This is a genomic window from Streptomyces sp. CB02056 (genome assembly GCF_001905545.1).
Lineage (GTDB): Bacteria > Actinomycetota > Actinomycetes > Streptomycetales > Streptomycetaceae > Kitasatospora.
Map to the genome: position 1 here is coordinate 399,576 of NZ_LIPD01000009.1, position 113,291 is coordinate 512,866.

A 113,291-nucleotide genomic window follows, 5' to 3' on the forward strand; every position below is an offset into this window, starting at 1 on the left:
ATCTGTCAGCTGTCAGCTGTCAGCTGTCAGCTGTTCGTCGTTCGCCGTCACCCGCCCCCGCCGCGATCCCCGCCAGCGTCTCCAGCGCCCGCGCCAGCACCGGCAGCGGGGGCGAGGCGAGCCCGACCCGGACGGCGGAGGGCGAGCGCCGGGGATCGACGGCGAAGGCCACCGCGGGCGTGACCGAGATCCCGGCCCGCGCCGCCTCCGCGACGAAGGTCTCCGCCCGTCGGCCGGTCGGCAGCTCCCACCACAGGTAGTACGAGCACGGGTCGGACCGCAGCCGCTGCCCTGCCAGCACCTCGCGCGCCAGCAGCTGCCGGGCCGTCGCGTCGGCCCGCTTCGCCGCCTCCACCGAGGCCAGCGTGCCGTCCCCGATCCAGCGCACCGCCGCCTCCAGGGCGAAGCCGCCCGGCGTCCACCCGCCCGAGCGCAGGGCGCCCGCCACCCGTTCGCGCAGCGTCGCCGGGACGACCGCGAACCCGGTGGTCAGCCCCGGGGCGAGCCGCTTGGAGAGGCTGTCCACGAGGACGGTGCGCTCCGGCGCGAGCGCCGCCAGCGGCACCGACTCCGGCCGCAGGAAGGACCAGACGGCGTCCTCGACCACCGGCAGGTCGAGCCGCCGCAGCACCGCCACGAGCGCCACCACCCGCTCCTGCGGCAGGCTCGCGCCGAGCGGGTTCTGCAGGCGCGGCTGGATGTACACCGCGCGCAGCGGTCCGGCCCGGTGGGCGGCCGCCACGGCGTCCGGCAGCAGCCCGTACTCGTCCACGGCCAGCGGCACCAGCACGATGCCCAGCCGCTCCGCCGCCGCCTTGACCACCGGATAGGTCAGCTCCTCCACGCCCAGCCGCTGCCCGGGCGGCACCAGCGCGGACAGGGCCCCGGCGATGGCCTGCCGCCCGTTGCCGGCGAACAGCAGGTCCTCCGCCCCGACCTCCCAGGAGCCGGCCGACACCAGTCCGGCGAACGCCCGCCGTGCCGCGCCCGTCCCGGCCGCGCCGACCGGCCGCAGCGCCTCGCCCAGCGCGTCCGGCCGCAGCAGCGGCGCCAGTGCGCCCGCCAGCAGTTCGGCCTGCCCGGCGACGTCGGGGTAGTTGAGCTCCAGGTCCACGGGGGCGGCGGCCGGCTCCGCGAGTGCCACCCGGGTGCTGTCCGGTGCCCGCCCGGCCCGGACGAAGGTCCCGCGCCCGACCTCCCCGACGGTCAGCCCGCGCCGGGCCAGTTCCCGGTAGACGCGCCCCGCCGTCGAGTTGGCGATGCCCCGGCCGCGGGCGAACGCCCTTTGGGTGGGCAGCTGTTGGCCGGGCCGCAGTCGTCCGTCCGCGATCTCGGCGGCGATCCGGTCGGCGATCAGGCGGTAGTCGTCCATCGACGTTCGCTCCTCCAGGGTCTCGGGCGCCGGATTGCACCGAGGGCAAAGTCATCATTGCATTGACCCGATGAGCCGTCCTAGCCTCCTCGCATGGACGCGTTGACATCCGCCGTGGACGGCCGGGCCCTGCTCGGGATCGCCGCCGTGGCCCTGGGCATGGTGCTGTCGCCCGGGCCGAACATGATCTACCTGGTCTCGCGCTCGATCGCGCAGGGCCGCCGCGCCGGGCTGATCTCGCTGACCGGGGTCGCGGCCGGCTTCCTGGTCTACCTGGTCGCGGTGACGGCGGGGGTGGCCGCGGTGTTCTCGGTGGTGCCCGCCCTCTACACCGCGATCAAGCTGGCCGGTGCCGGGTACCTGCTCTGGCTGGCCTGGAAGGCGGTCAAGCCGGGCGGCACGGCGGTCTTCGCCCCGCAGCAGCTGCCGCCGGACCCGCCGCGCCGGCTGTTCGCGATGGGCTTCCTGACCTGCCTGCTCAACCCCAAGATCGCCATCATGTACATCTCGCTGCTGCCGCAGTTCGTGGCCCCGGAACGCGGTCACGTCGCCCTGCAGAGCCTGCTGCTGGGCCTGACCCAGATCGCGATAGCGATCACCGTCAACGGCCTGATCGCGGTGAGCGCGGGCGGCATCGCGGCCTTCCTCAACCGCCGCCCCGGCTGGCTGCGGATCCAGCGCTACGTGATGGGCACCGTCCTCGCGGGCCTCGCCGTGCACATCGCCGCCGACCGCGCCAAGGCCGTGGCGGTTTAGGGCGTCTCCTCGCCGGCTAGAGCCGGCTGGCGACCCGCAGTGCCTCGTACCCCGCCTGGACGAACCGTCCGTTCAGCGCCGGAGCGGTGTTGGCCACCGCCGCGACGGCCGCCGAACGTTCCGGCGAGAAGCCCACGAAGGCGGTGAACCCCCGGGTGCCCCCGCTGTGGAAGAACAGGTCCCGGTCGCCCGAGCGGCGGTGCATCCAGACCAGGCCGATCCGGTCGGTCGAGTGCGGCAACCGCAGCCGCAGCCGCCGGACGTCCCGCAGGGCGGCCTTCAGCCCGCTGCCCGGGCCCGCCGCCGGCCCGTCGTCCAGGTGTGCGCGGAGGTAGCGCAGCAGATCGGTCCCGTCGGACCGCACCGCGCCGGCTCCGGGCAGCCCGGGGATGTGCCAGGGCGGGAGCGCCTGTCCGCGCCGGTAGCCGGTGGCCCGGCCCGGCAGGTCCGGGGCGCAGGTCGTGGACCGCAGCCCCAGCGGTCCGCAGACCCGGTCGACGAGCAGTTCCCCGTACGGCAGCCCGCCCGTCTCGGCGAGCACCCGGCCGAGCAGTCCGACTCCGTAGTTGGAGTACCCGTACCTGCTACCGGGCTGTCCACGTACGGTCGTTCGGGCCAGTGCGTCCCTCAACTGATCGTCGCCGTACGTCTGGTACGGGTTGCTGAACCAGGCCGGGACCGCCTTCGCGAGCAGTCCCGGGGGCAGTCCGGGCAGGCCCGAGGTGTGAGTGGCCAGGTGCAGCAGCCGGATGGGTTCCGGCGAGTGGACCTTCGCGGCGCGCCAGCGGCGCGGCAGCCTGCTCTCGACCGGGTCGTCCAGGGCGAGTTCACCGCGGGCGACCATCTCCGCGAGCAGCAGTGCGGTGAACGTCTTGCTGATGGATCCGAGTTCGAAGACGGTGTCGGGGGTGCAGGGCGCGGCGGCCGGTCCGTGGTGGACCCGCCCGAAGCAGCGCACCTCCGCCAGGTCGCCGCGGGCCAGGGCGACGGTCACGGCGGTGGCGTAGGGCTCGGCCGCCCGCACCACCGCCGTGACCGCGGCGTCCAACCCGTTCAAGGGGCCACCGGCGTGCCGCCGAGGGCCCGGGAGAGCGCGACGTTGGCGGCCACCACCCCGACCACCGCGGTGTGGCAGTGCTGGCGGAAGTCCTCCTCCGGGTCCTCGTTGTCGGGTGCGGAGCCCTCGCACTTGATCATCCCGTCCGCCTGCTGGGCCGCTGCCAGCGCCTCCCAGCCGGTCCGGCCGGTGACCGGTTCGCCGATGCACGAGTCCACGATGAGCAGTTCGCCGGCGAGGTCCCACTGCTCGATCTCCAGCCAGATGTCGAGCCAGACCGGCAGCCAGTCGCGCAGGTAGTCACGCATCGGCTTGGGCAGGCACTCGGGCCGGGCGCCCCAGTCGGTGAGGTGGAAGACGGTGTGGGTGACCTGGTAGGCGATCACCCAGGCGACGGTCCACGGCTCGGGGAGGGCGCCGAGCCAGGTGTTCCGGGCCAGCCGGGGCCAGTCCGGCTGCGGTTCGAGGCCGGAGATCCGCCGCGCGTTGGCGAGGGCGAGGTGGCGGCTGCCCTGGATCTCGACGGCGTGCACGGCGCGGAGCCGGCCGATCGAGGTGAGCAACTCCTCCATGGCGGCGTGGCGGTAGCCGGACCGGGCGAAGTGGCCGTACGTCTCCAGCGGGTCGACGAGGGTGACGTGCCGCAGCTGTCGTTCGAGCAGCAGGTCGCCCTCTCCCAGCTGGGCCCAGGCGGCTTCGAGGAGTTCCCGCGCGAGGCGGGCGTCGTGCGGGCCGGTGACGCCGTCGCGCAGGACCAGGGAAGAGGCCAACGCGGCTTCGCAGAGCGGCTTGTAGACGTCCTCAGGGTCGGCCAGGTCGACGATGGTGCTTTCCTCCAGCCGGCTGTAGCCGCGTTGGTAGCCGGCGTGCAGCCAGGCCAGTGACCGGGAGCCGAGCTGTTGGGCGGTGGCGAGCACCGAGGTTTCGGTCATTTCGGCGCTCCTTCCAACATGCGCTGGGCGATGGTGAGTTCGAGCACGGAGCGGGACGTCCCGTCGCCGGCCAGGCGGATCCGGTCCAGGACGGGTTCGATCTCCAGTCGGAGCGGCCGGCCGTCGGCCCGGGCCCAGGAGAGCCACCGGGCGAGCCGTACAGCCGTGGTGGGGTCGCGCCGGAGCATGCTGCGGACGGCGCCGCGGGCGAGGTGCAGGGTGTTCGCGCGGGCGGCGTCGTGAACCGGGCCGTCCAGCGTCGGCAGTGCCAGGGAGGACAGTTGGGCCATCCGCTTCGACCACGCCTGCCAGCCGACGGCCTCCGGGTCGGACAGTGGCGCGGGGGTCTGTACGGCCGCCCCGTACGGCGTGTGGGCGAGCAGTCCTCCGGCCGCCCAGTCCTGCCATCCGATCACCAGCGCGGCCTCCGCGGAGGAGGGTGTGGGTGCGGGGAAGGCCGTTCGTGCCTCGGCCAGCAGCGCGGCGGTGGTGTCGTCGGGCTGCGCGCCGGTGAGCAGTTGCGGTGCGAAGAGGTCCGCGCCGAGCACCCGGACTGCGGCCAGCAGCGGGCGGGGCACCACGGTGTCGGGGTCCGCGAGTGCGGCCGTGCCCTCGCCGTCCCGGAGGACGGCGAGGGTCCGGTCCGCCACCCGCTCGACCGCCGCGGCGTACTCGTCACGGAGAGGGGTCTCGGCGGTTGGCATGGTGATCTGGTCCCCCTTCAGGAGGGTCGGTCACGGGCGCGAGGCCCGACAGGGGGGAAGTCGCCCTACCGGGTCGGCTTCTCCTTGGGGCCCTTCGGCGAGAGGAGCAGCAGCGCGGCGAGCAGCACCGCGCCGGCGGCCTCGGGCAGGTACGTGGGCGCGTCGGACACGACGGCCTCGTCCTCCACCATCAGGCTCGCGAGTGTCTCGGCTTCGAGTGTCGCGCTGTGCGACGTCGTAGCCGTTTCGGTCCGGAACTGAGTAAGCATCAGAAGTGCCTCCTCGTCTGGATTTCACCGCCCGGTCGGACGATGCCCCCGTTCGACAGTACGAGCACCTCCCGGGGGCTGCATCCGCAACTCTCTGAGCTGGGAAATCGCCCTCGGTGTGGGTCCCGAAGCGGCGAGTCGGTACGGTCTGGGGCATGACCACAGCCTTGATCACCGGCGCGACCGCCGGCATCGGAGCCGCCTTCGCGCGACGGCTCGCCCGCAGCGGCTACCAGCTCGTCCTGGTGGCCCGGGACACCGAGCGCCTGGAGCGCGCCGCCGCCGACCTGCACGGCAGGTACGGCATCGAGACGGAGGTGCTGACCGCCGACCTCGCGACCGACGAGGGCATCGGTGCCGTCGAGGCCCGACTCGCCGACCCCGCCCGCCCGGTGGACCTCCTGGTCAACAACGCGGGCTTCGGCAACAAGGGCGCCTTCGGGACCGTCCCGCTCCAGGACGAGCTGGCCATGCTGAAGGTGCACATCGAGGCGATCCTGCGGCTGACCACGGCCGCCCTGCCCGGAATGCGGGAGCGCGGCCGCGGTGCGATCGTCAATGTGGCCTCGGTGGCGGCCTTCCTGCCGCGCGGCACGTACGGCGCGAGCAAGGCCTGGGTGGTCAGTTTCACCCAGGGCGTGCTGCGCGACCTCGGCGGTACGGGCGTTCGGATGATGGCGCTCTGCCCGGGCTTCACCCGGACCGAGTTCCACCAGCGGGCCGGCATGGGCACCGGGAACATCCCGTCCTGGTCCTGGCTGTCCGCCGAGCGGGTGGTGGACGAGGCGATGCGCGACCTGGCGCGCGGCCGGGCCGTGTCCGTGCCGGGCAAGCGGTACAAGGTCGCCGTGGCCATCGCCCGGATGCTGCCCTCCGGCAAGCTCGGCGGGGTCTCCTCGAAGGCGGCGCGCACCTACCGGACCAACTGAGGCCCGGGGCGGTCGGGGCGGTCGGGCGGCTCTGCGGGGTCCGTACGCGCGCTCCGCAGGGATCGTACGGGCGCTCCGCGGAGCCTGTACGGACGAGGAATAGGGCAATAGTCACTATTAGCTTATCTAACTATGAGCTATCCTCGCTATATTGCCCCGCACCCGACCGCCCCACCCAGGGAGGCCCGTCCTTGAGGCCCACCGCCATCGACTGGACCCCGCCCGAGCGAGCCGAGGGCGAACCCCGCCCACCGGCCGAGTGGCGCCGTATCCTCGCGCTCTTCCGCCCGTACCGGGCCCGCCTGGCCGTCGTCGGGCTGCTGGTCGCCGCCTCGGCCGTGGTCTCGGTCGTCTCGCCCTTCCTGCTCAGGGCCGTCCTGGACACCGCCATCCCGCAGGGCCGCACCGGGCTGCTCAGCCTGCTCGCGCTCGGGATGATCCTGACCGCCGTGGTGAACAGCATCTTCAACGTGCTCCAGACGCTGATCTCCACCACCGTCGGCCAGCGCGTGATGCACGACCTGCGCACCGCCGTCTACGGCCACCTCCAGCGGCAGTCGCTGGCCTTCTTCACCCGCACCCGCACCGGTGAGGTGCAGTCCCGGATCGCCAACGACATCGGCGGCATGCAGTCCACGGTGACCTCCACCGCGACCAGCCTGGTCTCCAACCTGACCGCCGTGGTCGCCTCCGTCGTCGCCATGGTCGCCCTCGACTGGCGGCTGACCGTCGTCTCGCTGCTGCTGCTCCCGCTGTTCGTCTGGATCAGCCGCAGGGTCGGGCAGGAGCGCAAGAAGATCACCACCGAGCGGCAGAAGCAGCTGGCCGCGATGAGCTCGGCGGTCCAGGAGTCGCTCTCGGTCAGCGGCATCCTGCTCGGCCGCACCATGGGCCGCTCCGGCTCGCTCGCCCGGGAGTTCACCGGGCAGTCCGACCAGCTCGCCGACCTGGAGGTGCGGGCCAGCATGGCCGGGCGCTGGCGGATGAACACCATCCAGATCGTGATGGCCGCGATGCCCGCGCTGATCTACTGGGCGGCCGGGCTGACCTCCGCCGCCGGTGCGCCGATCGTCTCGGTCGGCACCCTGGTCGCCTTCGTCACCCTCCAGCAGGGCCTCTTCCGGCCCACCGTCAGCCTGCTCTCCACCGGTGTGGACGTGCAGACCTCGCTCGCCCTCTTCCAGCGCATCTTCGAGTACCTCGACCTGCCGGTGGAGATCGACGAGCCGGCCGACCCGGTCACCCTGACCGACATCCGCGGCGAGGTCCGCTTCAAGGACGTCGACTTCCGCTACGACCCGGCGCAGGAGCGCCCCACCCTGGCCGGCGTCGACCTCACCGTCCCGGCCGGGAGCTCGCTGGCCGTGGTCGGCGAGACCGGCTCGGGCAAGACCACCCTCAGCTACCTCGTCCCGCGGCTGTACGACGTCACCGGCGGAAGCGTCACCCTGGACGGCGTGGACGTGCGCGAACTGTCCTTCGACACCCTGGCCCGCGCGGTCGGCGTGGTCTCCCAGGAGACCTACCTCTTCCACGCCTCGGTCGCCGAGAACCTGCGCTTCGCCAAGCCCGGCGCCAGCGACGCCGAACTGGTCGAGGCCGCCCGGGCCGCACAGGTCCACGACACCATCGCCGCCCTCCCGGACGGCTACGACACCCTGGTCGGCGAGCGCGGCTACCGCTTCTCCGGCGGCGAGAAGCAGCGCCTCGCACTCGCCCGGACGATCCTGCGCAACCCGCCGGTGCTCATCCTCGACGAGGCCACCAGCGCGCTCGACAACCGCACCGAGCACGCCGTCCAGCAGGCTGTGGACACCCTGGCAGCCGGCCGCACCACCATCACCATCGCGCACCGGCTCTCCACCGTCCGCGCCGCCGACCAGATCGCCGTCCTGGACCACGGCGAGGTGGTCGAACTCGGCACCCACGAGGAGCTGGTGGCGCTGGACGGACGGTACGCGGCGCTGCTGCGCCGGGAGGTGCCGGAGGCCGCCCGGCAGCCCGAACCGGTCGTGCTCGGGCACGTGTGACGGGGCGGGCGCGCCCGGGTTCGTGTCGAGTCGGGCCGACGGGGCGGCCGCCGCGCTCGGGTGCGCGGGACGGGCCGGCGTGCGAGCGCGTGCGCCCGGGACGGGCCGGCGGTCAGGCCGCCTTCGGGACCTCGTTGTAGCTCTCCGCGACCTCCTGGCCGGAGAGCCGCTGGATGGCCGCCATCACCTCGTCGGTCACCTGCCGACGGGCCTTCAGCGAGCGGGCCTGCCCGTGCAGCTCGTCGAAGTGCAGCGGCTCGCCGAAGCGGACCGTCACCTTCTTCAGCCGCGGCAGCCGCTTGCCCACCGGCAGGATCTGCTCCGGACCCTCCAGCGCCACCGGCACCACCGGCACGCCCGCGGTCAGCGCGAGCCAGGCGACGCCCGTCTTGCCCCGGTAGAGCCGGCCGTCCAGGGAGCGGGTGCCCTCGGGGTAGATGCCGAAGGCCTTGCCGTCCTCCAGGATCTCCAGCGCCGACTCCAGCGAGGCCTGAGCGGAACGGTAGGTGCCGCGCTCGACCGGCACGGCGCCGATGGCCTCGAAGAAGCCCTTGGAGAGCCGGCCCTTGAGCCCGCTGCCGGTGAAGTACTCGGCCTTGGCGAGGAAGTGGACCCGGCGCGGGGCGGTCAGCGGGATCACCACGCTGTCGATGAAGGACAGGTGGTTGCTGGCCAGGATCACCCCGCCCTTGCGCGGCACGTTCCCGATTCCCTCGATGACCGGCCGCCAGATCCCCCGCGAGACCGGTTTCAGCACCAACTTGGTGGCGAGGTCGAGCACGATTCCCTCCCTGGACGAACGATCGCCCGGGAGGAGCCCGGGCCTGCAATCAGATCCGCAGACTACGACACCGACCCCGGCGCGCGTCCACTCCCGGCGACCGTGGCGAACACCACGGCCGGGTAGGGTACGGCCGTCCGAACCGAGCGACACCCCGCAGTACCCAGGAGGGCACCATGGAGACCACCGAGGCGATCAAGGCCTTTTTCGACCGCTTCGACAAGGACGGCGATGGCAAGATCACCCCGGCCGAGTACGCTCTGGCCGCCAACGAGATGGGCGACCACGACGTCACCATCTCGATGGCCGAGGCGCTGATCCACAGCATGGACACCAACCACGACGGCGTCCTGACCTTCGAGGAGTTCCTGGCCGCCCGCCGGCGCTGAGCCCGTGCCGGACGGGGCCGGTCGCCGTACCGGCGGCGCCGGCCCCGTCCGGAGGTCCCGCGGACGTTCCCGCGCCGCTCCTCCTACTTCTCCTTCTCCACCGGGAACACCCGGCGCACCACCCGCTCCGCGGCCCCGCCGTCGTCCCAGACGCAGAACTTCGCCCGGAAGTCGGCCCGCGCCGCCGGCTCGGGGTCGCCCGCCAGCAGCGCCCGCGCCAGCCCGTCCGCGTCCACCGTGACCGCGCCCGGCGGCTCCGCGAACAGGTCGAAGTAGACGCCGCGTTCCCGCTGGTACTCCTCCCAGTCCGGGGCGAAGACCACCACCGGCCGGTCCAGCACCGCGTAGTCGAACATCATCGACGAGTAGTCCGTCACCAGCACGTCCGCCGCGAGGTAGAGGTCCTCGACGGTCGGGTGCGCCGAGACGTCCACGATCCGCGCCGACTCCGCACCGGCCGCCGTCAGGTCGCCCGGGCCGTCCGCGTGGAAGTAGTGGGTGCGCACCAGCAGCGTGAAGTCCGGGCCCAGCCGCCGGGCCAGCTCCGCCACGTCCAGCAGCGGCACGTAGCCGCCCTTGCTGCCGCGGTGGGTCGGCGCGTACAGCACCGCCCGGGTGTCCGGCCGCAGCCCGAGCAGCTCGCGCATCGCCCGGACCTCGTCCGAAGTGGCGTTCGCCAGCCGGTCGTTGCGCGGGTAGCCGGTGTCCAGCATCTCGTACCGGCCGGGGAAGGCGCGGGCGAAGTGCCCGCTGGTGTGCGGGTTGGGGGAGACCAGGAAGTCCCAGCGGTCGACGGCCTCCTGGAGCAGGTCGAAGTCCATCCCCTCGGCCGCCGCCGGATGGTCGCGCAGGTCCATGCCCATCGCCTTGAGCGGGGTGCCGTGCTGGGTCTGGACGTGCACCGTGCCCGCCCGCTTCGTCATGGTGCGGGGGAAGTTGACGTTGTTGACGAAGTACTTGGCGGTCGCCATCGCCCTGAGGTAGGCGGGGGTGTTGACGATCACGTACGGCACCCCGGGCGGCAGCGTGGCGGCCTGGGCGCGGTTCTCCACCACCCACACGCCCCGCACCCGCGGGGCGAGTTCCTTCGCCTTCTCGTAGATCGCCGCCGGGCTGCACGCGTAACCCCGGTGCCAGTACGCGGCGTAGACCGCGAGGTGCTGGTCCAGCGGCAGCCGGCGGAACGCGTTGTACGCGGTGAACCGGGCGCCGCTGCGCATCCCCTTCTTCACCGCGGGCGCCACCGCCCGTGCCCCGCGCTTGAGTTCGCGCGGCAGCCGGCCGGTGCGGCGCAGCTCGGCGTACGCGATCCGGGCGCCGCGGGCGGCCAGCCGGTACTGCACGCCGCGCACCCCGCCGGGGAAGCGGTAACCGGCCGGACGGTGGCGGTCGAAGTGCCGGGCGATCCGCTGGAAGAAGTCCTTGCGCAGGTCGGTGGGGACCAGCCCGGGGGTGTCGTAGACGTTCAGGGCCTGGCGGACGGTCCGGTCGAAGACCAGGGTGCGCAGCGAGTCCGGGACGGGCCGGCCGGGGCGGTCCGGGCGGTCCAGGAAGGCGAAGATCGCGTCGTACTGGGCGAACACGTCGGCGTGCTTGGGGGAGGCGGTGGCGGTGATCGCGCCGTCCCGGCCGCGCCGGTAGAAGTAGCAGGGGCGGTCCAGGTAGCGCAGCCGCTCGGCGGCCAGCAGCGCCGGGTAGGTGACCGAGATGTCCTCGTAGTAGCCGCGGCCGAAGGAGACGCCGAGGCCGTCCAGGAACGCGCGGCGGAACAGCTTGTTCCACACCGACATCACGGTCTGGAACAGCGCCGGGTGCTCGGCCAGGGTGCAGCCCTCGACCAGCGGGGAGTCGGCCAGCGCGTGGCGCCAGGGGTTGGGCTCCGTCCCGCCGTCCGGGTAGACGTGGGTGAAGCCGGTGAGCAGCACGTCGGCGGGGGTCTCCCGGAGACGCTCCCGCGCCAGCTCGTCCAGCAGCGTGCCGACCGTCCCCTCGGGCACCCAGTCGTCGCTGTCCACGAACCAGACGTACTCGCCGCGGGCCTGCGGCAGGGCGGCGGTGCGGGCGCCGCCGAGGCCCTGGTTCTCGGTGAGGTGCAGCACCCGCAGCCGGTTGTCGCGGGCCGTGTAGGCGTCCAGGATCGCGCCGGAGCCGTCGGGGGAGAGGTCGTCGACCGCGATCACCTCGAAACGGGTCTCGGCGGCGGGGACGTCGCCGAGGATCGAGTCGAGGCAGCGCGGGAGGTACCGCTCCACGCCGTGGACCGGGAGCACGATGCTGAGGAGGAGGGACACGCTGGCCGAGTGTACCGATCCACCGGGCGCGACCTGCGCGGACGTCCGGTGCGGGCCTTCCGGGGCCTTGCGGCCCTTGGGGGGCCTGGGCGGCGGTGGCGGCGGCGCGGCTGTGGCGGGGGCTCGGGGGGTGTCCGGGAAGGGTGTCCGTGAAAGCCGTCCGTGGCGGACAAGCCGTCCGTGGCGGACCCGGAACCGCCGGTGCCGGGCCCCTCGCGGGGCGGCACCGGCAGTCAGGTGGCGATCCGGCCGACCCTCGACGGCCGACCGCCGGTCCGGGCACCGCGCGAGCCTGGCCACCGCAGCGTCGAGGCGGCCGGGCAGTGGCTCGCGGGAGCCGGAGTTCTTCATCACTCGAACACACGCTTGAGTGCGGTGCGGGCACGGGCGTGTGCATCCGATATTGCTTGGAGGTTCGGCGGGAGTCAATCCCTCGAATGTGTTCACTTCCTGAAGTCGGTCGGTCACGGCGTCATCGGGGTCCGCGCTCGGGCGGTCATGCCCGGGCGGGCCGTGCCCGATGGGCCGGTCGGTGATCGCTTTGTCGATGTGGCGGCTGTCCCCTTAATAGGGGGACGCGGGCGGGGAGCGGGCGGTGCTGGCGGTCGGCGCTGGCGGTGCCGGCGGTGCGTGGGCGGGGTGCCGCCGGGGCGCCGCTGTGCGCCGGGCGCGCGTCACGCGCAGGGTTGCCGCACTCGCGCCCGCCCGCCCTGGTGACGGATGGCCGGTCGTGCACCATCATTGATGCCTAGTCGTGACCGGCCGGGCGGCCCCTGGTGCTTCGTCAGTTGACGCCGCACGATACGGTGGCACAACACCAAGGACGGTTGCGCGAAGGCCGTCCTTCACGGATAGTCTTCGCCTCACGGCCCTGGCGCCTCGTAGGGGTGGGAAAAACTGATGGAACACATGCAAGTGCGGACTCGGCCCCGCGTGCCGGCGATCCAGTGCGGTGTCGGCACGACCGGCCGCCGGATCGACCGACACCTGGCCGTGCTCGGCGCGCCCGCACTCCCGGCGGTGGACACCGCCGAGGCGCTCGGGTTGATAAGGGAGCTCACGCCGCGCGGCGCCGAGGCCCCGACGACCCGTCGTCGCCACACCAGGATCTCGCTGCTGACGCCGCTGCGTCGGCTGCGGCGGAGCCTTTTCGGCGGGCGCGGCTAGTCCGACCGGTGCGGCACGGGTCCCTCCCCGCCGCCCGGTCGGAACCGACCCGGTGGACCGTCCGGTCCGCCGGGTCTTCAGTGTGTCCGGACGGCGTCCGGGCGGTGCCGGGGGTAGCGTCGCGGCCGTCCGGGGTGATGTGGTCTGAACCTTTCAGCCTATGCGAGTTTGCCCGCCCGGCACGGCCAGACGGCGAGGGAGTACGCCCGGCCCGCTGACCTGGGACAGGATGGCGCCATGGCGGACAACAACCACTCCACCCAGACCGGCTCGTTCCCGACCACCACCTTCCAGAGCAGCACCTTCGAGATCACCACCGGCTCCCGCGAGGTCGCGCTCGACATCACCGACCGCTGCGTCGAGTTCCTCGACGAACGGGCCACCGGGCGCGACGGCCTGCTCAACATCTTCGTCCCGCACGCCACCGCGGGGATCGCGGTACTGGAGACCGGTTCGGGCAGCGACGACGACTTCCTCGCCACCCTGCGCGACCTGCTCCCGGCCGACGACCGCTGGCGCCACCGGCACGGCAGCCCGGGCCACGGCCGGGACCACGTGGTGCCCGGACTGGTCGCCCCGCATGCGACCCTGCCGGTGCTCGGCGGTCAACTGGCCCTCGGCGTCTGGCAGTCGGTGGTCCTGGTCGACACCAACGGGGACAACCCGCGCCGGACCGTCCGGCTGTCCTTCCTCGGCTGACGCGCGGGAGCGGCGGGCGCTCCGGCGGGCGGCGGTCCCGCGGGTGGCGGTCCGGTGGATGGCCTCGGCGGACCCGGTGGCTCAGCGGACGTGCGCGGCCACCGCGGCGAGGTAGCGCTCGATCGCCAGGTGCTGGCAGAGCAGGGCCACCGGCCGGCCGAGCCTGGCGTACCAGGCGGACAGCCGGGAGAACGCGGTGACCTCGAACCACACCTCGCCGCCGGCGTCCATCGACACCAGGAACGCCTCCTCGCCGCACTCCGGGTGCCCGGGGAGGGTGCCGTAGCCGAAGCCGATCCGGTCCGGCTCCTCCACCGTCCACACCACCCGGCAGGGGATCACCAGCCGGGGCCACCGGCTCCCCGGCAGGTTCAGCCGCAGCAGTACCGTCCCGCCCTCCCGGGCCGGGCCGGCCGGGTGCACCGCGAAGCCGGTGCCCAACTGGCTGCCCCAGCCGAGCACGTAGCGCCCGGCGCGCTCCAGCACCTCCGGCCCGTGCCCCAGGTGGACCCGCCGCCGCAGATGGGCGTAGCCGTCCGGGAGCCGCCCGCCCCCGTCCCGGGTGGCACCCACCTCGGGGTACGACGGGGTGGTGGCGCGGGCGGCGAGCAGACGTCGGTGCAGGTCGGTGGGCATGCCGGCCACGGTAACCGCCGGGTGGGAGGGGGCCGTCGGCGGGGCGGGGGCGGACCTGTGGCGGGCTTCAGCGGACAGGTTCCAGCGAACAGGTTTCAGCGAACGAACGTCAGCGAACAGAGTTCAGCCGACAGCTTTCAGCGAACGTTTTCTGACATCTGTTCGCTGCTGGCGAGGCGAGGCGGGGCGGGGGAGAGAGGGGCGGGTGACGGCCCGGTCACCTGCGGCGTGTTGCGGCAGGGCGGCGGCGCGGAGTAGGAAGTCGGTATGAGCGACACCGGTGCGAACCAGGAAGCGGGCGTCTGCGAACTCGCGCCCGACGGCGGAGCGGAGGCAGCGCTGCGGCACGACCCGCGGGCGGCCGGGCCGCGCGCCGACTGCGTCCTGTGCGGCGAGCCGACCGAACTGCCCGCCGACCAGCCGGGCAGCACCCTCTGCCCGGTGTGCGCCTGGCAGCAGGCGCAGCGGATCGCCTGCTCGGGCTGAACCTCCGAACCCGGGTCCGGGGGTTCAGGCCCTACGCGTCCTCCCGCCCGGCCAGCGCCAGGGTCGAGCCGTGCCGCCCCTTGCGGACCAGCAACTGGGCGGGGATGCGGCTGCGCAGGTCGGCGACGTGGCTGACGATGCCGACCGCGCGGTCCCGCTCGCGCAGTCCGTCCAGGACGTCCATGACCTCCTCCAGGGCGTGCTCGTCGAGGGTGCCGAAGCCCTCGTCGATGAAGAGGGTGTCCAGCGGCATGCCGCCCGCCTCGTCGGTGACCACGTCGGCCAGGCCCAGGGCGAGGGAGAGCGAGGCGAAGAAGCTCTCGCCGCCGGAGAGGGTCGCGGTGTCCCGCTCGGTGCCCGTCCAGGCGTCGACCACCCGCAGGGCCAGGCCCGAGCGCTTGGTCCCGGTGCCCCGGTCGTCGCTGTGCACCAGGGTGTAGCGCCCGCCGGACATCCGGACCAGCCGGTCGCTGGCCGCCGCCGCGACCTGCTCCAGCCGGGCCGCCAGGACGTACGACTCCAGGCGCATCCGCAGCCGGTTGTCGGCCGAGGTGCCGGCCGCGAGCGCGGCGAGCCGGTTGATCCGCCCGTACCTGTCCAGTGCCGGGGCCAGTTCGGCGGCGAGCCCGGTCAGCTGCCGCCCGATCGCGGCCAGCGCCCCGCAGCGCTCTCGGGCGGCCGCGTGGGCGGCGTGCGCCCGGCCGAGCCGGTCGGTCGCGGTGCCGAGCGCGGCCGCCACGGCGGGCAGGTCCACCGGCGGACGGACCGCGGCCTCGGCCAGCTCCGGCAGCGCCAGCTCGCGGCGGACGGCGGCGGTCTCCGCGCGGTGCCGCTCCAGCCGGGCCTCCAGCCGCTCGCGCTCCTCGCGCGGCAGCAGCACCGCCAGTGCCGCCGCGGCGTCCGGGAAGCCCGCCGCGGCGGCGGCCTTGCCCAGCTCCTCCTCGGCCTCGCCGAGCCGGGCCGCCGCCTCCGCGTACGCCCGGGCGGCGACCGCGGCCGCGGCGACCGCCTCGGTGAGCCGGGTGAGGGCCGTGGCCCGGTCGGCGACCGAGGCCGCCTCGCCCCGGGCGGCCGCCACCCGGGCGGTCAGCGCCCGCTGCTCGGTGTCGAGCGCCAGCAGCCGGTCGGAGAGGACGGCCGCGCGCTCCTTGGCCTCGTGCAGCTCGTCGACCCGGCGGGCACGGTCCTGAGACAGCCGGGCGATCTCCTGCTCGACCCGGCCGAGGGCTTCCGCCGCGTGCCGCGCCTCGCGGTGCTCGCGCTCCAGCCCGGCGAGGGCCTGCGCGAGCGCCTCCGTACCGTCCGGCCCGGCCGCGCCGGCGGCGGTGGCCTCGCGCACCCGCAGCGCGGTGAGCGCCTGGTCGGCCTCCGTCCAGACCCGCTCGGCGGCGGCCTGCGCCCGGCGCGCCCGCTCCTCGTCCTCGGCGCCGACCCGGCTGCCGGGCGCGGCCTCGGCGGGCGCCGGGTGCTCGGGTGAGCCGCAGACCCGGCAGGCCTGGCCCGCCCGCAGCTGCTCGGCCAGCTCGGCGGCCATGCCGCTGAGCCGGCGGTCCCGCAGGTCCAGGCTGTGCTCGCGGGCGTCCAGCGCGGCGGTGCGCAGAGCGACCACCCGGGGCTCCGCCGCGGCGATCTCGGCGCGCAGGCCGTCGCGCTCCCGGGCCGCGCCCAGGCGGACGGTCAACTCGGCGCGCTGCCCGTCCAGTTGCTCGACCCGGGAGGTCGCCGACCGGGCCTCGGTGTGCTGCTGCTCCAGGCGGGCCAGCCCGTCCTCGAACTCGGCGAGCCAGTCCTCGGCCTCCTCGGCCAGCTCCTCGGCGGCTCGCCGGTCCTCCGTCAGGGAGCGCTGCTCGCGGGCGAGTTCGGCGCAGCGCCGCTCCTCCGCCCTGGCGGCCTCCAGCCGGACCACCTCGGCCCGCAGCCGCAGCTCGGCCTCGGCCAGCCCGGCGGCGTCCGCCCCGGCGAGCTCCCGGCCCTCGCCACCGGAGCCGGCCAGCGCCTCGCGGTGCCGGCGCTCCGCCAGCCGGGCGCGACCGAGCGCCTCGGCCGCGCTCTCCCGCAGCCGCAGCGCCGACTCCACCCCGACGGCCTCCTGCGCGGCGGCCAGCCGCTGCCGGTCCGCGGCCGCGGCGGGCTCGAAGCCGGCCAGCCGCTCGGCCAGGCCCACTGCCTCCCGGAGCCGGCGCTGCCGGCCGGCCAGCTCCTCGGCGGCCTCGCGCCGCTCCTGGGCGGCGCGCTGGGCCGCCCCGGCGCCCGCGAGGGCGGCCTCGGCGACGGCGAGCTGCTCGGCCGCGCCGCCGCGCAGGACCGCCGCCCAGCCCAGCACCCCGGCGGCCAGGCCGGCGGCGTCGTCCTCGGCCGGCACCCAGCCCGCGGCGGGCTCGGCGTCCGGGCCAGCCGCCTGCTCGGCCTTGCTGGCGAGGTCCCGCAGCCGCCGCCGGCCGGCCTGGACGGCGGCCTCCTGGCCGCGCCGCTGCTCGGCCAGCCAGGCCTCCACGTACTGGAACCGCTCGGTGTCGAACAGCCGCCGCAGCAGCTTGCCGCGCTCCTCCGAGTCGGCCTTGAGGAAGCGGGCGAAGTCGCCCTGCGGCAGCAGCACCACCTGGCAGAACTGCTCCCGGTTCATGCCGACCAGCCGGTGGATCTCCTCCCCGGCCTCCTGGTGCGACTTGCTGAGCCCCCGCCAGCCGGGCGTGCCGTCGCCCGTGTCGGCGACCCACTCGCGCAGCAGGGTCTGCGCCCGCTCCACGGTGGTGCCGGTGCCGACCTTCTTCGGCCGGCGCTGCTCCGGCAGCCGGGTGACCTGGAGCCGCCGCCCGCCGAGGGTCAGCTCCAGCTCCACCGAGGTCAGCCGCTTCGGGTCGGCGTGGTCGCTGCGCAGCCGGTTGGCCCGGCGCGCGCCCGGCGTCTCGCCGTACAGGGCGAAGCAGACCGCGTCCAGCACGCTGGTCTTGCCCGCGCCCGTGGCGCCGCGCAGCAGGAACAGCCCGCCGGCGGCGAGCGCGTCGAAGTCCACCGTCTCGCTGCCCGCGAACGGGCCGAAGGCGGTGACGGTGAGCTTGTGCAGCCTCATCGGGGCAGGTCCGCCTTCCGGTCGGTGGTCTCGCGGACGTGCTCGAAGCCCTCGCGCAGCCAGCCGAGCTCGTCCGGCTCCGGCTCGGCACCGGGGCGGACGTGCCGCAGGAAGCCCTCCGCGATCTCCAGGTCCCCGCGGCCGCTGACCCGCGCCGCGTACGACTGCGAGGGCTCGGCCTCGCTCCGCTCGGGGTCGAACAGCAGCTGGAGGGTGTGCGGGAAGCGGCGGCGCAACCGCTCCATCGGCTCGCTCGGCCGGGCCGCGTCGGTGAGCGTGGCCTGCACCCAGGACTGCTCGTGCTCGGCGTACCCCTCCTCGGTGAGCAGCGCGTCGAGGGTGCCGCGCAGCGTCGCCAGCCGGCGCGGCTCGGGGCAGGGGACGCGTTCGGCCGTCACCGAGCCGTCGGCGGCCAGGTCGACCAGCCACATGGTCTTGCGCTGCTTCACCTCGGAGAAGGAGTAGGCGAGCGGGGAGCCGCTGTAGCGCAGGTGCGGGGCGAGCGTCTGGCAGCCGTGCAGGTGGCCGAGCGCCGCGTAGTGCACCCCGTCGAAGACCGACGCGGGTACGGAGGCGACGCCGCCGACCGCGATGTCCCGTTCGCTGTCGCTCGGCGCGCCGCCGGTGACGAAGGCGTGCGCCAGCACCACCGCCCGGGTGCCGGACGGGCGCGCCGCGAGATCCGCCCGGACCTGGTCCATCGCGGCGCCGAGCACCGCGGCGTGCCCGCCCTTGGCCAGCCCGAACCGCTCGCGCACCAGCGTCGGCTCCAGGTAGGGGAGTCCGTACACCGCCACCGGGCCGTGCTCGTCCGCCAGCAGGACGGGCTCGGCGCACTCGCCCGGGTCGGTCCGCAGGTGGATGCCGGCCCGCCCGATCAGCCCCGCCCCGACGCCGAGGCGGCGGGCCGAGTCGTGGTTGCCGCTGATGAAGACCGTCGGCACCCCGAGGTCCGCCAGCCGGTGCAGCACGTCGTCGAACAGCGCGACCGCTTCCAGCCCGGGCAGCGCCCGGTCGTACACGTCCCCCGCGACCAGCACGGCGTCCACGCCCTCGGACCGGACCACTTCCACCAGGTGGTCCAGGAAGGCGTGCTGGGCGTCGTGCAGGCTCTCCCGGTGGAACGAGCGCCCGAGATGCCAGTCGGAGGTATGCAGCAGTCGCATGGTCCCCGACCCTAACGCGCAGCACTGACAATCCCGCCCGGCCCGGTGGAAACCACACGTCCCGGGATTCCCGGGAGTTCCGGGGGGACGGCGGGCCGCGGGTGCCGTGCGGTGCCGGTGAGGGTGGCGCTGAGCTTGTTCGATTACTTGGGGTGAATTGTCAGTGGCTCTGTGTATGTTCCTCGGCGTCGGCCACCCCGGGTCGGGGCGGCCGACGAGGTCCGGAGTCGGGCGAGCGAGAAGGAGGAGTCATGACTGTCGTGCGGGAGTCGGTGTGCGAGGCGCTGGGCGCTGCGGCGGGGCGTCCGTCGCGGGGGCGGCGGCGGGTGCTGGTGATGGCCGGGCGGAGGCCGGGCGGCGGTGTCGGCGGGGTGTCGGCCGCCGGGCCCGGCGGGGCGGCGCCGCCCGGGGGCGGCCGGCCGCCGGGGGCCCGTGCGGGAGGGGACGGTGCGCGGGCGGTCGGGCTCGGCGGGCGGGTCCGGGGCGCGCCGCCGCCCCAGCCGGTGGCGGTGGCCCTGGCCGTCGACGCCGGGGACTTCGCCGGGCTGGCGCGGTACGGGCTGTTCGGCGGGCTCGGGCACCAGGCCTACCTGCGGCGGGCGGAGGAGCAGCTCACGGCCCTGCACCGGCAGGGGCTGGAGGTGCACCTGCGGGTCCTGGAGGCGGGCGACTTCGAGGACTACTGCGAGGCGCTCGGCCTCGATCCCCGGATGCCCGCCGCCCGGGTCGCCTACGCGGGCGATCCCGAGCTGGCGGGGGAGCCGTTCGTCTACGCGGGGGAGCGGCTGGCCGAGCTGCTCCCGGTGCTGCTGGACGACCACCGGGCGCGGGTGCGGATGTCCGTGGCCTGCGCGGCCCTGCTGGACGCCGTCGGCGAGGATCCGGACGGGCAGTTCCGGATGGCGGCCGTGATGCGGTACGTGACGTCCGTCTACCTGGCCCTCGCCGAGGGCGCGGGGGAGGGGTGCCACCTGCTGACGCTGCGCTGCCACGGCCCGGAGGACGGCGAGGAGCTCACCTCGGCGGTGGACGTCTGCGTGGAGGAGGGGCGGCTGTACCCGGCCGGGCGGGACGCCGAGGCGTTCTGCGTCACGCTCGCGGCGGGCGTCGCCTTGGGCGGGGAGGGGGCGTTGCTGCTGCACGGCGATCCGTCGGCGGGTGTCCGGGCCGCCGGTCAGGCCGACGGCCGGTCCGCCCCGGCCGACGACGCCGGGCTCCGGCCGCCGGTGCTCGGCTGGGCGTTGACCGGCGGGCGGCTGCGGCCGATGACGGCGCACGAGGTGTTCGACGAGCTGGCCGACGACGCCGCGCGTGGGATGCCGTTCCCGCCCGGGGTGGACCCTCGGCCCGGGTTCCCGCTGCCCGGCTTCCGGGGCGCCGGTGAAGGGGGTGGGCCGCTGGGGTGATCGGGGGGCTCGTCGCCTCCGCGTCCACCGCGTTCGCCGCCTCCGCGTCCACCATGCGGCGCTGGGGACTGTTCATCGACCGCCTGTTCGGGGAAGATTCGGAGAAGATCAACAGCAGGAGCGTGCGGTGCCCCACGCCGCCGCTCCGGCCGCTCCGTACCGCGCCCTGCAGGTCCTCCCCGCGCACCGCCGGTCCGGCGAAGCCCGACAGCGAGAGGGGGACGGATGAGCGAGCGGAGCGAGCTCGGTGCCAGGGGGTGCGCAGGGGCGAGCACCCCCGCCGAGCGCCGCGGGGCGAGAGCATGAGCCCGATCGAGTACAGCGCGGAGATCGCCGAACTGCTCGGGAAGGTGCGGCGGCGTCCCACCGCGGGCTGGCCGTGGCGGCCGGGCGAGCAGGTGCCGGAGGGGCTGCCGGTCAAGCAGTCCTGGGGGTGGCTGTTCGCACCGGACGGGCGGGTGCTGACGCTGGTGAACCCCAGGGACGGGATCTGCTCGCTGCCCGGGGGGTCGCTGGAGCCGGAGGACGGCGGTGATCCGGCGGCCGCCCTGGCCCGGGAGGCCGCCGAGGAGGCGCAGGCCGTGATCGGCCGGCCGTACTACCTCGGCTACCTCTACGACCGGGTCGGTTCGGCGAACGGCGGGCACGAGTGCGCGCGGGTCCGGATGGCGGCGGCGCTGCGGGCGGTCGGCCCGAGCGTGGCCGACCCGGCCTCGGGCCGGCACTACCGGCGACTGCTGGTCGCGCCGGGCCTCGCCGTCGAGCTGCTCGGCTGGGGCGCGCCCGGGCTGCGCCAGGCCCGGGCGGCGGTCGCCACCGCGGCGAGCTGGCTCGGCGTGCCCGCGGCCGCGAACGAGGCGATCGAGGAGCTGCCGGTCGAGGGCTGCACGGTCTCCCCGGGCGCCGTCTACCCGGGTGCCGTGCACCTCGGTGGTGGCCGCCCCGGCGTGCACGGCTGACCACGCGCGTCGCCGTACCCCTGCGCGACGTCCCGGCGGGGCGCCCTGATGCGCTGCCCTGGCGTGGTGTCCCGCCGTGCTGCCTTGACGCGCTGCCACATCGCGCGGCACGTACGGCAGGCGCGGCAGGCGCGGCCATGGCGGACGTCAACCGTCAGCCGCACGCGTCCAATCAGCCGCACGGGTCCGATCAGGCTCACCGGTGAATTTCACCGGTTCCGCGGATGCCCTGTTCCGCCCACCTTCTGACGTGCCTTGAGGTGTTCCGTCAGCCCCCCCTGCGTCCCTCGGCACCCGCTTCGAATCTGACTCGGCGGTAGCCGGGCGGAGGCCCCCCGCTTACCGTGCACAGAACTTCCGCAAGTTGCCGGTCTACGCGCGCTGCGCTACGCGCGTCACCGCGTACCCCCGCTGACCTGGGCGAAATCCCGGATTGTCGGCGGCAATTCATCTCCGGGCTGTCGGACGGCCCGTCAATATCCTTGGCATGACCGCTTCCGGGTTTGGCTACCGCCTGGTATCACTTCTGTGACCCTCGCCACGCCACCCCACTGGAGATGCGATGATCCGCCCTGCCCGTGCCCTGTCCATCGCCGCCGTAGCGGCAGGCCTCACCATGACGACGCTCTTCGCCGCGTCGTCCGCGAACGCCGCCGGTGTCAACTACGTGGCCCTCGGGGACTCGTACTCCTCCGGCGTCGGTGCCGGCAGCTACCTGAGCGACAGCGGCAGCTGCAAGCGCAGCACCAACGCGTACGCGTACCTCTGGAAGAACGCGCACGCGCCGTCCTCCTTCAAGTTCGTGGCCTGTTCGGGCGCCAAGACCGGTGACATCCTCAACAGCCAGATCTCCGCGCTGGACGCCAGCACCACGCTGGTCAGCATCTCGGTCGGCGGCAACGACGCCGGTTTCGCCGACACCATGCAGACCTGTGTCCTCGGTTCGGAGTCCGACTGCGTCAACGCCGTCAACACCGCCAAGAACTACGCCACCACCACCCTGCCCGGCCAGCTGGACAAGGTGTACTCGGCGATCAAGTCGAAGTCCCCCAACGCCCACGTCGTGGTGATGGGCTACCCGCACATCTACAAGATCGGCGGCAGCTGCATCTTCGGTATCGGCGACACGGCTCGCGCCGCCATCAACAGTGCCGCCGACACCCTGGACGGCGTCCTCGCCAAGCGGGCCGCCAACGCCGGCTTCGCCTTCGGCGACGTCCGCAACGTCTTCACCGAGCACGAGATCTGCGGCTCGCTGACCACCTGGCTGAACAGCGCCACCCTGCCGGTCGACGAGAGCTACCACCCGAAGGCGGCCGGCCAGTCCGGCGGCTACCTGCCGGTGTTCTCGGCCTCCTGAGGACGGTAGGCCGCAAGGGCCGTAGGAGCCGAATCGGCCCGCAGCGGTCGTCGTGGCGGGCCGCCGTAGCGAACCGTTTTGGCGGACCGTCGTAACGGACGGGCTCCGACGGGCACTGTTCCGTCCTGGGGCATGCCGGTGCCGCCGTCCCCTCCCACGCTTCGGGAGGGGGCGGCGGCACCGCCGTTTCAGCGGCCGTTCGGCGCCGATCCGTTCGGCGAGGATCCGTTCGGCGCGGGCCTGCCCGAGGCCGGTCCGGTCGGCGGGAAGGGGATGCCGGCGAGGACCGGCAGGAGTTCCGCCTCCTCGAAGTCGAGGTGCGCCTCCAGTTCGGCGGACATCCGGTCCAGCTCCGTACGGAGCCGCTCCGGTTCGGTGACCGTGATCCCGGCCAGCAGGGCCACCAGCTCCTCCTTGATCCGCCCGATGGCCCGGTGCTGCTCGTCGAGCCGCGCCAGGACGTCGGCCAGCTCCGGGTGGCTGCGCGCGAGGGCGGGGAACACGGCGGTGTCCTCGCCGGTGTGGTGGTGCGTCAGCCCGTCGCAGAAGGCCAGGCAGTGCTGGCGCAGCTGCAGCCCGAGCGGGGCCGGTCGGCCCGGGAGGTGGGCGTGCGCTTCCTCCCGTACGTGGCGCAGCTGTGCGCGCAGCCAGGTGTGCGCCTCCAGCAGCTTGTCGGCGAGGCTGCGCACCACCGGGGCGGGGCTGACGGAGGGCGGCTCGGGTCGTTCCAGGACGACGACCGGCAACTCCCGGTCGGTGTGCGCCTGGTAGTCGCCGTAGCCCGGAGCCTGCCGGACGACGGCGGCGAACAGCCGTTCCCGGCGGTCGCCTTCGGCGGGCACGGCGACGGTGTCGAAGGCCTCGACGCCGAATCCTGCGCTGTCGATGGCCTCGGCGCCGATCTCGACCCGGACCACCGGGTGGGCGAGGAGATTGCGGTACCACTGGGGGTGTTCCGGTGCCCCGGCGGCCGAGGCGACGACCAGGAGCAGCCCCTCCGCCCGGACGTACCCGAGCGGCACGGTGTGCGGCCGCTCGGAGCGTGCCCCGGTGGTGGTCAGCAACAGCAGGTCGCCGCCCTCGAACGGGCCGCCGACCCGCCCGCCGTTGGCGCGGAACTCCTCGATGACGTTCTGGTTGAAGGACATGGGCATGCGTGTGTGGTGGATCTCCAGAGAGGAAAGGGGAAGTCGCGGTCACCTGCTGTGCCGAGTGCCGGAGCCGGTGATACGGCTGGTCGCGCGTCCGGCGACGTCCGCGGACATCCGTCGGCGTCCGTAGACGTCCGTCACGGGGCACGGTTCGCGCACGCGGGCAGCGCGGTGACCGCCCGGCGTCAGATCAGGGAAGCGGAGAGAGTGCTCATCGCGCATCGTCCCTTCGGAAAGGTGCTCGCTCGGCTGTCGGCCGGCCCACTACTCTGTGGCCGACGCCGCGCTGCACGCCCCCATTAGAGCCAGGCCGCGGACACGCTGTCAACGAGAACGATCGCCGCCGGAGAGGAACCGGAAGCTGCCATGGAACGTGTGGTGGACCTCGACGACGCCGCCGCGCGGATCGCCGCCCGGGCCCCGGGGTGGCGTGCGGCCCGGCTGACGGTGGGCCCGCTCACCTGGCGTGATTGGCTCGCCCCGTGGCCGCAGCCGCTGGAGACGGACCGTGCCCGGGTCGTCGATCCGGACTCGGTCGGCCTGCGGCTGGCCGACCCGCTGACCGGTGCGGAACTGGAGGTGGTGCTCTTCCGCGGGGGCTGGGCGGACGTGTCCTACCTGGCCGCCGGCTGGGAGGAGAAGCTGGTCACGGCGGGGGAGCACGAGGCGGGCGGTGCGATCCCGGCCCAGGACATCACCTCCGCGGCCGACTTCGAAGCGCGCCTGACCGGATGGACGGGAGACGTCTTCGGCGGCTGAGCGCCGGAGCGCGAGAGCGCCCGAGCGAACGCCGCCGCGCCGCCGCCCCCTCGGAGGCGGCGGCGCGTCCGTCAGGCCCGGACGGTGCCCGTCAGCGGAGGTAGTCGACCAGGCCGGCCGGCTTGAGCCCGGCGGCGTCGGCGGCGGCGAGGGCGCGCTGGAGGTCGGAGGCGAGGGTGTCGGTCCAGTGCATCAGGACGACGTCGCCCGGCTGCAGCAGGCCCGGGTGCCAGATGTTGGCGGCGCCCCAGCTGAAGTCCGCGTCGGCGGTGAGCACGGTGCGGATGCCGCAGTTGGCGGCGGCCTGCAGGGTGTCGGCGTTCCAGGTGAAGTACGGCGGGCGGAAGAACGTCGGCGTGGTGCCGAAGACGCGGGTCATGGAGTCACGGGCGTCGCAGATCTCGACCTGCTGCCGTTCCAGCGGGAGCGTGCTGAGGTCGGTGTGGGAGACGCTGTGGTCCTGGACCGAGGAGCCGGGTACGGCGGTGACCCGCCGGAAGAAGTCCGGGTCGGTGGCGGCCGGCATCGGCAGCGGGAAGGCGGTGATCGGCAGCCGGTGGTCGGCGATGAACCGTTCCGCCTCGGGGGTGCGCTGCCAGCCGTCGTCCACGGTGAAGAAGACGACCTTGTCGTTGGTGGGGACGGAGCCGGTGGCGACGGCCGGGGCGGGTGCGGGGCCGTCCACCCGGACGTCGTCCACGGAGAACGGGCCCTGCTGGTACCAGCCGTGGACGTACAGCCGGATGCTGCGCGCGTTCGGGCCGGTGGTGAACCGGGTGCTCAGCCGCTGCCAGCCGCCGCCGGTGGTCTCCGTCCAGGCGGGTGCGACGTCCTTGCCGGTGCCGGTGGCGCCCAGGTAGACGAAGTTGCCGCGCACCCAGGCGGAGGCCGTGTAGGTGGTGTTGGGCTGGACCGCGACGGTCTGCGCGCACTCCCCGGTGGAGTCGGCGTTCGCGGGGGTGACGGTCAGCGCGGAGGCGCCGGTGTGCGGGGCGTTGGCGGTGACGGCCGCTTCGGCCGGTCCGCCGGTGCAGCTCCAGCCGGGGACGCTGCCCCAGTCGGCGAGGTCGGGGGAGGGCAGTTCGAAGCCGGGGTTGGTGGCGAGGTTGACGGTCGGGGCGGCCTGGGCGCTCGGACCGCCGGCCGGGGCGGCGTCGGCCGAGGCCGCCGGTGCGGCGAGGCCGGTGAGCAGGGCGACCGAGGCGGCCAGCGTGGACAGGCGCGTGGACAGGCGCGTGGACAGGCGTGTGGACGGGCGCGCGGACAGGCGTGTGGACATCGACACGTGAGGACTCCAGCAGGTGGGGGTACGCCCGTGGGGAGGGCGTGAGCGGAATCGGACCGTGGAACTCTGGATCGTCGCAACAATGGACTAGACCAATAAGGCCGTCAAGGGAACGGCGGATGAACCAGTTCGCCGCTGCGCGGTCATCCTGCCTGTGGCACAAGGGACAAGACGGTACGTCAAGGACCAGACGGACAGCCCCGGTTCAGGGCAGGTACAACTCCTCGATGTCCGTCGCGTAGTGCTCGGCGATCGCCGCCCGCCGCAGCTTCAGCGAGGGCGTCAGCAGCCCCTGCTCCTGGCTGAACTCCCGTGGCAGCAGTCGGAACGCGCGGATCGACTCGGCCCGCGAGACGGCCGTGTTCGCGGCCGCCACCGCACGCTGGACCTCCACGTGCAGCTCCTCGTCCGCGAGCACCGTCCACGGGTCCGCCTGCTCCCGCCCGTGGGTCTTCAGCCAGTGCGCCAGGGCGGCCGGGTCGAGCGTGATCAGTGCGGCCACGTACGGGCGGTCGTCGCCCACCACCAGGCACTGGGAGACCAGCGGGTGCGCCTCGACCCGTTCCTCCAGGGCCGCCGGGGCCAGGTTCTTGCCGCTGCTGGTGACGATCAGGTCCTTCTTGCGGCCGGTGATGCTGAGGTAGCCGTCCTCGTCCAGCCGGCCCAGGTCGCCGGTCGCGAACCACCCGTCGACCAGGGACTCGGCGGTGCACCGCGGATGGTTGAGGTAGCCGCCGAAGACCGAGCCGCCGCGCACCCACACCTCGCCGTCGTCGGCGATCGCCACCGAGGCCCCCGGCACCGGCTGTCCGACCGTGCCGAGCTTCTGCCGGCCGGCCGGGTTGGCGGTGATCGCGGCGGTGGTCTCGGTCAGCCCGTAGCCCTCGTACAGCTGGAGGCCGGCGCCGGTGAAGAACAGGCCCAGCTCGCGCCGGAGCGTGGAGCCGCCGCACATCACGCTGCGCACCCGGCCGCCGAGCACCGCCCGCAGCCTCGGGTAGACGGTCCGCTCGTACGCGAGGTGGCGCAGCCGCAGGGCCGCGCCCGGTCCGGGGCCGCGGCCGAAGGCCTTCTGCTCCCGGGCGGCGGCCCAGTCGACGGCCACCTGCCGGGCCTGCTCGAAGAGTTCGCCGCGCCCGGCGTCCTCGGCGGCCCGCCGGGCCTGTTGGAAGATCTTCTCGAAGACGTACGGGACGGCGTGCAGGAAGGTCGGGCGGAAGGTCTCCAGCGCGGGCAGCAGCGCGTCGGTGGAGACCTCGGGGATGTGCCCGATCCGGAAGCCGCCGCGGATCGCCGCGATCTGCACGGCCCGCCCGTAGACGTGCGCGAGCGGCAGGAACAGCAGGGTGGCCGGTCGGCCGCCGCCGGTGTCGCGCAGGACGTCCCCCCAGCCGGCGAGCAGGGCGTCCGCCTCGGCGGCCAGGTTGGCGTGGGTGATCAGGCAGCCCTTGGGGCGGCCGGTGGTGCCCGAGGTGTAGACGACGGTGGCGATGTTCCCGGCGGCGACGCCGAGGCGCTGGCGGTGCACCAGGGAGTCGGGCACGCCGAGGCCGTCCTCGGTGATCGCGGCGACGCAGTCGCGGTCCAGCTGCCAGATGCCGGTGAGGTCGGGCAGCGCGTCGCAGACCGCGCCGACGGTCATCGCGGCGTCCTCGTCCTCGACCAGGCAGGCCACCGCCTGGGTCTCGGCGAGGATCCAGCGCACCTGTTCGGGGGAGGCGGTGGGGTAGACCGGCACGGTGATCGCGCCGATCGACCAGAGTGCGTAGTCGAACAGCGTCCACTCGTAGCGGGTGCGGGACATCAGGGCGACCCGGTCGCCGTAGCGCACGCCGTGGGTGAGCAGACCCTTGGCCAGGGCGAGCACCTGGTCCCGGAACTCCCGGGCGGTGACGTCCTGCCACTGCCCGTCCTCGGCCCGCCGGGACAGCTGGACCAGGTCGGGGGTGCGCCCGGCGGTGTCGTAGAGGGAGTCGGCGAGTCCTCCGGAGGCCTCGGGCACGGCCGGGGCGGGGGTGGTGAACTCGCGCACAGTCCTCCCCAGTTCGGTGCCGGTAGTACGGGGTGGGCCGAAACTATCGGATCACCCTGTCACTGCCCAGGGTTGTGGCGGTGACACGACGAGATCGGCACCGGCCTCCTCCGGTGGTGTCGTCCCCGGGGAGGTGCGGAGGAGGAACCGCTGAGGGTGCGGGGGCCTCGTGTCAATCCCGCATTTCCGGGCACGGGTGGACATTCCGGACGCGAAGCAGGGGAGGGGGAGGCCGGTTTCTGACGTGTGCGGGACGAGACCGGTCGGTGGACCGGTTCGCCCCTCGAACGAGTGGTGAGGGCGTAGTAGAGTCTCGCAGACCTGTGGCCGGAAACCCCTCCTCCGACCTTGCCCTCGGCACCCTCCATGCCGTTCCGCGCCACCCCCCGTACCAGTCCCGTACCAGCACCGACCCGGCTCCGCCTCGGCCCCGATCCGGCCCTGAACCGGAGCCTCGACACCGTCCCTCCACCGCTCCCGCCGTTCCTGCCGTTCCCACCGCTCCCCGTCCGCGCCTGGCACTTCCCGACCGAGGACTCCATGCGTCTGCGCAGCAGCTCGATCCGCGCGAAGATCATCGCGCTGCTCCTGGTGCCCATCGTCGCGCTCGCCGCGCTGTGGGCCTACGCGACGATCGCCACCACCGGGGACGTCTGGAACCAGCTCGGGATCAGCCGTACGTACAAGGAGTTCGCGGGCCCGGTCGACCAGTACACCGGGGACCTGCAGAACGAGCGCCGCGCCGCCGTCCAGCGCCTGGCCGACCCGCGCTCGCCGGCCGCCAGGGACGGCTACGAGCGGGCCAAGGCCGCCACCGACCGCAGCCTGGACGTGCTGCGGCAGAAGAAGGACACCTCCGCCGGCAAGCTCTCCGCCCCGCAGCGCGGCCGCTTCGTGCAGATCGTCGCCGCCGCCGACCAGCTCGGACCGCTCCGCGCCCAGGTCGGCCGCTCCGCGCTGAACTGGGAGTTCGCGCTGGGCCAGTACAGCGACCTGGTCAAGCCGGTGTTCGGCTTCCGGTCCGCCTACGTCGCCCGGCAGAGCGGCCAACTCCCGCGGCAGGGCACCATCCTGATCGAGCTGGTGCGCGCCCGCGAGTACCTGTCGCAGGAGGACGCGGCGATGGAGGGCCTGCGCACCGGCGTCGCCAAGCCCACCGCCGAGCAGTACCAGGTCGCGCTGGACGCCCTGCACAACCAGCAGGCGCTGTTCACCGTCTACGTCGCCGAACTCGACCCCGCCGACCAGTCCGACTACGTCGCGCTGCGCGGCGGCGAGGCCTGGGGCGCGCTGGCCCGCGCCGAGGCGGACTTCGTCGGCGCCGGCGGCCCCGAGCGGGTGGTCCAGGCGCTCAACAGCGATTCCTGGCGGGTGACCGCCGACCGGGCGCTCGGCGACCTCGCCTCGGTCAACAGCCGGATCTCCGCAGGGCTGGACGAGCGCGCGCGGTCCGCCTCGATGGGACTGCTGTGGCGCGGCGGCATCGCCGGTGCAATCGGCCTGGTCGCCGTGGTGCTGTCGATCATGATCTCGTTCCGGATCGGCCGCGGCCTCGCCCGCCAGCTGATCGGCCTGCGCAACGCGGCCCACGAGCTGGCCGGCACCCGGCTGCCGTCCGTCATGCTGCGGCTGCGCCGCGGCGAGCCGGTGGACGTGGCCACCGAGGCCCCCGAGCTGCACTTCGGGGACGCCGAGATCGGCCAGGTCGGCCAGGCCTTCAACGCGGTGCAACGCGCCGCCGTCGAGGCCGCCGTCGAACAGGCCGAACTGCGGCGCGGGGTCTCGGCGGTGTTCGTCAACCTGGCCCGGCGCAGCCAGGTGCTGCTGCACCGCCAGCTCACCCTGCTCGACACCATGGAGCGCCGCACCGAGGACCCGGCGGAGCTGGAGGACCTCTTCAAGGTCGACCACCTCACCACCCGCATGCGCCGGCACGCCGAGGGCCTGATCATCCTGGCCGGCGGCTCGCCCGGGCGCGCCTGGCGCAAGCCGGTCCGGATGGTGGACGTGGTCCGGGCGGCGGTCGGCGAGGTCGAGGACTACGCCCGGGTGATCGTCCGGCCGTTCCCCGGCACCGGCCTGCTCGGCAGCGCCGTCGCGGACGTCACCCACCTGGTCGCCGAACTCGTCGAGAACGCCGCCGTGTTCTCCCCGCCGAGCACCCAGGTCACCGTCCAGGGCGAGGTGGTGGCGCACGGCTTCGCGCTGGAGATCGACGACCGCGGCCTCGGGCTGAGCGAGCAGCTGCTCGCCGAGATCAACGAACGCCTCGCCGTGGAGCAGGAGTTCGACCTCGCCGACACCGACCGGCTGGGCCTGTTCGTGGTCAGCCGGCTGGCCCGCCGGCACGGCATCCGCGTGCACCTGCGGCCGTCGCCGTACGGCGGGACGACGGCGGTGGTGCTGATCCCGCGCGAGCTGCTCGCGGAGGCGCCGGACGGGCGGCCGGAGCCGGGCACGGCCGGGCAGCGGCCCGCGGCGGGCGGCCGGCGCGGGCAGCGGGACCTGGTGGCGGTGCCCGGGTCGGGTGGTGCTTCCCCGTCGGCGGCTCCGTCGGCACGCCCGTCGGCTCCCTCGTCGGCGTCCGCGGTCGGTTCCGTCGGTACCGGCGGTGACGCGGACGGCAGGCACCGCGGGGCGACGGGAGGGCCGCGCCCCTCCGCGCCGGACGCGGGCCGGACGGCGGGCGGACTGCCGCGCCGGGTCTCGCGCGGCAAGGGCGGGCCGGTGCTGGTCCCCGCGCCCGCGGCGGACACCGAGGACGCGCCGGGGCCGGGGCGGCACCGGCGGGAGGACGTCGTGGTGGCCGCGGCCGAGGCGGCCGTCGCGGCTGCCGAGGCCGGCGGAGCTGCCGGGGCCAGTGGAGTCGGCGGCTCCGTCGGGCGGACCGACCCGGCCGCGGTTCCGCCCGCGGGTGCCGCTCCCCGGACGGCGGGCGGCCTGCCCCGGCGGGTCCGGCAGGCGAACCTGGCGCCGCAGCTCAGGGAGCAGCTCACGGAACAGCTGAAGGAACGGTTCCGCAACGGAGCCGGTACCGGAGCCGACGGCGGGGCCGGAGGCGCGTCGGCCGGCGACGGATCGGCCGGAGGCACCCAGGACGGCGGGGAGGCCCGGGAGGTCCGGGAACGCTCGCCCGAGGAGGCGAGGGCCACCTTCGCCTCCTTCCAGCGCGGCTTCACCCGGGGGCGAGGGGCCACGGCCCCGGCGGACCGTACGGTCGGCTCCCCGGGCCGCCCCGGTGCGCCGACGGACCGGACCGGCGCTCCGTTGACGGATCGTCCCGGCACACCCGACGATCGTGCCGTGCGGGGGACCGGACGGCCCACCGCCGTACCGGCCTGGCAGCCGCCCGACCGGTCCCGGCGGGCGATCGCCCCGGCGCCCGCCCCGGCGGCGCTGCCCGCGCCGCGGGACACCGGCCGGGCGCCGCTCGTCCGGCGGGTACCGCCCGGGCAGCCGGTCCGCCGGACCCCGGACACCGCCGTACCCGCACCACCCGCTTCATCCGCACCACCTGCACCACCCGCTCCACACGCACCACCCGCTCCAGCGGAAGGAACTGATTCATGACCACGTCGATGCAGTCGTCAGGGGACCTCAACTGGCTCCTGGACGACCTGGTGGGGCGCGTCGCGGCCCTGCGGCACGCGGTGATCCTCTCCAACGACGGCCTGGCCACCGGCGCCTCCCGCGACCTCGACCGCGAGGACGCCGAGCACCTGGCCGCCGTCGCCGCCGGGTTCCACAGCCTGGCGAAGGGCGCCGGCGGGCACTTCAAGGTCGGCGGCGTCCGGCAGACCATGGTGGAGCTGGACGAGGCCTTCCTGTTCATCACGGCCGCCGGCGACGGCAGCTGCCTGGCCGTGCTGAGCGAGGCCGAGGCGGACATCGGCCAGATCGCGTACGAGATGGCGCTGCTGGTCAAGCGGGTCGGCGAGCACATGGCCGCCGAGCCGCGCACCGAAACCGCCCCGCCGGTGAGATGAGCGGTCCGATGGCGGATCCGAAGGCGGATGAGCCGGACGGCCCGGAGACGCCGGACGGCCCCCAGGTGCCGGTGGGTACGGCCGGGCCGTCCGGCAGCGGCGGTTCCTCCGGCGTCGGCGGTCCGTCCGGCACCGGCGGTTCGGACGCCGCCGACCGCCCGGACGGCCAGGACGGCGAGGTCGACCCGGACGGGCCCGACGTCGACCTGTTCCGGCCGCGCACCCCGGTCGACGACCGCTGGTTCGACGACGAGGCCGGCCCGGTGGTGCGGCTCTACTCGATGACCCGCGGCCGCACCCGGCCGGTCGAGGAGGGGCTGTTCGACCTGATCTCGCTGGTCACCGCCGTCGATCCCGGGCCGGTCGCGGGGGCCGTGCCCGCGCACGTCCTCGACCCGGAGCACCAGACGCTGCTCACCCTGTGCCGCCGCGAGCCGCTCTCCGTCGCCGAGCTCGGCTCCTACACCGACCTGCCGGTCAGCGTGGTGCGGGTGCTGCTCGGCGACCTCTACGACGCCGAGCTGATCAGCGTCACCCGACCCGTTCCGCTCGCCGAGCTGCCGGACGAGCGCCTGCTGCGAGACGTGATCAATGGACTCCGTGCGCTCTGACCCCCGCCCCCGCCCGGAGGGCACCGTGCCCGATCCGGACGGCACCGCGTCCCACCCGGCGAACGCCAACGACCCGCGCTGGCGCGGCGGTCCGGCCGTCGCGGTGAAGATCCTGGTCGCGGGCGGCTTCGGCGCGGGCAAGACCACGCTGGTCGGATCGGTCAGCGAGATCCGGCCGTTGCGGACCGAGGAGGAGCTCAGCGAGCTGGGCCGCCCGGTCGACGACACCTCGGGGGTGGAGGCGAAGCGCACCACCACCGTCGCGATGGACTTCGGCCGGATCGATCTGCGGCCGGGCCTCGCGCTCTACCTGTTCGGCACGCCCGGGCAGGACCGGTTCTGGTTCGTCTGGGACGAGTTGGCCCGCGGCGCGCTCGGCGCCCTGGTGCTCGCGGACACCCGGCGGCTGGCCGACTGCTTCCCGTCGGTGGACTTCTTCGAGCAGCGCGGCATCCCGTTCCTGGTCGCGGTGAACTGCTTCGAGGGCACCGAGCGGTTCTCTCCGGACGAGGTCCGCGAGGCACTCGACCTCGACCCGGACATCCCGGTGGTGCTCTGCGACGCGCGGCTGCGGCAGGACGGCAAGGACCTGCTCGTCGCGCTGGTCGAGCACGCCGCCGCCGGCCGGCACCGCCGCGCCCCGGTCGGCGCCTGAGGGCGGCTCGGCCCCGGCCGGACCCGGCTCGGTCCGGTCGGAGCAGGTCCAGCTCCGGCCGGGGTCGGCCCGCGCTCCGGCTCGACAACGGGTGAAGGACGGCTGGGCGACCGCCGTACGACGGGCGTGCGAAGAGTCGGCAGGTCAGCGCGCCGACCTGCCCCTTCCGCCCGCCGTCTCATTCCACCGTCCGCATCGTGGACGATCACTGCGCCGAAGGTTGCCTAGACCGGCCCGGCCGTGGAAGGCTCTGTGGACGAAGGCCGCCCGGCCATGCCGTCGGGGGCGCCGGAAACGCCCCGTTCGTACGGGCGTTGCAACCGGCGGACGGCCTTCGACGAACCGGCGAGGCATCGTCGGCGGGCACCGTCAACGGTGCGCCGCCGTGTGGAGAACGAGGGGGAGGGCAGCAGGATGACCGTCGGCCGACGACGCATCACCACCGCCGTGCCCGGCTCCCCGCTGCCCGGTGCCCCCATGCCCGGCGTCGCCGTGACCGGTGCCGCCGATCCGGCGCTCACCGTCCGCCGCTACATCGACCACGCGCTGATCTGCAGCGCGTGTTGTCGCTGACCGGCCTGACCTTCCCGACCTTCCCGGTACGTCCCCGGCGCTGACGGCCCACCCGGCCCTCTCGGTCCACCGTCCGACGCACCGCCGAAACCCGTCGACCAGGCCGTAGCGGAGCGCCCGTCCGGCGTGCCCGCGGCCGACCAACCGGACCCGCCCAGCGGAGAGACCACCAGTGAACATCGTCTGCCCCAGCACCACCCCCGGCATCGTCGGCCGTACCCGAACGGCCGGGTCGGCCCCCGCGATGCGCGCGGGTGGACGGACCGGACGGTGGAACCGGTGCGGGAGCCGCGCCGTGGACAGCCGGCGGGGTCGCCTCGACCTCGAGCCGTTCTGGCCGTCCCGGCAGCCGCACCTGTTCGATCAAACGTGTCCCGGCTCGCCCAGCGCGTCCCGGCCCTCCGCCCGCTGATCCGGTTCGTTCCGGTCCAGCCCAGGCAGTACGCCCGGTCGACGCGCAGACGACTCCACCCCGTCCGTCACGCGCGAAATGAGCGGCACACCATGTCTTCTTCCTCCACGGCCACCCTGCCCCTGCCCACCGCGACCCCGCACCTGCGCGCGGTCCGCTCCGTCCCGCCGGTCTCCTCCGTCCCCGCCACCGCGCCGGTCGGTCCCGGCGCGTCCGGGGCCGCGGGACCGTCCGCCCCCCCGGCGTCGCTGTCCGACCGATGGCCCGGGGTGGCGGCCCGTCCGCCCTATGCCGGACCGACCCACGCCGGAACGGCCCACGTCGGCCCGGCCCATGTCGGACCGACCCGTCCGGCGACCGGCCCGGCACCCGCAGCCGCGCAGCCGGGAGTGACCGTCCCGCAGGTGCCCCAGGCGCTGCTCGCCGCGCTGCCGGAGGGGGCGGCCGTCGTCGCCACCCTGCCGCAGGGCGCGCTGCCGCAGGGTCTGCTCGCCCAGTACGGAATCCAGTTCGGCGGCGTGAACGGCGGCGCGATGGTCGGGTACCTGGTGCTGGTGCCGACCGAGGGCCCGGCGGCGCAGGTCGTCGGCCTGCCGGGGGCTCCGGCCGGTGTCGGGGCCGCCGCCCAGCCCGGGGCCCACACGCTCCCCGGGGCCCACCCGGCCCACGGGGCGCAGCCGACGACCGGCGGGCCCGCCGGCCAGACCGTGGCGGGGGTCCGTCCGGTGCGCCCGGCCGGGCGCGGCATCGCCGTCGACACCGAGCGGCGCAACGCCTACGTCGACGGGCGGCTGCTCGACCTCACCTACCTGGAGTTCGAGCTGCTGGCCCACCTCACCGAGCACCCGCAGCGGGTGCACACCCGGGACCACCTGGTCTCCGCGGTCTGGGGCTACGGCCACGTCGGGGACGGGCGGACGGTCGACGTGCACGTCGCCCGGCTGCGCCGCAAGCTCGGACCGGCCTACCGGGACACCATCGTGACGGTCCGCCGGGTCGGCTACAAGTACACCCCGGCCGCGGTCTGACGGCTGGTTCCGGCCTGACGGCGGATCTGACGGCCGATCTGACGGCCGGTCCGGCGTCCGATCTGGCAGCCGGTCGCCAACGGTCCCTTGCCGCCGGTCGGTTGAGCGTCGGCCGGTCGAAGCAGCGGACCGCTCGTCCTGGACACGGACGGGCGGCCCGCTGCTTCGTCGCGTTCCGGCGGCGCGGAAGGAGCGCCGGGAGCGTCAGCCGCGCTGGTCCGGCGGGAGCAGGAGGACGGCGAGGGCGTCGGCACAGCCGCGGGCGTGGCCGAGGAACCAGTCCAGCCGGTCGTCGGTGAGGTGCGCGGGCGTCGAACGGACCGCCAGCGCGAACCGCGCCTGCCCGGCGCCGTCCAGGACGGGCACGGCCACAGTCCGCACCCCGGCGGTCGACTCGCCGTCGTTGAGCGCGTACCCGGCCGTCCGGACCTTCGCCAACTCCTCCTCCAGGAGCGCCGGTTCGGTGATCGTGCGGTCGGTGAAGGAGGCCAGCGGGCCGAGTGTCGAGGGCGTCGTCTCGCCCGGGCGGGGCCAGGCCAGCAGGACCTTGCCGAGCGCCGTCGAGTGCAGCGGGCGGCGCAGGCCCAGTCCGGTGTCGGGGCGGACCGATCCGCCGACCAGGATCACCGCGTGCGCGCCGCTGCGGATCGCCAGGTCGGCGGTGGCCTTGGTGCGCCGGGACAGCAGCTCCAGCTCGGGCCCGGCGAGGTGCAACCCGCGCTGGTGGAAGGTGAGCTGGCCGAGTTCGGCGACGGCCGGACCGAGCCGGTAGCGGGCGGTCTGCTCGTCCTGCTCCAGGAACCCGGCGCTGACCAGCGTGCGGGCCAGCCGGTGCGCGGTGGAGACCGACAGGCCCATCCGGCGGGCCAGGTCCGAGGCGCTCAGGTCGGGGCCGTTGTCATGGAAGCAGTGCAGCAGTCCGAGCGCGCGCTGGACGGCCTGCGCACCGGCCGGCGGACTCTGGACGGCGGTGGCGGCCCCGGGCATGGCACCTCGCGTTTCGGTTCGGAACTCCGGCCCGGCGGCCGGAGGCGGTCTCAGCGTAGGGCAGCCGGTGCTGCGGGAATGTGTCGACGACGTTGCAATGGAATGGCGTTGATGAACAACCGATCCCATCATGTGGCAAAGACTTGCCTCGGGCTCGTCCGCCGTGGAACGCTCCTGGCATCGCGCCGGACGGCCACTCGGTCCAGGCGGCGCCTGCCCCGACTCTGCGGAAGGAGAAGCACCGTGACGTCCCACCGGTGTCTCCCCTCCCGTGCGTGTTGTCGCTGACCGACGCCTCCCGCGCCACCTGCCTTCCTCCCTGCATCGTGGCGTACAACTTCCTTGCGTACCAGGCTTCCTGTGCCTTCGTGCGGTAATCGATCCCGAGCTCCTCCGGCTGTCGTCGGAGCCCCCGTAGAGGACCAACTCCGTTGTCCAGTCGCATCCAGAACGCCTCCCCGCTTCCCGACACCCTCTGGTTCACCCGCTGCCCGGTGCCCACCGCGACCGGGATCGCCGCCGACCAGGGGTGGCTCGCCCGGGAGTTCGCCGCCGACGGCATCGCCGTCCGCTCCTTGCAGGACGCTCCGCGGGAGGTGGCGGCGGACCACCACTACACCCACGCGCTGACCGGACTGTTCCGGGAGGGCGGCAACGTCCCCGCACTGTGGGCCCGTTCGCGCGGCGAGGCGACCAGGCTGATCGGCCTCACCTGGATCGAGGAGCGCCAGGTGGTGCTGGTGCGGGCCGGCAGCGGCGTGACCGAACCGGCGCAGCTGCGCGGACTGCGGCTGGCGGTGCCGCATCATGACATCGGCATCGACTTCTGGCGGGCGATGGCGCTGGCCGGCCTCCGCGGCGCCCTCGGGCTCGCGGGCCTCACCCTGGCGGACGCCGAACTGGTGGACGTCCCCGGCGTCCCGGGCGGCGGGCAGTGGTCCGCGGAGCTGGCCGCCCTGCGGGACGGGGTGGTGGACGCGGTGTACGTGAAGGGGGCGCTCGCCGTCGAGGCGGCCCGCCGGATCGGTGCGGAGGTGGCCGTGGAGCTGGACGCGGCGCCGGACCGCCGGGCCCGGGTGAACAACGGCACCCCGCGGCCGATCACCGTCCACCAGCGGCTGCTGGACGAGCAGCCCGAGCTGGTCGCGCGGTTCCTCGCGGTGCTGCTGGAGGCCGCCGACTGGGCGGCGGAGCACCCGGAGGAGGTGGTCCGGATCCTGCGGGCCGAGACCGGTGCCGGGGCCGAGGGCGTCGCCGGGGCCTATGCGCCGGGCAGTCACCGCACCCTGCACCTGGACCTGTCGGCGGAGCGGCTGGAGCTGCTGGCGCTGCAGGAACGGTTCCTCGGGGAGCAGGGCTTCCTCGCCGCGCCGGTGGACGTCCAGGCGTGGGCCGACCCGGAGCCGCTCCGTGCGGCCCGCGAGCTGCTGCGTGTGCGGCGTGCGGGTGAGGGTGCGGGTGCGGGTGTCGCTGCCGGCACCGACACGAGCGGCGCCGCAGGTTCGGGTGCGGGCGCCGACAGCGTTCGGATCACAGACTTCAGGTAACAGCGTTCAGCTAACAGATTTCAAAAGTTGTCAGCTGTCGGCTGTCATCTGTCACTCACATGGAGACCCCCGTGAAGACCCCCCGCCTCGCCCTCGCCGTCACCGCGCTGCTCGCCTCCACCGCCCTGGCCGCCTGCGGCTCGTCCGCCGACGGGGCCAAGGCCTCCGCCGAAGGCGGGGCCGGTGGCAAGGCCGACGTGGTGCTCCGCCTGCCCGACCCCGGCAACAACGGCTTCCTCGCCCGCGGCAAGAAGGACGGTTCGCTGGACCGGGCCCTGGCGGCCGTCCACGCCAAGGTCGCCTGGACCGGCAGCGCCGGACCCTTCGCCCCCGCCGCCCAGGCCCTCTCCGCCGACCAGTTGGACGTCGCCCAGGGCTCGATCACCTCGGCCGTCGCCGCGCTCGCCCAGAAGCCCGGCTTCAAGCTGTTCGCCCAGACCGCGCCCGACGGCGTCGGCGAGGGGATCCTGGTGAAGAACGACTCGCCCGTCAAGTCCGTCCAGGACCTGGTCGGCCGGAAGGTCGCCGTCTCCCAGGGCGGCACCAGCGAGTACCTGCTGCTCAAGGCGCTGGCGAAGAACGGCGTCCCGGCCGACAAGGTGGAGCGGGTCTACCTGCGCGCCGACCAGACCTCCGGGGTCTTCAACTCCGGCCAGGTGGACGCCTGGGCGACCTGGAACACCTTCTCGACGCCCGCCATCGCCAACGCCGGCGCGCACTTCCTGGTCAACGGCCAGGAGGTCGGCTCCGACAACTACGCCGTCTGGGCGGTGCGCAACGGCTTCGCCGACAAGCACCCCGAGGTGGTCAAGGCGTTCTACACCTACCTGCGCGAGAACGGCGAGAAGGAGAAGGCCGACCCGGCCGGCTACCTCAACGTGTTCACCGACGCCGGCCCGACCGCCGTCACCCCCGCCGAGAAGGACGTCGCGGTGAACGTCAGCAGGCAGGGGACCCCGGCCGACGCCATCTCCGACGCCGACACCGCGCGGTTCGGGACGGTCGCCCAGTTCTTCGCCGACCAGAAGGTCACCAAGCAGCTGGTGGACGTCAAGCCCTACCTGATCGACGTCAACAGGCTCGGGGACGGTGCCAAGTGACCACCGCGACAGAGAAGTTCACCCCCGAGGACACCCGGGCCGCCCTCGACGCCGGCCTGGTCGCCCCGCAGAGCCGGCGGCACCGGCCCCGCCCCCGCGCGCTGGCCGTGACCCTGCGCACCGTCGGTCCGCTCGCCCTGCTCGGCGGCTGGGCGCTCGCGTCCGCCACCGGCGCGCTGACCCAGGACGTGCTCGCCTCGCCCGCCCAGGTCGCCCAGGCCGTGGGGGAGTTGTGGGGCAACGGTCAGCTGACCGACGCCCTGTCCGTCTCCCTCACCCGGGCCGGGCTCGGCCTGTTCTTCGGCGCGACCACCGGCCTGGTGCTCGGCGTGGTCACCGGATTCACCCGGCTCGGCGAGGAGTTGCTCGACTCCGCGATCCAGATCCTGCGGACCGTCCCGTTCCTGGCCCTCGTCCCGCTGTTCATGGTGTGGTTCGGCATCACGGAGACCGCGAAGGTGGCCCTGATCGGGGTCGCCACCAGCTTCCCGATGTACGTGTCCGCCTCGGGCGGGGTCCGCAGCACCGACCGCAAACTGGTCGAGGCGATGCGCAGCTTCGGCCTCGGCCGCTGGGCGATCGTGCGCACCGTCGTGCTGCCCGGTGCGCTGCCCTCGCTGCTGTCCGGACTGCGCCTGTCGATGACGCTCAGCGTGATCGCCCTGATCGCCGCCGAGGAGATCAACTCCACCGAGGGCATCGGGTACTTGATGGCCCAGGCGCAGAACTACTCGCGCACCGACGTCCTCGCCGTCTGCATCCTGATCTACGGGCTGCTCGGCCTCGCGGCCGACGGCATCGTCCGAGTCCTGGAGCGCGTGCTGATGCCGTGGCGCCAGGCCGTCCAGGGAGCGGCCCGATGACCGCCGACACGACCACCGCCGCCGCCCTCGCCCCCTCCTCGCCCCGTTCGCCCGCTCCTCCCTCGGCGTCCGAGCGGACGGCCCCGGCCGTCCACCTGCGCGGCCTGCGCCGGGTGTTCGGCACCCGGGCGGTCCTCGACGGGGTCGACCTCTCCATCGCCCGCGGCGAGTTCGTTGCCCTGCTCGGCGCCAGCGGTACCGGCAAGACCACGCTGCTGCGCATCCTCGGGGCGCTCGACCAGGCCGACGAGGGCACCGTGCTCGTCCCGCCGGTCCGTACCGTGGTGTTCCAGGAGCCCCGGCTGGTGCCGTCCAAGCGGGTGCTGGCCAATGTCACGGTCGGCCTCCCGCGCGGCGCCGCGACCCGGGAGACCGGGCTGAAGGCACTCGCCGAGGTCGGCCTGGAGCGGCACGCCGAGGCCTGGCCGGCCACCCTCTCCGGCGGTGAGGCGCAGCGCGTCGCGCTCGCCCGGGCACTCGTCCGCGAGCCGCAACTCCTTCTACTGGACGAACCGTTCGCCGCCCTGGACGCGCTCACCCGACTGCGCATGCAGGACCTCGTCGGCGACCTGGTGCGCCGCCACCGCCCGGCGGTCCTGCTGGTCACCCACGACGTGGACGAGGCCGTACGGCTCGCCGACCGGGTCGTGGTCCTGCGCGACGGCCTGCTCGCCCGGGACGAGGCCGTCACCGTCGAGAGCCCGCGCGATCCGGCCGACCCCGCCTTCGCCGACCTGCGGCGCCGTCTGCTCGCCGACCTCGGCGTCCACTGACGTCCGCGACCCCCCGCTTTCCCCGACCTTCCCCCGATCCCGCCTGCCTTCCCACAAGTCAGGCCCGCACCACCGGAGTTGACCAGATGACCGTCACCCTCGGCGTCCACGCCAGCAACCCCTCGCTCTACTACCTCGCCCGACTCCCGTACCTGGACGAGGAGCTGGCCCCGCTCGGCGAGACCGGCGCCTTCCACCACTACGCGGACGGCACCCGCACCGGCGCCCTGCTCGCCGAGGGCGTCATCGACTTCGGCGGCACCGGTTCCACTCCGCCGATCACCGCCCAGGCGGCCGGCCACGACCTGGTCTACGCGGCGGTCTCGGCGCCCCGCCCGGACCACGGCGCGCTGCTGGTGCTGGACTCCGGTCCGGTGCGGACGGTCGCGGACCTCAAGGGCGGCACCGTCGTCCTCTCCGTCGGTTCCTGGCAGACCCACCTGCTCGCCAAGGCCCTGCACGCCCAGGGGCTCTCGTACGGCGAGGACGTCACCCCGGCGCGCCCGGCGGCCGGTGAGGACCAGGCCCGGCGGCTGCGCGACGGCGAGATCGCCGGCTGGATCGCCCAGGGCGCCGAACTCGCCGCGGCCCGCCGCACCGGGGAGTTCCGTGAACTGGTCCGCACCGGTGACGTCATCACCGACCGCTCGGTGTTCTTCACCCGTCGGGACTTCGCGACCGGGCGCCCCGAGGTGGTCGCCGCGATCGCGACCGCGCTGCGCCGGGCGGACGCCTGGGTGGCCGCCAACCCGGCCGAGGCCGCCGCGATCGCCGCCGAGGACCTGGGCGGCACGGCCGCCGACTGGCAGTCCGCGCTGGTCGCACTGCCCTGGCGACTGGAGCCCGCCACGGCCGGGTTCGTCGCCGAGCAGCAGGAGGCCGCGGACATCTTCCACGGCGTGGGCTTCATCGACCGGGCGCTGACCGTCGCCGACGCCCACCTCCCCGGTCTGGAGGCCCCGGTGGCCGCCGCGCTCGCGAAGGCGGTCTGACCCATGGCCTCCGAAGTCCTCTGGTACATCATCCCGCGCGAGGGCCACTACCCCTGGGAGCCGGCCGGACGCCGCCCGGTGGACCTCCGCTACCTCCAGCAACTGGCGGGCAGCGTCGAGCGTTTGGGCTACACCGGCGCCCTGCTCGCGACCGACCTGTACGACGTCTGGACGCTCGGCAGCGCGCTCGCCGCCGCCACCACCCCGGCCTTCAAGCCGCTGCTGGCCGTCCACCCGGGGCTGGTCTCACCCACCCTGCTGGCCAAGATGGCGCTCAGCTTCGACCACCTGCACGGCGGCCGACTGCGCTTCAACGTGGTGAACGGCTCGACCGCGCAACTGCGCGAGTACGGCCTGGACGTCGAGCACGACGACCGCTACCGGCTCAGCGGCGAGTACTGGTCGATCGTCAAGCGCCTCACGGCGGGCGAAGTCTTCGACCACAAGGGCGAGTTCTACGAGCTGAAGAACGCGGGCGCGAGCCTGCGCGAGCTGGCCCCGGCGCAGCCCGGCGGCATTCCGCTCTGGTTCGGCGGCAGTTCGGCGGCCGGCATCGAGATGGCGGCCGAGCACGTGGACGTCTACCTGACCTGGGGCGAGCCGCCGCACCTGCTCAAGGAGAAGCTGGACCTGGTCCGCGAGCGCGCCGCCGCCCACGGCCGGACTCTGCGGATCGGACTGCGGCTGCACCTGATCGTCCGCGACACCGAGGATGAGGCCTGGGCGGCCGCCGACCGGCTGCTGGACGTCACCAGCGAGGCCACCTACGCGCGCCAGCTGGGCGGGGCGAAGGGGGAGGACGGGGTCGGCTGGCAGCGGCAGTTCCGCCAGCACGGGGGCAAGGTGCCGGCCCGGGCCCGCGAGCTGGAGGCCTACCCCAACCTCTGGCCGGGGATGAGCCTGTTCCGCCCCGGCCCCGGCACCGCGGTGGTCGGCTCGACGGCCCAGGTGATCGAGCGCCTGCAGGAGTTCGAGGCGCTGGGTGTCGACACCTTCATCCTGTCGGGCAACCCGCTGCTGGAGGAGGCCCACCGGGTTGCAGAAACGGTTCTGCCCGCTCTGGGCGTCAAGCGGCCGGCAGCGAACAGCTGACGGCTGACAAGTAACAGATATCAGCGAACAGATAACAGATGACAGCTGACAGATTTCGAAATCTGTCAGCTGTCATCCGTCGATCGTCAGCCGTCAGCCGTCAGTCAACGCCTCCCGCTCCACCGCCGCCGCCTCGGCTCAGCGGCTCAGCCGGTCGATCTCCGCCAGCTCCTCAGCCGTCAGCGGGCCGCCCGCCAGCGCGTCGAGGTTCTGGTCCAGCTGGGCCACGCTGCTCGCGCCGATGATCACCGAGACCACCCGCGGGTCCCGCAGCACCCAGCACAGCGCCAGCTGCGCCAGCGTCTGCCCGCGCCCCTCGGCGACCTTGGCCAGCGCCCGCAGCCGGTCCAGCTTCGGCCCGGCCAGCGCCTCCTCGGTGAGGAACTTCCCGACCGACATCCGCGAGCCCGCCGGCACCTCCCCGGTCAGGTAGCGGTCGGTCAGCAGCCCCTGGGCCAGCGGCGAGTACGCGATGAGGCTGGTCCGGGTGTCGCCCACCGCGTCCAGCACGCCGTGGTCCTCCACGTACCGGTTGAGGATCGAGTACGCCGACTGGTTCATCAGCACCGGCGTCCCCAGCTCGCGCAGGATCGCCACCGCCTCCCGGTGCTGCTCCGCCGGGTAGTTGGAGATCGCGGCGTACAGCGCTTTGCCCGAGCGCACCGCACTGTCGAGCGCCCCCATCGTCTCCTCGATCGGGGTGTCCGGGTCGTACCGGTGCGAGTAGAAGACATCGACGTAGTCCAGGCCCATCCGGTCCAGCGACTGGTCGAGGCTGGCCAGCAGGTACTTGCGGCTGCCGCCGTTGCCGTACGGGCCGGGCCACATGTCCCAGCCGGCCTTGGTGGCGATGAACAGCTCGTCCCGGTACGGCCGGAAGTCCTGGGCGAACAGGTAGCCGAAGTTGCGCTCGGCGCTGCCGTACGGCGGGCCGTAGTTGTTCGCCAGGTCGAAGTGGGTGACACCCCGGTCGAAGGCTCGGCGGAGCACCGCCCGCTGCACCTCCAGCGGCTGGGCGTCACCGAAGTTGTGCCAGAGCCCGAGCGATACGGCGGGCAGCTGGACGCCGCTGTGGCCGGCCTTCCGATAGGTCATCGAGTCATAGCGGTCATCCGCGGCGAGGTAGTTCATGCCGGACATCTTGCCAGTCGGCCGTGGCGGATCAAGCCCTTGCCCCGTCCCCGGCCGGTGCCTATGCTCGCGGAGGATCGTGCGCGTGCGAGGCGAGGGGGAGGCGAGATGGCAGTCCGGACCGTGACCGCCGCCGCAGCCCGCTGTTGTTGTCGCCGCCACCGCAGCACCGTCCGCTGACGCCACCCGCGTGCCCTGCCGCCCGAGCGGCGCGCCGCCCGTCCCGTCAGCCGCTCCGCCGGTGCCCGCCCGTGGGAGTGCGGCGCCGGACCACGTACCGGCTCCCCGTGCCCCGCGCGGCCCGTCGGCGCCCGGGGCTCCACCGGCCTCGTCAAGCCCGGCCCGGTCTGCGCCGAACCCCTTCCCGAGGGCTCCTCCTCGAGCCCCTCCGACTCTTCCCGAGCCCCTCCCGAGCGTCCAAGGAGACCGCCGTGCGGTTCACCGTCTCGTCCCTCGTCGCCAACGCCCCCGATCCGGTCACCGGTGTCCGGCGCACCCCGGAGCAGAAGCTCCACAACGTCATCGACCAGGCGGTCCTCGCCGAGCGGCTCGGCTACGACGGCTACGGGGTGGGGGAGCGGCACGGCGAGCCGTTCCTCTCCCCGGCCCCGCCTCTGCTGCTCAGCGCGATCGCCGCCCGCACCTCCACCATCCGGCTGTTCACCACGGTGACGGTGCTCAGCATCCTCGACCCGGTCCGGGTCGCCGAGGACTACGCGATGCTCGACCAACTCTCCGGTGGCCGACTTGAGTTGATCGTCGGCAAGGGCAACGACCCGCGCCACTTCGGGCTGTTCGGCCTTCCCGAGGAGCGCCAGTGGGAGGCGCTCGCCGAGAACTACGGTCTGCTGCGCAGGCTCTGGCGCGAGGAGAAGGTGACCTGGGAGGGCTCGACCCGCCCGCCGCTCCGGGACGCCACCGTCTGGCCGCGCCCGCTCCAGGACCCGATCCCGGTGTGGCATGGCAGCGCGACCAGCACGCGGTCCACCGACCTCGCGGCCCGCCACGGCGACCCGCTCTTCTCCGCCAACTCCTTCCACCCGCTGGAGAAGTACCGGGCGCTGGTCGACCACTACCGCGAGCGCTGGGAGTACTACGGGCACGACCCGGAGCGGGCCAGGGTGGGCGCGAGCTTCGGCGGACTGTACGTCGCCAAGCGCTCGCAGGACGCGGTCGAGGGCTTCCGCCCGTACTGGAACGCGCTGTTCGACTCGGCCGCCGGCCGGCACAACAACTCGCCGTTCACGTCGCTGGAGGACGCGCTGGAACGCGGTTCGGCCCTGGTCGGCAGTCCGCAGCAGGTGATCGAGAAGATCCACCGCTACCACGAGGCCTTCGGCAACGAGGTGGTCGGCATCGGGGTGGACGCGCTCACCGAGGGGGCGCAGCGCGAGCAACTGGAGCTGTTCGCGAGCGAGGTGGCCCCGGAGGTCCGCCGCGCGCTGCCGTAGTCGCCCGCGTCCGGCGCCCGCCCGCGCAGTGCGCCGTGCACCCCCTACGCGGCGTGACGCCGGCCACCGTCCGTGACGTGACGCGCGCCACCAGGCGCGCCGGAATGCCGCTCGGCGGTGCGGGGGATGACGAACGGTCGAGGGGCCGTGGCCGCCGGGGGGCGGCGCACGGCCCTCAACCGTTCCGCGAGGAGGATCCGGGCGCCCCGGGGCGCCCGGGCGGAGTCAGCACTGGTCTTCTGTACCTACTGGTATGTACAGTGAGTCGCATGAGCACCCAGGACCGTCTCATCGAGAGCACCCAGGCCCTCCTCTGGGAGCGCGGCTACGTCGGCACCAGCCCCAAGGCCATCCAGCAGCGTTCCGGGGTCGGCCAGGGCAGCATGTACCACCACTTCACCGGCAAGCCCGACCTCGCGGCCGCCGCCCTGCGCCGCAGCGCCGAGCAGATGCGGGGCGTCGCCGAGGCCGACCTCGCCGCCCCCGGCACCGCCTACGACCGGATCGCCGCCTACCTGCACCGCGACCGCGACGTCCTGCGCGGCTGCCGGATCGGCCGGATGGCCCAGGACCCCGACGTGGTCGCCGACCCGCAGCTGCGCGCGCCCGTCGAGGAGACCTTCGACTGGCTGCGCGGCCGGATCGCCGAGCTGGTCGCCCAGGGCCAGGCGGGCGGCGAGTTCGCCCCCGGCCTCGACCCGGCCGACACGGCCGCCGCCGTGGTCGCCGTCGTCCAGGGCGGCTATGTCCTGGCCCGCGCCGCCGACAGCGCCGAGCCGTTCGACCGGGCCGTCCGCGGCGCCCTCGGCCTGCTCGCGGCACACCGCACGGCCTGACCCGCACGACCCCGGGCGCGCCGCCGCACCCGTACGGCCGAACCCTCGCGGCCGAACCCGTACGACCAGAGCCGACGCGCCCGCCGAAAACCAGGACGCCCGCCGTCAGACCGGCCAGAACCCGAGGAGCCCCGCCGTGCACGCCATGCAGTACGAGATCACCCTCCCCGCCGACTACGACATGGGCGTCATCCGCAAGCGCGTCGCCGACAAGGGCCACCTGCTCGACGCGCACCCGGGCCTCGGCCTCAAGGCCTACCTGGTCCGCGAGCGCGGTCGGCAGGGCTCGCCCGTCAACCAGTACGCGCCGTTCTACCTCTGGCGCACCGTCGAGGGCATGAACGGCTTCCTCTGGGGCCCGGGCTTCCGCGGCCTGAGCGCCGACTTCGGCCGCCCCGCCGTCCGGCACTGGCTCGGCGCGGGCCTGGCCCACGGCGCGTCGTCAGTGGCGGGGGAGAGGACCGAGCAGCCCAGCACCGCCACCCGGGCGACCGTACGGCTGCCGGAAGGCGCCGACCCGGCCGAGGCCGTCGAGCGGGCGCTCGCCGACCTGCCCGCGCATCCGGACCTGCACACCGCCGCCGTGGCCGTCGACCCGAGCCGCTGGGAGCTGCTCAGCTTCGCGCTCTGGCACGGCCCGGCCCCCGAGGACGCGCCCGGCGTCCGGTACCAGGTGCTGCACCTGTCCCGCCCCGAACTGGACCGGCTGCCCGCCGGCCGCCACTGGTGAAAGGACCCACCGCCCCGATGTCCCCCGCGACCGCCCCCGCCGGCCCCGACCTCACCCCGGCCCCGCTCGACCGCGCGGCCGGCCACGCCCTGCTCGCCGACCTGGCCGGTCCGGGCGCCGCCGCCACCCTCGGCGGCCTGGACGCCCTCGCCCCCGGCTTCCCCGACTGGATCGTCACCAGCCTCTTCGGCGGCACCTATCAGCGCCCCGGCCTCGCCCTGCGCGAACGCCAGATCGCCAATTTGGCCGCCCTCACCGCCCTCGGCGGCGTCGAGCCGCAGCTCGCCGACCACGTCCGCTACAGCCGGCGGATCGGCCTGACGGAGGCGGAGATCACCGAGGTCATGGTCCACCTCGCCCCGTACGTCGGCCTCCCCAAGGCGCTGGCCGGCCTGCGGGTCGCCACCGCGACCTTCGCCGAGAGCACCGAGAGCACCGAGAGCACCGAGAGCACCGAGAGCGCCGAGGCCACCAAGGCCGCCGAGAGCGCCGCCGGGACCGTCACCGAGGAGGCCGGGGCATGAGCCGCACCGTCCGCACCGTCCTCGGCGACCTGGACCCCGCCGCCCTCGGCGTCACCGACGCCCACGACCACCTCTTCATCCGCAGCCCGCTGCTCCCCGGCCAGGAACTGGACGACCCGGCCGCCGCCGAGGACGTCCTGCGCGCCTACGCCGCCGCCGGCGGCCGCACCCTCGTGCAGTGGACCCCGCGCGGCCTGGGCCGGGGCGCGGACTCGCTCGCCGCGCTCTCCCGTACGACCGGCGTGCGGATCGTCGCCGCCACCGGCGCGCACCAGGCGGTCCACTACGCGCCGGGCTCCTTCTCCGCCACCGGCGCCGGGGCGGAGGACCGCCCCGGCCCGTACGCCGACCTGGCGGAACGTTTCGTCGCCGAGCTCACCACCGGTCTGCCCGGCGCGCCCGAGGGGGTCCGGGCCGGGCTGATCAAGGTCGCGGCCGACGCGGGGCCCGACAGTCGCCACACCCGCTGGACGATGGCCGCCGCCGCCGAGGCCCACCACGCCACCGGCGCCCCGATCGCCGTCCACCTCGAAGCCGACGGCGCCCCGCCCGGGGTGGTGCACCGGCTGTGCCACCGGCACGGCGTCCGGCCCGACCGGGTCATCCTCGGCCACCTCACCCGGCTCCCCGACCGTGCGCTGCACCGCCGACTGGCCGCCGAGGGCGTGTACCTCGCGCTGGACAGCCCCTCCCGGGCCGGCCACGCAGGCGACCACCAGGCCTTCGAGGTCATCGCCGACCTGGTCGAGGCGGGCCACGCCGCCCAGCTGCTGCTCGGCGCCGACACCACGACCCGGAACGCCCGCGCGGCCGGCGGCCCGGTCCGGCTGCTCACCGAGCTCGCCCCGCGCCTCGCCCGCAGCCACGGCCCCGAACTGCCCGAGCTGCTCCTCACCGCCAACCCGGCCGCCGCCTTCGCCGCCGACTGGCGCACGCCGTAGGGCACCCGCCGGGCCGTCGGACCCCGCCGAACCGCCGGGGCCGGTGGCGCGCGGGCCCGCAGGTACGGGAAACGGACTGACGGCCGCCGGTCGGGCCCTCTACGGTGCCGGACATGGTGACGCTGACGCTCCGAACCCTCACGACCGCCGACTGGCCGCTCTGGCGGGACCTCCGCCTCGCCGCCCTGACCGACGCACCGGAGGCCTTCAAGGCCGGCCTCGCCGACTGGCACCGGGGCGGCGAGGAGCGCTGGCGCGACCGGCTCGGCATCCCGGGCGCCCACCACGTCGCGGCCCTGCTGGACGAGGACCCGGTCGGGCTCGTCGGTGGCCTGCCCGGATCGCCGGACGGGGTACGGGAGTTGCGCTCGCTCTGGGTCGCCCCGCGGGCGCGCGGCCGGGGCGTCGCCGACCGGCTCGTCGAGGAGGTCGAGCGCTGGGCCCGCGCCACCGGCGGGACCACGCTGCGCCTCGCCGTGCTCCCCGGCAACGAAGCGGCGCTCGCCCTCTACCGCCGCCACGGCTTCGCCCCGCTCGCGGAGCCGGGCGACCTGCTCGCCGACGGGGTCACCCGGGAACTCCTGCTCGGGAAGCCCCTGCGGTGACCTGGCCGACCGCCGCCGCACCCGGCTCCGGCTCCGGCTCCGGCTCCGACAGCGATAGCGACAGCGACGCGAAGGCGGGGCCTGCGCCGTACGGGGGACGGCACAGGCCCCGCCTTCGACCGGACCGAGGGGGCGATCAGCCGGTCACATGTGGGTGCCGCCGTCGATGCGCAGCTCGGTACCGGTGACGAAGGCGCCGTCGTCGGAGGCGAGCATGGCGATCACGCCGGCCACCGTCTCCGGGCCGGCGAAGCCCTGGCCGAGGGCGGGGGAGAGCTTGGCCAGCAGGCTGAAGTCGGCGTCGGCGGGCAGGCCAGGGTTGTGGGTCATGCCGCTGTCGATGCTGCCCGGCGCGACGCAGACCGCGCGCAGGCCCTGCTTCGAGTACTCCGAGGCGATGGCGTGGGTGAAGGACTGGATGCCGCCCTTGGTCGCGGCGTACGCGGCCATGTACGGGTGGGCGAAGCTCGCGGAGGTGGAGCTGAAGTTGACCACCACGCCCCGGCCGCCCGCGAGCAGCGTGGGGAGCGCCTCGCGGGTCATCAGGAAGGTGCCGGTCAGGTTCACCGCGAGGAGCTTGTTCCAGAACTCCAGGCTGGTCTCGTGGGTGTGCGAGGAGCGGAGGATGCCGGCCGCGTTGACCAGCACGTCCAGGCCGCCCAGGCCGGTGGTCGCCTCGGCGACGCCCGCGACGACGGCCGCCTCGTCCGAGATGTCCAGGACCTGAATGGTCAGGCGGTCCGCGGTGCCCTCGGCGGTGGCGCGGTCCAGGGTCTTCTTCAGGCCGTCCTCGTTGACGTCGACGGCGACGACCTTCCCGCCCTCGGCGAGGATCCGGTGCACGGTGGCCTGGCCGATGCCCGAGCCGCCGCCGGTGATCAGGACGTTCCGTCCGCTGAAGCGCTCCATGGTGGTACTCCGTTCGTTCGTGGTCTCTCGACCTCGGGAGCCACGGTACGCCTGAGTGGCACATTGTGCCAAAAGGGCTGGACGTGCCAGATCGTCGTGACGTGCCACCTTGGCATGCGTCCGCGTAGGCTGGCCCTGTGACCGGACGCCCGACCCTGACCCAGCGCCGCCGTGAGGCCACCCGACTGGAGATCGCCCGTACCGCCGCCGCGCTCTTCGCCGAGCGGGGGGCCGAGGCGACCACCGCCGAGGAGATCGCCCTCGCCGCGGGCATCTCGCTGCGCACCTTCTACCGGTACTTCTCCGTCAAGGAGGACGCCGTCGCCCCGCTGCTCGCGTCGGGCGGGCAGGAGTGGGTGGAGCTGTTTGCGGCGAGCCCGGCCGACCTGCCGCTGCGCGAGGCGCTGGAGCGTGCGGCGGTCGCGTCGCTGACCCCGGCCGACGAGGCGCGGGCGGAGATGATGCGGTGGGCCCGCTGCCTGCTGCGCGACCCGAAGCTGAGCGCCACCTGGCAGCGGGTCCACGCCGACTCGGAGGCGCGGCTGCGGGTCGCCCTCACCGAGCGCTGCCCGGACGGCACCGACCCGCTGGAGATCCGGCTGGCCGCCGCCGCCGCGACCGCGGCGATCCGGGTGGCCCTGGAGCAGTGGGCGTCCTCCGAGGCGCCCCTCGCCGGTCCGGGGTCCCCGCAGGACCTCGGCGCGCGCTGCATGCGCGAGCTCACGGCGGGGCTGCGGCTCTGGGAGCGGGTGGGCTGAGCCCGGGCGCAGCCCACCCCGCCCGCTCCGGCTGACGGAGGACGGCCGACCGCTGACAGATGTCAGATGACAACTTTCGAAATCTGTTATCTGAACGTTGTCATCTGTCAGCCCGGCTCCCCGTCACCTCCCAGCCGCGGTCAGCTTCCTCCCAGCTGGCGTTAGGGTTGGTCCTCGCGCCCCGGCCGGGGAACCGGGGTGACCTCCTCGGATGTCCCCAGCGGAGGGGACTGGAGTTCGAGGCGTGGGAGCAAGCGGGACATGGGTCTGACGAGCCACAAGGTGCTGGCGCTGACCGCACTGATCGCGGTCGTGATGATGGTCGGCACGGTCTGGCTGTGGCCCAGACTCGCGAAGAAGACCTGGCAGTCGGTGCTCGGCCGGATCGGCGCGCTGCTCGCCACCCAGCTCGCGGTGCTCGCCGCGCTCGGCCTGGTCGCGAACAACTACTTCGCCTTCTACAGCAGTTGGGACGACCTGCTGGGCACCGGCGACACCGGCCCGGTGGTCATCCATAACAAGGCGGACGCCTCCGGTCGGCTGATGGTGGAGACGATGGGCCAGGCCGCGGTCAAGGGCGGTGGCGCGATGGGCCGCGAGCCCGCCCAGTCCGGCGAGATCCGCAAGGTCCGGATAGACGGCGCGGCCAGCCGGCTGTCCACCGAGGGCTACGTCTACCTGCCCCCGCAGTACTTCCAGCCGGAGTACGCCCAGAAGCAGTTCCCGGCCGTGATCGTCAGCACCGGATTCCCAGGAATCGCCGAGAACCTGATCACCCGCTTCAACTACCCGGGCGCCGCGCTCAAGCTGCTGCAGGAGGGGCGGATGCAGCCGACCGTCATGGTCCTGGTGCGCCCCTCGCCCGCGCTGCCCCAGGACACCGAGTGCGAGGACGTCCCGAACGGCCCGCAGTCCGACACCTACTTCACCAAGGACGTGCCCTCGGCGATCCAGGCCAGCTACCGGGTCTCCACCGACCCGCAGGCCTGGGCCTTCATGGGCAACTCGACCGGCGGCTACTGCGCGCTCAAGCTGGCCATGCGCCACCCGGACGTCTTCCCGACCGCCGTCGCCCTCTCCGCCTACTACGACGCCGCCGACGACCCGACCACGGGCGACCTCTTCGGGGGCAGCAAGCAGCGCCGCGACGAGGCCAACCTGCTGTGGCGGCTGAAGAACCTGCCGCAGCCGAAGGTGTCCGTGCTGCTGGCCGGCACCAAGAAGGGCGACGGCGACTACCGGCAGCAGACCGAGGCCTTCGTCGACGGGGTGCAGAGCCCGATGAAGGTCTCGTACAGCATGCTGGAGAACGGCGGCCACAACTTCGAGACCTGGAGCGCCCTGCTGCCCTCCTCGCTGGAGTGGCTGTCCCAGCACCTCAAGGTGCCGAACCAGTCCGCATGAGCCTGACCGGCCGGGCCTGACCGAACGGGCCTGAACGACCGAACGACCGAACCCCCGGAGCCATGGCACCGGGGGTTCGGTCATTCGGTCATGCGGTCGGTCCGGTCGTTCAGGAGCCGTACGGCCCCCGCGCGGCGGTCCCGCCGCTCAGGCCACCCGCTCCAGCGTCCCGGTGTGCAGCTGGCCGACCCGGCCGCCCTCGCCCTCGAAGGTCCAGAAGGCCCGCACGGTCAGCCTGCCGAGGTCCATCACGTGGCTGACGGTGATCCCGCTCTGCTCGGTCCAGCTGACGAAGTAGATCGAGGGCGCGACCTCGGCGACGTGCAGGCGCACGTCCTCCCACTGGCCCGCCGACTCGCCGAGGCCCTCCCAGCGCAGCCGCGTGCCGTCGGCCGAGTAGGTGTTGCGGAAGGCCGCGCCGTTGTCGACCCGGAAGAGGTAGGTGCGGCCGGCGAAGGCGGGCAGGGGCGCGGTCATGGTGGGGCGGGTCCTCGTCTCTGTCAGGTCGTGGCGAGCACCCGGTCGGGCTCGCCGCTCTTGTGCACGGCGGATGATGTCAGGCTTCCAATTTATCCGACCGGGCGCACTCGGTCAGGCAAAGGCCACGGTACGGTCCGCCACCACGCGGCGGCCCGGGTGTGCGACCGGCACATGGGCAGGGCCGCGCGCCGGCCCTAGCGTCCGGCCATGAGACGTACCCCCACACGCCCCGGCCCCGCGAGACGCGTCCCCATCGCCCTCGCCGCCGTGCTCCTGACCCTCGCCGCCGCCCTGCTCGGCACCCCCACCGCCGCGCAGGCGGGTACGGCCCGGGCCGCGGCCGCCGTCCCCCTCACCCTGGAAGCGACCTTCCCCGCCCCCGGCAACGGCTGGGCCAAGGTCGAGCGCTACCTCGACACCACCCCCGGCTTCGGCGCCGAGCAGTTCCCCGCCGACGGGCGCGGCGACCAGGACGGCGCCCGCCGGACGTACTTCGGCACCGGTCGGCCCTCCTCCGCCCGGTTCCTGCTCTACTCCGCCGGGGGCTGGGACACCGGCGCCCAGGCCACCCCCGTCCTGCTGGTCCACGGCGCCAACGACAACGCCGACCGGGCCTGGGCGAACCCGGGGGAGAGCGGCGCCTGCGGTGCCGCGAACTGCCCGTCCACCGGGCTCGCCCAGTACCTGGCCGGCACCGGCCACCGGGTCTTCGCGATCGGCTTCGCCCACAAGCACGGCGACAACCTGCTCCAGGCCCAGGCGGTCGGCGACGCAGTCGCGCTGATCCGGGCCCGGCTCGGGGTCCCCCAGGTCGACGTGGTGGCCTGGAGCAAGGGCGAGGTCGCCGCCCGGGCGTACGTGTCCTCGGTGAAGCCCTCCTGGGGGAGGGCGTACGCGGGCGACGTGCGCCGGCTGGTCACGCTGGGCGGGCCGCACGGCGGGCTCGACTACGTGTACGCGCACGGCTGGGACTTCGACCTGGTGACCTGGCCCGCCTGCGGCGGCACCGCCAACGCGCCGTCCCCGCACCTCTCCATGACCTGCTACGGCACGTACACCGCGCAGCCCTGCCTCGGGGTGCTGCCGAGCGGCGGCTACGACTGCTACCCGGGCCAGCGCCAGCTGCTCGCCCGCTGGGACGGCACCTACGGGGTGGACGGCAGTGCGCAGGACTGGTGGACCACCTACTACGGCGGCCAGGGCTTCTACACCTCCGGCCAGGGCATCCAGGCGGCGATCGACGCGGGCTCGCTGATCGCCCCGCTCCGGCAGGCCGGCATCCCGGCCGCGGTGCGCACCTACCTGCTGGCGGGCGGGTCCGCCGACATCCCGGGCGTGCTCAACGAGGGCCGCGGGCCGAGCGACGGGCTGGTCTTCACCGCGAGCGCGCTGGACACCACCGGCATCGCGACGGTCGGCGGCACCCGGCTGCTCGGCGGCCTGAACCACCTGGAGCTCGCCTGGGCGCCGGACGCGGCGAGCCAGGTCAACGCCTGGCTGGGCTGAGCCTCAAGCCGGTCAACTCGGCTGCCGTACGGGGCCGTTGGTCGGCACCACGGCGGGTGCGGCGCCCCGCCCGCCACCGGCAGGACGGTCCCGTCGGCAGGGCCGACCCCGCCGACGGGACCGCGCGGCCCACACGGCTCAGGAACCGGCGGCCGTCCCGGCCACCGTGATGTCGAACGGCTGCCGGTTGTTGCCCTCGTACCGGTCGTCCGCGCTGCGCACCGCGACCGAGCCGCCGCTCAGCCTGCCCTCCGGCAGGTCCGGGGCGAGCCGGACCGGGATGAGGGCGGTCGCGCTGCGCCCCTCCCGCAGCCCGGGCGCGAACACGCACCGCACGACGCGGCCTCGGCTCACCACCTGGCAGGTGGACGGGAAGAACGGGCCCTCCGGGCTGACGCCCTCCGGCAGGGTGATCGCGACCGTGAACGGGGAGGCGGTGGTCTCCGGGCCGCCGTTGCCGACGAAGGCGTGGATGGTGGTGGTGCCGCCGGGCGCGGCCGCGTCCGGGTCGATCCGGACCACCTCCAGGTCGGAGTCGGACGGTCGCGCGGCGGCCTCGGCCGTCCCGGACCCGGCGGTGGACCCGGCCCCGGACCCGGCTCCGGGCTTGGCCGGGGCCGGCAGGGTCGAGGCGGTGGGCGTCGCCGGTGCGGGCAGGGTGGACGGCGAGGGCGCACCGGCCGCGACGACCTCCACGGCGGGCCGGGGCTCGGGCCGCCGCAGCGCCCAGACCGGGTCGGTGGCCAGTACCGTCACCGCGCACCCCGCCGCCACGGCCGCGACCAGCCCGGCCCCGCCGAACCCCCGGCCCCTCGCGGCGCGCCGTACGCCACCGGCCCGTACGCCATCGGTCCGGACCTCACCTCCCCGGACCCCACCGCCCCGCGCGCCCTCCCATGCGTCCCGGTACTGCTGCTCCATCCCCGCTCACCCTGCCCTCGCGTCCCGGCCGCCCGCGCCGTTGCGGGCCGCGTCGGCACCAGGGTGGCGGAGCCACCGCCGGAGCCGGGCGGCAACCCGCCCGTCGTCCGCCCGAACGGATGACGCGGCACGCCGTGCCAACCGGGTCGGCCGGCAAGGGTGGTTGACGTTCCGTCAGGGAGCGAGGACCTGGCCCAGCCGGGTCGCGATCTGGTGCATCACCGGTACCAGCGAGGCGGCTCCGGCCTGCTCCTCCAGGGCCCGGATGCGGGCCTCCGGGCCGGAGACCGAGAGCGCGGTGGGCGTCGGCGCGCCCGGGACGGCGAGCGCGATGCAGCGGACGCCGATCTCCTGCTCCTGGTCGTCGACCACGTAGCCGCGCTCGCGCGCCTCGGCGAGCTGGCGCATCAGCTCCTGCGGGTCGGTGACCGTGTACTCGGTGTGCGCGGGCAGCGGGTTGGGGCCGAGCACGGCGCGGGCCTCGTCCTCGGGAAGCTGGGCGAGCAGCGCCTTGCCGACGCCGGTGCAGTGCGGCTGCACCCGTCGGCCGACCTCGGTGAACATCCGCATCGAGCGGCGCGACTGCACCTGGCCGACGTACACCACCTCGCCGCCCTCCAGCACCGCCAGGTTGGCGGTCTCGCCGGTGGCCTCCATGAGCTCGGCCAGGTACGGGCGGGCCCAGCTGCCGAGCAGCCGGCCGGCCGTCTCGCCGAGTCGGATCAGCCGGGGGCCGAGGGTGTAGCGGCGCGCGGTGTCCTGGCGGACATAGCCCTGCTGCACGAGGGTACGAACCAACCGGTGGATGGTCGGCATCGGGAGGCCGGACGTGGTGGAGAGCTCGCTGAGGGTGGCCACGCCGCCGGAGTCGGCCAGCGCCTCCAGGAGTTGGAAGGCGCGTTCGACGGACTGCACGCCGCCGCCCGCGCGGTCGGCGCCTGTCGTCGATGCTGGGTCGGGGGTCGCAACCACCGGCGTTTCCTTCACTGTCGGGGAGGAGTAGAGTCCCGGCGATCTCTTCAACAAACCGTTGAAATTCTGTATCGCGGAAACTAGTCTCCACCTTACAGAATCGAACTCGCCGACAGGCGGGTACCGATCGAGGAAGTTCCCTGAGGAAGTTCCCACCGGAGCTCCCTCCGCCAGGCTCAACCGTCTTAGGAGTGTCCTGCTCATGGCTGCAGATCAGGGGCCCGTCGGCGCCTCGCCCGCCGCTCCGGTCGTCACTGTCGCCGGTCCTCGCGTCCCCCGGGCGGAGGAGGTGCTCACTCCGGAGGCGCTCGCCTTCGTCGCCGGGCTCCATCAGGCCTTCGAGGGGCGCCGACAGGAGCTGCTGGCCGGGCGGAAGGCCCGCCGCGCCGAGATCGCCGCCACCGGCACGCTGGACTTCCGCCCCGACACCGCCGACATCCGGGCCGGGGACTGGAAGGTCGCCGAGGCGCCCCGCGCCCTTCAGGACCGCCGGGTCGAGATCACCGGGCCGACCGACCGCAAGATGGTCGTCAACGCGCTCAACTCCGGGGCGCGGATCTGGCTCGCGGACTTCGAGGACGCCACCTCCCCGACCTGGGAGAACGTGGTCGGCGGCCAGGCCAACCTGACCGACGCCTTCGAAGGCCGGATCGACTTCACCGGCGCGGCCGGCAAGGCGTACACCCTCAAGCCCGCCGCCGAGCTCGCCACCGTCGTGGTCCGCCCCCGCGGCTGGCACCTGGACGAGAACCACCTGCTGGTCGACGGCACCCCGGTGGCCGGCGCGTTCGTCGACTTCGGCCTCTACTTCTTCCACAACGCCGCCCGGCTGCTGGCCAAGGGCGCCGAGGACCCCAACTCCGGCCCGTACTTCTACCTGCCGAAGACCGAGAGCCACCTCGAGGCCCGGCTGTGGAACGACGTGTTCACCCACGCCCAGGCCGAACTCGGCATCCCGCACGGCACGATCCGGGCGACCGTGCTGATCGAGACCATCACCGCCGCGTTCGAGATGGACGAGATCCTCTACGAGCTGCGCGACCACGCGGCCGGCCTCAACGCCGGGCGCTGGGACTACCTGTTCTCGATCGTCAAGAACTTCCGCGACGCCGGCGAGCACTACATCCTGCCGGACCGCAACACCGTCACCATGGCCTCGCCGTTCATGGCCGCCTACACCCGGCTGCTGGTGCGGACCTGCCACCGGCGCGGCGCCCACGCGATCGGCGGCATGGCCGCGTTCATCCCGAGCCGCCGCGACCCGGAGGTCAACGCGGCCGCGCTGGAGAAGGTCAAGGCGGACAAGGACCGCGAGGCAGGGAACGGCTTCGACGGCTCCTGGGTCGCCCACCCCGACCTGGTGCCGGTCGCCCGGGCCTCCTTCGACGCGGTGCTCGGCGAGCGGCCCCACCAGAAGGACAACCCCGGCCCGGCCGAGCCGGTGACCGCCGCCCAGCTCCTCGACATCGCCGGAGCCGGCGGCACCTGCACCCGCGCGGGGCTGCACAACGCCGTCCAGGTCGGCATCCGCTACATCGAGGCCTGGCTGCGCGGGCTCGGGGCCGTCGGCATCTTCAACATGATGGAGGACGCCGCCACCGCCGAGATCTCCCGCTCGCAGATCTGGCAGTGGATCCACAACGGGGTCGTGCTCTCCGACACCGGCGAGAAGGCCACCGCCGACCTGGTCCGCTCCCTGGTCGCCGCGGAGCTGGCCGAACTCCTCGCCGAGCTGGGCGAGGAGGCCTACGGCGCCGGCCGCTGGCCGGAGGCCGCCCGGCTCTTCGAACAGGTCGCCCTGGCCGAGGAGTTCGTGGACTTCCTGACCCTCCCCGCGCTCCCGCTGCTGGGCTGATCCCGACCTGCCCGCCGGAGCCTGCCCGGCTGTAGTGCGCCGGCGGTCCACCACTCCGTTCCGTACGGCGACGAATCCCACCTGTCCTCTCGTCGCCGTACGGAACGGTCTTGTCCACGTAAGGAGTTCACCCATGGCGCGCATGTTCTTCAACGGCCAGGCAATGGTCGGCGGTCCCTTCCACGCGAAGGTCGCCGACTCGCTGATCGGGCCGGCCAGGACCGCCCCCGGCTACCGCTTCTTCTCCATCGACCACAGCGGCGGCACGGACGTCTGCCCGGGACTGCTGGCCGACCCGGAGGCGGACACCGCCATCGAGGGCGAGCTGTACGACATCCCCCTGGAGCGGTTGCGGGACGTCATCCTGCCGGGGGAGCCGCGGGAGCTGGAACTGGGCGTCATCGAGCTGGAGGACGGCTCCGCGTGCCTGTCCATGCTGCTCTCCCGGGGCGAGCTGGAGCGCGGCGTCCACCGGGAGATCACCCACCACGGCGGCTGGCGCGCCTACCTGGCGTCGATCGGGCGCACGGCCTGACGGCTGCCGCCGGGTGCGCCGGCAGCCCCGGACCCTCGCCGTGGGTCCGGGGCTGCGGTCCGCGCACCGGTGACGGCGAACAGACGACAGATAACAGGCGACAGATAACAGATAACAGATGACGAAAGTTGTCAGCTGTCATCTGTCCGCCACTGTCGTCCGTCCGTCGCCCCGAGGTGCGCGGAGCCCGGGGGCGCACCGTCCCTGGGCGCCCCCGGAGTACGGGGTGGGCGTCGGACCGGCCCCGGAGCGGACCGAACCGGCGCTAGACCGGACCGACCCAGACCGGACCGGCCCTAGACCGGACGCGCCGCCAGCTCGCGGGCGGCGCGGGCGCAGTCGCGTGCGATCCGGTCCTCGTTGACGGTGGTCAGCTGCCCCTTCTCGACCACCGCGTTGCCGTTGACGAACAGCACCGACAGCGGCGGCAGCGCGCCGAAGGTGAGCGCGGCGACCGGGTCGGCGATGGACGAGTGCATGACCCCGTCGATCTTCCACAGCGCCAGGTCGGCGAGCTTGCCGACCTCGATCGAGCCGATCTCGTCCTGCCGGCCGAGCACCCGGGCGCCGCCCATGGTGCCCAGGCGCAGCGCCTGCCGCCCGGTCAGCGCGGCGGGGGAGCCGTGCAGCCGGTTGATCAGCAGGGCGTTGCGCAGCTCCGTACCGAGCTCGCCGGACTCGTTGGAGGCGGTGCCGTCCACCCCGAGCCCGACCGGGACGCCGGCCCGGAGCATGTCGGGCACCCGCGCGATCCCGGCCGCCAGGCGGGCGTTGGAGGACGGACAGTGGGCGACGCCGGTGCCGGTCTCGGCGAACTTGGCGATGTCGGAGTCGTTCATGTGCACGCAGTGCGCCATCCAGACGTCCTCGCCGAGCCAGCCCACCGACTCGAAGTAGTCGGTCGGCCCCATGCCGAACAGCTCCTTGCAGAACGCCTCCTCCTCGGCCGTCTCCGAGCCGTGGGTGTGCAGCCGGACGCCCTTGCGGCGGGCGAGTTCGGCGGACTGCCGGAGCAGGTCGGTGGAGACGGAGAAGGGGGAGCAGGGCGCGAGGGCGATGTGCAGCATCGAGCCGAAGGAGGAGTCGTGGTAGCGGTCCACGGCGGTCTCGGAGGCGGCCAGGATGTCGTCCAGCTCCTCGACCGCGTGGTCCGGCGGCAGCCCGCCGTCCTTCTTCGAGCGGTCCATCGAGCCGCGCAGCGCGGTGAAGCGCAGGCCGAGCTCCTGGACGGCCTCGATGGAGGCGCCGAGGATGTCGCCGCCGTCCTTCGGGAAGACGTAGTGGTGGTCCGAGGCGGTGGTGCAGCCGGACTTGAGCAGCGCGGCGGCGGAGCCCTGGCTCGCGGCGTGCACGAGCCGCTCGTCGATCCGCGCCCAGGTCGGGTAGAGGGCGACCAGCCAGTCGAACAGGATGTCGTCCTGGGCCAGGCCGCGGGTGATCCACTGGTAGAAGTGGTGGTGGGTGTTGACCAGGCCGGGGGTGGCCAGGTGGCCCTCGCCGTTGATCCGGCGCACCACGTTGTCCAGCCACGCGGGGGCGGGGCCGTCGCCCACCGCCTCGATGGTGTTGCCGAGGAGGACCACGTGGCCGCGGGCGTACTCGGTGTCGTTCGCGTCCACGGTGGCGATCGCGACGTTCTCGATCACGGTCCGCTGGTCGGTGGGCGGGGGCTGGACTGCCATGGTGTGACTCCTAGGGGGGAGGGCCGGGAGGGGTGCGCACCGTGGTGCGCGCCCCTCCCGGGGCCGGTCAGGACGGCGTCGCCGTCGGAACCGTGGGACCTGTCGGCATCGACGGCACCGACGGCACCGCGGGAGCCGCCGGTACCGTCGCGTCGGAGCCCTGGCCGGGCCTGGAGCGACGGGCGGCCCCGACGTGGTGGAAGAGCAGGTTGAGCAGGACGGCCACCACGCAGCCGGCCGATATCCCCGAGTGCAGCAGGGTCCGGGCGGCCTCCGGGAAGGAGTCGTAGAACGTCGGCGCGGCGATCGGGACGATACCGACCCCGAGCGAGACGGACACCAGGATGGTGTTCGACCCGGACTCCATGCCGGCCTCCGCGAGGGTGCGGATGCCGCTGGCCGCGACCGTGCCGAAGAGCACGATCCCGGCGCCGCCGAGGACGGGCTGCGGCACCAGGGAGACGACCGAGCCCAGCACGGGGAACAGCCCCAGCAGGACCAGGATGCCTCCGCCGGCCGCGACCACGAAGCGGCTGCGGATCTTCGTCAGCGCCACCAGCCCGATGTTCTGGGCGAAGGCGCTGGCGGCGAAGCCGTTGAAGACGGGGCTGAGCGCGGTGGCCAGGCCGTCGGCCCGCAGGCCGGCGGCGAGGGTGGGTTCGTCCGCCTCGCGGTCGACGATCCTGCCGAGGGCGAGCATGTCGGCGGTGGACTCGGTCATCGCGACCACCATGACGATGCACATCGAGACGATCGCGGCGGCGTCGAACACGGGCGCGCCGAAGTGGAACGGGGAGGGGAGCGAGAAGACCTTCGCGTCCTTGACCGCGCCGAAGTCGGCGAGCCCCAGCGGGAAGGCGATCAGGGTGCCGAACGCCAGGCCGATGAGCAGGGACAGCTGCTGCCAGAACCCGCGCAGCAGCCGGTTGCAGAGCACCACCGCGACGAGGGTGATCGCGGCGAGGCCGACGGCCCGCATGGAGCCGTACCCGGGGGCGCCCGGCGAGCCGCCGCGCGCCCAGTTGACCGCCACCGGGAGCAGGGACACCCCGATGAGGGTGATCACGGTGCCCTGGACGACCGGGGGGAAGAACCGGATGAGCTTGCAGAAGTACGGTGCCGCGAGGAAGCACAGGAGCCCCGCGACGATCACCGCTCCGAAGATCACCGGGAGGGCCTCCTTCGGTCCTCCCGTCTTCTCGATGGAGCCCTTGGCGATGGCGATCATGGGCGCGACCCCCGCGAAGGAGACGCCGTTCACGAACGGCAGCCGCGCGCCGATCTTCCAGATGCCGAGGGTCTGGAGGAGGGTGGCCAGTCCGGCGGTGAACAGGCTGGCCGAGATGAGCAGGGCGAGTTCGGCGGGGGAGAGCCCGACGCCGGCGCCGACGATGAGCGGGGGTGCGACGACCCCCGCGTACATCGCGGCGACGTGCTGGAGTCCGGTGGAGAACAGCTTCACCGGGGGCAGCAACTCGTCCACGGGATGGGTTCCGGGCCGGGGCGGTTTGCCGGTGCGGTGCGCCGGCGTGCCGTCCGTGCCGTCCGGGTCCTGCGTTCTCTCCGGGGTGGAACCGCCGTCTGTACTGGTGGTGTTGCTGGGTGCCATGTCGAGCCCCTCTTGTGCCCGTGGCTCCCGGCGCGCCCGTGGCGCTGGAGTGCGGCTGGTGCTGGTGCTGGTGCTGGTACGACCGGGGGCGGGACGGCGGTGCAAGGATCCCTCGGCCGGGCTCTCCAGTGCCCCGGGCCGGCCGCCGCGAGGCAGACACGAACTCCGGTGGGTGGGGGTGGAGGTGGAGAAGAACTAACTGGTGCGGGTGGTGCCTGGTGATGGGGCCGGTGGGGCGGCCCGCCCGGCCGTCCGGCCCGTGGGGGCCGGGGGATGCGGCGATTCCGGGCGGCGTCCACCTGGTGGTGAGGGTGCTGAGGGTGGTGAGGGTGGGGGAGGTCAGGCGACCGGGATGACCGGGACGACGCCCTCGCGGTGCACGGTGCCCTCGATCAGGCCGTACATGCGGTCCGCGGCGAAGTAGACCTCGTTCTCGTTCTTGAGGCCGAACGGCTCCAGGTCGACCAGGAAGTGGTGCTTGTTCGGCAGTTCGAGGCGGACCTCGTCCACCTCGGCGCGGTTGTTGAGGACCCGGGTGCCCATCGCGTGCAGGGTCTGCTGCAGCGAGTAGGAGTAGGTCTCGGCGAACGCCTCCAGCAGGTGCCGCTTCACGTGGGTGTAGGAGCGGTTCCAGTTGGGCTGGGCCTCGCCGTCCCGGCCGCTGTAGCCGAACTTCCAGCGGGCGGTGACCTGGGTGGCGAGGATGCGGTCGTACGCTTCCTGGAGGGTGGTGTAGCCGTCCTTGATGTAGCCCCAGAACTCCGAGTTGGTGGAGTTCATGACGACCAGGTCCTTCAGGCCGGATATGACCTGGACGGATTCCCCGTCGTAGACGATCTCGCTGGTGCGGACCTCCTGGCCGTTGCGGACGAAGGAGTGGCCGACCTCCTCCGAGCCGATGAAGCGGGCCGAGCTGTCCGGCGTCCGGATCCGGTCCCAGGAGTACTCCTCGATCCGGATCCGGGCGCTGTGCACGACGCCGCGTTCGGTGTCGTCGACGAAGTGGCGGGCCAGGAGGATGCCGAACGCCTCGGCCGACTCGATGCCGTGCTCCTTGGCGAAGGCGTAGACGGTGTTCTTGGTGGTGTCGGTGGGAAGGCAGTTGGCGTTGGACCCGGTGAGGTGGACGTCCTCGAACTCGCCGCGGAGCGAGACCGAGACGTTCAGGTCCTTGATCTCGTGCCGGGTGGAGTCGCGGTGGATCCGGACGATGCGGTTCTCCGCCTTGCCGTACTGGTTCTGACCGAGCACGTGGGCCATGACGTGGCTCCTAAGCTTTCCAGGTCGGTCCACTAGCTTCCGCGGTAGACCGAGTATCCGAACGGGTTGAGCAGCAACGGCACGTGGTAGTGGTGCTGTTCGGGCGCGACCGTGAAGACGATCGAGACCTCGGGGAAGAACGGCGGCTCGGCGGACGTGGACGCGGAGTACGCGCCGGTGTCGAAGAGCAGCCGGACGACCGAGCCCGCCTCCACGGCCGGCAGGTCCTTGACCCGGCCGTCGGAGTCCGTGGCGGAGGTGCCGAGCACCTGCCAGCCACCCTCGGTGTGCAGTGCGAGCTCGACCGGGACGCCTTCGGCCGGTCGGCCGAGGCTGGTGTCGAGCACGTGGGTGGAGATGCCAGTCATGGGTGAAGTGACCTTACTGATGGCAGAGGTGATGGTGCGTCAGCATCAGTGGATGCCGGAAGTTTCTGGCAAGGAGAATGGGGGAGAGCGCGATATGACGGAGTGTCAGGAAGCGTCGAGCAGGCGGTCGAGCCGGATGTCGTTGATCTTGCGCAGCTCCCCGCGGACGATCTCCGCCTCGGTGGCGGCGTCGTTGGGGTGGCGTTCGCGCAGGGCGGCGAGCATGCCGACCGCGGTGCGGCCGGTCGCGCAGATCAGGAACACGTGGCCGAACTTGGCCTCGTAGGCGGCGTTGGCCTCGTGCAGCGCGTCGAGGACCGCCTGGTCCACGCCCTGGATTCCGGCCTGTTCGCGCTCGGAGACGGCGTCGCCGGCTGTCGGCCTGCCGATCCGGGCGTGGCCGGCCATCGCGTCGCGCAGGTCCTCGGTCGTCAGTGACGCCATGGCCGCCGCGTTGGCGGCGAGCAGGGTGTCGCGGTCGGACCAGGGCCGGGCCGCGGCGACCGCGGTGGCCCAGCGGGGGCTGGAGCAGACCTCCAGCAGGATCCCTTCCAGTGCCGCGGCATCGGTCGCGGCCAGGACGTCAAGGGTGTGGGGGTGGTTGGTCACGGGTGGACCTCCTGAAGAGTGGTGCCACCCGGAAAAGCTAGATCGGCCCCACCCGGCCGTCAACACTTTGTTGAACGGTTGGTGGTTACGTTTTGAACCGGGCCCCGATGTCGGGCCCTTTCGTGTGCGATTCGCCAAGTGTGCCCCGCCGCAGGCCGATCCGGTCCTGTCGTGTCGGCGGGGTCACCCGTTCGGAGGCCCCCTGGGTGGGGGCGCGCACACGCCCCGGAGGGCGTCGAGCCGGAGTGTCAGGACGACTTCGCGCCGTCCTGGCGGTTCAGGTAGTTGTACACGGTGAAGCGGCTGACGCCCAGGGCGGAGGCGACGGTCTCCACGCCGTGGCGGACGGTGAAGGCGCCGCGCTCCTCCAGCAGGGCGACGACCCGCTGCTTCTCCAGGCGGTCGAGCTCGGCCAGCGGGCGGCCGTCGAACTGCCGGGTCATCTCGGCGAGCAGCCGGTCCAACGCGCTGCTCAGGTGCGGCAGTCGGACGGCCAGGGCCGGGGTGCCCTCCCACTCCAGGACCACGTCGTCGGGCTTCGCCTCGTCCAGCGGGACGTGCGTCGCGCCGACCGCGGCCAGCAGCGGCTTCACCGCCGCGGCGAGCGGGTGTTCCACGTTCTCGGTCACGGCGTACCGTCCTCCTCGCCCAGCACGCTGACCTGGACCGAGATCCGGGTCGCCCCGGCGTCCAGGGTCTCCTTGAGCAGCTTGGTCACCGCGGCGAGGACCTGCTCGGCCCCGCCCTCGGCACCGGTGCCGAAGGGGCCGACCGAGACGTCCAGGCCGGCGTCGTCGACCACCCGGCGAGCCGCCGCGGCGTGCTCCGGGAACGTGTCCAGTTCGAACGGTTCTGTCGTGAACTCCACCATCAATCGCACGGGGTCACTGTAGCGAGCGGGGGTGCGGGCGGGCAGGGGTCGGGGGATCGAACGGTCCGGCCCCCGCGGGCGGCGCGCCGCCGGTGTGGCCTCGGTGTGCCCTCGGTGTGCCCTCGGGGCTGCCCCGGTGTGCCCTCGGGGCATCCGGCAGGGCCCCTCGGGACTACTTCAACAAAATGTTGCGACTCCCTTGACACCCGCTCGACGGGCCGGAGATGCTTCCACCACACAGAATCCCTCTTCCGGATCGTGGAAGTTGTGGATGAAGGAAGAGAGATGAGAGGTGAGCGACGTGACGGCGGCTGCCAAGCACGGCTTCACGGTCAACCTGTCGATCCTGTTCGGCGAACTGCCGCTCCTGGAGCGCCCCGCCGCGGCCGCCGCGGCCGGCTTCACCGCCGCCGAACTGTGGTGGCCCTTCGGCGCGGAGCACGACCCCTCGCAGGCCGAACTGGACGCGCTGCGCAAGGCGTTCACCGACGCCGGCGTGCGGCTCACCGGCCTCAACCTCCTGGACGACCTGGGCAAGGGCGCCCGCGGAACCGTCTCGGTGCCCGCCGAGCGGGACCGCTTCCGCGCCAACCTCCCGGTCGCCGCCGAACTCGCCGCCTCGCTCGGCGCCACCGCGCTCAACGCGCTGTACGGCAACCGGGTCGAGGGCGTCGACCCGGCCGAGCAGGACGCGCTCGCGCTGGAGAACCTGGTGCTCGCCGCCCGGGCCGCGCACGGGATCGGCGCCGTCCTGCTGATCGAGGCCCTGAACAGGGCCGAGTCGCCGGACTACCCGCTGGTCTCGGCCGCCGCCGCGGTCGAGGTGGTCGACCGGGTCAACGCCGCCACCGGCCTGGGGAACGCCAGGTTCCTCTGCGACCTGTACCACCTGGCCAGGAACGGCGAGGACCTGGCGGCGGTCATCGACACCCACGCCGACCGCATCGGCCACGTGCAGATCGCCGACACCCCGGGCCGCAACGAGCCCGGCACCGGCGAGCTGGACTTCGAGGACCTGTTCGCCCGGCTCACGGCCGCGGGCTACGCGGGCTCCATCGGTCTGGAGTACCGCCCCTCCGGCGGCGTCAGCGCCGACAGCTTCGGGTGGCTGCCGCGCGAACTGCGCGCCGCCCAGTAGCGGAGCCGCCCAGCCGCGCACCGCCGAGCAGTGCCCGGTTCGAGCGGCGGGCAGCGCACCGCCGACCCACCCGACCTCCCACCCGCACACGTAAGGAACTCGACGCGATGAGCCGCAAGATCGCCTTCATCGGCCTCGGCATCATGGGCAGCCCGATGGCCGCCAACCTGGTCAAGGCCGGCCACCACGTCACCGGCTTCAACCTCACCCGGCCGCCGATCGACGCCCTGGTCGCGGTCGGCGGCCACGGCGCCGGCAGCATCGCGGAGGCGGTCGGGGACGCCGAGGTGGTCATCACCATGGTCCCGGCCGACCCGCAGGTCGAGCAGGTCGTCCTGGGGGAGGGCGGCGTGCTGGAGAACGCCAGGCCCGGCACCCTGGTGATCGACATGTCCTCGATCACCCCGCAGACCTCGATCAGGGTCGAGGCCGCCGCCAGGGCGAAGGGCGTCCGCACCCTGGACGCCCCGGTCTCCGGCGGTGAGGCCGGCGCCGTCGAGGCCGTCCTGTCGATCATGGTCGGCGGCGCGGCGGAGGACTTCGCCGAGGCCAGGCCGCTGTTCGACGCGCTGGGCACCACGGTCGTCCACGTCGGCCCGGCCGGCGCCGGCCAGACCGTCAAGGCCGCCAACCAGCTGATCGTCGCGGTCAACATCCAGGTGCTCGCCGAGGCCGTGGTGTTCCTGGAGAACGCCGGCGTCGACCTCGCGGCCGCGCTGGACGTGCTCGGCGGCGGCCTGGCCGGCTCCACCGTGCTCAACCGCAAGCGGGCGAACATGCTGAACCGCGAGTTCGCCCCCGGCTTCCGGATCGACCTGCACCACAAGGACATGGGCATCGTCACCGACGCCGCCCGCGCCGTGGGCGCCGCGCTGCCGGTCGGCGCCGTGGTGGCCCAGCTGGTCGCCTCCGCCCGGGCCAACGGCGACGGCTCGCTCGACCACTCGGCGCTGCTGCGCGGCGTCGAGCGGCTCTCCGGGCGCGAGGTCGCGTAACCGCCGGGGGCTCCCGCGCGGAGCCCCCGGCCCCGAACTCCTCCTGGTGGCGTGTACCTATCCGGTCGTGCCCGCGCCGCCAGGAGGCCGGACCCGACCGGCGTGCGGGCCGGGGCTCATCCGCCCGCCCGTCGGTCGATCCAAGCCGGTGACGCGTACGTCCCCCTGGGGGCACTTCGGTCGTGCCTGGTACGCGTCGCCAGGGCCCCTCCCCGCCGAGGGGAGCCCCTCGTACGTCGGAAGCGGGACGGGGGAACGGCGGGGAGGGGCGCACCCTCCTGGAGCGGGCCGCTCCGGACACCACGGTCACCCCCGACCGCTCCGGCCTCCCCGGCCGAGGCGCTGGCCACCCGGAGCACCCGGGCCCATGCTGGACGCACGTCAGCCGGACGCACGTCCCGGAACCACCGCCAGACCCGTACGGAAGCGAGGAGCGCGCCATGCCCCCCACCCCCCACCAGGGCCATGTGGTCGTCGCCCCCGACAAGTTCAAGGGCAGCCTGGAGGGTGCCGAGGCGGCGGCCCGGATCGCGGCCGGCATCCGGCGCGCCGCGCCCGGCACCGAGGTGCGCGAACTGCCCGTCGCCGACGGCGGCGAGGGCACCCTGGCCGCCGCGCTCGCGGCCGGCTTCAGCCGGGTCCCGGCCAAGGTGGCCGGCCCGACCGGCCTGCCGGTGGACGCCGCGCTGGCCGTCCGGGACGACACCGCCGTGGTGGAGCTGGCGCAGGCCTCCGGCCTCGCCCGGCTGCCCGGCGGCCGCACCGCCCCGCTCGCGGCCGGGTCCTACGGAGTCGGCCAGTTGATCGCCAAGGCGGTCTCGCTCGGCGCCAAGCGGATCGTGCTGGGCCTCGGCGGCAGTGCCTGTACGGACGGCGGCGCCGGCATGGTGCAGGCGCTCGGGGCACGGCTGCGCGATGCCGGCGGGGCCGAACTGCCGCCCGGCGGTGCCGCGTTGCGCCGGCTCGCGGAGATCGACCCCGGCCCGCTGGCCGAGGCCCTGGGCGGGGTCGAGGTCGTGGTGGCCTGCGACGTGGACAACCCGCTGCTCGGGCCGCGCGGCGCCGCCGCCGTCTACGGCCCGCAGAAGGGCGCCGACGGCGGGGACCTGGTGGTGCTGGAGGCGGGGCTGACCCGGTTCGCCGACCTGGTCGCCGAGGCCACCGGGCGGGACGTCCGGGAGGCGCCCGGCGCCGGCGCCGCGGGTGGGGTGGGCTTCGCCGCCCTGGCCCTGCTCGGCGCGACCATGCGCCCCGGCATCGAGCTGCTGCTCGACCTGCTGGGCTTCGACGGGGCCGTGCGCGGGGCATGTCTCGTCGTGACCGGGGAGGGGTGTCTGGACGCCCAGACGCTCCACGGCAAGGCCCCGGCCGGAGTCGCCGCGGCGGCCGCCCGGGCGGGGGTCCGGGTGGCCGCGGTGGCGGGCCGGCTGGAGCTCTCCGAGCCCGAGTGGCGGGCCGCCGGCTTCACCGCCGCGATCGCCCTGACCGACCTGGCCGAGCGGCCGGGGGAGAGCATGACCAGGGCCGCCGAGCTGGCCGAACTCGCGGGGGAGCGGCTGGCCGAGGAGCTCCTGTCGCACTGAGCCCCGGTGCGTGCGCGACCTTCCCGCGCGGTGATCCCTCGGACGTTCCTCCATTGACGTTTTGTTGAAGGCGGGCCTAGGCTCCCGGCAATCCCTCGCCTCCCCCGTGTTCCGTCACCCTCAACTCCCAGGTTCCGGAGGTCCCCCATGCCTTTCAGCCAGCCGACGGTGATCCGCTCCCGGCGGGCGGTCCTGCCCGACGGCGAGCGCCCCGCGGACGTGCTGATCCAGGACGGGAGGATCGCCCGGACAGCCCCGTACGGCTCGCTCGCGGCCCGCGAGGGCGAGCTCGTCGACCTCGGCGACACCGCCCTGCTGCCCGGCCTGGTCGACACCCACGTGCACGTCAACGAGCCCGGCCGCACCGAGTGGGAGGGCTTCGCCACCGCCACCCGGGCCGCCGCGGCCGGCGGCGTCACCACGGTCGTCGACATGCCGCTCAACTCGATCCCGCCCACCACCACGGTGGCGGGGCTGGCGCTCAAGCGGAAGGCCGCGGACGGCCAGGCCTGGGTGGACCTCGGCTTCTGGGGCGGAGCCGTCCCCGGCAACCTGGCCGACCTCGAACCGCTGCACCAGGCAGGGGTGTTCGGCTTCAAGAGCTTCCTCGCCCCCTCCGGGGTGGACGAGTTCCCGCACGTCGAGGCCGCCGACCTGGAGGCGGCGCTGGCCGAGCAGGCCAGGATCGGGGCGCTGGCGATCATCCACGCCGAGGACCCGGCCGTGCTCGCCGCCGCCCCGCAGCAACCCGGCGTCCACTACCGGGACTTCCTGGCCTCCCGGCCCGCCGACGCGGAGACCGCGGCCGTCGCCCGGCTGCTCGACACGGCCCGGCGCACCGGTGCCCGGGTGCACGTCCTGCACGTCTCCTCGGCCGCGGTGCTGCCGCTGCTGCGGCAGGCCCGCGAGGACGGCGTACGGGTGACCGCCGAGACCTGTCCGCACTACCTGACCCTCGCGGCCGAGCAGGTGCCGGACGGCGACACCGCCTTCAAGTGCTGTCCGCCGATCCGCGACGAGTCCAACCGGGACGCGCTCTGGGAGGCCCTGGGCCGCGGCGAGTTCATCGCCGTCGTCTCCGACCACTCGCCGTCCACCCCCGACCTCAAGCTGCTGCCCGAGTACGGCGGCAGCGGCGACTTCGCGGCCGCCTGGGGCGGGATCGCCTCGCTCCAGCTGGGCCTGCCGGCCGTCTGGACCGAGGCCCGCCGACGCGGCCACACCCTGGCCGACGTGGTGCGCTGGATGTCCGCCGGACCGGCCGAACTGGTCGGCCTGAGCGGCACCAAGGGCGCCATCGCCGCCGGCCACGACGCGGACCTGGTCGCCTTCGACCCGGACGGCGGGTTCGCCGTCCGCGCGAGCGGGCTGCACCACCGCAACCCGGTGACCCCGTACGCGGGCCGGACCCTCACCGGCGCGGTGCGCGCCACCTGGCTGCGCGGCCGCGAGGTGGACCCGGCGGCCCGCCCCTTCGGCCGGCAGCTCGCCCGGCCGCAGGCCGACCCCACCCGCTTCACCACCGCCACCCCCATCCCGTCCGAACGCGCCTAAAGGAGAGTCAGTGACCACTGCCGACACCCCGAGTGCTCCCTTCACCGAGCTGGTCGACCTGGCCTCCCGACTGCTCGGGGCGGGCGTCGTCGCCACCAACGAGGACACCTTCGCGGACGCCGAGAACCTGCTGGTCGCCAAGCCGGCCGAGTTCCGCCCGCACACCTTCGGCCACAAGGGCCAGATCATGGACGGCTGGGAGTCCAAGCGCCGCCGCGGCGTCTCCGCCGACCAGCCGCACCCCACCGACGAGGACCACGACTGGGCGATCGTCCGGCTCGGTGCCGCCGGGGTGGTCCGCGGCGTGATCGTGGACACCGCCCACTTCACGGGCAACTACCCGGAGACGGCCTCGGTCGAGGCCGCGTCCGTCCCCGGCCACCCCTCGCCCGAGGAGCTCCAGGACGCCGAGTGGACCACGATCGTGCCGCGCACCGCGCTCGACGGCGACACCGCCCACGAGTTCGCCGTCGCGGACGGCACCCGCTACACCCACGTACGGCTGAACATCTTCCCGGACGGCGGGGTCGCCCGGCTGCGGGTGCACGGCGAGGTGCTGCCCGATCCGCGCGAACTGGACGGCCTCACCTTCGACCTGGCCGCCCAGGAGTACGGCGGCGTGGCCGAGGCGGCCTCCGACCGCTACTTCTCCTCCCCGCACAACCTGAACGCTCCCGGCCGCGCCTCCGTCATGGGCGACGGTTGGGAGACCCGGCGTCGGCGCGACAAGGCCAACGACTGGGTGCAGATCGCCCTGGCCGGGGGCGGTGAGGTCCTGGCCGCCGAAGTGGACACCTCCTACTTCGTCGCCAATGCCCCCGGCTGGGCCGACCTGATCGGCTTCGACGCCTCGACCGGGGCCGACCCGGCCGACGGCGAGTGGTTCGAACTCCTGCCCCGCACGCGGCTCCAGCCCGACACCCGGCACCGCTTCCGGCTCGCCGCCGGCCGCCCGGTGACCCACGTGCGCATCAACGTCCACCCGGACGGCGGCCTCGCCCGCCTCCGGCTCACCGGCCGCCTCACCGGGGCCGGCCGCGCGGCCCTCGCGCTGCGCTGGTTCAACGCCCTCCCGGCCGCCGAGGCCGTCGCGGCCCTCACCGGGGCCGGTCTCACCGCCGACGAGGCCGCCGCGCTGACCGCCGCCCGCCCGGCGGCCGACCCGGCCGCGGCCGCGACCGTCGTCCGGAGCCTGCTCGGAAACTGACGACCCGTCGGATCCGCTCGTCGGGAACCCCAGGGAACCTTTTCCGGCGAACGGATCTGACGATCCGTCACTTCACTCTCCACGCACCGCGCTTATCGACACCTGAAGGACCCTCCATGCCCAAGATCCTGACCACGGAGTCCGGCGCCCCGGTCGCCGACAACCAGAACTCGGCCTCGGCCGGCGAGTACGGTCCGCTGCTGATCCAGGACCAGCACCTGCTGGAGAAGCTGGCCCGGTTCAACCGCGAGCGCATCCCGGAGCGGGTGGTGCACGCCCGAGGCTCCGGCGCGTACGGCTACTTCGAGGTCACCGACGAGGTCGCGCGGTACACCCGGGCGGGCTTCCTCTCCGAGGTCGGCAAGCGCACCGAGGTCTTCCTGCGCTTCTCCACCGTGGCCGGCAACCTGGGCGCCAGCGACGCGGTGCGCGACCCGCGCGGCTTCGCGCTCAAGTTCTATACCGAGGAGGGCAATTACGACCTCGTCGGCAACAACACCCCGGTGTTCTTCATCAAGGACCCGATCAAGTTCCCCGACTTCATCCACTCGCAGAAGCGCGACCCGTACACCGGCGTGCAGGAGGCGGACAACGTCTGGGACTTCTGGGCCCACTCGCCGGCCTCGACCCACCAGATCACCTGGCTGTTCGGCGACCGGGGCATCCCGGCCTCCTACCGCCACATGAACGGCTACGGCTCGCACACCTACCAGTGGGTCAACGCCGACGGCGACGCCTACTGGGTGAAGTACCACTTCAAGACCAACCAGGGCATCCGCTGCCTGGACGGCGACCAGGCCGCCGAGGTGGTCGGCGGCGACGCCGACTCGCACCAGCGCGACCTCCACCAGGCCATCGAGCGCGGGGTGTTCCCGTCCTGGACCCTCTACGTCCAGCTGATGCCGGTCGCCGATGCCGCGGACTACCGCTTCAACCCCTTCGACCTCACCAAGGTGTGGCCGCACGCCGACTACCCGCTGGTCAAGGTCGGCCGCCTGGTGCTCAACCGGAACCCGGAGAACGTCTTCGCCGAGGTCGAGCAGGCCGCGTTCTCGCCGAACAACTTCGTGCCCGGCATCGGCCCGTCCCCGGACAAGATGCTCCAGGGCCGCCTGTTCGCCTACGCGGACGCCCAGCGCTACCGCCTCGGCGTCAACCACACCCAGCTGCCGGTGAACGCCCCGCGCGCCACCGAGGCCGCCAACTACGGCCGGGACGGCCAGATGGCCGCCAACAGCGCCGGCCGCGGCAGGAACTACGAGCCCAACTCGTACGACGGCCCGGCCCAGACCGGCGACGCGACGGCCGCGCCGGTCAAGGTGACCGGCCACACCGGCACCTACACCACCCCGGCGCACACCAAGGACGACGACTTCTTCCAGGCCGGCGAGCTGTACCGGCTGATGTCGGACGGCGAGAAGACCCGCCTGGTCGGCAACATCGCGGGCTTCCTGGCGCAGGTCTCGCGCGACGACGTGGTGGAGCGGAACCTCGCCCACTTCCACGCCGCCGACGAGGAGTACGGCGCCCGACTGGCCGCCGCCGTCGCCAAGTTGCGCGCGGGCGACGAGGGCTGACCCGCCCGCACCGCCCGCACCACCCTCCGCACCGCCACCCTCGTGGCCGCCGGGCCCGTACCCGGCGGCCGCGGAACGGGCCCCTCCTCCCGGGCAGTGGGGGAGGGGCCCGTCGCGTCCGCCCAGGTCGGCCGGTGGGCCTGCACGGATTGTCCACGGATATGTACGGACGGCAGTCGTCGGAGCCGCCGGGTCGATAGGCTGGTGTGCGCCCGCGGTCGCTCCGTGGGGGGACATCGGAAGGGGACGACATGTCGACACCAGCCCCGGGTCGTCACGCCGCGCTTGACCAGGGTCCGACGGGCCCGTTCACCTCCCTGCAGCACGCCCTCAGACTGCTGGAGGCGGTCGACCGCCACTCCGACGGAGCCACCCTGGTGGCCCTCGCCCGGGAGACCTCGCTCGGGCTGCCGACCGTGCGCCGGCTCGCCGAGATCCTGGAGGTCGAGGGCTACCTCCAGTGCCAGGACGGCGGTTGGCTGCTGGGCGGCACCTTCGCCCTGCTCGGCCAGCACAACCGGGAGCAGCTGGTGAAGGCCCGGCTCAACCGCAAGCTCGCCGAACTCCGGGACGAGTTGGGCGCCGCCGTGTACTTCACCCGGTACCACGACGGGGAGTTGTCGGTGGAGGCGGTCTCGGCCGCCGACTACGCCCCGGCCGTGCAGGAGTGGGTGGACTTCCGGGCCACCGCGCACGCCAGTGCGATCGGCAAGTGCCTGCTCGGCCAGCTGGACGCGGACGCCCGGCGCGACCACCTCTCCCGGCACCCGGTCGCCCGGCTCACCTCCCGCACCGTCGTCGACGCCGACCAGCTGATGCACCGGCTGGAGCGGCAGCCGGCCACGGTGCCGGTGCTGGACATCCAGGAGTACGCGCTGGGCACGGTGTGCGCGGCCGTGCCGATCACGGCGGGCAGCACGGTCGGCTGCCTGGCCACCTCGATGCCGGCGGACAACATCCACAAGCTGAAGGCCGCCGCCGAACTGCTGGCGGCCCGGGCGGCGCCGCTGATGCTGGCGATGGCGGTCTGACGGCGGGGCGGCCGTCGCGCGCGTGACGTCGGGGAGGCCCCGCCGGGAGACCGGTGGGGCCTCCCGCATTTCCCGCGTTTCCCCATGGTGTTCGATCGCGTCCGACGGCGTCCGGCCGTGCGCGTCGCCCGACGGCGCGCGTCACTTATTAGACTCGATGTCGATAAGGGGTGCCGAACCCCTTGTCCCGATGGCTACCCGCGAGTACGTTTCCCTGGAGCCGAGCCGCCGCCCCCAGGTCAGGAGGGCCTGCCATGCCCCGTTCCACCCCCGTCCCCGCCCTCGCCGCGCCCGCCGCACGCGTGCACGAGAGCCTCGTGCTGGAGCCCCGGGACGTCCGCTTCGACTGGTCCCGGCTGCCGCTGCACTGGATCCCGGACGAGCCGATGGCCACCCACGTCATCAACGTGCTGCACCTGCTGCTGCCCGAGGGCGAGCGGTGGTTCGTCAAGGTGTTCAAGGAGGCGCTGCCGCTCATCCGGGACGAGCAACTGCGCGAGGAGGTCCTCGGGTTCATCGGCCAGGAGGCCATCCACGCCGAGGCGCACCAGGAGGTCCTGGACCACCTGCTCGGCCAGGGGCTCGACCCGCGGCCGTACGTCCGGCAGATCTCCTGGCTGTTCCAGCGCGTCCTCGGCGACAAGCCGGGGCTGTCGCCGGCCCGGCAGCGCGAGAACGTCATCGAGCGGGTCGCCTTCATCGCGGCGATCGAGCACTTCACCGCCTTCCTCGGCAACTGGGCGCTCAACTCCCCGGGCCTGGACCGCGCCAAGGCGGACCCGACGATGCTGGACCTGCTGCGCTGGCACGGCGCGGAGGAGGTCGAGCACCGCAGCGTCGCCTACGACCTGATGGTCCACCTGGACCCGGGCTACCTCCGCCGGGTGCGCGGAATGGCCGTCTCCGGGCCGCTGCTGGTCCACCTCTGGGTGCGCGGCGCCCGGTTCCTGCTCGCCGCCGACCCCACCCTGGCGGGGCGCCTCAAGCCCACCTGGCGGGAGGCCGGCCGGATCGCCAAGCGCGGACTGCTGCCGGACCCGGTCAAGTCGGTCCGCTCCGGGCTGCGCTACCTGCGGCCGGGCTACCACCCGACCCAGGAGGGCTCGTCCAGCCAGGCGCTGGGCTACCTCGCCGCCTCCCCGGCCGCCCGCGCGGCCGCCGGGCGCGGCTGACGCGGGCGACAGCCCCCTCTCCCCCCTCACCCCAAGGACCCCGCCGGATGGACCCGCTCGCCCCGCCCCCCGACCTCTACGGCCGCCCCCGCGCCGACGGCTTCATGCGCCGGCTCACCGCCTTCGGCGACCGCTACTCCCCGGCCCTCGGCAGCCCCCTGCTGCGCCGCAACCCCCGGCGCCCGCTCAGCCGTCCCACCCCGCCGCTCCAGCTGGTCGTCGCCGAACGCCGCCGACCGGCCGCCGACGTCGTCGAGTTGCGACTCGCCGGCCCCTCCGGCGGCCCGCTGCCCGGTTGGCAGCCCGGCGCCCACCTGCGCCTCGTCCTGCCCTCCGGCCGCGAGCGCCACTACTCCCTCAGCGGCGACCCGGCCGACCGCGCCGTCTACCGCATCGCCGTCCGGCGGCTGCCCGAGGGCGGCGGCGGGTCCGTCGAGGTCCACGACGTCCTGCACCCCGGCACCCGGCTCACCGCCCGCCGCCCGCGCAACGGCTTCGCCTTCTGCGCCGAGCCCGCCGTCCTCCTGCTGGCCGGCGGCATCGGCATCACCCCGCTGCTCCCGATGGCCCGCGAGGCGCAGCGGCACGGCCTGGACTGGCGCCTGGTGCACGTCGGCCGCAGCGCCGACACCCTCCCGTACACGGACGAGCTGCGCGCCCTCGACCCGCACCGGGTGGTGCTGCGCACCGACGACGAGCACGGCGGCGTCCCCACCGGCGCCGAACTGCTCGCCCACGCCCCGCGCGGCGCCGCCGTCTACTGCTGCGGCCCGGCCCCGATGCTCTCCGCCGTGCAGCGCGCCCTGGACGGCTCCCCGGCCGCCTCCCTGCACTTCGAGCGCTTCGGCGCCGCCCCGGTCACCGACGGCGAACCGTTCGCCGTCCGACTCGGCACCGACGGCCCGACCCTCGACGTCCCCGCCGACCGCTCCGCCCTGGACGTGCTGCGCGAGGCCCGTCCGGACCTCCCGTACTCCTGCCACCAGGGCTTCTGCGGCACCTGCGAGGTCCGCCTGCTGGCCGGCTCGCCCGACCACCGGGACCGCAGGCTCACCCCCGAGCAGCGCGCCGCCGGCGCCCTGCTGCCCTGCGTCTCCCGGGCCGCCGAGGGTGAGACCCTCGTGCTCGACCTCTAGAAGGAGCTCCGCCATGGCGAAAGCGACCCCCGCCTTCCGCTACACCGAGCGCGACCTCGCCCGCTTCCGCGAGACCCAGCAACTCGCCTACCACTGCGCCGAACAGGTCGCCGCCTGGATCGAACCCGGCGTCACCGAGCGGCAGACCACCGCCGAGCTGCGCCGCCGCCTGGTCGCCGCCGGGGTGCAGGACTTCTTCCACGTCCCCTTCGCCTGGTTCGGCGACCGGACGGCGTTCCGGCACTTCCACACCCCGCTCCAGTTCTTCGCCGGCAACCGCCGGCTGGAGGAGGGCATGCCGTACGTGCTGGACTGCGCGCCCGTGGTGGACGGCTACACCGCCGACATCGGCTACGGCGGCAAGGTCGGCGAGAACCGGGTCTGGGACCGGCTGGCCGCCGACCTGAAGGTCTACCGCGAGCTGATCCTCGCCGAGGTGCGGGCCCGCAGGCCGCTCGCCGAGGTGTACGCCGCGGTGGACGCCCAGATCGCCGCGCACGGCTACGACAACCGCCACCAGGTCTACCCGGGCCGGGTGATCGGCCACCAGGTCACCCGCAACACCGCGCGCGGCCCGGCCGGGGTGAACGTCTTCGGCTTCGGCGTGCGCACCCTCCAGACCCTCGGCCGCGAGCTCGTCACCGAGCGGCTGCACGGCCGTTCGCCGCTCTGGGCCGACGGGCGGTCGTCCCGGCACGCGCCCACCCCGGGGCTGTGGGCGGTCGAGCCGCACATCGGCTTCCGGGGCGTGGGCATCAAGTTCGAGGAACTGCTGGTGGTCACCGAGGACGACGCCTACTGGCTCGACGACGACCTGCCGCACGTCCGCCGCTGGACCGCCGCCGCCACCGAGCCGGCCACCACGGAGCCGACCGCCGCCGAGCCGACCACCCTGGAGGCCACCCGATGACGTTCCCGACGAAGCCCCAGGCGCAGGCGAAGCCCCCGGTCCGCCGCCGGACCGTCCACTCCGGCGGCCTCCCGCTCGCCGTCTTCGAGCAGGGCGACCCGGCCGCCCCCACCGTCCTCCTCGTGCACGGCTACCCCGACACCCACACCGTCTGGGACGACATCGCCGCCGACCTCGCCCGCGACCACCACGTGGTCCGCTACGACGTGCGCGGCGCCGGGGAGTCGGCCGCCCCCGCCGACCGGTCCGGCTACCGCCTGGAGCACCTCGCCGAGGACCTGTTCGCCGTCGCCGACGCCGTCAGCCCCGACCGCCCGGTGCACCTGCTCGCCCACGACTGGGGCTCGATCCAGTCCTGGGAGGCCGTCACCGCGTCCGGCGCCGAGCGCCGGATCGCCTCGTACACCACCCTGTCCGGCCCCAGCCTGGACCACATGGGCCACTGGCTGCGCCACCGGCTGCGCCGCCCCACCCCCCGCCACCTGGGGCAACTGCTCCACCAGGGCCTGCACTCCTGGTACATCACCGCCTTCCACCTGCCCTACCTCGCCCCCGGCGTCTGGCGCCTCGGCCTGGCCCGGGCCTGGCCGAGGGTGCTGCGCGACCTGGAGCACGTCACCCCGCGCGCCGACCACCCGCAGCCCACCCTGCGCCGCGACGCGGTCCGCGGCATCGAGCTGTACCGGGCCAACTTCCGCCCCACCCTGGGCAGTCCGCGCGAGCGGCCGACCGAGGTGCCGGTCCAGCTGATCACCCTCACCCGGGACCGGTACGTCGGCACCTACCTCTCCGAGGGGCTGGAGCGCTGGGCGCCGAACCTGACCCGCAGGACGCTGCACGCCGGCCACTGGTCGGCGCTGCTGGAGAAGGGAGCCACCGTGGCCGGACTGGTCCGCGAGTTCACCACCCGCACCGACGAGGGCCGGGCCCGCCCCGAGGAGGGCGACGGCCGGCTGGTCGTGGTCACCGGCGGCGGCAGCGGCATCGGCCGGGCGACCGCGCTCGCCTTCGCCGAGGACGGCGCCCGGGTGGTGGTCTGCGACCTCGACCTCGCGGCCGCCGAGCGCACCGCCGAACTGGCCTCGCTGATCGGCCCGCAGGCGCACGCCTACCGGGTGGACGTCTCCGACGGCGCCGCGGTGGACGCCTTCGCGCAGACCGTCGCGGCCGAGCACGGGGTGCCCGACGTCATGGTCAACAACGCGGGCATCGGCCACTCCGGGACGTTCCTGCAGACCACCGAGAAGGAGTGGCAGCGGGTCCTGGACGTCAACCTCTGGGGCGTGATCCACGGCTGCCGCGCCTTCGGCACCCTGATGGCCGACCGCGGCCAGGGCGGCCACATCGTCAACGTCTCCTCCGCCGCCGCCTACCTGCCGTCCAAGGCGCTCACCGCCTACGCCACCAGCAAGGCCGCGGTGTTCATGCTCTCCGACTGCCTGCGCGCCGAGTTCGTCGGCCACGGCATCGGCGTCTCCACCATCTGCCCCGGCATCGTCAACACCAACATCACCCGCACCTCCACCTTCTCCGCCACCACCTCCACCGAGCAGGCCGCCAAGCAGGCCCGCGCCGCGAAGCTCTACGCCCGCCGCGGCTTCCCCCCGGAGAAGGTCGCCACCGCCATCGTGACCGCCGTCCGCACCGGCAGGCCCGTCGTCCCCGTCACCCCCGAGGCCAAGGCCGCCCGCTTCCTCTCCCGCCTCAGCCCCGGCCTGCTGCGCCTCGCCGCCCGCCTCAACATCACCTGACCGGGTGAACAACGGCCGGACGGGCCCCGTGGGGCCTGCGATATCGGATACGGTCGCACCCGATATCGCAGACCCCGCTTCGCTCGGGAGGTTGGTCATGGCCCGTACCGTGATGGACATCAACGACGACCTGCTGGCCGAGGCTGCGGAGATCTTCGGTACGACGACCAAGACCGCCACCGTCAACGCCGCTCTCGAGGATGCGGTGAAGCGTCGCAAGCGCCAGGTCTTCACGACCTGGCTCGAGGACGGTGGGCTGCCCGATCTCACCGGGCCGGTGGAAAAGGGTGAGTGAGCGCTCCACCGAGTGGGTCGTCCCGCCGGGGTCGGCGGACTGAGCGACGGCCGTTTGACGACGCTCCTCCGGGGCTGTGAGAGCATCGAGGCCCATGGAGATGACAACGGCCCTGTGGTCCTTCGCCCTCGTCGTGGGGCTGCTCACGCTCACGCCCGGGCTCGACACGGCGCTGGTCCTGCGGACCTCCGCGTTGGGGCGGCGCCGGCAGGCGTGGGGCGTCGTGCTGGGGATCCAGACCGGGACGCTGATCTGGGGGACGCTGACCTCGGCCGGGGTGACGGCGCTGCTCACCGCCTCGCAGGTGGCGTACGAGGTCCTGCGATGGGCGGGCGCGGCGTACCTGGTGTGGATGGGCATCGGGATGCTGCGCAACCGGGGCGGTGAGGCGGCGGCCGAGGAGGAGCCGGAGGACGGCGGCTTCGCGCACGGCTGGCGGCGGGGCACGCTGACCAATCTGCTGAACCCCAAGGTCGGGGTCTTCTACGTGGCCGTGCTGCCGCAGTTCATCCCGGTCGGCGTCCCGCACTTCGCCGCCGGTGTGGCGCTGACCTGCGTGCACGTCGTGGAGGGCCTGCTCTGGTCGACCGTCCTGGTGGGTTTCGCCCGGGTGCTGCGCGGCTGGCTGCGCCGGCCGGCCGCCCGGCGGTCGATGGACCGGGTGACCGGCGCGGTGGTGGTGGGCTTCGGCGTGAAGCTGGCGCTGACCGACTAAGGCGGGACGGCCCGGCGGCTCAGCGGCCGAGACGCTTCAGTCCTTCCATGAGTTCGTCCGCGTTCATGCAGATGTGCAGGTCGACGGTGGCGTTCAGCTGGGTCCAGAACGGCTCGGCGATGGACGGCAGCGAGGCCTCGTCCGGGACGTCGACGACCATGACCATGCCGCGGCTCCCGTTGCGGTTGAGGAAGTAGGCCGCCTCCGGCTTCAGTTGGGCCAGTATGCGCTGGACCCCTTCGGCCATCGTTCCGTCGCTGATCAGCTTGTTCGAGGCCGCGGTGTCGATTTCGACCTCCAGCAGGGCGCGCATGATGCCCGCTCCTTCCCCGGGCTCGGGGCGAGTCCGCAACTCCAGCCTCCCGCCGCGCCGGTGGCCACGCAACGTGAGCGGTGCCGGAGCCGCTCCCGGCTCAGGCCGCGTGGGTGCGGGGTGCCGGGCCGCCGGCCGCGTCGCCCTCGTCACCCTCCGTCCCCGTGCGCGACAGGTCGTGGTGGATCGGCCCGTCCGAGGCGCTCAGTGGCAGGCAGCTGCCGCCGCGCCGGTGGGCGACGATCTCGGCGGCGACCGAGACCGCCGTCTCCTCCGGGGTGCGGGAGCCGAGGTCCAGGCCGATCGGGGAGCGCAGCCGGGCCAGTTCGGCCTCGGTGAGCCCCGCCTCGCGGAGCCGGGCGGCGCGGTCCCGGTGGGTGCGGCGCGATCCCATCGCGCCGACGTAGCCGACCGGCAGCCGCAGGGCGCGTTCCAGTAGCGGGATGTCGAACTTGGCGTCGTGGGTGAGCACGCAGAGCACGGTGCGTCCGTCGATCCGGCCGAGTTGGGAGTCCAGGTAGCGGTGCGGCCAGTCGACCACCACCTCGTCGGCCTCCGGGAAGCGGCGGGCGGTGGCGAAGACCGGCCGGGCGTCGCAGACGGTCACGTGGTAGCCGAGGAACTTGCCGATCCGCACCACCGCGGCCGCGAAGTCGATCGCCCCGAACACCAGCATCCGCGGCGCGGGCACGTACGACTCGACGAAGCAGGTGACGGTGCCCCGGCCGTGTTCGTCGCAGGGGCGGCCGTCCAGGCCGAGCACCAGCCGGCCGGTGCGTCCGGCCTCCAGCATCGCCCGGGCCCGCACGACGATCGCCCGCTCCAGGGCGCCGACCGTCGAGGGGGTGGGTGAGAGCGCGCCGGCCACGCCGTCCGCGGTGACCGCCAGGGTGGCCCCGACCAGCCCGCCCGGTCCGCCTGCCCCGCCCGCCCCGCCCGGTCCGGCGATCACCCGGACCAGGGCCACCGGTGTGCCGGCCGCGATGTGCGCGATCCCGGTGTCCAGCCCGGCGTCGGCCCCCGGCACCACCGGCTGGACGAACACGTCCAGGACGCCGCCGCAGGTCAGACCCACCGCGAAGGCGTCCTCGTCGCTGTACCCGAAGCGTTCCAGCACCGGCTCGCCGCTCGCCAGGGCGGCCCGGCACAGCTCGTACACCGCGCCCTCGACGCACCCGCCGGAGACGCTGCCGACCGCCTCGCCGTCCGCGTCCACCGCCAGCGCCGCCCCGGGGTCGCGCGGAGCGCTGCCGGAGACGCCGACCACGGTGGCCACGGCGAAGGAGCGCCCGGACGCGTGCCAGGCCCGCAGCTGCTCGGCGATGTCCTGCATGGGGGAGGCTCCTTACACGGTTTCGACAGTAGCGGGAGACGCCGCCGTACGGGAAACGATCCCGTACGGCGGCGGTGGTGCCCAAGGCGGTCCTGCCCGAGGCGGGCGCGAACAGGGCGAAGGCGCCCGGGTGCCTAGTGCACGCCCAGCCAGGACTTGACCGGGGTGATCGCGAAGTACACCACGAACACCGCGGTGAGGATCCACATCAGCACCCCGGGCTCGCGCCAGCGCCCCAGCCCGGCCTTGATGACGGTGTACGAGATGACGCCGGCCGCGACGCCCGCGGTGATGCTGTACGTGAACGGCATCAGCACGCAGGTGAGGAAGGCCGGGACGGCCACCTCGCGGTCGGACCAGTCGATGTGCCGGGCCTGGCTCATCATCATCGAGCCGATCACGACCAGGGCGGCCGAGGCCACCTCGACCGGGACGATCCCGGCGATCGGCGAGAAGAACAGCATCAGGGCGAACAGGGCGCCGGTGACGGTGGAGGCGAGCCCGGTGCGGGCGCCGTCGCCGACGCCGGTGGCGGACTCGACGAAGACGGTCTGCCCGGAGGCGCCCGCCAGGCCGCCGACCGCGCCGCCCGCGCCGTCGATGAACAGCGCCTTGGACAGTCCGGGCATCCGGCCGCGCCGGTCGGCCAGTCCGGCCTCGGTGCCGACGCCGATGATGGTGGCCATCGCGTCGAAGAAGCCGGCCAGCACCAGGGTGAACACCGCGACCGAGGCGCTGATCGCGCCCATGCCGTGGCCGCCGAACGCGCCGAACAGGTCGACGTGGCCGAACAGGCCGAAGTCCGGTGCGGAGACGGGGCTGCCGGGCCAGACCGGCACCGAGTTCCGCCAGGCCCCGGCGGGCACGTGGGCGGCCCGGTTGACGATCACCGCGAGCACGGTGCCGCCGGCGATGCCGAGCAGGATCGCGCCGCGGACGCCGCGCGCCATCAGCACGAAGATCGCCAGCAGGGTGACGCAGAAGACCAGCACCGGCCAGCCGGACAGCTCGCCGGTCGGGCCGAGCGAGAGCGGGGTGGGGCCGCCGGTGTGCATGAACCCGGCCTTGTAGAGGCCGATCACCGTGACGAACAGGCCGATGCCGATGGTGATGGCGTGCTTGAGCGGCAGCGGGATGCCGTTCATGATCCGCTCGCGCAGCCCGGAGACGACCAGCAGCACGATCAGCAGGCCGTAGATCACGCACAGGCCCATGGCCTGCGCCCAGGTGGTGTGCGGGACGACCAGCGCGGAGACCGCGCCGGAGACGGAGAGCCCGGCGGCGAGGGCGAGCGGCACGTTGCCGACCAGGCCCATCAGGACGGTGGTGACGGCGGCGGCCAGCGCGGTGGCGGTGGTCAGCGCGGCGGGGTCCAGTTTGGCGCCGGTCGCGTCCGCGCCGCTCAGGATGAGCGGGTTGAGCAGGATGATGTACGCCATCGCCATGAAGGTGGTGACCCCACCGCGCAGTTCGTTGGCGAGGGTCGATCCCCGGGCCGAGATCTTGAAGTAGGCGTCCAGTGCGCCGGTGGGACGCGGGGCTTCCTGGGGCGACGTGCCGGGTTCGTTCCCGGCGGGTCCGTCCTCGGCGGGTCTGTCTTCGGTGGTGCCGGGCTCCGTGGGGATTCTGGTCATGTCCATCCCAAGTGTCAAAGGGGGTTGGGGTGGGCGAGCCGACCTGACCGCCGGTCAACGAAGCGGCGTAGGGGACGTATCGACTCACGGGGGCACTCATGAGCAGCGGGGGAGTGCCCGCGGTGCATCAGAGGGTGGTGCGCACCGCTGCGGGCCCCGGCGTGGGCAGGGCAGCGGGTGTACGGGGACGCCTCCGGGCGGTGGGAGGTGTCCCCGGGGCGGCGGGGAAGACGGTCGCCGCCCCGGGGAGGACGAACTCCGGTCGTCAGAGCGGCCGTTCGGTGGTCAGGTGCTCCGGCCGGACCGGGATCCGGTTGAGCGCCAGCCCGGTGGCGTTGCGGATGGCGGCCACGATGGACGGCGTCGCCGAGACGGTCGGCGCCTCGCCGACCCCGCGCAGCCCGTACGGGGCGTTGGGGTCGGGCAGTTCGAGCACCTCCACCGGGATCGGCGGGGTGTCCAGGATGGTGGGGATCAGGTAGTCGGTGAAGGAGGCGTTGCGCACCTTGCCCTCCCGCACGATGATCTCCTCCATCACCGCGAGGCCCAGCGCCTGGGTGCAGCCGCCCTGGATCTGGCCGACCACGGAGAGCGGGTTGAGCGCCTTGCCGACGTCCTGGACGGCGGTGAGCTCGACCACCTTGACCAGGCCCAGCTCCACGTCCACGTCCACCACCGCGCGGTTGGCGCAGAAGGTGTACTGGACGTGGCCGAAGCCCTGGCCGGTCTCCTTGTCGAAGGCCTGGGTGGGCCGGTGGTGGTGCTCGCGGGTCTGCTCGACGGCCTCGTCGCCGAGCAGGTCGACGATGGAGACCAGCGCGCCGGCGCTCTTCGACACCACCTTGCCGTCGGCCAGCACCAGGTCGTCGTGGGTCCAGCCGTAGCGCCGGCGCCCCTTGTCGAACAGCTCCCGGCGGACCGCCTCGGCGGCCAGCTTCACCGCCCCGCCGGTCATGTACGTCTGGCGCGACGCGGAGGTCGAACCGGCCGACCCCACCTCGGTGTTGGCCGGGTGGATGGTGACCTGCTCGACGCCCAGCTCGGTGCGGGCGATCTGGGCGTGCACGGTGACGCCGCCCTGGCCGACCTCGGCCGCCGCGGTGTGCACCATGGCGACGGGCTCGCCGCCGATCACCTCCAGCCGCACCCGGGCGGTGGAGTAGTCGTCGAAGCCCTCGGAGAAGCCGACGTTCTTGATGCCGACCGAGTAGCCGACGCCGCGGACGATCCCCTCGCCGTGCGAGGTGTTGGACAGCGCGCCGGGCAGCCGGCGGACGTCGAGGTGCTCGGTGTCCAGCGGCGGCGGCAGCGGCATCTCCTTGGCCCGCCGCAGCAGTTCGGCCACCGGCGCGGGGGAGTCGATCTGCTGGCCGGTGGGCATGAAGTCGCCCTCGGACATCGCGTTGAGCTGCCGCAGCTCCACCGGGTCCATGCCCAGGGCGGCGGCCAGCTTGTCCATCTGCGACTCGTAGCCGAACGCCGCCTGCACCGCGCCGAAGCCGCGCATCGCCCCGCAGGACGGGTTGTTGCTGTACAGCGCGATGGCGTGCATCCGCACGTTGGGGATCACGTACGGGCCGTGCCCGAGCGAGGCCGCGTTGCCGACCACGGCGGGGGAGGCGGAGGCGTACGCGCCGCCGTCCAGCACGATCCGGCAGTCGGCGTAGACCAGCCGGCCGTCCCGGGTGGCGCCGTGTTCGTAGTGCATCCGCGCCGGGTGGCGGTGCACGTGGCCGAAGAAGGACTCGTCCCGGGAGTAGACGATCTTGACCGGCTTGCCGGTGTGCTGGGCCAGCAGGCAGGCGTGGATCTGCATTGACAGGTCCTCGCGGCCGCCGAACGCGCCGCCCACCCCGGCCAGGGTCAGCCGGACCTTCTCCTCCGGCAGGTCCAGCACCGGCGCCATCTGCTGGCGGTCGACGTGCAGCCACTGGGTGGCGATGTAGAGGTCGATGCCGCCGTCCTCGGCGGGCACCGCGAGGCCGGACTCCGGGCCGAGGAAGGCCTGGTCCTGCATGCCGACCTCGTAGTCGCCGCTGACGACCACGTCCGCCAGCGCCCGCACCTCGTCGGTCACGCCGCGGCCGGAGACCAGCCGCTGCTCGTGGCAGATGTTGCCGTACGCGTGGGACTTGTACTCGTGCGGCTCGTGCACGTACCCGTACGTCTCCGGGTCGAGGCACTGCTCCTCGGTGACGATCGGGGTGAGCACCTCGTACTCGACCGCGATCTTCTTCACCGCCCGGCGGGCCGTCTCCGGGTGGTCGGCGGCGACCAGCGCGATCGCCTCGCCGTGGTAGCGGATCCGGTCGATGGCCAGGACCGGCTGGTCCTGGATCTCCAGGCCGTAGTACTTCGAGCCGGGGATGTCCTCGTGCGTCAGCACCGCGTACACCCCGGGCACCTTGAGCGCCTCGGAGACGTCCACCGACAGGATGTTCGCCCGGGGGTGCGGCGAGCGCAGCGCCGTGCCCCAGAGCATGTCCTCGTGCCACAGGTCGGAGGAGTAGGCGAACTCGCCCCGGACCTTCAGGTTGCCGTCCGGGCGCAGCGGCGAGCCGCCGATGCCGTCCTTGGCCGCCTGGTTGATGTTCTGCAGGTTCTTCTGCCCCTGGATGGTCCGCGCACTCACGCCGCGCCCTCCGTCCCCGCGCACGCGCGGGCCGAGGCCAGCCGCACCGCGTCCATGATCTTCTCGTAGCCGGTGCAGCGGCACAGGTTGCCGGACAGCGCCTCGCGGATGTCGTCGTCGCTCGGCTGCGGGTCCTCGGCCAGCAGCGCGTCGGTCTGCACCAGCAGGCCGGGGGTGCAGAAGCCGCACTGGACGGCGCCGGCGTCGACGAACGCCTGCTGGACCAGGCCCAGTTCGCCGTCCTCCGTGCCCAGGCCCTCGACCGTGCGCACCTCGCGGTCCTGCACCTGGCCGGCCGCGACCAGGCAGGAGCAGACCGGGAGGCCGTCCAGGTAGACCGTGCAGGAGCCGCACTCGCCCTGCTCGCAGGCGTTCTTCGAGCCGGGCAGGCCGACCCGCTCGCGCAGCACGTACAGCAGGCTCTCGCCCTCCCACACGTCGTCGGCCTCGACGGGCCTGCCGTTGGCGGTGAAAGTGACCTTCATGCCGCGCTCCTGATCTGCTTGCCGTAGTCGTTCCAGGTCCAGGTGAGGGTGCGGCGGGCCATCACGGCGAGCGCGTGCCGGCGGTAGTCGGCGGTGCCGCGGACGTCGTCGATCGGCGAGGCCGCGGCCTTCACCAGCTCGCCGAAGCGCTGGACCACCTCGGCTCCCAGCAGCTCCCCGGACTCCCACAGCCCGCGCTCGGCGAGCACGCCCTGGAGGTACTCCTCGGCCTCGACGGCGCGGCGCGGTGTGGGGGCGGCCGAACCGATGCCGGTGCCGACGGTCCCGTTCCGCGGGTGCAGGGCGAAGCCGAACGCGCAGACCGCGATCACCATGGCGTTGCGGGTGCCGATCTTCGAGAACTGCTGCGGCCCGTCCGCCACCGGGATGAGCACGGCCCGGATCAGCTCGTCGGCCTCCAGCAGGTTGCGCTTCACCCCGACGTAGAAGTCGTCGATCGGGATTAGCCGGGTGCCGCGCACCGAGGCCGCCTCGACGAACACGTCCCGCCCGGCCGCGAGCAGCGCCGGGTGCGAGTCGCCGGCCGGGGAGGCCGCGCCGAGGTTGCCGCCGACGCTGCCGCGGTTGCGGATCTGCGGCGAGCCGACGGTGTGGGCCGCCAGGGCCAGCCCGGGCAGCGGACCGGACAGCTCCGCGATGATCCGGGCGTACGGGACCGCGGCGCCGAGCCTCACCACCTCGCCGTCGTTCGACCATTCGGCGAGTTCGGTGATGCGGTTCAGGTCGAGAATCGCGGGTGGCCGGTGCACGTCGAAGTTCAGCTCGACCATGACGTCCGTGCCGCCCGAAACGGGCAGCGCGGTCGGGTACTCGGCCTTCGCCGCGAGTGCCTCGTCCCAGGTGGCGGGCCGAAGGAACTCCATGCGGGTGTCTCCTCAAGTCGTCGCCCGCCGGGTGCCCGGCGGCGTGTCGCCCAGTGAACCGCCGCGACGCGGCCCGCTGGCAGTCACCGATGGCATGAAGCCCCGGCTGTGAGCCCGCCCGGCATCCTGTACGTTCCTCTAAGGAGGAGAACCTCGCAGCCCAGGTGTCCGCCGGGTGCTACCTACGACCGTAATCCGGCCGTGACGCGCGGGCTACGGACCCGGGCGGACGCCCGGCCGGACAGGCCCTATCGTTACCCCTTCACCCTCCCCCCAAGCCCCCGTTAAGGAGTCCGCGGATGCGCGTCCGTGACCTGCTCGCCCCCGGCGCCCCGCGACTGCGCCTGCTCGCGGCCGAGGAAGAGCTGGACCGGCAGGTCAGCGGCGTGATGACGACGGACCTCCAGGACCCGGGCCGCTACCTGCACGGCGGCGAACTGGTGCTCACCGGCATGCTCTGGCGCACCGTCCCGGCCGACTCCGAGCGCTTCGTCCGCACCCTCGCGGCCGGCGGCGCGGTGGCCCTGGCGGCCGGCGAGGCCGAGGTCGGCCCGGTGCCCGAGGACCTGGTCGAGGCCTGCCGCCGGCACCGGATGCCGCTGCTCGCCGTCCCCGACGACATCGCCTTCGGCACCGTCACCGAGTTCATCGGCCGCCAGGTCTCCGCCGACCGCGCCGCCGACCTCGCCGCCTTGGTCGACCGGCACCGCCTGCTGGTCTCGGCGGCCGGCGGCGGCGGACTGGACGCGGTGCTCGACCTGCTCGGCGGCGACCTCGACCTGGACTGCTGGGTGCTCACCCCGACCGGCGCGGTGATCGCCGGCCCCGCCGACCGGCTCTCCGCCCAGGACCGCGACCAGCTGGTCCGCGCCCACCTCGCCGCCCAGCGCCAGCGCCGCCGCCCCCCGCACCGGGCCCGACTGGCCGCCGGCTCCTTCTCGCTGCTGCCCGCCCCGGCCTCCGCCGAGCACGACGAGCCGCCGGCCGGCGGCGGCCTGCTGGCCGACTGGGTGCTCGCGGTGGCCGGCGACGTCACCGAGTGGACCACCAAGCGCCAGCAGCTCGCCGAGAACCTGGCCCGGCTGGTCGCCGCCGAGCGCCACCGCCGCGACGAGGGCCGCCGGCTGCGCCGCCGCCTCGCCGACGAACTGCTCGCCCTGCTGCGCCGCGACGCCGACCCGGCCGAGGTCGGCCGCGCCCTGTACGCCTCCTCGGCGATGGCCGCCCGCTACGAGGGCCCCGGGGCCAAGTCCCAGGCGGAGGACGGCTCCTGGCTGGTGCTCAGCGCCGAGGGCACCGGCCTGCCGGAGGGCGCCGTACGGGCGGTGCTGGAGGAGGCGCTCGGCGGCGCCTCCGACCGCGCCCTGGTCGCCGGGACGGGCACCGGCGCCGTGGTGGTGCTGCCCGTCCTGGACGCCCCGGTGCCCGCCGACGCCCTGCGCGAACTGCTCGCCCCGCTGGAGGCCGGGCTCGGCTCGGAGGGCCGGATCACCCTCGGCGTCTCCGCCCCCGCCGCCGGGGCCGGCGGCCTGCGCGGCGCCCTGGAGGAGGCCCGGCACGCCCGCCGGATCGCCGCTTCCCGGGTCGGCCGGGTCTGCGTCGCGGGCCCCGAGGAGCTCGCCTCGCACGTCCTGCTGCTGGCCGCCGTCCCGGACGAGGTGCGCCGCGCCTTCCGCAGCCGGCTGCTGGACACGGTGATCGCGTACGACATCGAGCACCAGGCGGACCTGGTCCGCACCCTGGAGGCCTTCCTGCGCTCGGACGGCTCCTGGACCCGCTGCGCCGCCCAGCTGCACGTTCACGTGAACACCCTGCGGTACCGGATCGGCCGGATCGAGGAGCTGACCGGGCGTGACCTCTCCCGGCTGGAGGACCGGGTGGACTTCTACCTGGCGCTGGAGCTGGCCTGACGCCGCGTCCGGACAAGCGGAAGGGCCCGCCGCGACCTCGGTCGCGGCGGGCCCTTCCCGTACGGTTCGCTGTCGCCGGCCGGCCTACTGGACCGGGATGACCGAGGTCAGCCACTGGAAGGCGGCGGGGACCATCTTCTTCCACTGCTCGGTGGTGTGCGGGCCGGTGCCCTCCTCGACCTGGACGGTGGTCGGGGCCTTGGCCGCGGCGCGGATCGCCTCGCCGTCCTCGTAGCCGTCGCCCTTGGAGCCGCTGACCAGCAGGGCGACCTTCGGCGGCTGCGGGGCGGTCTTCAGGATGTTGACCGGGTTGTTGGCCTCGCGCAGCTTGGCGTCCTTGCCGACCAGGGAGTCCGGCTCCTGGGCCGGGTCGTTGTAGCCGGACATCGCGATGGCGGCCCGGTACCGGTTGGGGTGGGCCAGCGACAGCTTGGCCGCGCAGTGCGCGCCGGCCGAGTAGCCGGCGATCGCCCAGCGGTCCGCGGACGGGTCCGCGCGGAAGTTGTCCAGCACCATCTGCGGGACGTCGCGGGTGACCCAGGCGTCGGCGTTGATCTTGCCGGGGATGTCGGTGCAGCCGGCGTCCTGGTTGTTCAGCAGCTTCGTGCGGGGCGAGACCAGGATGAACGGGGCGACCTTGCCCTGCTGCATCAGCGGCTTGAGCTGCTCGGAGACCTTGAGGGTGCCGTACCAGGTGGAGGAGGAGCCGGGGTAGCCCGGGATCAGCTCGACCACGGGGAACTTCTTGTCCTTGAACGCCGGGTCGTTGTACTGCGGCGGCAGCCAGACCAGCACCTCGCCGTCGACCCCGGACACCTGGCCCTTGAGCTCGGTCCGCTGCACGTCGTTCGGGACGAGCGGGTCGTTCACGCCGCCGAAGCTCTGCTTGACCTTCTGCGGCTCCTTGGCGGGCTCGGCGCCCTGGCCGCCGGCGGCGGCCGCGGCCGGGTCGACCGGCGCCACCACGGGCACCGCGCGGACGTGGTTGCCGGTGCCGAGCAGGTCGTCCCAGTTGCCGTAGATCAGGTTGGCGTTGTTGACCATCACGAAGACCATCAGGACGGCCGTGACCTGGCAGAACATGATCATGACGATCCGGGTGAGGTAGCGTACCGGCTGCGGGCCGCCGACCTTCCCCCAGAACAGCAACGCCACTGTGATGGACACCGGCACCAGGATGACGGTGAGGAGGAAGAATGGCGTACCTGTCAGTTCCATCGAGTTCTCGTATCCGGGTCGCACGCCGCCCGGGGCCCACTCGCCCGAACGCACGTCAATGGCATCAGACGGCGATGGACCGGTGATCGGTTGCCGTCCGAATCTGTGCGGAACCTGAGAGGAACATCACTTTCTTGTGATGAACCGCCTTCGGATCGGCGCCTAGTCTGCCACCCGAACGGACGTCGTCCGGACCAGATGTTCAGCGAACTACCAGGAAAGGTCCCCCGGGGCACCTTACCTCCCAGGCCGTTCGCGCTGCCGGGCGAGGCGGTGCGATACCGCGCGGCACGGGCAGGGAGACTATGGGGATGAGCATCACCCGCTTTCGCCCGTCCCACCGCCTCTGGCCCGCGTGTGCCGTCCTGGCACTCGCGGTCGCCGTGGCCGGTTGCAGCAGTACTGGAGGCAGACGCGCCGAGGAGGCCCGCGCCAAGGCCGCGGCCACCGGCGGCGGCGCCGTCTCGACTCCGCGCTGGAAGGTCGCCATGGTGACCCACGCCGGAGCCGGCGACGCCTTCTGGGACACTGTGCGCAAGGGCGCCGAGCAGGCCGCCGCCAAGGACAACATCACCTTCCTGTACTCCAACGACGCGCAGACCCAGAACCAGGTCCAGCTCGTCCAGGCCGCCATCGACCAGAAGGTCGACGGCCTGCTGGTCACCCTCGCCAAGGGCGACGCCATGGCGGACGTCCTCGGCAAGGCCAAGGCCGCCGGCATCCCCGTGATCACGATCAACTCCGGCCAGGAGTACTCGCAGAAGTTCGGCGCGCTGACCCACATCGGTCAGGACGAGTCCACCGCCGGCCAGGCGGCCGGTACCGAGCTGGCCTCGCGCGGCCGCAAGAACGTGCTCTGCGTGATCCACGAGCAGGGCAACGTCGGCCAGGAGCAGCGCTGCTCCGGCGCCCAGTCCAAGTCCGGCGGAGCCTTCCAGGTGCTCTACGTCAACGGCGTCGACATGCCCGACGCCCGCGCCGCGATCTCCGCCAAGCTGCAGGCCGACCCGTCCATCGACACCGTGCTCACCCTCTCCGGCCCGATGGCCGCCACCGGCCTCCAGGCCGTCCAGGACGCCCACCGCGCCGTCGAACTGGACACCTTCGACCTGGGCACGCAGGTGGTGTCCGGGCTCAAGTCCGGCAGCGTCGGCTTCGCCGTCGACCAGCAGCCCTACCTCCAGGGCTACACCGGCGTCGACCTGGTCTGGCTGTACAAGTACAACCTGAACATGCTCGGCGGCGGCAAGCCCGTCGAGACCGGTCCGCAGATCCTGACCAAGGACAACGCCGACGCGCTCGCCGAGTACGTCGCGAGGGGGACCAGGTGAGCACCCCCGACCTCCTCGCCCACGACGGCCTGGTCGACGGCCGTCCGCCGGCCCTGCGGCGGCTCCTCGCCCGCCCCGAGCTGGGCTCGCTGATCGCCGCCGTCGCGGTCTTCACGGTCTTCGCCGTCGTCGCCGAACCGTTCCTGCGGGTCTCCTCGCTGGGCACCGTGCTGTACGCGGCCTCCACCATCGGGATCATGGCGGTGCCGGTCTCGCTGCTGATGATCGGCGGCGAGTTCGACCTGTCGGCCGGCGTGCTGGTCACCACCGCCGCGCTGACCTCCTCGATGGTCTCGTACCAGTTCACCGCGGTGACCTGGGTCGGCGTGCTGGTCTCGCTGGCGACCACGCTGGCCATCGGCGGGTTCAACGGCTGGATGCTCGGCCGCACCAGGCTGCCCAGCTTCATCGTCACGCTCGGCACCTTCCTGATGCTGACCGGCGCCAACCTGGGCGTCACCAAGGCGATCTCCGGCACCGTCTCCACCAAGTCGATCTCCGACATGGAGGGCTTCGCCGCCTGCCGCTGGCTGTTCGCCTCCGAGGTGACCGTCGGCGGGCTGACCGTCAAGGCCACCGTCTGGTGGTGGCTCGGCCTGCTCGTGGTCGGCAGCTGGGTGCTGCTGCGCACCCGCTTCGGCAACTGGATCTTCGCGGTCGGCGGCGACGCGGACGCGGCCCGCGCGGTCGGCGTGCCGGTCGCCCGGACGAAGACCCTGCTGTACCTGGGTGTCGGCTTCGGCGCCTGGGTGCTCGGCCAGCACCTGCTGTTCTCCTTCGACACCGTGCAGTCCGGCGAGGGCGTCGGCAACGAGCTGATCTACATCGTCGCGGCGGTCATCGGCGGCTGCCTGATCACCGGCGGCTACGGCTCGGTGGTCGGCTCCGCGCTCGGCGCGCTGATCTTCGGCATGGCCAGCAAGGGGATCATCTACGCCCAGTGGAACCCGGACTGGTTCAAGTTCTTCCTCGGCGCGATGCTGCTGCTGGCCGCGCTGCTGAACGCCTACGTCAAGCGCCGGGCCGAGCGGGGGCCGCGATGAACACGGACCTCACGGGGGCCGCGACGAACACGGAAGCGATGGGTACCGAACTGCTCTCCCTCGACGGCGTCGGCAAGAGCTACGGCACCGTCCGGGCGCTCCAGGACGTCTCGCTGACCCTGCGGGCCGGCGAGATCAGCTGCGTGCTCGGCGACAACGGGGCCGGCAAGTCCACCCTGATCAAGATCATCTCCGGGCTGCACCAGCACGACGAGGGCACCGTCACCGTCGGCGGCGAGGCGGTCCGCTTCGACTCCCCGCGCCAGGCCCTGGACCGCGGCATCGCCACCGTCTACCAGGACCTCGCGGTCGTCCCGCTGATGCCGGTCTGGCGCAACTTCTTCCTCGGCTCCGAGCAGGGCATGCGCCGCTGGGGCGGCCTGCGGCTGGACGCCGAGGGGATGCGCGCCACCACCCGCGACGCGCTCGCGCGGATGGGCATCGACCTGTACGACGTCGACCGGCCGATCGGCACCCTCTCCGGCGGGCAGCGCCAGTGCGTGGCGATCGCCCGCGCGGTGCACTTCGGCGCCAAGGTGCTGATCCTGGACGAGCCCACCGCCGCGCTCGGCGTCAAGCAGTCCGGGGTGGTGCTCAAGTACGTCACCGCCGCCCGCGACGCCGGGCTCGGGGTCGTGCTGATCACCCACAACCCGCACCACGCGTACCTGGTCGGCGACCACTTCACCCTGCTCCGGCGGGGCCGGATGGCGGGCAGCCATCCGCGTGCCGAGATCAGCCTCGAACAGCTCACCACCGAGATGGCCGGCGGCTCCGACCTCGCCGAGCTCTCGCACGAGCTGGCCCGACCGTCGCTCTCCGACCCCCGCGGCTCCGCCCCCGGCGGCTTCGGCACCGGGCTCCCCGGTGGCGGAGAATCGGCTTCCGGAGAATCCGACCCCCGAGAACCCGACACCCGTGAGGAGCGTCCGCAGCCGTGACCGGCTCCCAAGGCAGCACCCGGCCACCCGTCCTGCCGACCCTGCTCGGCCTCGGCCCGCGCGCCGAGCGCCGCCGCCGCGCCCTGCCCGCCGGGATACTGCGGCTGCCCACGATCGGCGTCGACATCGGCGGCACCAAGGTGGTCGCCGGGGTGGTGGACGGCGAGGGCAAGGTGCTGGAGAAGCTGCGCACGGACACGCCGCACAAGAGCAAGAGCCCCAAGGTGGTCGAGGACGTCATCGTCGAGCTGGTGCTCCAGCTCGCCGACCGGCACGACGTCCACGCCGTGGGCATCGGCGCGGCCGGCTGGGTCGACGCCGACCGCTCCAAGGTGCTGTTCGCCCCGCACCTCAACTGGCGCAACGAGCCGCTCCGGGAGGCGCTCAGCGAGCGGCTGCGCTTCCCGGTGATCGTGGAGAACGACGCCAACGCGGCCGCCTGGGCCGAGTGGCGCTTCGGCGCCGGGCGCGGCGAGGACCACATGGTGATGCTCACCCTGGGCACCGGCATCGGCGGCGCGGTGGTCCGGGACGGCTACGTGGACCGCGGCAAGTACGGCCTGGCGGGCGAGTTCGGGCACATGCAGGTGCTGCCCGGCGGCCACCGCTGCCCGTGCGGCAACCGGGGCTGCTGGGAGCAGTACTCCTCCGGCAACGCCCTGGTGCGCGACGCGCGCGAGCTGGTCGCCGAGGAGTCGCCGGTGGTGCAGCCGCTGCTGGCCCGGGCGGGCGGCACGGTCGAGGGCATCACCGGGCCGCTGGTCACCGAGGCCGCCCAGGAGGGCGACCCGGTCGCGACCGAGCTGCTCTACGAGGTCGGCACCTGGCTCGGCGTCGGCATCGCCAACCTGGCCGCCGCGCTGGACCCGGGCCGCTTCGTGATCGGCGGCGGGGTCTCCGAGGCCGGTGACCTGCTGCTCGGTCCGGCCCGGGACACCTTCCGCCGCACCCTCACCGGGCGCGGCTTCCGCCCGGAGGCCGCCATCGTGCACGCCGCCCTCGGCAACGAGGCCGGCCTGGTCGGCGCGGCCGACCTGGCCCGGCAGGTGGCGCGGCGCTTCCGCACGATCAAGCGGCGGCGGGTGGAGCGCAGCGCGCTGTAGCGGGGTGGGGGCGCCTGCCGGCTGTTCTCCTGGCGCCCCCGCCCGCTCCGCCAACTACCCGTTGGTAGCGGCGCGGTGTGGTTGTCGGATCATCCCTCCTGTGGAACAACTGAGTTGACGCAGACTCAGGAGGATTCGGATGAGGGCTCTGACCCGTCTCGCACCACCACTGCTGCTCGCCACCGCGCTGGTCTGGTCCGGCGTCGGACCGGCCGGCGCCGCGACCCCGCCGACGAAGGCGCCCGAGGCGGTGGGCCGGGGCGGAGCGGTCGCCACCGTCGACGCCGACGCCACCGCCGCCGGCATCGAGGTGCTGCGCAAGGGCGGCAACGCGGTGGACGCGGCCGTCGCCGCCGCCGCGGCCCTCGGGGTCACCGAGCCGTACTCCTCCGGCATCGGCGGCGGCGGGTACTTCGTCTACTACGACCACGCCACCGGCCGGGTGCACACCATCGACGGCCGGGAGACGGCCGGGCGCACCGCCGACAGCGGCCTGTTCCTGGAGGACGGCAAACCGCTGGCCTTCGCCGACGCCGTCACCAGCGGCCTGTCCGTCGGAATCCCCGGCACCCCCGCCACCTGGGACGCCGCACTGCGCAAGTGGGGCACCCGCTCGCTCGCCCAGAACCTCGAACCGGCCGAGCGGATCGCCGACCACGGCTTCGTCGTCGACGACACCTTCCGCGGCCAGACCGCCGACAACTACGCCCGGTTCAAGGACTTCCCGGCCACCGCCGCGCTCTACCTGCCGAACGGCAAGCCCCCCGAGACCGGCAGCGTGCTGCGCAACCCCGACCTCGCCGCCACCTACCGGCTGCTCGCCAAGGACGGCGTCAAGGCCTTCTACCAGGGCGAGTTGGCCAAGGACATCGCCAACACCGTGCAGCACCCGCCGGTCGACCCGGCGTCCGGCCGCACCGCCCGCCCCGGCAGGGTCGACACCACCGACCTCGCCGACTACCGGGTCCGCGACCAGGCGCCCACCCACGTCTCCCACGGCGCCTACGACGTCTACGCGATGGCCCCCTCCAGCTCCGGCGGCACCACCGTCGGCGAGGCGCTCAACATCCTGGAGGACGGCGGCGACGTCTCCACGTACAGCGGCACCCAGTACTACCACCACTTCCTGGAGGCCTCCCGGATCTCCTTCGCCGACCGCAACCGCTGGGTCGGCGACCCGGCCTTCACCGACGTCCCCACCAGGGAACTGCTCTCCGAGCGCTACGCCGCCTCCCGGGCCTGCCTGATCAGCCCGGACCACGCGCTGACCAGCCCGCTCGCCCCCGGCGACCCGCGCCACCCGGCCCCCTGCGCCGACACCGGCCAGGCCGTCCCCGAGCCGTACGAGGGCCCCAACACCACCCACCTGACGGTCGCCGACCGCTGGGGCAACATCGTCTCCTACACGCTCACCATCGAGCAGACCGGCGGCAGCGGCATCACCGTCCCCGGCCGGGGCTTCCTGCTCAACAACGAGCTGACCGACTTCGACTTCACCCCGCTCGCCCCGGGCGTCCCCGACCCCAACCTGCCGGGCCCGGGCAAGCGGCCGCGCTCCTCGATGTCCCCGACGGTCGTGCTGCGCGACGGCGAGCCGCTGCTGGCCACCGGCAGCCCCGGCGGCGCGACCATCATCACCACCACCCTCCAGGTGCTGCTCGGCCGGCTCGACCGGGGCCTGAGCCTGGAGCAGGCCATCGCCGCCCCGCGCGCCAGCCAGCGCAACAGCGCCACCACCCAGGCCGAGCCCGCCTTCCTGGCGCTGCCCGAGCGGGCCGCGCTGGAGGGCCTCGGACACAGTTTCGTCAACGGCGGCGAGATCGGTGCCGCCACCGGCGTGGAACGGCTGCCGGACGGCCGCTGGGTGGCCGCCGCCGAGCCGGTGCGGCGCGGCGGCGGCTCGGCCGCGGTGGTCCGGCCCGCGGGCTGACCGGGCCGGCCTGTCGGTGCCGGGCGGTATGTTCGGGGTGGGCCTCCCGCACGAGGGGCGGCCCACCCCGTCCGTATGCCCGACTGCATGTCCGTCCGCACCGAACCACCGGGAAGGCCGCCCGCCGTGACCGTCCGCATCGCCACCTGGAACATCAACTCCGTCACCGCGCGGCTGCCCAAGCTCCTGGAGTGGCTGGAGAGCGCCAAGCCCGACGTGCTCTGCCTCCAGGAGCTCAAGTGCGCGGCCGACGCCTTCCCGTACGAGGCGGTCCGCGAGCTCGGCTACGAGACGGCCGCGCACGGCAACGGCCGCTGGAACGGCGTCGCGATCGTCTCCCGGATCGGCCTGGACGACGTCGTGCGCGGCCTCCCCGACCAGCCCGGCTACTTCGCCGACGGCGCCCTGCTGCCCGAGGTCGAGCCGCGCGCCATCGCCGCCACCTGCGGCCCGGTCCGGGTCTGGTCGGTCTACGTGCCGAACGGCCGCGAGGTCGGCCACGCGCACTACCAGTACAAGCTGGAGTGGCTGGAGGCGCTGCGCAAGGCCGCCACCGAGGACGCCGCCGGCCCCCGCCCGTTCGCCGTCCTCGGGGACTTCAACATCGCCCCGACCGACGACGACGTCTTCGACGCCGCCGCCTTCGAGGGCCTCACCCACGTCACCCCGGTCGAGCGCGCCGCACTGGCGGCCCTCGACGGGATCGGCCTCCAGGACGTGCTGCCCCGCCCGCTCAAGTACGACCACCCGTACACCTACTGGGACTACCGCCAGCTGGCCTTCCCCAAGAACCGGGGCATGCGGATCGACCTCACCTACGCCAACAAGCCCTTCGTCGAGGCCGTCACCGACAGCTACGTGGACCGCGAGGCCCGCAAGGGCAAGGGCACCTCGGACCACGCGCCGGTCGTGGTGGACCTCGACCTCTGAGCCGCACCGCGTGAGCGCCACTCCGGGTGAGCGCCACGGGTGAGCCCCGCCGCGGGCGTCACGACGGGTCACGGGTCGTAACCCGAACGGTCGTGAGCGCTGGCCGAGCGTGGGGCGCGTCCCTACCGTCGGTGAATGACCGGGTGCAGTTGCTCGACCACGTGGACATGGGAGTCCCCGGCTGCGCCCGAGAATCCCGGAGGTTCCGGTATGCGCCCCATGCGTACGGCCGCCGCCGCCCTGATCGGCGCGACGGCGCTGACCGGCCTGACGGCCCCCCTCGCATCCGCCAGGGACGGTTCCGCGTCGGTCAGCCCGTCCCAGGCCGCACCGGGCCAGACCGTGACGGTCACGGTCTCCTGCGAGAAGTCGGACAAGCCCGACGCCAAGACCATCACCGCCCGCTCCGCCGCCTTCGAGGGAGGGCCGGCGACCCTCACCCTGGGCCCCGACGGCAAGCACAGCGGCTCCGCCCGGCTGGCCGGCCAGCACGCCGGGGACAGCAAGGTCGACGGCACCTGCCCGGACGGCGGGGCCTTCGCCACCAGCGTCACGGTCACCACCGTGGCCGTGCCCGACAGGGGCGGTGACAAGGGCGGCGACAAGAACCCCCAGAAGAACCCGGGTCTCGGCGAGTGGGGCGAGGCCGCGGGGGAGTGGGCCGGTTCGCTCGGGCAGTCCGGCGCCGGCAACCAGCAGGTCGCCCCGCACGGCGCCGTGCAGACCGGCCTCGGCGGTTCGGTCGCGGCGAACCCGGGGGAGCTGGCCGGCGGCCTCGCGCTGGTCGCGGGCGGTGTCGGCGGATTCTGGCTGCTGCGGAGGCGCGGTGCCTGAAGGCCTCGCGCCCCACTGCGCCCCTGCGCCGCGCCGCTGGATCCCGACGGGATCGGCGGCGCGGCGGCGTGTCGGGACGGTGTGTCGGTTCTCCGGTGCGCCGGTGCGTCAGGCGGTCCGCGGTTCGGCGTCCTCGCGGTGCAGCTGGTCCTGGTGGCGGAGGGTGCCGTCGGCCAGCAGGTACTGGGCCAGCACATAGGTCGCCATGATCCAGAACTGATGGCCCGGCAGCTCCCGCCACTTCGCCAGCTGGGTGGCGATCAGCGTGTCGGAGAGCAGGAACAGCGCCCCGCCCAGCCCGGTCCGCCAGCCCAGCCCGGCCGAGGTGACGGCCGTCGACGCGAGCAGCAGGCTGTAGCCGGCCACCGGGACGCGCAGGTCCCCGAGGTCCGGCCAGAGCTGCCCGACCAGGGCCACCCAGGCCGTCGCGTACGCGGCCGCGACCACCAGGGCCCGGCGGCGGTCGGTGAGCGCGCCGCGCTGGACGAACATCGTCACGTAGCAGACGTGCGCCGCCGCGAACGAGCCCATGCCCGCGAGGAACGCGGGGTCGTTCTTCAGCTGGAGCAGCACGTCGCCGCCCGCGCTCAGCAGCAGCGCTGGCGCCAGCAGCTTCGGCGCCTCCCGCCCGGCCTTCGCGGCCGCCGCCACGCTGTGCGCGGCCAGCAGCGGCATCAGGGCCGGCTTGGTGGCGTTCTGGAGCACCGAGGCGCCGGAGGCGATCGCGCCCAGGTGCGCCGCCGAGGTGGCCGCGAAGCCGCCCAGCAGGCCGGTGGCCGAGCGCAGGCGTGCCCCGAGGCCGACGCGGGTGGTGGTACGGACGGTCATGCGTGCGCCTCTCGGTGATCCGCTGCTTCGGACCGACCCTAGAGGAGCCGGACCGGCGGTGGAAGGGTCGGTTACCGGTGCGTAACCCGGGCGGGGTGCGGCGGATGACGGGGTGGCCGGTGAGCGGAGCGCGGGCGGCCGCTTCGAGGGCTCTTGCGGAGAGTTCCTCAGGAGGGCGGTTGCTGCGGTCGGGTGGCCCGGGCACCGTCTAGTCTGGACCCCGACATGGATCAGCAGGACTACGCGGTCGGCGCCACCCGGGTGGCCGCCGGCAGGCCGGACGGACGCACGGGCGGGGCAGGGCGGGGAACCGCCGCCGCCGTCCTCGCCGTACGCGAAGCCGGTCCCGAGGCTGGTCCCGACGCCGGTGGTGCCTCCGGTTCCGACGCGGGCCGCTCCTCCGGTCCCGCTGACAGGGCGCCGGGGGCGGCCATGGGGAGCGGTGCTGACGGCCCGCAGGCGTCGGCCGCTCCGGCCGTCGACACGACGCTCTCGCCCGATCCGGGGCTGCTGCGCCTGGCCCACTGGTTCGCCGCCGCCACCCCCGGCACCGCCGACGACCTCTGCACCGCCTCCTTCGGCCTCTACCCCGCCCGCCACCTCGGCACCGCCGCCGAGCCCGCCGCCGATCCCGGCGTCAGCTGGTGGCACGGCCCCACCGCGCACTTGGCCACGCCCGTACGCCCCCGCGAGGACCGCACCGAGGGCGGACTGCGCCGCGCCCGGCGCGACGACGCCGCCCTGCCCGTCGTCCGGTCGGGGGCCAAGACGGGCCGGCCGGGCCGGCACCGCAGGCCCGAACGCACGCGGGTGGCACCGCCCACCGTCGTGGCGCAGGATCGTTCCGGCGAGGAGCTCCCGGCGGCCGAACGCCGGATCGCCGCCCGGCTGTTGCTCGCCCACCCGCTGGTCACCGCCTCCGGCCCGCACGCCGACGGCTTTCCGCTGATCCGCCGTCACCGCGACTGGCTCGCCGAGCGCTTCGACACCCTGCTCGGCTACCGCCTCGTGGTCGGCCCCTGGCACGCCCGGCTCTGCAAGGCCGGCCTGGGCCCCGGCGCCGCGCGCCGCCTCGAACACCCCGTCACCGGCACTCCGTTCACCCCGGCCGGGTACGCCCAACTCGCCCTCGCGCTCGCCCTGTTGGTCGACGCCCCGGAGGAGCTCGGCTACCGGCGGCTGCTCGACGCGATGAACGCCGCCGCCCCCGAACTCACCGCCGAACCGACCGACCTCGCCATGGCGCTGGCCGCGCTGGCCGGCTGGCAGGTGCTCGGCGAGCTGCCGGCCGAGGGCCCGGCCGACGACTCCTTCGTGCTGACCGTGGACCGCGAACTCGCCCGGGCCGTCCCGGCCGGCCCGCCCGCCCTCGCCGACGACGCCGCCGACCTGATCCGCCGCGCCGCCGAGGCCGAGCCCGCCACCGCCGTCCGCCGCCTGCTCGCCGAGACGCCCGCCGTCCTGGCCGCCGACCTCCCCGAGGACCACCGCGCCTGGCTGGAAGAGCACCGGCTCAGCGGACCGGCGGCGCTCGCCGAGTTCCTCGGACTGGAGGCCGAACTGCGGGCCGAGGGCGTCGCGCTGCTCGACCCGGCCGCCGAACTCACCGACCTCGCCCTCCCCGGCGGGGGCACCCTCACCCAGGCCGCCCTGCTGCTGGTCGAGCGCCTGGTCGAGGAGGTCCGCCCGCTGCCCGACGAGCCGGTGGCCGGCGACGTCCCGATCCCGGACGCGCTGATAGACGGCGTCCTCGGCGACATCGCGGACGAGTTCGGTCTCCCCGCCCGCTACCTCGCCGACCGCACCGCCCTGCGGCGGGACGCCCTCGACGTGCTCCACCGCCTCGCCCTGATCACCCCCACCCCCCATCCCACCCGCCCCCCGGCCTGGCGCCTGCGCCCCCCGGCCGCGCGCTACGCCCCGGCCCCCGACCTCCACCCCACGCCCGGCACCGGCCGCCACTCCCGCCCCGGACAGTCGGCGTAGCGGACAGCCGGCGTAGCGGACCGCCGCCGTGGCGGCGGCGCCCACCGCGCCGCCCCGGCTCCTCCGCCGGTGAGCGGAAAGCAAGAAGCACCGGGCCCGGAACGGGACCGCGGTGCTGGGTGGAGCAGAGGCTACTTGCTGGCGGAGGCGCTCGCGAGGGGGCCGTGTTCGACGGTTTCCACGGTGGCGCCGACGCCCAGGGTGCCGAGGGCGATGGAGGTGAGTACGGCGGTGACGGCGAGCAGCCGGCGGTGCCGTTGGGGCAGGGGGAAGCGCGGTTCCTGGTAGGGCGCCTGAGGGCTGGCGTTCATGACAGGGAGGTTTCCAGGGCGGCGTGAACGGTCGGTACGTGCGGGTGAAGTCCGGACGGGGGTTGGGCGTCGGTTGGCCGCGTACGCCCCACCCGTCACCGGGCGGGACGTACGCGCAGGTCAGCGGCGTGTGCCCGACTCGCCGACGACCTCCCGGACGGCGTCCCGCAGGCCGTGCGGAGGGTGGAAGCGGGCGGGGGCGGCGGCCGGGTCCTCGCGGAGCTCCTTCACCAGCGAGACGCACAGCAGCAGCATCACGACCACGAACGGCAGCGCGACCAGGATCGTCGCGTTCTGGAGCGCGGTGAGCCCGCCGGCCAGCAGCAGGGCCGCCGCGACCCCGCCCATCAGCACGCCCCAGACCACCACCAGCCAGGTGCGCGGGTGCAGCGAGCCCCGGCTGGAGAGGGAGCCCAGCACCAGCGAGGCCGAGTCGGCGCTGGTGATGAAGAAGGTCATCACCAGCAGCACCGCGACCACGCTGGTCACCGAGCCGAGCGGCAGCGCGCGCAGCATCTCGAACAGCGAGGCCTCCGGGCCCTGCGGGATGGTCGCGACCAGGTCGGCCGCGCCGGTGGTGGACAGCCGAATCGCGGTGCCGCCCATCACGCAGAACCAGATGACCGTCGCCCCGCTGGGCACCAGCAGCACGCCGAGCAGGAACTGCCGGATGGTGCGGCCGCGCGAGATCCGCGCGATGAAGGTGCCGACGAAGGGCGCCCAGGAGAGCCACCAGGCCCAGTAGAAGATCGTCCAGGAGCCGAGCCAGCTCTCGTCGGTGAAGGCGCCGGTCTGGGTGGACATCCCGAGCAGGTCGGAGAGGTAGCCGCCGACCGAGGAGGGGATCGCGTCCAGGGCGAACACCGTCGGGCCGACCACGAAGACGAAGACCATGATCAGCGAGGCCAGCACGACGTTCGCCGTGGAGAGCCACTTCACGCCCTTGTGCACCCCGGAGAACGCGGAGACCACGAACGCGGCCGTCAGCGAGCCGATGATGATCAGCTGGGCGTTCTGGGTGTTGCGGACGGAGGTGATGTAGCCGAGCCCGTCGGCGACCTGGAGCGCGCCGAGGCCGAGGCTGGTCGCGGAGCCGAAGACGGTGGCGAACACGGCCAGCAGGTCGATCGTCCGCCCGGCCCAGCCGTCCGCGCCGCGCTGGCCGATCAGTGGGACGAAGGCGGCGGAGACCCGGTTGCCCCGGCCCTTGCGGAAGGTGGTGTAGGCGAGGGCCAGGCCGCCGACCGCGTAGATCGCCCACGGGTGCAGGGTCCAGTGGAAGAGCGAGAACTCCAGGGCCTGCTGGGCGGCGGCCGCGCTCTGCGGCTCCAGGCCGGAGCCCGGCTGTGGGGTGGCGAAGAGCTGGAGCGGCTCGCCGACGCCGTAGAACATCAGGCCGATGCCCATCCCGGCGCTGAACATCATGGCGATCCAGGCGAGGGTGGAGAACTCGGGCTCGTCGTCGTCGCGGCCGAGCCGGATCCGGCCGAAGCGGCTGAACGCGAGCAGCACGCTGAGCGCCAGGAAGACGTCGGCGGCCACCACGAACAGCCAGCCGAAGTTGTGCAGCACCCAGCCGAGCGCGGTGTCGGAGGTGCGGCCGAGCGAGTCCTCGGCGAAGACGCCCCAGGCGACCACCGCCAGGACCAGGACGGCGCCGATGCCGAACACCGCCCGGTCGGCCGGAAGGGTCGCGGCGGGTTCGTCGGGCTCCTCCACGGGCTGGTCGGACTGGGGCGGCTGGCTGCTCATCGGATGGACCCCTCGACATACTCGGCGTGCGTCGGCACGCTCGGATTCAAGCTGTATGTCGCACTATGTCCAGTCCGCTCCGTGAGCGGAGGGACGGCGCGCCGGGGAAGCGCGGGGTCGGGACCTACGTCCCGTCAGGCCGCCTGCTCCTCGCCGTAGTCGTGCCCGTCGTCGTGCCGGTGCCCGGGCCCGTGCTGCCGTCCGTGGTCGGGCCCGGAGTCGCGCGCGGTGGCGAGGTAGTGGGAGAGCGCCCGGCGGCTGCGGCTGAGGTCCTCGATCCGGGAGTCCAGGTCGGCGAGTTCGCCGCGCAGGATGGCGAGCAGCTCCGGGCAGGCCTCCAGGACGGGGACCGGACCGGTGGCGCAGGGCAGCAGCTCGGCGATCACCCGGGTGCTCAGACCGGCTGAAAGCAGGCTGCGGATCTGCCACACCCGGACGGTGTCCTCCTCGCCGTACTCGCGGTAGCCGGCCGCCGTGCGGTCCGGCCGGAGCAGGCCCTGTTCCTCGTAGTAGCGGAGCAGGCGGGTGGACATCCCGGTCAGGCGGGCGAGTTCTCCGATGCGCATGACCGGGCGAACGCCGCCGCCTGCCGGGGTGTTCCTCCGGGAGGCTCGGCTCCTGAGGAACTCCGGCAGTACGTCGCGCAGTTCGGGCGGCGCCCCGGCCACCGGCAGGCGCCCGTTGGGGAGTTCGGCCAGGCGTGTGCCGGGGATCAGCCCGGCCGGCGACCAGGGCGGGGACGGCTGTCGCGGCCGGTTCGGCGCGGACGTCGGTCCGGGCGGCGGGCCGGAACCGCTGCCGGAAGCCGTCCGGCACCGGGGACTTGGGATGTTCCCGCAGCGGGGCGAGCTCGTCCGGCTGGTCGGCCAGGTCGATGAACAGCTCGGAGAGCGTCCGCAACCGGGCCGGGCCCCGGCCACGCCGGCGAGCAGTGGCAGCGAGCGGGCCCGCCCGGGGCGGCGGGTGGCGATCCGGCCAGATCGAAGGTGTCCGGGCGCCGGCCCCGGCCCCGTGGGCGAGCGGCGGTTCCGGGCCGGGACCCCGGACGATCCGGGCGGGCGGGGTGGCTGACATGGGGTGCTCCGCTGCGGGGCGGGGTTTCGCCGACACAATGGGAACGGTAGGAGTCCACACCGGTGAGTAGGTCAGACCGGGGAGCGGAAGCCCGTCCAGGACGGCCCGCGGGCCCCGGCGGCGGCCGCGGTCGCGCGCGGCGCCGAAACCGACCACGCTGAAACGGAAGGAACGCCGTTCATGGACGACGAGGTCCGCACCCCGAACGAAGCAGTCCCGACACCGGCCGATCCGACGCCCGCCGACCGGAGGCAGACCGACCGGAGGCAGACCGACCGGAGGCAGATCGATCGGAGGCGGGCCGAGCCGACGCGGGCCGCCCGGGACGGCGCGCGTGCCGACGGCGTGGACCGCCGGACGCTGCTGCGGGCGGCCTCCGCCGCCGGGGCGCTCGCCGCGCCGGTCCCGGCCGCGCCGCTGGTCACCGCAGGCCGGGCGGCCGCCGAGGGGGTGTCCGGGCCGGCGTCCGGGGCGGTCTCCGGGGCCTCGTCCGGGCCCGTGCCCGGGATCGTCAAACCGCTGCCCGCCGAGTGGTTCGTGCCGCACGGCACCAACGCGGAGACGCGCTGGGACACCTTCCGCGGCGCCGACGGCGGCGCCGCCATCGGCCGCCACGTGCCGGTGGAGCGGTTCTTCGTCCGCAACCACACCAGCACCCCGCTGATCGACCCGGACACCTGGAGCCTCAGGCTCTTCGGCAGCGGCCTGCGCGGCGCCCCGACGGCCGGGCGCCCGGTCGAGTTCGGCCTGGACGACCTGCGGGAGCTGCCGTCCACCCGGATCAGCGCGCTGATCGAGTGCGCCGGCAACGGCCGCAGCTACTACTCCGGCCAGCAGGGCCAGCCCGTCCCGGGCACGCCGTGGACACTCGGCGGCGTCGGCTCGGCGAGCTGGCGGGGCGTCCGGCTGGCCGAGGTGCTGCGGGCCGCCGGGCTGACCGGGGCGGCGGTGGACGTGCTGCCCACCGGCCTGGACCCGGACTTCGTCGCGGGCGGCACCAACTACGGCCCGGTGCGCCGCCCGCTGCCGATCGCCAAGGCGCTGGACGACGTGCTGCTCGCGTACGAGATGAACGGCGAGCCGCTGACCCCGGACCACGGCGCCCCGGCCCGGCTGGTGGTGCCCGGCTGGGTGGGCATCGCCTCCATCAAGTGGGTGGGCAGCGTGGAGGTCGCCGACCACCCGCTGTACTCGCCGTGGAACACCGACTTCTACCGGATGTTCGGCCCGGACTACCCGCCCGGCGGGGGCGACCCGCTCACCGTCCAGGTGGTCAAGAGCGCCTTCGAGCTGGCCGCGGGAGCGCGGCTGGCGGCGGACCGCGAGCACCGGCTGCACGGGCGCTCGTGGTCCGGCGTGGCGGCGGTGCGCCGGGTCGAGGTCAGCACGGACGGCGGCCGGACCTGGCGGCGCGCCGAGCTGCGCGACGAGCCGCGGGCCGACGGCTGGACGCGCTGGAGCTTCGACTGGCGCCCCGGGCGGCCCGGCCCGTACGAGCTGCGCGCCCGCGCGACGGACCGCCGGGGGAACACCCAGCCCGAGCGGGCGCTGTTCAACCGGGAGGGCTACCTGTTCGGTGCCGTGGTGGCCCACCCGGTGACGGTGGTCTGAGCCGAGCGCCGGTCCGAGCCGCGCCAGGAGCCCCGGCGGCGGGGCCCGTGGCGCGGCGCGGCTCAGCCGGTGGACTGGACCTCGTACGGGGCCGGGTAGCGCGTCTCGTACGGGGTCAGCACCAGCCGCACCACGTCCTCCAGGCGCCGCCGGGCGTCCCCGAGGGTGGTGCGGCCGGTCACCCAGGCGGTCAGCTCGCCCTGCCAGGCGTGGGCCACGATGTGCCGCACCAGGTCGCTCGCGGCGGCCGGCACCTCGGCCGTCACCGCTTGCAGGGCGGTGCTGTCGGCCCGGGCCATGCCCTGCAGGGCCTCGCTGGCGAAGGGGTCGGTGGAGGCGGCCACGGCCACCCTTAGCCGGGCGAGTTCGGGCTGCCGCTGGTAGGCCCGCATCCCGCCCCGGACGAACCGGACGGCCCGGTCGGTGGCCCCGAGCCCGGCCCTCGGTCCGCGCAGCTCGGCCACCAGGTCGGCCAGCAGCAGGCGGTGCCATTCGGCGATCGCCGCAGCCAGGAGGTGGTCCTTGGAGGAGAAGTAGCGGTACGCCGTCCCCAGGGCGACTCCGGACCGCTCGCAGACTTGTTTCATCTGCATACGCTCGACGCCGATCTCGTTCACCAGGGCGAGCGCGGCCGCGATCAGGCTTTCGCGGCGTTCGAGCTGACGCGGAGACATCGCCTCCACCGGCCGTGGTGACAGGTCAACCTTGGTCACCCGCACCATGATACGGGCCGGGGCCGCTCAGGAGTATGACGCCGTCCGGCCCCCTTCCGTTCGTCCGGCGGTCACCGGGGTGCCGGAGGTGTGACGAGGGGGCCCTCGGGCGTCACGACGGGTCGCGGACCAGCGCCTCCTGGACGGCGGAGGCGACCAGCCGGCCGTCCAGGTCGTAGAACTCGCCGAGCGCCAGGCCCCGGCCGTCCGAGGAGGACGGGCTGCGCTGGGCGAACAGCAGCCACTCGTCGGCCCGGAAGGGGCGGTGGAACCACATCGCGTGGTCCAGCGAGGCCATCAGCAGCCGGGGCGGCTCGGTGCGCTGGAAGAAGTTCGACTGCACGTCCAGCCCGACGGTGGAGGCCAGGGTCAGGTCGGACAGGTAGGCGAGCGCGCCGGCGTGCAGCAGCGGGTCGCCGTCCGGCAGCGGGGAGGCGGTGCGCATCCAGACGAACTGCTGGAGCAGCCCGGGGACGGCCGGCGGCAGCCCCGGGGTGTCCGCCGGGACGAACCGCAGGTCGAGGTCGCGGAAGCCGCCGGACGCGGCGAAGCCCCGGCGGACCTCCTCGGGCAGGAGGGCGACGGCGTTCGGCAGCGACTCCGGGTGCGGCAGCGGCGGGATCCGGCGCTGGCGGTCGGCGGCCGGCTCGGGGTGCTTGAAGGAGACCGAGAGGGTGAAGATCTCGTTCCCCCGCTGGAGCGCCGTCACCCGGCGGGTGGTGTACGACAGGCCCTCGCGGACCCGCTCGACCAGGTAGTCGATCGGGTGGCCCGGGGTGCCCGGCAGCAGGAAGTAGCCGTGCAGCGAGTGCACCGGGCGCTCGTCCTCGCAGGTGCGCCCGGCGGCGACGAGCGCCTGCGCGGCGACATGGCCGCCGAAGGCGCGCATCGGGGCGCCGGCGTGGCAGCAGCCCCGGAACGTGTTCTCGTCCAGCCGTTCGATCTCCAGCAGCTCGGCGAACGGGGCGGCCGGCACGGCGCGCCGTTCGGCCCGGACGTGCGGTTCGGTGAGGTCGGTCACGAGGCCATAGTGGCAGAAGCCAACCGTGTGGTGGTGTGACCTGGGTAACGCCGCCCGCGGGCTCGTGTGATGACATAGAACACGTTCCAGTCCGATCCCCGGCTCTGGCCCCGCGCCCGGCCGGGTCGAGGCCCTCCCGGCGCCCTCGCGAGGCCGCCCCGAGGCCGCCCCGCGGTCGTCCCGACGGATTGTCAGTGCCCTCACCTAGCGTGCTCGGCATGACGCAATCCGCACACGCGTACGCCTATCTGCGCCCGTCGGCCGTCCTGGACGGCGCCGACGGCCGGCACCTCGACCTGGCCACCTCCGGCGGCGCCACCCCGCTCGGCGCCGCCGCCAACCCGCGCTTCTTCGCGGGCTTCCTGGCCGATCCGGCGCCGGCCGCCGCCGCGCTGCTCGCGGTCGCGGACGTCGCCGCCGCGCGCTACTACCAGCCGCGGCTGCGTGCCTCGCTCGACCCGGTGGTCACCGCCAACGGGGACCGGCTGCGCTTCGAGTCCTTCTCGGGCTGCTGCGGCGTCTACGCCCGGCTCGATGTGCTCGGGGCCGGGCTCGACGGGGACGAGATCGGCCACGGCACCACCAACGTGGACGTCAACAACCCGCTGCGCGAGGCGCTGACCAGGATCGGCCCGGCCGACCCGCTGCACCTCGCGGTCGGGCCGGACGCGCTGGAGGTCACCACCTTCGACGGCTCGCTGGTCGAGAAGAAGGTGCCGCTGCCGGAGCGCTGGCTGCGCGGCTTCGCCGAGACCCAGGTGGTCGCCGCCGGTTTCGAACCGCGCGCCGAGCTGCCCGCCGCCGAGGCGGTGCGGTTCCTGCGCTCGCTGCCGCGCGGCGGGCGGGCCGGCGTCGGCTGGGTCGTCCCGGCCGGGAAGACGCTGCGGCCGACCACCCGGCCGGTGCCCGGCGCGGTCTGCCTGCCCGGGCCCGACCGGCTGGTGGCGCTCCAGCGGGTGCTGCGGCACGCGCTCGCCCTGCGGGTCTACGGGCCGGTCGCGGCCGGGGAGCCGACCGCCTCCGCCTGGGAGGCGGTGCTGCCCGGCATGCGGCTGACCCTGACGCTGTCGCCCGACGCCGCCCGGGGCTTCTCCGGCGAGGGCGGGGTGCTGGACGCGCTCGCCACCGGCACGGCCGAACAGGACGCCGAACTGATCGCGGTGCTGCTCGCCTGGGAGCCCCGGATCGAGGTCGGGGACCTCGCCGCCCAGTCCGGGCTGAGCCCCGAGCGGGTCCGCGCCGCGCTCACCCGGCTGGGCACCGCCGGGCAGATCGGCTACGACACCGCCGAGGCCGCGTACTTCCACCGGCAGCTCCCGTACGACGCCGGGCGGGCCGAGGCGGCCAACCCCCGGCTGCGGGCCGCCCGGGCACTGGTCGAGGCGGGCGCCGTACGGCTGGAGGAGGGCGGGGCGACGGCCGTCGTCACGGTGGACGAGCACATCCAGCGGGTGCGGACGGACGAGTCGGGGCGGCTGAGCTGCACCTGCCTGTGGTGGGGCAAGTACCGGGGCGGACGCGGGCCGTGCAAGCACGCGCTCGCGGTCGGCATGGTACGGGAGACGGCCGCCGGGGCGGCGGGGACGAAGGGGGCCGGAGCGTGAGCACGGTGGAGGGGGCCGACCGGCAGGGGCCGGTCGACGAGCTGCTGACGACCGTCCGGTCCGGGCGGCTGGCACGGATACCGGAGCTGCTGGCCGGGCTGGACGCGGCCCAGCGGCGGGCCGCCCTGACCGCGCTCAAGGCGCTGCGCAAGGAGCTGCGCGAGGAGTGGTCCCGGGAGGCGACCGAGACCAGGGGACGCCTGCTGGTGGCCGGGGCCGGCTGCCACTCCGGCCCGGCCGCCGCCGCCACCTGGCTGGCCGGCAGCGACTTCGGCGTCCGCGACTGGGCCCGGAACTCCGTGCTGCACCAGGTCGTCGAGGCGCAGCCGGTGGAGTGGCAGGTCGAGGTGGTCGCCCGGCTCGCCGTCCGGCCGGTGCGCAACCAGGGCTGGTCGATGTACCCGGTGATGGAGGCCGTGGTCCGGCGCACCGGCTGCGAGGTGCCGCGCGGCGAGACCTTCGTCCGGGGCTGGACGGACCGCGTGAGCGACTTCGGCAGCCGCGGCGCGCGTCCCACGCTGGCCGAGAAGCTGCGCCAGGACGCCTTCACCCCGGTGCTGCTGCCCGAGCTGCTCGAACTCGCGGACATCGGCTGGCAGCTGACGTACCGGCACAGCCCGCGCCCCGGCGACGTCTGGACCGAGGCGATCGGCGAACTGGCCGCGGCCGGCCTGGTCGACCGGGCCGAGCTGCTCGACCGCTGCCTGGCCCGGCTGCTGCGCGGCGGCAAGCCGGCCGACCAGCGGGCCCTCCTGGAGGTGCTGCGGGCGCTCGGCCCGACACCGGCCGAGTACGCGGCCCGGGTGCGCGACCTGGTGGCGCTGCTGGACGGCCAGTCGGTGCTCGCCGGGCACGCCCAGGAGGTGCTCGCCGGGCTGGACGAGGCCGGCCTGATCGAGCCCGAGGTGCTCGCCGAGGCCTCGGCGGTGGTGCTGTTCCGGACCGAGAAGAAGCTGGTCCGCGCCCAGCTGGCCTGGCTGGACAAGGCCGCCCGGCGCGCGCCCGGGCGCTCCGGCCCGGTGGTGCTGGCCGCGGCCGAGGCCTTCGGGCACCCCGACGCGGCCCTCCAGGAACGGGCGCTGAACGTGGTGGCCCGGCACCTGAAGGCGGCGGGGGAGGCGGTGGTGGCGGAGCTGCGGACCGCCGCCGAGGGGCTGAACCCGGCCCACCACCTGCGCGCGGGCGACCTGCTCGGCGCGCCGGTCGGCGGCGACGGGGACGACCCGGACACCGGGTGGAACGCCTTCCTCCCGCCGGCCCCCGAACCGCGCCCGCTCGGCGCCCCGATCGGCTCGGCGGTGGAACTCGCGGAGGAGCTGTCCGCCCTGCTCGCCTCGGAGGAGCCCGCCGTGGCGGACTTCGAGCGGGTGCTGGACGGGCTGGTCCGGCTCACCCGCCTGGACCGGAGGGCGCTGGCCGAGGCGGTGGAGCCGGTCCGCCGGGTGCACCCGTGGCGCGGCACCAACAGCGTGGGCGACTGCACGCCCCGGGAGATCCTCTACGTGGTGGCCGCGGTGGCCGGGGAGACGCCGCCGTGGAAGGTCTGGGACTACCTCGGCCGCAAGGGCCGCTCCGTGCTGCGCGGAGCGCACACCACCGTGCACGGGGCCGTCCTCGCCGCCCGCCTGGAGGAGGCCGCCTGGCAGGTCCACCACGCCGGGCTGCCGTACCTGCTCGCCACCCCGACCGACGCCACCGGCGCACTGGACGCGGCCGAACTGGTCGAGCGGCTCGCCGGGTACGAGGCGGCGGGCGTCAAGCCGGGGAAGGCCGACCTGTCCCAGGCCCTGCTGCGGGTCGACGTGCGGGCCCAGGAGGCGGTGCTGAAGGCCGCCGAGGCGCTCACCTCCCCGGCCGGGCGGTGGCTGGCGCACTGGCTGCGCACCGGAGGCCTGCCCGGGCAGCCCTCCGAGCGGGTGGTGTTCGCGCCCGGCAAGGGGGTGCGGCACACCAACGTGCACGGGGACCGCTGGTGGGAGGAGGTCGAGCGGATCGCCGTCGCCCAGCCGGGCATCGGCGCCGGACCGAAGGGGCCGGGCGGCGAGCGGCTCCCGGCCGAGCCGCGGGCCCTGCTGGACGGCACCGAGCCCAGCGTCGCCCGGGCCCGCACGGTGTACGGCTGGACGTGGCGGCCCGTCGCGCACTGGTTCGCGATGCTCCCCTGGCACCGGGAGGAGCTGGCCGCGCGCTGGCTCGACCCCTTCGCCGGGGGCGCCGACCAGGACGAGCGCGGCGCCGCCCGCTACCTCCCGCTGCTCGCCGAGGCCGGCGGCCCGGCCGGGCTCGCGCTGCACCTCGCGCTGGCGTACGGCCTGGGCTCCCGGCACGCCGAGGACCGGACGGCGGCGGTGGACGCCCTGCTGGTGCTCGCCGCGCGCGGCGAGCTGGACGGCGCGCTGCTCGGCCGCGAGCTCGGCGCCCTGGTGGCCTGCGGCACGGTGATGGGCGGCCGGCTGGGGGCGGCGCTCACCACGGCGGCGGAGACCGGTGCCCGGGCGACGGTCTGGTCGGTGCTCGGGGCGGCCCTGCCGGGCCTGCTGGGCGAGGCCGACCAGTCGGCGCGCGGGCTGGGCGACCTGATCGCGCTGGCCACCGACTGCGCCCGGCGCACCGGGGCCCGCGGGCCGGTCGCCGAGGTGACGGCGGCGGCCGAACGCGGAGGCTCGGGCCGGGTGGTCAAGGAGGCCCGGGCGCTGCGGGACGTCCTCGCGGGCTGAGGGGGCGGCGCGGGCCGGGTGGCGGCCTTCAGTGAACAGATTTTGAAATCTGTTCACTGAAAGTCGTCGTCTGTTCGCGCGCCCCGGCCACCGCCTCCTCCGGCCGCTCGCCGACCAGCGGCGGGACGCCGTGCGGGCCGGCGGCGACGGCGCGCCACCACAGCCGTAGGGCGGGCGGGGCGGCCGGTTCGAAGGGCTTGCCGGGGCGGGGCACCGCGAGCCGGGCGCCGAGCGTCTGGGCGGCGGTGACCACCCGCTCGGCGGGCTCCTCCCAGGGGTGCGGCGCGAGGTTGAAGGTGCACCAGTGGATCGGCAGCAGCAGCTCGCCGCCCAGGTCCAGGTGCGCCCGTACACCCTCCTCGGGGGTCATGTGCACTTCGGGCCAGAAGTCGCTGTACGCGCCGACCTGCATCATCGTCGCGTCGAACGGGCCGAGCCGGCGGCCGATCTCGGCGAAGCCGGGGAAGTAGCCGGTGTCCCCGCTGTGGAAGATCCGCCGTCCGCCGCCGGCCACCACCCAGGACGCCCACAGGAACAGCGTGCTGGTGCGCGGCCCGCGGCTGCAGTAGTGGCGGGCCGGCGTGGCGGTCAGGGTCAGCCCGGCGACCTCGGCCGACTCCCACCAGTCCAGTTCGACGATCCGCTCGGCCGGTACGCCCCAGTGCTCCAGGTGCGCCCCGACCCCGAGCGGGACGGCGAACGCCGCGCCGGTCCCGATCAGCGCCCGGACGGTGCCCATGTCGAGGTGGTCGTAGTGGTCGTGGGAGATCACGACCACGTCCACCGGCCCGAGTTCGGACAGCGGCAGCGGCACCGGGTGCAGCCGCTTGGGGCCGGTCCAGGAGAAGGGGGAGCAGCGCTCTCCCCAGACCGGGTCGAGCAGCACCCGCCGTCCGTCGATCTCGGCCAGGACCGTGGCGTGCCCCAGCCAGGTCAGCCGCAGCCCGGACCGGGGCGGCGCGGCCAGGTCGACGGGGAGCAGCCGGTGCACCGGGACGGCGGCGGTCGGCGTCCGGCGGGTCTTGTCCCCGGTCAGCTGGGCCCGGGGGATCTCCAGCGGGCTGCGTTCGTACACCAGGCGGCGGGTCGGCACCGGGTTGCGGAAGGCGCCGTCGGCGAAGTGCGGGGAGCGGCGGATGCGGGCCAGCCGTTCGCCCCGGGGCTCGGCGCCGAAGGCGTCGGTCCGGATCCGGTGCCAGGCGGACCGGGGCAGTCCGGCCAGCCCGGGGACGGCGCGCTCGGCCGCGGGGCCGGCGGACGGCGGGGCGAGCTGCGACGTCAGACCGGCGAGGCGGGAGATCCACGGGGCGGGGCGGGGCACGGCTCCTCCAGGGACGGTCACGGCTACCGGGCGTGCCGGGGCGCGCAGCACAGCGGCGGGTGGGGCTGCTGCGATACGACAACCATCTCGTCGGAGATTACTCGCCGTGGGCCGTCCGGACCTGGTGGAGAGCCCCGCGCGGTCCAATCGGCGTACCCGGGGAGGGCGGCCCGGGCCGGTGCCCGGGTTCGGCCCGGCGCGGGTCCGCGCCGAGTGGAGCGAGGGCCCGAGCGCCCGTCGGTCCGCCCTCCGTCAGGCGTAGAAGCGGGTGATCGTCTCCGCGACGCAGTGCGGCTTGGCGCTCCGCTCACTGGTCACGGTGAACCGCACCACCGCCTGGACCCCGCCCGGCACCTCGGTCGCCGAGAGCAGCTCGGCGGTGGCCCGGACCGCCGTGCCCACCGGCACCGGCGCCGGGAAGCGCACCTTGTCGGAGCCGTAGTTCAGCGCCATCCGCACGCCTTCGACGGCGTAGCACTCCTTCGCGAGCACCGGGATCATCGACT

100 protein-coding genes (1 of these 100 only partly in view) are annotated in these 113,291 nt (G+C 74.1%); 59 read left to right on the top strand and 41 right to left on the bottom strand.

Features of this window, described 5'->3' with window-relative positions; genetic code table 11:
- Positions 1 to 19: 19 nt before the first annotated feature.
- Positions 20 to 1,372 (bottom strand): aminotransferase-like domain-containing protein, encoded by a 1,353-nt coding sequence (locus AMK13_RS25800; RefSeq protein WP_074004266.1) that lies wholly within the window; start codon positions 1,370 to 1,372, stop codon positions 20 to 22.
- Positions 1,373 to 1,465: 93 nt separating this feature from the next.
- Here AMK13_RS25800 and AMK13_RS25805 point away from each other — a divergent pair, with 93 nt between their 5' ends.
- Positions 1,466 to 2,128 (top strand): LysE family translocator, encoded by a 663-nt coding sequence (locus AMK13_RS25805; protein ID WP_074004267.1) that lies wholly within the window; start codon positions 1,466 to 1,468, stop codon positions 2,126 to 2,128.
- Between the two features lie 16 nt (positions 2,129 to 2,144).
- Here the strand turns inward: AMK13_RS25805 and AMK13_RS25810 are convergent, their stop codons facing one another.
- The 4 genes from AMK13_RS25810 to AMK13_RS25825 form a co-directional block, all read right to left on the bottom strand.
- Positions 2,145 to 3,185: a serine hydrolase domain-containing protein gene (locus AMK13_RS25810; protein WP_074004268.1), complete on the bottom strand. Its 1,041-nt coding sequence runs from the start codon at positions 3,183 to 3,185 to the stop codon at positions 2,145 to 2,147.
- Positions 3,182 to 4,117, bottom strand: a complete 936-nt coding sequence (locus tag AMK13_RS25815; protein WP_074004269.1) for a DUF6895 family protein — start codon at positions 4,115 to 4,117, stop codon at positions 3,182 to 3,184. The genes AMK13_RS25810 and AMK13_RS25815 overlap by 4 nt, the downstream gene beginning before the upstream one ends.
- Positions 4,114 to 4,821, bottom strand: coding sequence for a hypothetical protein (locus tag AMK13_RS25820; RefSeq protein ID WP_074004270.1), 708 nt, complete (start codon positions 4,819 to 4,821; stop codon positions 4,114 to 4,116). The genes AMK13_RS25815 and AMK13_RS25820 overlap by 4 nt, the downstream gene beginning before the upstream one ends.
- A 65-nt stretch (positions 4,822 to 4,886) precedes the next feature.
- The gene (locus AMK13_RS25825) at positions 4,887 to 5,090 is read right to left on the bottom strand and encodes a hypothetical protein (protein ID WP_049650631.1); all 204 of its coding nucleotides are present in this window, start codon (positions 5,088 to 5,090) and stop codon (positions 4,887 to 4,889) included.
- A gap of 155 nt (positions 5,091 to 5,245) precedes the next feature.
- Here AMK13_RS25825 and AMK13_RS25830 point away from each other — a divergent pair, with 155 nt between their 5' ends.
- Both AMK13_RS25830 and AMK13_RS25835 read left to right on the top strand, forming a co-directional pair.
- Positions 5,246 to 6,019 (top strand): SDR family NAD(P)-dependent oxidoreductase, encoded by a 774-nt coding sequence (locus AMK13_RS25830; RefSeq protein ID WP_074004271.1) that lies wholly within the window; start codon positions 5,246 to 5,248, stop codon positions 6,017 to 6,019.
- Between the two features lie 191 nt (positions 6,020 to 6,210).
- Positions 6,211 to 8,049 carry an ABC transporter ATP-binding protein gene (locus AMK13_RS25835; RefSeq protein ID WP_074004272.1) on the top strand — a complete coding sequence of 613 codons (1,839 nt, stop codon included), beginning with the start codon at positions 6,211 to 6,213 and terminating at the stop codon, positions 8,047 to 8,049.
- A gap of 112 nt (positions 8,050 to 8,161) precedes the next feature.
- On the opposite strand, the gene AMK13_RS25840 is transcribed toward AMK13_RS25835, so the two are convergent.
- Entirely contained in the window at positions 8,162 to 8,830 is a 669-nt protein-coding gene (locus AMK13_RS25840; RefSeq protein ID WP_074004273.1) for a lysophospholipid acyltransferase family protein, read from the bottom strand.
- A gap of 176 nt (positions 8,831 to 9,006) precedes the next feature.
- Here AMK13_RS25840 and AMK13_RS25845 point away from each other — a divergent pair, with 176 nt between their 5' ends.
- A complete protein-coding gene (locus tag AMK13_RS25845; protein WP_049650627.1) occupies positions 9,007 to 9,219 on the top strand; it encodes an EF-hand domain-containing protein in 213 nt (70 codons plus the stop codon).
- Positions 9,220 to 9,302: 83 nt separating this feature from the next.
- On the opposite strand, the gene AMK13_RS25850 is transcribed toward AMK13_RS25845, so the two are convergent.
- Positions 9,303 to 11,510 (bottom strand): bifunctional glycosyltransferase/CDP-glycerol:glycerophosphate glycerophosphotransferase, encoded by a 2,208-nt coding sequence (locus AMK13_RS25850; RefSeq protein ID WP_074004274.1) that lies wholly within the window; start codon positions 11,508 to 11,510, stop codon positions 9,303 to 9,305.
- Positions 11,511 to 12,410: 900 nt separating this feature from the next.
- Between AMK13_RS25850 and AMK13_RS25855 the strand changes: the two genes are divergently transcribed.
- The gene (locus tag AMK13_RS25855; protein WP_049650625.1) at positions 12,411 to 12,677 is read left to right on the top strand and encodes a hypothetical protein; all 267 of its coding nucleotides are present in this window, start codon (positions 12,411 to 12,413) and stop codon (positions 12,675 to 12,677) included.
- 237 nt (positions 12,678 to 12,914) lie between these two features.
- Positions 12,915 to 13,376, top strand: coding sequence for a YjbQ family protein (locus AMK13_RS25860; protein WP_049650624.1), 462 nt, complete (start codon positions 12,915 to 12,917; stop codon positions 13,374 to 13,376).
- Between the two features lie 81 nt (positions 13,377 to 13,457).
- Here AMK13_RS25860 and AMK13_RS25865 read toward each other — a convergent pair whose 3' ends face one another.
- Positions 13,458 to 14,012 carry a DUF1990 family protein gene (locus tag AMK13_RS25865; RefSeq protein ID WP_074004436.1) on the bottom strand — a complete coding sequence of 185 codons (555 nt, stop codon included), beginning with the start codon at positions 14,010 to 14,012 and terminating at the stop codon, positions 13,458 to 13,460.
- A gap of 267 nt (positions 14,013 to 14,279) precedes the next feature.
- Here AMK13_RS25865 and AMK13_RS25870 point away from each other — a divergent pair, with 267 nt between their 5' ends.
- Entirely contained in the window at positions 14,280 to 14,498 is a 219-nt protein-coding gene (locus AMK13_RS25870; RefSeq protein ID WP_074004275.1) for a hypothetical protein, read from the top strand.
- A gap of 31 nt (positions 14,499 to 14,529) precedes the next feature.
- Here the strand turns inward: AMK13_RS25870 and AMK13_RS25875 are convergent, their stop codons facing one another.
- Both AMK13_RS25875 and AMK13_RS25880 read right to left on the bottom strand, forming a co-directional pair.
- Entirely contained in the window at positions 14,530 to 17,568 is a 3,039-nt protein-coding gene (locus AMK13_RS25875) for an AAA family ATPase (protein ID WP_074004276.1), read from the bottom strand.
- Positions 17,565 to 18,734, bottom strand: a complete 1,170-nt coding sequence (locus AMK13_RS25880; RefSeq protein ID WP_074004277.1) for an exonuclease SbcCD subunit D — start codon at positions 18,732 to 18,734, stop codon at positions 17,565 to 17,567. Before AMK13_RS25880 ends, AMK13_RS25875 begins: the two co-directional genes overlap by 4 nt.
- Positions 18,735 to 18,985: 251 nt before the next feature.
- Here AMK13_RS25880 and AMK13_RS25885 point away from each other — a divergent pair, with 251 nt between their 5' ends.
- From AMK13_RS25885 to AMK13_RS25895, 3 genes are all read left to right on the top strand, one after another.
- The gene (locus tag AMK13_RS25885) at positions 18,986 to 20,140 is read left to right on the top strand and encodes a hypothetical protein (RefSeq protein WP_074004278.1); all 1,155 of its coding nucleotides are present in this window, start codon (positions 18,986 to 18,988) and stop codon (positions 20,138 to 20,140) included.
- 302 nt (positions 20,141 to 20,442) lie between these two features.
- Positions 20,443 to 21,099: an NUDIX domain-containing protein gene (locus tag AMK13_RS25890; RefSeq protein WP_074004279.1), complete on the top strand. Its 657-nt coding sequence runs from the start codon at positions 20,443 to 20,445 to the stop codon at positions 21,097 to 21,099.
- 562 nt (positions 21,100 to 21,661) lie between these two features.
- Positions 21,662 to 22,459, top strand: a complete 798-nt coding sequence (locus AMK13_RS25895; RefSeq protein WP_074004280.1) for an SGNH/GDSL hydrolase family protein — start codon at positions 21,662 to 21,664, stop codon at positions 22,457 to 22,459.
- Positions 22,460 to 22,647: 188 nt separating this feature from the next.
- Here the strand turns inward: AMK13_RS25895 and AMK13_RS25900 are convergent, their stop codons facing one another.
- Positions 22,648 to 23,613, bottom strand: coding sequence for a nitroreductase/quinone reductase family protein (locus tag AMK13_RS25900; RefSeq protein WP_074004281.1), 966 nt, complete (start codon positions 23,611 to 23,613; stop codon positions 22,648 to 22,650).
- Positions 23,614 to 23,976: 363 nt separating this feature from the next.
- Here AMK13_RS25900 and AMK13_RS25905 point away from each other — a divergent pair, with 363 nt between their 5' ends.
- On the top strand, positions 23,977 to 24,369 hold the full coding sequence (locus tag AMK13_RS25905) for a hypothetical protein (protein ID WP_074004282.1): 393 nt from the start codon (positions 23,977 to 23,979) through the stop codon (positions 24,367 to 24,369).
- A gap of 91 nt (positions 24,370 to 24,460) precedes the next feature.
- Here the strand turns inward: AMK13_RS25905 and AMK13_RS25910 are convergent, their stop codons facing one another.
- Entirely contained in the window at positions 24,461 to 25,648 is a 1,188-nt protein-coding gene (locus AMK13_RS25910) for a polysaccharide deacetylase family protein (RefSeq protein ID WP_074004283.1), read from the bottom strand.
- A gap of 211 nt (positions 25,649 to 25,859) precedes the next feature.
- Positions 25,860 to 27,686, bottom strand: coding sequence for an AMP-dependent synthetase/ligase (locus AMK13_RS25915; protein WP_074004284.1), 1,827 nt, complete (start codon positions 27,684 to 27,686; stop codon positions 25,860 to 25,862).
- 540 nt (positions 27,687 to 28,226) lie between these two features.
- On the opposite strand from AMK13_RS25915, the gene AMK13_RS25920 reads away from it, so the two are divergent.
- The 6 genes from AMK13_RS25920 (at position 28,227) to AMK13_RS25940 (ending at position 34,951) form a co-directional block, all read left to right on the top strand.
- The gene (locus AMK13_RS25920; RefSeq protein ID WP_158077746.1) at positions 28,227 to 31,256 is read left to right on the top strand and encodes a sensor histidine kinase; all 3,030 of its coding nucleotides are present in this window, start codon (positions 28,227 to 28,229) and stop codon (positions 31,254 to 31,256) included.
- The gene (locus AMK13_RS25925) at positions 31,253 to 31,672 is read left to right on the top strand and encodes a roadblock/LC7 domain-containing protein (RefSeq protein ID WP_049652175.1); all 420 of its coding nucleotides are present in this window, start codon (positions 31,253 to 31,255) and stop codon (positions 31,670 to 31,672) included. Before AMK13_RS25920 ends, AMK13_RS25925 begins: the two co-directional genes overlap by 4 nt.
- Positions 31,673 to 31,878: 206 nt before the next feature.
- Positions 31,879 to 32,283: a DUF742 domain-containing protein gene (locus tag AMK13_RS25930; RefSeq protein ID WP_049652186.1), complete on the top strand. Its 405-nt coding sequence runs from the start codon at positions 31,879 to 31,881 to the stop codon at positions 32,281 to 32,283.
- Positions 32,264 to 32,938, top strand: coding sequence for a GTP-binding protein (locus AMK13_RS25935; protein WP_079272453.1), 675 nt, complete (start codon positions 32,264 to 32,266; stop codon positions 32,936 to 32,938). The genes AMK13_RS25930 and AMK13_RS25935 overlap by 20 nt, the downstream gene beginning before the upstream one ends.
- Before the next feature lie 387 nt (positions 32,939 to 33,325).
- Complete coding sequence (locus AMK13_RS43020) at positions 33,326 to 33,511, top strand: hypothetical protein (protein ID WP_049652176.1); 186 nt, start codon at positions 33,326 to 33,328, stop codon at positions 33,509 to 33,511.
- Positions 33,512 to 34,312: 801 nt separating this feature from the next.
- Positions 34,313 to 34,951, top strand: a complete 639-nt coding sequence (locus AMK13_RS25940; protein WP_443333954.1) for a winged helix-turn-helix domain-containing protein — start codon at positions 34,313 to 34,315, stop codon at positions 34,949 to 34,951.
- A 204-nt stretch (positions 34,952 to 35,155) separates the two neighbouring features.
- Here AMK13_RS25940 and AMK13_RS25945 read toward each other — a convergent pair whose 3' ends face one another.
- The gene (locus AMK13_RS25945; protein ID WP_049652177.1) at positions 35,156 to 35,938 is read right to left on the bottom strand and encodes an IclR family transcriptional regulator; all 783 of its coding nucleotides are present in this window, start codon (positions 35,936 to 35,938) and stop codon (positions 35,156 to 35,158) included.
- A 431-nt stretch (positions 35,939 to 36,369) separates the two neighbouring features.
- On the opposite strand from AMK13_RS25945, the gene AMK13_RS25950 reads away from it, so the two are divergent.
- The 6 genes from AMK13_RS25950 (at position 36,370) to AMK13_RS25975 (ending at position 42,305) form a co-directional block, all read left to right on the top strand.
- Positions 36,370 to 37,485 carry an ABC transporter substrate-binding protein gene (locus AMK13_RS25950; protein WP_380718309.1) on the top strand — a complete coding sequence of 372 codons (1,116 nt, stop codon included), beginning with the start codon at positions 36,370 to 36,372 and terminating at the stop codon, positions 37,483 to 37,485.
- Positions 37,486 to 37,544: 59 nt separating this feature from the next.
- Positions 37,545 to 38,585 (top strand): NrtA/SsuA/CpmA family ABC transporter substrate-binding protein, encoded by a 1,041-nt coding sequence (locus AMK13_RS25955; RefSeq protein WP_074004286.1) that lies wholly within the window; start codon positions 37,545 to 37,547, stop codon positions 38,583 to 38,585.
- Positions 38,582 to 39,448 carry an ABC transporter permease gene (locus tag AMK13_RS25960; protein ID WP_074004287.1) on the top strand — a complete coding sequence of 289 codons (867 nt, stop codon included), beginning with the start codon at positions 38,582 to 38,584 and terminating at the stop codon, positions 39,446 to 39,448. Before AMK13_RS25955 ends, AMK13_RS25960 begins: the two co-directional genes overlap by 4 nt.
- On the top strand, positions 39,445 to 40,221 hold the full coding sequence (locus AMK13_RS25965) for an ABC transporter ATP-binding protein (protein ID WP_079272455.1): 777 nt from the start codon (positions 39,445 to 39,447) through the stop codon (positions 40,219 to 40,221). Before AMK13_RS25960 ends, AMK13_RS25965 begins: the two co-directional genes overlap by 4 nt.
- An 86-nt stretch (positions 40,222 to 40,307) precedes the next feature.
- Positions 40,308 to 41,213, top strand: a complete 906-nt coding sequence (locus AMK13_RS25970; protein WP_074004288.1) for an ABC transporter substrate-binding protein — start codon at positions 40,308 to 40,310, stop codon at positions 41,211 to 41,213.
- A 3-nt stretch (positions 41,214 to 41,216) separates the two neighbouring features.
- Positions 41,217 to 42,305: an LLM class flavin-dependent oxidoreductase gene (locus AMK13_RS25975; RefSeq protein WP_074004289.1), complete on the top strand. Its 1,089-nt coding sequence runs from the start codon at positions 41,217 to 41,219 to the stop codon at positions 42,303 to 42,305.
- Between the two features lie 138 nt (positions 42,306 to 42,443).
- Here AMK13_RS25975 and AMK13_RS25980 read toward each other — a convergent pair whose 3' ends face one another.
- A complete protein-coding gene (locus tag AMK13_RS25980) occupies positions 42,444 to 43,436 on the bottom strand; it encodes an aldo/keto reductase (RefSeq protein WP_074004439.1) in 993 nt (330 codons plus the stop codon).
- 431 nt (positions 43,437 to 43,867) lie between these two features.
- On the opposite strand from AMK13_RS25980, the gene AMK13_RS25985 reads away from it, so the two are divergent.
- The 6 genes from AMK13_RS25985 to AMK13_RS26010 all read left to right on the top strand — a co-directional run bounded on the left by AMK13_RS25985 (position 43,868) and on the right by AMK13_RS26010 (position 48,523).
- A complete protein-coding gene (locus AMK13_RS25985; protein ID WP_074004290.1) occupies positions 43,868 to 44,887 on the top strand; it encodes an LLM class flavin-dependent oxidoreductase in 1,020 nt (339 codons plus the stop codon).
- A gap of 269 nt (positions 44,888 to 45,156) precedes the next feature.
- Entirely contained in the window at positions 45,157 to 45,723 is a 567-nt protein-coding gene (locus tag AMK13_RS25990; RefSeq protein ID WP_074004291.1) for a TetR/AcrR family transcriptional regulator, read from the top strand.
- A gap of 136 nt (positions 45,724 to 45,859) precedes the next feature.
- Positions 45,860 to 46,453 carry a DUF4865 family protein gene (locus AMK13_RS25995; RefSeq protein WP_074004292.1) on the top strand — a complete coding sequence of 198 codons (594 nt, stop codon included), beginning with the start codon at positions 45,860 to 45,862 and terminating at the stop codon, positions 46,451 to 46,453.
- Between the two features lie 17 nt (positions 46,454 to 46,470).
- A complete protein-coding gene (locus AMK13_RS46045) occupies positions 46,471 to 46,977 on the top strand; it encodes a carboxymuconolactone decarboxylase family protein (protein ID WP_074004293.1) in 507 nt (168 codons plus the stop codon).
- Positions 46,974 to 47,918, top strand: coding sequence for a hypothetical protein (locus AMK13_RS26005; RefSeq protein WP_074004294.1), 945 nt, complete (start codon positions 46,974 to 46,976; stop codon positions 47,916 to 47,918). Before AMK13_RS46045 ends, AMK13_RS26005 begins: the two co-directional genes overlap by 4 nt.
- Before the next feature lie 113 nt (positions 47,919 to 48,031).
- Positions 48,032 to 48,523, top strand: coding sequence for a GNAT family N-acetyltransferase (locus AMK13_RS26010; RefSeq protein ID WP_074004295.1), 492 nt, complete (start codon positions 48,032 to 48,034; stop codon positions 48,521 to 48,523).
- A 144-nt stretch (positions 48,524 to 48,667) separates the two neighbouring features.
- Here the strand turns inward: AMK13_RS26010 and AMK13_RS26015 are convergent, their stop codons facing one another.
- On the bottom strand, positions 48,668 to 49,432 hold the full coding sequence (locus AMK13_RS26015) for an SDR family NAD(P)-dependent oxidoreductase (RefSeq protein ID WP_074004296.1): 765 nt from the start codon (positions 49,430 to 49,432) through the stop codon (positions 48,668 to 48,670).
- Positions 49,433 to 49,569: 137 nt separating this feature from the next.
- On the opposite strand from AMK13_RS26015, the gene AMK13_RS26020 reads away from it, so the two are divergent.
- The gene (locus AMK13_RS26020) at positions 49,570 to 50,190 is read left to right on the top strand and encodes a TetR family transcriptional regulator (RefSeq protein ID WP_074004297.1); all 621 of its coding nucleotides are present in this window, start codon (positions 49,570 to 49,572) and stop codon (positions 50,188 to 50,190) included.
- Between the two features lie 261 nt (positions 50,191 to 50,451).
- Positions 50,452 to 51,594 carry an alpha/beta hydrolase gene (locus AMK13_RS26025; RefSeq protein ID WP_049658183.1) on the top strand — a complete coding sequence of 381 codons (1,143 nt, stop codon included), beginning with the start codon at positions 50,452 to 50,454 and terminating at the stop codon, positions 51,592 to 51,594.
- Between the two features lie 147 nt (positions 51,595 to 51,741).
- Here the strand turns inward: AMK13_RS26025 and AMK13_RS26030 are convergent, their stop codons facing one another.
- Complete coding sequence (locus tag AMK13_RS26030; protein ID WP_049658181.1) at positions 51,742 to 52,071, bottom strand: MoaF-related domain-containing protein; 330 nt, start codon at positions 52,069 to 52,071, stop codon at positions 51,742 to 51,744.
- A gap of 210 nt (positions 52,072 to 52,281) precedes the next feature.
- Between AMK13_RS26030 and AMK13_RS26035 the strand changes: the two genes are divergently transcribed.
- A complete protein-coding gene (locus AMK13_RS26035) occupies positions 52,282 to 53,580 on the top strand; it encodes an esterase/lipase family protein (RefSeq protein WP_079272456.1) in 1,299 nt (432 codons plus the stop codon).
- A 138-nt stretch (positions 53,581 to 53,718) separates the two neighbouring features.
- Here AMK13_RS26035 and AMK13_RS26040 read toward each other — a convergent pair whose 3' ends face one another.
- Together AMK13_RS26040 and AMK13_RS26045 are read right to left on the bottom strand one after the other, a co-directional pair.
- Positions 53,719 to 54,501, bottom strand: coding sequence for a hypothetical protein (locus AMK13_RS26040; RefSeq protein WP_143204634.1), 783 nt, complete (start codon positions 54,499 to 54,501; stop codon positions 53,719 to 53,721).
- 174 nt (positions 54,502 to 54,675) lie between these two features.
- Positions 54,676 to 55,473 (bottom strand): IclR family transcriptional regulator, encoded by a 798-nt coding sequence (locus AMK13_RS26045; protein WP_049653741.1) that lies wholly within the window; start codon positions 55,471 to 55,473, stop codon positions 54,676 to 54,678.
- Positions 55,474 to 55,675: 202 nt separating this feature from the next.
- Between AMK13_RS26045 and aceB the strand changes: the two genes are divergently transcribed.
- On the top strand, positions 55,676 to 57,328 hold the full coding sequence (gene aceB / locus AMK13_RS26050) for a malate synthase A (RefSeq protein ID WP_074004299.1): 1,653 nt from the start codon (positions 55,676 to 55,678) through the stop codon (positions 57,326 to 57,328).
- Between the two features lie 133 nt (positions 57,329 to 57,461).
- Positions 57,462 to 57,863 carry an allophanate hydrolase-related protein gene (locus AMK13_RS26055; protein WP_074004300.1) on the top strand — a complete coding sequence of 134 codons (402 nt, stop codon included), beginning with the start codon at positions 57,462 to 57,464 and terminating at the stop codon, positions 57,861 to 57,863.
- A gap of 296 nt (positions 57,864 to 58,159) precedes the next feature.
- Here the strand turns inward: AMK13_RS26055 and AMK13_RS26060 are convergent, their stop codons facing one another.
- The 7 genes from AMK13_RS26060 to AMK13_RS26090 form a co-directional block, all read right to left on the bottom strand.
- Complete coding sequence (locus AMK13_RS26060; protein ID WP_074004301.1) at positions 58,160 to 59,545, bottom strand: 8-oxoguanine deaminase; 1,386 nt, start codon at positions 59,543 to 59,545, stop codon at positions 58,160 to 58,162.
- Between the two features lie 67 nt (positions 59,546 to 59,612).
- Positions 59,613 to 61,154, bottom strand: a complete 1,542-nt coding sequence (locus AMK13_RS26065; protein ID WP_079272457.1) for a nucleobase:cation symporter-2 family protein — start codon at positions 61,152 to 61,154, stop codon at positions 59,613 to 59,615.
- Positions 61,155 to 61,493: 339 nt separating this feature from the next.
- The gene (gene pucL / locus AMK13_RS26070) at positions 61,494 to 62,414 is read right to left on the bottom strand and encodes a factor-independent urate hydroxylase (RefSeq protein WP_074004302.1); all 921 of its coding nucleotides are present in this window, start codon (positions 62,412 to 62,414) and stop codon (positions 61,494 to 61,496) included.
- A gap of 32 nt (positions 62,415 to 62,446) precedes the next feature.
- Complete coding sequence (uraH, locus tag AMK13_RS26075) at positions 62,447 to 62,782, bottom strand: hydroxyisourate hydrolase (protein WP_049653752.1); 336 nt, start codon at positions 62,780 to 62,782, stop codon at positions 62,447 to 62,449.
- A gap of 105 nt (positions 62,783 to 62,887) precedes the next feature.
- Entirely contained in the window at positions 62,888 to 63,391 is a 504-nt protein-coding gene (uraD, locus tag AMK13_RS26080) for a 2-oxo-4-hydroxy-4-carboxy-5-ureidoimidazoline decarboxylase (RefSeq protein WP_074004303.1), read from the bottom strand.
- 248 nt (positions 63,392 to 63,639) lie between these two features.
- Entirely contained in the window at positions 63,640 to 64,020 is a 381-nt protein-coding gene (locus AMK13_RS26085; RefSeq protein ID WP_049653753.1) for a helix-turn-helix domain-containing protein, read from the bottom strand.
- On the bottom strand, positions 64,017 to 64,271 hold the full coding sequence (locus tag AMK13_RS26090; protein WP_063780213.1) for a thiamine-binding protein: 255 nt from the start codon (positions 64,269 to 64,271) through the stop codon (positions 64,017 to 64,019). Before AMK13_RS26090 ends, AMK13_RS26085 begins: the two co-directional genes overlap by 4 nt.
- Before the next feature lie 283 nt (positions 64,272 to 64,554).
- Here AMK13_RS26090 and AMK13_RS26095 point away from each other — a divergent pair, with 283 nt between their 5' ends.
- The 13 genes from AMK13_RS26095 to AMK13_RS26155 all read left to right on the top strand — a co-directional run bounded on the left by AMK13_RS26095 (position 64,555) and on the right by AMK13_RS26155 (position 79,326).
- Complete coding sequence (locus AMK13_RS26095) at positions 64,555 to 65,400, top strand: TIM barrel protein (RefSeq protein WP_074004304.1); 846 nt, start codon at positions 64,555 to 64,557, stop codon at positions 65,398 to 65,400.
- A 107-nt stretch (positions 65,401 to 65,507) separates the two neighbouring features.
- Complete coding sequence (locus AMK13_RS26100; RefSeq protein WP_074004305.1) at positions 65,508 to 66,395, top strand: 2-hydroxy-3-oxopropionate reductase; 888 nt, start codon at positions 65,508 to 65,510, stop codon at positions 66,393 to 66,395.
- A 440-nt stretch (positions 66,396 to 66,835) separates the two neighbouring features.
- The gene (locus AMK13_RS26105) at positions 66,836 to 67,978 is read left to right on the top strand and encodes a glycerate kinase (RefSeq protein ID WP_074004306.1); all 1,143 of its coding nucleotides are present in this window, start codon (positions 66,836 to 66,838) and stop codon (positions 67,976 to 67,978) included.
- Between the two features lie 147 nt (positions 67,979 to 68,125).
- Positions 68,126 to 69,532, top strand: a complete 1,407-nt coding sequence (allB, locus tag AMK13_RS26110) for an allantoinase AllB (protein WP_074004307.1) — start codon at positions 68,126 to 68,128, stop codon at positions 69,530 to 69,532.
- 10 nt (positions 69,533 to 69,542) lie between these two features.
- Positions 69,543 to 70,739: an allantoicase gene (gene alc / locus AMK13_RS26115; RefSeq protein ID WP_074004308.1), complete on the top strand. Its 1,197-nt coding sequence runs from the start codon at positions 69,543 to 69,545 to the stop codon at positions 70,737 to 70,739.
- A gap of 116 nt (positions 70,740 to 70,855) precedes the next feature.
- Positions 70,856 to 72,316, top strand: coding sequence for a catalase (locus AMK13_RS26120; RefSeq protein ID WP_074004309.1), 1,461 nt, complete (start codon positions 70,856 to 70,858; stop codon positions 72,314 to 72,316).
- Positions 72,317 to 72,567: 251 nt separating this feature from the next.
- A complete protein-coding gene (locus AMK13_RS26125) occupies positions 72,568 to 73,347 on the top strand; it encodes an IclR family transcriptional regulator (RefSeq protein WP_074004310.1) in 780 nt (259 codons plus the stop codon).
- Positions 73,348 to 73,601: 254 nt separating this feature from the next.
- Positions 73,602 to 74,519, top strand: a complete 918-nt coding sequence (locus AMK13_RS26130) for a metal-dependent hydrolase (protein ID WP_049657802.1) — start codon at positions 73,602 to 73,604, stop codon at positions 74,517 to 74,519.
- A gap of 47 nt (positions 74,520 to 74,566) precedes the next feature.
- On the top strand, positions 74,567 to 75,655 hold the full coding sequence (locus AMK13_RS26135) for a PDR/VanB family oxidoreductase (protein ID WP_074004311.1): 1,089 nt from the start codon (positions 74,567 to 74,569) through the stop codon (positions 75,653 to 75,655).
- Between the two features lie 13 nt (positions 75,656 to 75,668).
- Complete coding sequence (locus AMK13_RS26140; RefSeq protein WP_074004312.1) at positions 75,669 to 76,565, top strand: M24 family metallopeptidase; 897 nt, start codon at positions 75,669 to 75,671, stop codon at positions 76,563 to 76,565.
- Positions 76,562 to 78,316: an SDR family oxidoreductase gene (locus AMK13_RS26145; protein WP_074004313.1), complete on the top strand. Its 1,755-nt coding sequence runs from the start codon at positions 76,562 to 76,564 to the stop codon at positions 78,314 to 78,316. Before AMK13_RS26140 ends, AMK13_RS26145 begins: the two co-directional genes overlap by 4 nt.
- Positions 78,317 to 78,413: 97 nt before the next feature.
- Entirely contained in the window at positions 78,414 to 78,611 is a 198-nt protein-coding gene (locus AMK13_RS26150) for a type II toxin-antitoxin system VapB family antitoxin (protein ID WP_049654040.1), read from the top strand.
- Positions 78,612 to 78,705: 94 nt separating this feature from the next.
- A complete protein-coding gene (locus AMK13_RS26155; RefSeq protein WP_049654038.1) occupies positions 78,706 to 79,326 on the top strand; it encodes a LysE family translocator in 621 nt (206 codons plus the stop codon).
- 19 nt (positions 79,327 to 79,345) lie between these two features.
- Here AMK13_RS26155 and AMK13_RS26160 read toward each other — a convergent pair whose 3' ends face one another.
- From AMK13_RS26160 to AMK13_RS26185, 6 genes are all read right to left on the bottom strand, one after another.
- A complete protein-coding gene (locus AMK13_RS26160) occupies positions 79,346 to 79,639 on the bottom strand; it encodes a hypothetical protein (protein ID WP_049654035.1) in 294 nt (97 codons plus the stop codon).
- Between the two features lie 100 nt (positions 79,640 to 79,739).
- Entirely contained in the window at positions 79,740 to 80,972 is a 1,233-nt protein-coding gene (locus AMK13_RS26165; protein WP_074004314.1) for an XdhC family protein, read from the bottom strand.
- A gap of 134 nt (positions 80,973 to 81,106) precedes the next feature.
- Entirely contained in the window at positions 81,107 to 82,606 is a 1,500-nt protein-coding gene (locus AMK13_RS26170; RefSeq protein ID WP_074004441.1) for an NCS2 family permease, read from the bottom strand.
- 265 nt (positions 82,607 to 82,871) lie between these two features.
- The gene (gene pucD / locus AMK13_RS26175; RefSeq protein ID WP_198959433.1) at positions 82,872 to 85,238 is read right to left on the bottom strand and encodes a xanthine dehydrogenase subunit D; all 2,367 of its coding nucleotides are present in this window, start codon (positions 85,236 to 85,238) and stop codon (positions 82,872 to 82,874) included.
- On the bottom strand, positions 85,235 to 85,723 hold the full coding sequence (locus tag AMK13_RS26180; protein ID WP_074004315.1) for a (2Fe-2S)-binding protein: 489 nt from the start codon (positions 85,721 to 85,723) through the stop codon (positions 85,235 to 85,237). The genes pucD and AMK13_RS26180 overlap by 4 nt, the downstream gene beginning before the upstream one ends.
- Positions 85,720 to 86,607, bottom strand: a complete 888-nt coding sequence (locus AMK13_RS26185) for an FAD binding domain-containing protein (RefSeq protein ID WP_074004316.1) — start codon at positions 86,605 to 86,607, stop codon at positions 85,720 to 85,722. The genes AMK13_RS26180 and AMK13_RS26185 overlap by 4 nt, the downstream gene beginning before the upstream one ends.
- A gap of 299 nt (positions 86,608 to 86,906) precedes the next feature.
- Between AMK13_RS26185 and AMK13_RS26190 the strand changes: the two genes are divergently transcribed.
- Positions 86,907 to 88,517: a PucR family transcriptional regulator gene (locus AMK13_RS26190; RefSeq protein ID WP_074004317.1), complete on the top strand. Its 1,611-nt coding sequence runs from the start codon at positions 86,907 to 86,909 to the stop codon at positions 88,515 to 88,517.
- Between the two features lie 84 nt (positions 88,518 to 88,601).
- On the opposite strand, the gene AMK13_RS26195 is transcribed toward AMK13_RS26190, so the two are convergent.
- Entirely contained in the window at positions 88,602 to 89,684 is a 1,083-nt protein-coding gene (locus AMK13_RS26195; protein WP_241853029.1) for an alpha/beta hydrolase, read from the bottom strand.
- Between the two features lie 362 nt (positions 89,685 to 90,046).
- On the opposite strand from AMK13_RS26195, the gene AMK13_RS26200 reads away from it, so the two are divergent.
- The 7 genes from AMK13_RS26200 (at position 90,047) to AMK13_RS42140 (ending at position 97,847) form a co-directional block, all read left to right on the top strand.
- Positions 90,047 to 91,066: a substrate-binding domain-containing protein gene (locus AMK13_RS26200; RefSeq protein WP_074004318.1), complete on the top strand. Its 1,020-nt coding sequence runs from the start codon at positions 90,047 to 90,049 to the stop codon at positions 91,064 to 91,066.
- Positions 91,063 to 92,109 carry an ABC transporter permease gene (locus tag AMK13_RS26205; RefSeq protein WP_049654484.1) on the top strand — a complete coding sequence of 349 codons (1,047 nt, stop codon included), beginning with the start codon at positions 91,063 to 91,065 and terminating at the stop codon, positions 92,107 to 92,109. Before AMK13_RS26200 ends, AMK13_RS26205 begins: the two co-directional genes overlap by 4 nt.
- Positions 92,110 to 92,147: 38 nt before the next feature.
- Entirely contained in the window at positions 92,148 to 93,050 is a 903-nt protein-coding gene (locus AMK13_RS26210; RefSeq protein WP_241853030.1) for an ATP-binding cassette domain-containing protein, read from the top strand.
- Positions 93,047 to 94,153: an ROK family glucokinase gene (locus AMK13_RS26215; RefSeq protein WP_049654486.1), complete on the top strand. Its 1,107-nt coding sequence runs from the start codon at positions 93,047 to 93,049 to the stop codon at positions 94,151 to 94,153. The genes AMK13_RS26210 and AMK13_RS26215 overlap by 4 nt, the downstream gene beginning before the upstream one ends.
- Before the next feature lie 139 nt (positions 94,154 to 94,292).
- The gene (gene ggt, locus AMK13_RS26220) at positions 94,293 to 96,083 is read left to right on the top strand and encodes a gamma-glutamyltransferase (protein WP_074004319.1); all 1,791 of its coding nucleotides are present in this window, start codon (positions 94,293 to 94,295) and stop codon (positions 96,081 to 96,083) included.
- A gap of 87 nt (positions 96,084 to 96,170) precedes the next feature.
- On the top strand, positions 96,171 to 97,013 hold the full coding sequence (locus tag AMK13_RS26225; protein WP_049654497.1) for an exodeoxyribonuclease III: 843 nt from the start codon (positions 96,171 to 96,173) through the stop codon (positions 97,011 to 97,013).
- 210 nt (positions 97,014 to 97,223) lie between these two features.
- On the top strand, positions 97,224 to 97,847 hold the full coding sequence (locus tag AMK13_RS42140; protein ID WP_049654489.1) for a hypothetical protein: 624 nt from the start codon (positions 97,224 to 97,226) through the stop codon (positions 97,845 to 97,847).
- A gap of 108 nt (positions 97,848 to 97,955) precedes the next feature.
- Here the strand turns inward: AMK13_RS42140 and AMK13_RS26235 are convergent, their stop codons facing one another.
- Positions 97,956 to 98,675, bottom strand: coding sequence for a lysoplasmalogenase (locus AMK13_RS26235; RefSeq protein ID WP_079272461.1), 720 nt, complete (start codon positions 98,673 to 98,675; stop codon positions 97,956 to 97,958).
- Between the two features lie 225 nt (positions 98,676 to 98,900).
- On the opposite strand from AMK13_RS26235, the gene AMK13_RS26245 reads away from it, so the two are divergent.
- Positions 98,901 to 100,661 carry a DUF2398 family protein gene (locus AMK13_RS26245; protein WP_079272462.1) on the top strand — a complete coding sequence of 587 codons (1,761 nt, stop codon included), beginning with the start codon at positions 98,901 to 98,903 and terminating at the stop codon, positions 100,659 to 100,661.
- Between the two features lie 131 nt (positions 100,662 to 100,792).
- Here the strand turns inward: AMK13_RS26245 and AMK13_RS26250 are convergent, their stop codons facing one another.
- The 3 genes from AMK13_RS26250 to AMK13_RS26260 form a co-directional block, all read right to left on the bottom strand.
- Entirely contained in the window at positions 100,793 to 100,972 is a 180-nt protein-coding gene (locus tag AMK13_RS26250; RefSeq protein ID WP_049659792.1) for a hypothetical protein, read from the bottom strand.
- A 120-nt stretch (positions 100,973 to 101,092) separates the two neighbouring features.
- Positions 101,093 to 102,724, bottom strand: coding sequence for a BCCT family transporter (locus AMK13_RS26255; protein WP_049659793.1), 1,632 nt, complete (start codon positions 102,722 to 102,724; stop codon positions 101,093 to 101,095).
- 134 nt (positions 102,725 to 102,858) lie between these two features.
- Positions 102,859 to 103,290 carry a MerR family transcriptional regulator gene (locus tag AMK13_RS26260; RefSeq protein ID WP_074004320.1) on the bottom strand — a complete coding sequence of 144 codons (432 nt, stop codon included), beginning with the start codon at positions 103,288 to 103,290 and terminating at the stop codon, positions 102,859 to 102,861.
- A 688-nt stretch (positions 103,291 to 103,978) separates the two neighbouring features.
- Here AMK13_RS26260 and AMK13_RS26265 point away from each other — a divergent pair.
- Entirely contained in the window at positions 103,979 to 105,409 is a 1,431-nt protein-coding gene (locus AMK13_RS26265) for a sulfite oxidase (protein ID WP_079272463.1), read from the top strand.
- A 62-nt stretch (positions 105,410 to 105,471) separates the two neighbouring features.
- Here the strand turns inward: AMK13_RS26265 and AMK13_RS26270 are convergent, their stop codons facing one another.
- On the bottom strand, positions 105,472 to 106,122 hold the full coding sequence (locus AMK13_RS26270; protein WP_063780393.1) for a TetR/AcrR family transcriptional regulator: 651 nt from the start codon (positions 106,120 to 106,122) through the stop codon (positions 105,472 to 105,474).
- A 112-nt stretch (positions 106,123 to 106,234) separates the two neighbouring features.
- Positions 106,235 to 107,143: an acyl-CoA thioesterase gene (locus tag AMK13_RS26275; protein WP_074004321.1), complete on the bottom strand. Its 909-nt coding sequence runs from the start codon at positions 107,141 to 107,143 to the stop codon at positions 106,235 to 106,237.
- 218 nt (positions 107,144 to 107,361) lie between these two features.
- Between AMK13_RS26275 and AMK13_RS26280 the strand changes: the two genes are divergently transcribed.
- Both AMK13_RS26280 and AMK13_RS26285 read left to right on the top strand, forming a co-directional pair.
- Positions 107,362 to 108,747: an SWIM zinc finger family protein gene (locus tag AMK13_RS26280; protein ID WP_074004322.1), complete on the top strand. Its 1,386-nt coding sequence runs from the start codon at positions 107,362 to 107,364 to the stop codon at positions 108,745 to 108,747.
- Positions 108,744 to 111,464 (top strand): DUF7824 domain-containing protein, encoded by a 2,721-nt coding sequence (locus AMK13_RS26285; RefSeq protein WP_079272465.1) that lies wholly within the window; start codon positions 108,744 to 108,746, stop codon positions 111,462 to 111,464. Before AMK13_RS26280 ends, AMK13_RS26285 begins: the two co-directional genes overlap by 4 nt.
- Before the next feature lie 28 nt (positions 111,465 to 111,492).
- Here AMK13_RS26285 and AMK13_RS26290 read toward each other — a convergent pair whose 3' ends face one another.
- Complete coding sequence (locus AMK13_RS26290) at positions 111,493 to 112,686, bottom strand: MBL fold metallo-hydrolase (RefSeq protein ID WP_074004447.1); 1,194 nt, start codon at positions 112,684 to 112,686, stop codon at positions 111,493 to 111,495.
- A gap of 351 nt (positions 112,687 to 113,037) precedes the next feature.
- Positions 113,038 to 113,291, bottom strand: partial view of a MaoC family dehydratase gene (locus AMK13_RS26295; protein WP_074004323.1) — the 3' portion only. The gene runs 199 nt beyond the window's last position; 254 of the gene's 453 nt are visible here — the last part of the coding sequence; its start codon lies beyond the right edge, outside the window; its stop codon occupies positions 113,038 to 113,040.

Excerpts from the sequence above, each read along its gene's own strand:
- AMK13_RS25800 (WP_074004266.1), bottom strand. The coding sequence starts at position 1,372 with ATGGACGACTACCGCCTGATCGCCGACCGGATCGCCGCCGAGATCGCG.
- AMK13_RS25805 (WP_074004267.1), top strand. The coding sequence starts at position 1,466 with ATGGACGCGTTGACATCCGCCGTGGACGGCCGGGCCCTGCTCGGGATC.
- AMK13_RS25815 (WP_074004269.1), bottom strand. The coding sequence starts at position 4,117 with ATGACCGAAACCTCGGTGCTCGCCACCGCCCAACAGCTCGGCTCCCGG.
- AMK13_RS25820 (WP_074004270.1), bottom strand. The coding sequence starts at position 4,821 with ATGCCAACCGCCGAGACCCCTCTCCGTGACGAGTACGCCGCGGCGGTC.
- AMK13_RS25825 (WP_049650631.1), bottom strand. The coding sequence starts at position 5,090 with ATGCTTACTCAGTTCCGGACCGAAACGGCTACGACGTCGCACAGCGCG.
- AMK13_RS25830 (WP_074004271.1), top strand. The coding sequence starts at position 5,246 with ATGACCACAGCCTTGATCACCGGCGCGACCGCCGGCATCGGAGCCGCC.
- AMK13_RS25845 (WP_049650627.1), top strand. The coding sequence starts at position 9,007 with ATGGAGACCACCGAGGCGATCAAGGCCTTTTTCGACCGCTTCGACAAG.
- AMK13_RS25855 (WP_049650625.1), top strand. The coding sequence starts at position 12,411 with ATGGAACACATGCAAGTGCGGACTCGGCCCCGCGTGCCGGCGATCCAG.
- AMK13_RS25860 (WP_049650624.1), top strand. The coding sequence starts at position 12,915 with ATGGCGGACAACAACCACTCCACCCAGACCGGCTCGTTCCCGACCACC.
- AMK13_RS25865 (WP_074004436.1), bottom strand. The coding sequence starts at position 14,012 with ATGCCCACCGACCTGCACCGACGTCTGCTCGCCGCCCGCGCCACCACC.
- AMK13_RS25870 (WP_074004275.1), top strand. The coding sequence starts at position 14,280 with ATGAGCGACACCGGTGCGAACCAGGAAGCGGGCGTCTGCGAACTCGCG.
- AMK13_RS25875 (WP_074004276.1), bottom strand. The coding sequence starts at position 17,568 with ATGAGGCTGCACAAGCTCACCGTCACCGCCTTCGGCCCGTTCGCGGGC.
- AMK13_RS25880 (WP_074004277.1), bottom strand. The coding sequence starts at position 18,734 with ATGCGACTGCTGCATACCTCCGACTGGCATCTCGGGCGCTCGTTCCAC.
- AMK13_RS25885 (WP_074004278.1), top strand. The coding sequence starts at position 18,986 with ATGACTGTCGTGCGGGAGTCGGTGTGCGAGGCGCTGGGCGCTGCGGCG.
- AMK13_RS25890 (WP_074004279.1), top strand. The coding sequence starts at position 20,443 with ATGAGCCCGATCGAGTACAGCGCGGAGATCGCCGAACTGCTCGGGAAG.
- AMK13_RS25895 (WP_074004280.1), top strand. The coding sequence starts at position 21,662 with ATGATCCGCCCTGCCCGTGCCCTGTCCATCGCCGCCGTAGCGGCAGGC.
- AMK13_RS25900 (WP_074004281.1), bottom strand. The coding sequence starts at position 23,613 with ATGCCCATGTCCTTCAACCAGAACGTCATCGAGGAGTTCCGCGCCAAC.
- AMK13_RS25905 (WP_074004282.1), top strand. The coding sequence starts at position 23,977 with ATGGAACGTGTGGTGGACCTCGACGACGCCGCCGCGCGGATCGCCGCC.
- AMK13_RS25910 (WP_074004283.1), bottom strand. The coding sequence starts at position 25,648 with ATGTCCACACGCCTGTCCGCGCGCCCGTCCACACGCCTGTCCACGCGC.
- AMK13_RS25920 (WP_158077746.1), top strand. The coding sequence starts at position 28,227 with ATGCGTCTGCGCAGCAGCTCGATCCGCGCGAAGATCATCGCGCTGCTC.
- AMK13_RS25925 (WP_049652175.1), top strand. The coding sequence starts at position 31,253 with ATGACCACGTCGATGCAGTCGTCAGGGGACCTCAACTGGCTCCTGGAC.
- AMK13_RS25935 (WP_079272453.1), top strand. The coding sequence starts at position 32,264 with ATGGACTCCGTGCGCTCTGACCCCCGCCCCCGCCCGGAGGGCACCGTG.
- AMK13_RS25945 (WP_049652177.1), bottom strand. The coding sequence starts at position 35,938 with ATGCCCGGGGCCGCCACCGCCGTCCAGAGTCCGCCGGCCGGTGCGCAG.
- AMK13_RS25955 (WP_074004286.1), top strand. The coding sequence starts at position 37,545 with ATGGAGACCCCCGTGAAGACCCCCCGCCTCGCCCTCGCCGTCACCGCG.
- AMK13_RS25965 (WP_079272455.1), top strand. The coding sequence starts at position 39,445 with ATGACCGCCGACACGACCACCGCCGCCGCCCTCGCCCCCTCCTCGCCC.
- AMK13_RS25970 (WP_074004288.1), top strand. The coding sequence starts at position 40,308 with ATGACCGTCACCCTCGGCGTCCACGCCAGCAACCCCTCGCTCTACTAC.
- AMK13_RS25975 (WP_074004289.1), top strand. The coding sequence starts at position 41,217 with ATGGCCTCCGAAGTCCTCTGGTACATCATCCCGCGCGAGGGCCACTAC.
- AMK13_RS25980 (WP_074004439.1), bottom strand. The coding sequence starts at position 43,436 with ATGAACTACCTCGCCGCGGATGACCGCTATGACTCGATGACCTATCGG.
- AMK13_RS25990 (WP_074004291.1), top strand. The coding sequence starts at position 45,157 with ATGAGCACCCAGGACCGTCTCATCGAGAGCACCCAGGCCCTCCTCTGG.
- AMK13_RS46045 (WP_074004293.1), top strand. The coding sequence starts at position 46,471 with ATGTCCCCCGCGACCGCCCCCGCCGGCCCCGACCTCACCCCGGCCCCG.
- AMK13_RS26005 (WP_074004294.1), top strand. The coding sequence starts at position 46,974 with ATGAGCCGCACCGTCCGCACCGTCCTCGGCGACCTGGACCCCGCCGCC.
- AMK13_RS26010 (WP_074004295.1), top strand. The coding sequence starts at position 48,032 with ATGGTGACGCTGACGCTCCGAACCCTCACGACCGCCGACTGGCCGCTC.
- AMK13_RS26015 (WP_074004296.1), bottom strand. The coding sequence starts at position 49,432 with ATGGAGCGCTTCAGCGGACGGAACGTCCTGATCACCGGCGGCGGCTCG.
- AMK13_RS26025 (WP_049658183.1), top strand. The coding sequence starts at position 50,452 with ATGGGTCTGACGAGCCACAAGGTGCTGGCGCTGACCGCACTGATCGCG.
- AMK13_RS26030 (WP_049658181.1), bottom strand. The coding sequence starts at position 52,071 with ATGACCGCGCCCCTGCCCGCCTTCGCCGGCCGCACCTACCTCTTCCGG.
- AMK13_RS26035 (WP_079272456.1), top strand. The coding sequence starts at position 52,282 with ATGAGACGTACCCCCACACGCCCCGGCCCCGCGAGACGCGTCCCCATC.
- AMK13_RS26040 (WP_143204634.1), bottom strand. The coding sequence starts at position 54,501 with ATGGAGCAGCAGTACCGGGACGCATGGGAGGGCGCGCGGGGCGGTGGG.
- aceB (WP_074004299.1), top strand. The coding sequence starts at position 55,676 with ATGGCTGCAGATCAGGGGCCCGTCGGCGCCTCGCCCGCCGCTCCGGTC.
- AMK13_RS26055 (WP_074004300.1), top strand. The coding sequence starts at position 57,462 with ATGGCGCGCATGTTCTTCAACGGCCAGGCAATGGTCGGCGGTCCCTTC.
- AMK13_RS26060 (WP_074004301.1), bottom strand. The coding sequence starts at position 59,545 with ATGGCAGTCCAGCCCCCGCCCACCGACCAGCGGACCGTGATCGAGAAC.
- AMK13_RS26065 (WP_079272457.1), bottom strand. The coding sequence starts at position 61,154 with ATGGCACCCAGCAACACCACCAGTACAGACGGCGGTTCCACCCCGGAG.
- pucL (WP_074004302.1), bottom strand. The coding sequence starts at position 62,414 with ATGGCCCACGTGCTCGGTCAGAACCAGTACGGCAAGGCGGAGAACCGC.
- uraH (WP_049653752.1), bottom strand. The coding sequence starts at position 62,782 with ATGACTGGCATCTCCACCCACGTGCTCGACACCAGCCTCGGCCGACCG.
- AMK13_RS26100 (WP_074004305.1), top strand. The coding sequence starts at position 65,508 with ATGAGCCGCAAGATCGCCTTCATCGGCCTCGGCATCATGGGCAGCCCG.
- AMK13_RS26105 (WP_074004306.1), top strand. The coding sequence starts at position 66,836 with ATGCCCCCCACCCCCCACCAGGGCCATGTGGTCGTCGCCCCCGACAAG.
- allB (WP_074004307.1), top strand. The coding sequence starts at position 68,126 with ATGCCTTTCAGCCAGCCGACGGTGATCCGCTCCCGGCGGGCGGTCCTG.
- AMK13_RS26120 (WP_074004309.1), top strand. The coding sequence starts at position 70,856 with ATGCCCAAGATCCTGACCACGGAGTCCGGCGCCCCGGTCGCCGACAAC.
- AMK13_RS26125 (WP_074004310.1), top strand. The coding sequence starts at position 72,568 with ATGTCGACACCAGCCCCGGGTCGTCACGCCGCGCTTGACCAGGGTCCG.
- AMK13_RS26130 (WP_049657802.1), top strand. The coding sequence starts at position 73,602 with ATGCCCCGTTCCACCCCCGTCCCCGCCCTCGCCGCGCCCGCCGCACGC.
- AMK13_RS26135 (WP_074004311.1), top strand. The coding sequence starts at position 74,567 with ATGGACCCGCTCGCCCCGCCCCCCGACCTCTACGGCCGCCCCCGCGCC.
- AMK13_RS26140 (WP_074004312.1), top strand. The coding sequence starts at position 75,669 with ATGGCGAAAGCGACCCCCGCCTTCCGCTACACCGAGCGCGACCTCGCC.
- AMK13_RS26145 (WP_074004313.1), top strand. The coding sequence starts at position 76,562 with ATGACGTTCCCGACGAAGCCCCAGGCGCAGGCGAAGCCCCCGGTCCGC.
- AMK13_RS26150 (WP_049654040.1), top strand. The coding sequence starts at position 78,414 with ATGGCCCGTACCGTGATGGACATCAACGACGACCTGCTGGCCGAGGCT.
- AMK13_RS26155 (WP_049654038.1), top strand. The coding sequence starts at position 78,706 with ATGGAGATGACAACGGCCCTGTGGTCCTTCGCCCTCGTCGTGGGGCTG.
- AMK13_RS26160 (WP_049654035.1), bottom strand. The coding sequence starts at position 79,639 with ATGCGCGCCCTGCTGGAGGTCGAAATCGACACCGCGGCCTCGAACAAG.
- AMK13_RS26165 (WP_074004314.1), bottom strand. The coding sequence starts at position 80,972 with ATGCAGGACATCGCCGAGCAGCTGCGGGCCTGGCACGCGTCCGGGCGC.
- AMK13_RS26170 (WP_074004441.1), bottom strand. The coding sequence starts at position 82,606 with ATGACCAGAATCCCCACGGAGCCCGGCACCACCGAAGACAGACCCGCC.
- AMK13_RS26180 (WP_074004315.1), bottom strand. The coding sequence starts at position 85,723 with ATGAAGGTCACTTTCACCGCCAACGGCAGGCCCGTCGAGGCCGACGAC.
- AMK13_RS26185 (WP_074004316.1), bottom strand. The coding sequence starts at position 86,607 with ATGGAGTTCCTTCGGCCCGCCACCTGGGACGAGGCACTCGCGGCGAAG.
- AMK13_RS26190 (WP_074004317.1), top strand. The coding sequence starts at position 86,907 with ATGCGCGTCCGTGACCTGCTCGCCCCCGGCGCCCCGCGACTGCGCCTG.
- AMK13_RS26200 (WP_074004318.1), top strand. The coding sequence starts at position 90,047 with ATGAGCATCACCCGCTTTCGCCCGTCCCACCGCCTCTGGCCCGCGTGT.
- AMK13_RS26210 (WP_241853030.1), top strand. The coding sequence starts at position 92,148 with ATGGGTACCGAACTGCTCTCCCTCGACGGCGTCGGCAAGAGCTACGGC.
- ggt (WP_074004319.1), top strand. The coding sequence starts at position 94,293 with ATGAGGGCTCTGACCCGTCTCGCACCACCACTGCTGCTCGCCACCGCG.
- AMK13_RS26225 (WP_049654497.1), top strand. The coding sequence starts at position 96,171 with ATGTCCGTCCGCACCGAACCACCGGGAAGGCCGCCCGCCGTGACCGTC.
- AMK13_RS42140 (WP_049654489.1), top strand. The coding sequence starts at position 97,224 with ATGCGCCCCATGCGTACGGCCGCCGCCGCCCTGATCGGCGCGACGGCG.
- AMK13_RS26235 (WP_079272461.1), bottom strand. The coding sequence starts at position 98,675 with ATGACCGTCCGTACCACCACCCGCGTCGGCCTCGGGGCACGCCTGCGC.
- AMK13_RS26245 (WP_079272462.1), top strand. The coding sequence starts at position 98,901 with ATGGATCAGCAGGACTACGCGGTCGGCGCCACCCGGGTGGCCGCCGGC.
- AMK13_RS26250 (WP_049659792.1), bottom strand. The coding sequence starts at position 100,972 with ATGAACGCCAGCCCTCAGGCGCCCTACCAGGAACCGCGCTTCCCCCTG.
- AMK13_RS26255 (WP_049659793.1), bottom strand. The coding sequence starts at position 102,724 with ATGAGCAGCCAGCCGCCCCAGTCCGACCAGCCCGTGGAGGAGCCCGAC.
- AMK13_RS26260 (WP_074004320.1), bottom strand. The coding sequence starts at position 103,290 with ATGCGCATCGGAGAACTCGCCCGCCTGACCGGGATGTCCACCCGCCTG.
- AMK13_RS26265 (WP_079272463.1), top strand. The coding sequence starts at position 103,979 with ATGGACGACGAGGTCCGCACCCCGAACGAAGCAGTCCCGACACCGGCC.
- AMK13_RS26280 (WP_074004322.1), top strand. The coding sequence starts at position 107,362 with ATGACGCAATCCGCACACGCGTACGCCTATCTGCGCCCGTCGGCCGTC.